A 115,343-nucleotide genomic window follows, 5' to 3' on the forward strand; every position below is an offset into this window, starting at 1 on the left:
TGGTCGATTTTAAGCTGATCCAGCGGCAGTTGCGCCAAATAAGCCAGTGACGAGTAGCCAGTGCCGAAATCATCCAGAGAGAAACGTACGCCTCGCGCTTTAAGGGCAAGCATTTTATCCCTAGCGTCATCTCGCGCTTCCACAAACAGCGACTCGGTCACTTCCAGTTTTAGCCGCTGAAGCGGCGCCTGTGTGCGCGCAAACACCCCCTCTACGCGGGCCAAAAAGTGCTCATCGCGAAACTGTAGCGGACTGATATTCACTGAAATGGTCAATTTTCTTAGCTGCGGGTGCTGCGCCCAACGCGCTAATTGATAGCAGGCATCTTCTAACACCCATTCGCCCACATCATTTATCAGCTCATTGCTTTCCAACAGCGGAATAAAATCGCCCGGAGAGACCATGCCTCGTTCGGGATGTTGCCAGCGCAGTAACGCTTCCACGCCGGTGATCCTACCGTGGTGATCCACCTGGGGCTGATAGTAGAGCTGCCACTGCTGACTTGCCTGGGCTTGGCGCAGATCCGCTTCAAGTTTTACATGAGCCAATAGCGCTGCCTGCATGGAAGGATCAAAAAAGCACACCCCATGACGGCCGTTACTCTTAGCTTGAAAGAGCGCCATGTCGACCTGCTGCAGATAGTCATCAACGCCGTACTCATTGCTCGCCATAATCGCAATACCAATACTCCCCGTCACCTTGATGCTCTCTTCGGCAAGAGTGATCGGCTCGTTAAGCGCCGCCAGCAATTTATAAGCGATACGCTCCACCAGTTGAGCGGTTTGGGCATGATGGCTATCCACACCTTCGATTAATACCGCAAACTCATCGCTCCCCAGCCGCGCTAAGGTATCGGTATCGCGCAGCATCTGGCCCATCCGCCGAGCAACGCTCTGTAACACCTGGTCTCCCGCATAGTGCCCAAGGGTGTCATTGATTTGCTTAAAGTTATCGATATCGATAAATAGCAGTGCCCCGCAACGCTGATGGCGCTGTAGCTCTTTCAGGGCAGTCCCTATACGATCCATAAACAGCCGTCGGTTGGCCAACCCGGTTAAGGTGTCATAAAACGCAAGCTGATGAATCTCCTGCTCAGCGGCTTTACGCTCGCTGATATCACTCATGGTGGCCACGTAGTGGGTTAATGTGCCCTCAACGCTATACACCGCGCTAATGGTTAGCCACTCAGGGAAAAGCTCACCGTTTTTGCGCTGATTCCAAATCTCGCCTTCCCAATTACCGGTTTTGATAACACGCTTCCATAAACGGCGGTAAAAGGCGGCATTGTGTAGCCCAGAGCTGAACATGCGCGGGTTATTACCCACTATCTCGGCTTCGCTATAGCCGGTAATGCGGCTGAAGGTCTCATTAACCTTGAGTATGATGCCCTGTGGATCGGTGATGAGAATGCCTAAGTGCGTCTGGAAGGCAGCAGCGGCAATTTGCGCCTCCGCACGGGCCTGTTCGCGCTCCTCAATACGCTGTCGCAATTGATGCGCTAACGCTAAACGATTCAGGTAGTGACGCGCGCCCCAAGCACCCAGTAAAGCAATGACGGCCATTACCAGTGTTAAAATCAAAGTCCGCTGCCGCCATGCCGAAAGCAGTTCGTGAAGATCAACGCCGACCACGGCCAGCATAGGATATTCGCCTACTCTCAGCATGCGAAACAGCCGCTTACGGCCATCAATAGGTGAGTCAAAGTTGATTGACCAGGTGGGCTCGCCACGAGTGAGCCACTCAACCGTTTCAGGACTATCTATAGTCGTGCCGATTGAAAGTTGCTCTTCAGGTATCGGATACCGGGCAATAAATTTTAAACTTGAGTCTACCAGGGCAATGCTCTCGCCGTCGTAGACGCTCATCTGCTCAAGAGAGTCGGCAAATACTTGCGGAACAATGCGAGAGATCACCACTCCGGCGAAATCACCTTGAGAGCTATCGAACCGCCTACCATGATATAAGTAGTAGCGTTGATCACTTCTGGACAAGTTGAGTGGCGTAATTATTTCCTGTCGACTCCCTTCCTTAAAAGCGTTAAAAAAAGTCGTATCACTGATATTGAAGTCAGCATTCCATCTTCCGCTGCCACTCGCCAGCACACGCCCTTCCTTATCTAAAATGACTATTTCGTCAATCATAGGCATATATTGGGTAAGGTTTTCCAAGGAATGCTGAAGCTCATCCGCGTGTTCATTATCTGTCATCCCTTGCAACGCCAATAGTTCTGTTAGCCCAAAAAGTGCCTGGCCACTTTGTGCAAATACACCTTTTGCCCACTCAGCAACCACATTGGCACGAGCGGTAATACGTGACTCAGCAGCCTCAATTTCTTGCTTATACTGTTCGCTCAACAGCCAACCAAAAAGTACCATCATGACAAGCAGTGCGAGTAGATATAGCGCAATCACATGGCGGCGCTGTTGGCGGTAAGTCTTGGTAGCTTTCAAAACATCATCATTTACATCATTGGAGGTAGCGGACATCGCATAGAAGCCTTATCCAGGTAACCCAGCATGGCACCTGATACAGTGTAAAAAGTAACCAAAAACGATACATAACACGCGCTGACACGTGGCTTGATACGATAGTGCCGCGGCGCTTTTAGGATGTATATCAGTTTTTATCACCGTTAATGCCCTAAAAAGCGTGATGTTATGCATTGACAGCCTATCTACCAGGGAATTGTTATGGCATCGCTGGGCCAAATGAGTGACTACGAGATACGGCTAATCCGTATTTTCAAGACAGTCGTTGAGTGCGGTGGCTTTACCGCGGCTGAAACTACGCTGGGTATCAGTCGTTCGGCGATTAGCCAGCACATGAACGACTTGGAGGGGCGGCTGGGGTTTTCGCTCTGCCAGCGGGGGCGTGGCGGGTTTAGTTTAACCGAGGAGGGTAAAGAGATTTATCAGGCAGGGTTGACGCTACTGACTGCGCTTGAAACATTTAAAAGCGACGTCAATGCCCTGCATCAAACAATCAAAGGCGAGCTGAATATCGGCATTACCGACAACCTAGTGACGCTACCTGCCATGCACGTCACCAATGCACTGGCGGAACTTAGCGCGCCGGAGCATGAGGTAACGCTGCATATTCATATGGAGCCTTCTGACGCGGTCATTCGGGGCGTCATGGATGGCCACTTGCACGTCGGCGTAGTACCTGCAGTGAACCTGCCCACCAGTTTAGAAGCGCGGCACCTTTACGATGAGCCATCGTATCTTTACTGCGCGGCAGGCCATCCGCTGTTTACGGAGGATGATAATACGCTTAGCTGTGCAGATATCGCTCAACACTCGGCTATTTCGCCCCGCTACCCGCTGCCGGTTGAGGCCCGCCAGGCCCATGATGCGCTAAGCCTGCGTGCCTCGGCATCCGACCGTGAAGGCGCTGCTTTTTTGATTCTTACCGGGCGCTTTATCGGTTTTCTGCCTGAACACGTCGCAGCACAGTGGGTGGCAGCGGGCAAGATGCGGGCGCTACACGCCAACTCGCAGCACTACCGCATCCCCTTTGTACTGATCACCCGACATGATCGCCGCCCCAACCGAGTGGTCGATGCGTTTCTACGTTTAATCAAAAGCAGCTAGGATAGAGAACCCGGCACGAAGCCGGGTTTCAACTGTTTAACGCTGCTCGGCTGCCTCATTGGCCATTATTGGCGCAGGCCCCGCCTGAGGCGATGATGCCAGCACTTGGCTGGCGACAAAATAAACGATGGCCCCCAGCGCCGAACCGGTGAACCAGCCGTAATCGTAGAACCAGTTCATAGTGCCTGTTAACAGCGATAGTAAAGTTAGCGCCACGGGCACACCGAAGGCGATGAAACCGGCGACATTTACAGCAGGATAGGCATGGCTATCCATATATAGGCTGGGCACATCCAGGCGCTGCTTTTTAATCAGGAAATAATCCACCGCCATAATGCCCGCGATGGGCCCCAGCAAACTGGAGTAACCCAGCAACCAGTTGGAGTACATCTGCTCAAGAGAGACACCTGGCGGAATAACGCCCGCTTTTTGTAGCAGATCGTAGCCCATCAGTAGCACGCCCACCGCGCCGGTCATTAGCACGCCGCGCGTCTGGTTAATCAACTTGGGGGCAATGTTCTGAAAATCGTTGGTAGGCGACACTATGTTAGAAGCCGTATTGGTGGAGATCGTAGCAATAATGATCAACAGCATCGCCAGTACCACCCAGAAGGGGCTGTCGATATAGCCAATCAAACGTACCGGGTCGGCAACGGTTTGGCCCACCAGCGTCTCGGAAGCCGCTGTTAATACCACGCCCAGCGCGGCAAAGAAGAACATCGTTAGCGGTAGTCCAATCACCTGACCCACGATTTGATCTTTTTGGCTTTTGGCAAAGCGGCTGAAATCGGGAATATTCAGCGACAGCGTAGCCCAAAAACCCACCATGGCGGTTAAGCCCGCGAAGAAGTAGCCATAAACCGACGCTCCTTCAGGCCGCGACGGCGGCTGCGCCAGTAGTTCGGTCATCGACATATGTGGCCACGCCCACACCATCAGACCAAACCCAACGGCTAGCAGCAGGGGCGCCGCCAGGGTTTCCAACCATTTAATCGACTCTGCCCCACGAATCACCACATAGAGATTCATCGCGCCGAAGACAAAAAAGCCGATCACTTCACCTACGCCGCCAAGCGCTGCCCAAGCGGGAATCAACTCGGAGAGCAGCAGATGAATGGCTAAACCACCAAACATGGTTTGAATACCAAACCAGCCGCAGCCGACTAAGGCGCGCACCAGGCAGGGAACGTTGGAACCTAAAATACCGAAAGACGAGCGTAAAACCACCGGAAAGGGGATACCAAACTTAGTACCGGGAAAGGCATTTAAGGTGAGAGGAATCAGCACGATTACGTTGGCCAACAGAATGGCAAACAGCGCCTCCCCCACGCTCAGCCCGAAGTAGGCGGTTAATACCCCGCCTAGGGTGTAGGTGGGCACGCAGATCGACATGCCTACCCAGAGTGCCGCAATATTCCACTTACTCCAGGTGCGCTCGCTGGCCTGGGTAGGCGCAATATCCTCATTAAAGCGAGAACTGCTGCGTACATCGTCCCCTACATCAAGCTCTATCAGCCCACCTCGATCCACCATCTGAGAGGTTGTTTCGGTCATTTTTTATCTCCTCAGCATTGCGTTATTGCGCTGTCTAGCTCCCACGGCCAGTGGAGCTTTTCAAAAAGGCGCTTAGAAATCATGGCTTTTAGAAAGCATTGTTTTTCAAAACCATCGTTCTTAAAAACCATAGCTTTTAGAAAACAAGCAATAAGCATGCCTACTTGAAAAAGCAGGTCAATTAACTCATTGATTAAAAAGCTGCCTTTCAGGACAACAATATTATTGTTAGCTTTTTATCTTTATATTTCCCCTACCTCAAACAAAAACCAACTAAACCAAGCTAGATCAAAAAAAATATTTGCACCAACTTTAAACAACAAAAATCTAAACACAGACATTAAAAACACACTAACCATCTGATTTAAAATAAATAAAAATTTCTTCCAAAATAGTGCAGAGGTTCACCAAAAAAGTGAACAGCGCCAAATAGAACAATAAAAACAAGCAAACTCAAAGAGTTAAACACAAATTAACAAATCTCCTCTAAAGACTTGCTAAAACCACCCACCCAGCGCTACTTTCAACAAAAGCTGTCTCTTTCGTCAGCTTTATAAAACTAGTTTTGAGAACACTACAAACATACGCTACATATCAACAATCAGAGGGAGCGTCTCATGCAGAAGATGAAAATCGGGTTGATTCAGATGGGCCTGAAAACCAGCACCGATCTTGAACCAGAAGCTATCCGCGACGCCATGAACGAGGCACATCTGCCAATGATTCAGCAAGCGGCTGATCAGGGCGTGCAGGTGCTTTGCTTCCAGGAAGTGTTTAATCAGCCCTACTTTTGCCCTAGCCAGGACGGCAAGTGGTACGCCGCCGCCGAGCGGGTGCCAGAAGGCCCCACCTGCCAAATGATGCAGAAACTCGCGGCTGAGCACCGTATGGTGATTATCGTACCGGTCTATGAAGAGACCGAGACCGGCGTTTACTACAACACCGCCGCGGTGTTCGATGCCGACGGTAGCTACCTGGGCAAATACCACAAAACCCACATCCCTCAAGTGGCTGGTTTTTGGGAAAAATTCTTCTTCAAACCGGGAAAATCCGGCTGGCCAGTGTTCGATACTGCCTACGGCAAAATCGGCGTGTATATCTGCTACGACCGTCACTTCCCAGAAGGCTGGCGGGCGCTTGCTCTTAACGGCGCGGAGGTGATTTTCAACCCCTCCGCCACCGTGGCGGGTCTTTCCCAATACCTGTGGGAACTAGAACAGCCCGCCTCCGCCGCCGCCAACGGCTGCTTTATTGCTGCGATCAACCGGGTTGGCACCGAGGCCCCCTGGAACATCGGCGACTTCTACGGCTCCAGCTACATCGTTAACCCCCGCGGCAAAATCGAAGCCCAGGCCAGCGAAAGCGAAGACGAGCTGCTGGTACACGAGATCGATTTGGACATGGTGCGGGAGGTGCGCAACAACTGGCAGTTCTTCCGCGACCGTCGCCCGGAAACCTATACCCGCCTCACCGACGGCGAATAAGCCCTGTTAATTAATTTCCCAAGGAGTAAACCATGAGCTTATTAATCAAGGGCGGCACCGTGGTCACCCACGCTGACACTTACCGCGCTGACGTGCTGTGTGTTGACGGTAAAATCCATGCGATTGGCACCGATCTAGATGTCCCTGAAGGGTGTGATATTGTCGATGCCAGCGATCAACTGGTGATGCCTGGAGGCATTGACCCCCATACCCATATGCAGATGCCTTTTATGGGGGCCGTCGCCAGCGAAGATTTTTACACTGGCACCGCCGCGGCCATGGCAGGCGGCACCACGACGATTATCGATTTTGTGATTCCCAGCCCCGGCCAATCACTGCTAGAAGCCTTTGAAACCTGGCAGGGATGGGCGAAAAAAGCCGCCACCGACTTTGCCTTCCACGTGGCGATTACCTGGTGGGATGAGAGCGTCAAAGAGGAGATGGGCACGCTAGTGCGGGAGCACGGGGTCAATAGCTTCAAGCACTTTATGGCCTACAAAGGCGCGATTATGGCCACCGATGACATTCTGGTGGAGAGCTTTTCTCGCTGTCTGGAACTGGGCGCGGTGCCGACAGTACACGCTGAAAACGGCGAGCTGGTGTATCACATGCAGCAGAAGCTGTTGGCTCAGGGCATCACCGGGCCAGAAGCCCACCCGCTTTCCCGCCCGCCCCAGGTCGAAGGCGAAGCGGCCAGCCGAGCTATTCGCATTGCCACTACCCTGGGGGCACCGGTGTATCTGGTACATGTTTCCACTAAAGACGCGGTGGATGAGATCGCCTACGCCCGCCAGCAGGGCCACCCAGTATTTGGCGAGTGCTTAGCGGGCCATTTGGTCATTGACGACAGTGTCTATCAGCATCCCGACTGGGCAACCGCCGCGGCCCACGTAATGAGTCCACCCTTCCGCCCTAAAGGCCATCAGGAAGCCCTGTGGCACGGCCTGCAGTCAGGCAATCTACAGACTACCGCTACCGACCACTGCTGCTTCTGCGAAGAGCAGAAAGCTGCCGGTAAAGATGATTTTACCAAGATTCCCAACGGCACCGCTGGCGTGGAAGATCGCCTCGCCGTGCTATGGGATGAAGGCGTTAACACCGGCAAGCTCTCGCCTCAGGAGTTCGTCGCCGTGACCTCCACCAACACCGCCAAGATATTCAACCTCTACCCCCGCAAAGGGGCAATTCAAGTGGGTTCCGATGCGGATATCGTGGTCTGGGATCCAAACGGAACCCGCACGATTTCCGCCAAAACTCACCACCAGAACGTCGATTTCAACATTTTCGAGGGCAAAACGGTGCGCGGCATTGCCCGTCACACTATCAGCAAGGGCAAGTGGGTGTGGCGGGATGGCGAGCTGCGCGCCGAGCGCGGTGCGGGCCGCTATTTAGAACGCCCCGCCTACCCCGGCGTCTTCGAGCTGCTGGCCAAGCGTGCCGAGCTTAACGCCCCCGTCGCCGTTAAACGATAACCGGCGCTTAATAACTGTTGTTTCTATAAAACAGCGGAGGCTCTACCGTGACTAGCCAACTGAACCATCTACCCAGCGCAAAAGAGGTCGGCACCTACGACCCGCATACGCTGGACAGCAATTTTAGCGATCTACACCCACCGTTAACTCCGCGCCAGGCGATGATCGAAAGCCAGCGCTGCCTTTACTGCTTTGATGCGCCCTGTGTGGAGGCTTGCCCGTCGGATATTGATATTCCTAGCTTTATTCGCCAAATCAGCGAGAACAATATCAACGGCGCGGCGGAAACCATTCTGGAAGCCAATATCCTAGGTGGCAGCTGCGCCCGGGTGTGCCCTACCGAAATTCTCTGTGAACGCAGCTGCGTGCGTAACCACGATGCCGAGTGTCAGCCAGTACTGATAGGCCTATTACAGCGCCACGCCACCGATAACATGCAGTTCGAGAGCCACCCGTTTAAACGCGCCGCCAGCACAGGCCGCCATATTGCCGTCGTCGGCGCTGGGCCCGCGGGGCTCTCCTGCGCTCACCGCCTGGCGATGCTGGGCCACCAGGTAACGATTTTCGAAGCTGAGCAAAAGCCCGGCGGGCTGAACGAATACGGCATCGCCCGCTACAAAATGACCGATGATTTTGCCCGCAAGGAAGTGGAATTCCTGCTTGAGATCGGCGGCATCGAGATCCAGTACGGCCAGCGTCTGGGCGAAAACCTGGAGCTTGCTACGCTTCGCAAGCAGTACGACAGCGTGTTTCTCGGTTTGGGCCTGGGCGCCAGCCGTGCTCTTGGTTTAACCGGGGAGCAAGCCCCCGGCCTGATGCCTGCGGTGGACTACATCAAGGTTCTCCGCCAAACCAATGACCTAAGCAGTTTGGCCGTGGCCAAGCGCTGTATCGTGATTGGTGCGGGCAATACTGCCATTGATATGGCAACGCAAATGGCTCGCTTAGGGGCAAGCGAAGTAACGCTGGTCTACCGCCGTGGTGTTGAAGCCATGTCCGCCACCGAACATGAGCAAGAGATCGCCAAAGCCAACGGCGTGCGAATGGTGACCTGGGCCCAGCCCGACGAAATTTTGCTCAACGATCAGGGCCGAGTAGCCGGCATGCGCTTTGCCAAAACCCATGATCAAGGGGGCCGCTTAGCCCCTAGCGGAGAAACCTTTGAAATCACCGCCGACGCTGTTTTCACCGCGATAGGCCAAGGGTTCGAAGGCGCGAGCCTAAGCGATGCCACCGCGGCTGAGCTTGATCGGGACGGAGAACGCATTCACGTTAACGAGATGTTCCAAACCTCACTGCCCAATGTGTACGCTGGCGGCGACTGTGTAAAACCCGGCCAAGATCTCACCGTACAAGCCGTGCAGCACGGCAAGCTGGCGGCCCACGCCATTCATCAAGCACTCGCCGCTAAGCAGGAGGCCGCATGAACACGACGCCTTTCAACACCCTCTCTTTTCCAGGCCAGAAAAACAGCGGCGACAGTATCGTTAACGGCGTTGACCTATCGGTGAACTTTGCCGGCATCAAAGCCCCTAACCCCTTCTGGTTAGCCTCCGCCCCGCCTACCGATAAAGCCTACAACGTGGTACGCGCCTATGAAGCTGGCTGGGGCGGCGTAGTATGGAAAACCCTTGGTGAAGAGCCACCTGCGGTGAATGTCTCCTCACGCTACTCGGCCCATTACGGCAAAAATCGTGAGGTCATCGGTTTTAACAATATCGAGCTGATTACCGACCGCTCGCTGGAAATCAACCTCAAAGAGATCACCCAGGTGAAGAAGGATTGGCCTGATCGCGCGCTGATCGTCTCCATCATGGTGCCCTGCAACGAGGAAGCCTGGGCTTATATTCTTCCCTTAGTAGAAGCCACCGGCGCGGACGGCATCGAGCTAAACCTGGGCTGCCCCCACGGCATGCCGGAACGCGGCATGGGCGCGGCGGTGGGTCAAAACCCCGACCTGATCGAAAAAGTCACCTACTGGTGCAAGAAGCATTATTCAAAACCAGTAATTGTAAAACTCACGCCCAATATCACCGATATTCGCGTGGGGGCTCAGGCAGCACTGAGGGGCGGCGCCGATGCGGTATCGCTGATCAATACCATCAATTCGATCACCAGCATCGACCTGGACAATATGGTTGCTAAGCCCACCGTGGGCCACCAGAGCACCCACGGCGGCTACTGCGGCAGCGCCGTGAAACCTATCGCGATGAACATGGTGGCAGAAATTGCCCGCGACCCGGCGACGCCCACGCTGCCAATCTCTGGTATTGGCGGTATTTCCACCTGGCGGGATGCGGCGGAATTTATCGCCCTAGGCGCGGGCAGCGTGCAGGTATGTACCGCGGCGATGCTCAACGGCTTTCGTATTGTGGAGGAGATGAAAGACGGGCTTTCCCGCTGGATGGCGGAAAAAGGCTACGACTCGATCGAGGCGTTCTCCCGAAAGGCGATACCGCAGACCACTGACTGGAAACACCTGGATATCAACTTCAAGACCATCGCCAAGATCGATCAGGATCTGTGCATCGAGTGCGGCCGCTGCTATATCGCCTGCGAGGACACCTCCCACCAGTCGATTGCCAAGCTCACCGAACAGGACGGCGCTCGCCGCTATGAAGTGATTGAAGAGGAGTGCGTAGGCTGTAACCTTTGCCAGATCACCTGCCCAGTGGAGAACTGCATCACCATGGTGCCCCAAGAGACCGGCCAACCCTTCCTGGCCTGGGATAACGACCCACGCAATCCTTTCCGGGTCGCTTCTTAAAGCCGTCTATTAATTTCCTCAAGACACTACCCTCCGCCCTCAGCTTATGAGGGCGGTCGCGTTTTCTGCAACATACTGTTCCCTCACCTAATAGCGACAAGAGACAGCATTCCTGAGAACATGAGAAAATATCGCATATAGAATATTTTCTCATAAAAGGAAGTTCAATGAAGTTCGCTATCACTACCACCGCTATGCTCTTAGCGGCTGCCAGCGCTACTGCGAGCGCCGACCAACGAATCGCCACCTTCGATTTAGGCAGCCTGGATACGCTGGATGCACTCGGTTTAAAAGAGCAGGTCGTGGGTGTACCGAAAGCCAGCCTGCCTGACTATCTTGAGCAGTATGCAGCCGATGACGTCACCAATATCGGCGGCCTACGCTCACCGGATATGGATGCCCTTGGCGAAAGCGAGCCTAGCCTCATTCTCTACACCGGACGCCAGGGTGAGTGGGAAGAGGAACTTAGCGAGATCGCTCCGCTGCTCAACACCAGCCTTCAGGGTGACGACTACCTGACTGCTTTTGACGCCAACATACGCGAACTGGCGAGTCGTTTAGCGGTGGAAGGCAAAGCTGAAGAGGCGCTGGGAATACTGCACGCCGAGATTGAGACCCAGCGCGAAGCGCTAAGCAACGCTCCTAGCACGCTGGTGGTAACCCACAACGGCGGTAACCTGATGTTGAATCAGCACCCGGTCGTTCACGACGTGCTGGGTGTAGCTACCGTTGAGATGCCTGCTAGCGTGACATCTGAAACCCGCGGTACCCGTACCTTTACCCCGCTTTCACCTGAGGCGATTAGCGAAATTGATCCAGAGGTCTTGCTGGTAGTTGATCGCAGCGCCGCGATTGGCGATGAGCCTGCCGATGCAGATGCCTTAGCGAAAACGCTCTTAGATGCGGGTGCTGAGAAAGCGCAGGTTGTTATGCTAACCCCCGCGCTGTGGTACCTCTCCGGTGGCGGCCTGCAGAGTCTGGCGCTACAGGTTGAAGAAGTCGCTGCCGCGCTAAACTCGTCAGGTAACTAAGCGCTCACGAAACCATTACCCCCTCTTAATGAGGGGGTAATGCAGCCTAAATAGCGAGAAACCTACATGACGCGAAAGTTAGCTTAAAAGGCTTCCCAATCATCTTCAGTGCTAGCCGTGGTTTTGCTGCTCGCTTGGCTGCGTGGCGCAGGCCGCATCAGCGCGGGCTGTTGTTGAGATAAATGTTGAGATGAGCGCTGTGGCGAGGCAAGTGGGGCGTGTTGTGTACGGCTCTCCCCATCAGCTAAACGAAAGGCTGAAACAACGCTTTCAAGCCGCGCCGCCTGCTCTTCCAACGAGCTGGCCGCTGACGAAGCCTGCTGAACCAGGGCCGCGTTCTGCTGAGTCACTTCATCCATCTGGGCAACCGCTTGATTGACCTGCTCAATGCCCGAACTCTGCTCCTGCGAGGCCGCGGAGATCTCATCCATAATATCGGTCACCCGGCGCACCGAGGAGACCACATCCCGCATCGTCGCACCGGCGCTTTCGACTAATGCTGAGCCCTCTTTCACCTGGCTGGACGACGCTTCGATCAATGCCTTGATCTCTTTGGCCGCATCGGCACTGCGGCTGGCTAAGTTACGTACTTCGCTGGCCACCACCGCAAAGCCCCGGCCTTGCTCGCCTGCGCGCGCCGCTTCCACCGAGGCATTGAGTGCCAAGATATTGGTCTGGAAGGCGATAGAGTCGATAACGGTAATAATATCCGCTACTTTCTGCGAGCTGCTAGAGATACCGTGCATGGTGGTAATGACTTGCTCAACGACTTCGCCACCGTTGCTTGCGGTGCTTGAAGCATCGTTCGCCAACTGGCTGGCCTGGCGGGCATTATCGGCATTCTGTTTAACAGTAGCGGTTAACTGCTCCATGCTAGCAGCGGTTTCCTGCAACGATGATGCCTGCTGCTCGGTACGCGAGGATAGATCCGCATTGCCACTGGCTATTTCGCGTGCACCGATATGAATCGAGCCGCTGCCATCGCGTACTTCGGAGACTGTTTTAGATAAATTGCTTTGCATATGCTGCATGGCGCTAAACAGTTTGCCAATTTCGTTACTGCCACGCTCACTGACTTGGCCTGAAAGATCGTTTTTGGCAATACGCTCAAAGTGAGCGACTGCCTCGTCTAGCGGCTTAACGATAGAGCCCACCATGGCGATACGCACAAATATAACCATCAATGCTGCAAATAACAGTACGGCGATATCGATATAGCCAATCAGCTGCATGTCACTTTCATAATCGGTGACCATAAGCTTGTTTTGATCCGCCATATAATCGTTGTAAGCCCTGCTCGCCTCGATGAACCGCTGATTCAAATCACTGGCCGATTCTCTTGCGTTGCGAAAAGCGTCCTCGTCCCCGGCAGCCAGCGCCGCTTCCTGGGGCATAAGCCCCTGTTCGGTCAAGCGGTCGAAGCTTGCTATCAAGGTGTCTACACGGGGCGCCGGCACCGCGATCGACTCAAATTGGTCAAAATGATCTCGTGCACTTTCCTGCATGTCCTGGGCCTCTGCCAAGTATTGACGGGCCGAACGAGCATCGCCTTCATAACTCGCGACAAAACTGTTTACATAAAAAAGCTGTGCGTTTGCTACCGATAACTGGCCTTGGTTAACCGCGCGCATTTGATCCGCCGCACGGTCGACTTCTCTAAGCGAAGAGCTACCCTCTTCGCCAGCTCGATAACCAAGAAAGGCGATAACGATAATTAATAACGAAAAGACAGCAAGAACGAGGGTTAACCCCATCTTGACGGACACATTGCTGAGTAGACGGTTCATGGTGCGGTACTGCTCCTGGCTAGGTATATTCGCTTTAGATGATCTTGATAACCTAGCAGCAGACTGACCGATGGCTTGGATTATAAGAACAATCTTTTATCTTGCGCGCAAAACTTTATCGGCCAAGATAAGTTTCACTTTAGCAAAAACCCAAACTTATTTAAACACCCAACTCTTTTTAATCAGTCAATAACCAGAGACCGTTAATCTATGAACAAAATATTAAACTTAATCTATGTTATCGAATAATATTCAATCATATGAGTTTGAACTATAACGGTACTTATTCCATGATTTACTAATATATTTTTGGCACTGCCGCTTCATCACGCCGGGGGCACTATCGCGCCTAGAGAAGAATGAAATAACGGCGTTAAGTCGTGAAGCAGGATCGTGAAGAGAAGAAAAAGCGCTGCCCCAGTGGCCGAAGCGACGAGGGCAGCGGAGGGCATAAGACCCTGGCAGGGTTATGAGTCGGCGTGAACCTTGATCCGGTACAGTACGCAATAAACCACCGGCAGCACTATCAGAGTTAACAGCGTGGCGACACCCAAGCCGCCGATCAGCGCGACCGCCATGCTGGCGAAGAAGGCATCGCTAATTAGGGGGATCATGCCTAACATGGTGGTTAACGCAGCCATGGCGACCGGACGCACGCGACTGACGGCTGCTCGCACTACCGCATGGTAGCGGTCTTGGTGCAGCGGCAGTTGCACGTTTATCTCTTCCACCAATACGATGGCATTTTTGATGACCATACCGATCAAGCTCAGCGTGCCCAGCAGCGCCATAAACGAGAAGGGCATCCCGGTAATCAACAACGCGCCCACTACGCCAATAATCGTTAGCGGTACCAGCGACCAAATAGCCAGCGGTTGGCGGAAATTATTGAACAGCACTACAGTGAGAATAAACATCATCACTATGCCCAGCGGCAGTGAGGCAAATAAACCACTCTGCGCTTCACCAGCGGTCTCAAACTCACCACCCCACTCCAACCGGTAACCTGCCGGTAGATCCAAGGCTTCCACCCTCGGGCGAATGTCGGCCAATACGCTGGCTGCTGTCACCCCGCTTAGCGGATCCGGCTCACCGTACACCGCCAGCATGCGTTCGCGATTGCGACGCATAATCAGCGGATCCGCCACCTGTGTGGTGATATCGCCGATGACTTGATCGGCGGTGATATAGCGGTTTTGCTCTCCGCTCCAGACGTTAAGCGAGCCTAGGTTATCCACATCGTGACGCTGTTCGGGAATTGCTCGCGCCACTATCGGAATCAGGTCGCTGCCGTCGCGGTAAATGCCCACTTGGCTGCCACTGGTACTCAGCGCCAGGGTGCTGGCCAGGTCTTCACGGGTCACACCCAGCCTACGTGCAGTATCTTCAAGAAAAACGGGCTCAATCGCCTGCACGCGGTTACGCCAACTGGTGCGCACGCTGGTCATGTTCGGGGTATCGCGGAACATGGCCTCAACTTGATCGCCCAACTGGCGAAGTACCGCCGGGTCGCTGCCGTAGAAGCGTGCCTCTAGCTTGGCTTTAGGCGCAGGGCCGACCTCCAACGGGGCGATTTTATAGTCGATATCGCTATGGTCGCGCTCCAACACTTGCTCTACGTCAGCCATGCGGTCGTGTTGCGTCGCTTTATCGTCGGTTTCGACAATCAACTGCGCATAGCTTGCGTAGCGGTCTTCCGGTGAATAGGTGAGGGTAAAGCGCTGCGCCCCGCCGCCCACTGTGGTTGTCAGGTGGCGAACGCCGTCCATCTCCATCACGCTCTTTTCAAGCTCGCTTACGCGGCGTTGAGTTTCGAGGATATCAGTGCCTTCCGGCGTGCGATAATCGACAAAAAAGATCGGCGTATTAGAGGCCGGAAAGAAGGCATTTTTAACCGAACCAAAGCCGACCACCGCGCCTGCTAATATCACCGCCATCAGCGCCAAGGTTAACCAGCGCCAGCGAATACCGGTGATAATGACACGGCCTACAAAACGATAAACCACGCCTTTGTAGGGGTCTTCCTGTCCATCGCCGGGGGCCACATTGCGGAAAAACAGCTTGAAGTAGAAGGGCGTTAACGTCAGCGCCGTGATCCAGCTCAGCAGCAGTGAGTACAGCAGCACGAAGAATAGCGAGCCGATAAACTCACCGGTGGTGTCTGGCGATAAGCCGATGGGCGCAAAGGCGGCAATCGCGATCAGCGTGGCCGCCAGCAACGGCCAGGCGTTTTGGCGAATCACTTGGTGCGCAGAATCGCGAATCGTGCTGCCGCGCTTTAACCCCACCAGCATGCCTTCAGTAACCACAATGGCGTTATCTACCAGCATTCCCAGGGCAATAATCAGCGCTCCCAGCGAGATTTTCTCCAACTGCAAACCGTGGAAGCGCATCAGCATAAAGGTGCCGATAATGGTGATCAGCAGAATAAAGCCCATTAGCAGACCGCTGCGCCAGCCCATAAACAGCATCAGCACCACGATGACAATGGCCACCGCCTGGATCAAGCTGACCAGGAAGCCGGATACAGCGTCGTCAACCACCTGGGGCTGGTTGTAAACGACGTTCAGCTCCATACCCAGTGGCGTGCGTGTTTGCAGTGCATCCAGACGCTGCTGTAGCCGTTCTCCTACCTCGACAACGTTCACCCCACTTTCAAAGGAGACGCCCAACGAGATCGCCGGCCTGCCCATATCGCGGTAAAGCTGCTGGGGCTGTTCCGCAAGCTCGCGGCTCACATCAGCAATATCGCTCAGCCGCACCAGCTCGCCATCGCCCTCACTGACAATCAGGGCGCGCAGAGCTTCAATATCTGCCGCGCTGCCCGTGGGGGTGATACGAAAACGGCGGCCATCCTGTTTAAGATGCCCTGAGTCTGCCACTGCATTTTGGGTCTCAAGCAGTTGCTGTAATCGTGTTAACGGAATATTCAGTGCGCGCAGGCGTTCGCGATCAACTTCGATATAGATGCGCTCTTCGTGCTCACCGCTTAGCGACACCTTCGCGACGCCCTTCACCAAAGCGAGCTCGCGCTTGAGAAAATCAGCATGGTCAGCCAGATCCGGCATGCTATAGCCGTCGCCCGTCAGGTTGACCATAAAACCAAATACATCGCCAAAGTCATCATTTACGCGGGATTGACTCGCTCCCGGCGGAAGCGCGGCTTGGGCATCCTGTACTTTACGGCGCAGCGAATCCCATAATTGCTCCAACTCCTCGTTCTGCACCGTACTTTCGAGCTCAACGGTGATCTGCGATAGGCCATCGGAGCTCACCGAGCTAACCCGTTTGATCGATGACATCGCCTGGATAGACTCTTCCAGGGTCGAAGTGACTTCCTGCTCTACCTCTTCAGGCGTCGCGCCTGGGTACTGCGTGGTAATCAGCGCATTGCGGATGGTAAATTCGGGAAACTCCAGTTGACCCATGCCTAAAAAAGACAGCGCGCCGCCCGCCAGCAGCACCACGGTCATTAAATAGCTGGCCGCTCGATGGCGTAGAAAGTAGTCGACCATTTTAAAGCCCCTGCTCTTTTTCCCACGGGGTCACCTTGGTGTCCACGGTTAAACGGTGGGCTCCGGCCGCCACAACGCGATCCCCCGCGGCCAAGTCTCCGCTGACTTCCAGGCCGTTTGAGGTCAGCCGACCAACCTCAACCGGAACCGCTTCAACGTTTTCTGGCTCAACGAATCGCCATACCTGGGCCTGGTCGGGATCATCACCGGCATAGCTCACCGCGTCAGCGGGCAGCAGCCACAGCGGGACGCTATTCTCGGTTTGCAGCGAGCTCAAATCGAGCCGCACATTGGCACTCATGCCGTCTAAAAGGGTGATATCGTCCGGCTGGGGCAGCGTTAGGGTGACTTCATACGCCAAACTCTGCGCGCTGGCCTGGGTGGTGTAAGAGGCTAGCTGGGCGAGATAGGGTTTATCGCTATTGCCAAAGCGCACTTCAAACGCCAACGCGTCTCCGAAGGGCGTTCCATTACTTCGCGGTATGCGCTGCACTATCTGCTCTGGCAGATGAAACACCACATCTAACCGCCCTGGCTGCTGTATCACCGCGACCGTTTCCTGAACCTGGACTATCTGGCGGTTATCCACCGGGACTTGGGCAATCACACCATCGTAAGGGGCGCGTAGCTTGGTATGCTCGACCTGCTCTTGGGCCTGTTCGAAGGTGGCCCGGGCGGCCCGCCACTCACTTTCCGACTCATCAAATTGGGATTGGCTGACCGCCCCACGCTGCAGGGTATAGCGCATGCGTTCTAGCGTTGCCTCGGCTAGCTCCAAGCGCGAACGGGCGCTGTCCAGCTCGCTTTGCACATTACGATCATCAATCCGCGCAATCACCTCGCCTTCGCTCACCCGTTGGCCGGGGCTCACATTGAGCTCCAATAACTCCCCGGCCATACGAAATGACAAATTGCTGCGGGTGGAGGCTTCCACCCGCGCCGGAAACTGCCGCAAGGCCGCGGCATTTGCTGACTGTAATGTCATCAACTTTACTGGCCGTGTGGCGTCAGTCGACTGCGCCTGAGGTTGCTCGCAGCCCGTTAGCACGAGTAGGGCCAGTATGACGGGCAGCGAACGGAGAAGAGTAACGGGCACGATTGGCTCCTTGATGGCGGACAGTGCGAATTTTCAACCCTGCATTCAGAACATACATTGAGTAATATAGTCACTTCACTGACATTCATGAATGTCAGTGAAGTGTATAATAATCACCAACCGGCGACTTTGCTATTCATCACTGCCAAAATACCGCTAAGGAGCCTCTGATTAACGTAATGAGCGAAGGCCAGACAAGGCAAAAATCAACGAAAAAGCGGAGTTTACGGGTTGTAAATGAGCATTTTGAGGCGATTTTTAACGCCGTATGGTCGAGCGCAATAGTTAATCAGAGGTTTCTTAATTTTATTAATAGGAGCCGCTATGTCCCGTCGTAAGGCCGACGCCGAACGTACCCGAGAAACCATTCTGGACGCGGCAGAGACCACCTTTTTAGCCCAAGGCGTTTCGCGTACCACCTTGGCGCACATCGCCCAGGCAGCAGGTGTGACACGTGGGGCCATTTATTGGCACTTTGAAGACAAAGCCGCATTGTTCGATGCACTCTTGGAACGTGTGCGTGTCCCTCTGGATGAAATTGTCGATGAGGTGGTGGCGCGTCTAGGTTCAGCACCGGCAGACTGTTTACGCGAGATTGCTCTACGCTCGCTGGCAGCCATTTCTCACGACCTGCCTCTGCAGAGGGCAGCCACCATCGTGCTGCACCGCTGCGAGAAACTGGAAGAGGAACACCCGCGGATTTGTATGATCACTCGACTCTCTGAGCATGCCGAGGCACGAGTAGAGCAATTGTTCGAACAGGCCCAGGTAGCGGGCACTTTACGCGCTGACCTAACCCCAGCCAGCGCCCGACGCCAATTTCATGGCTTTTTGATTGGCGTCTGTTTCGACTGGCTGCAGGATACCCAGCAGCATTCTCTGGCGGATGAGAGCAGCGGCATCGTGGAAACGTTAATGCGTGGTTTATTGGTGGAAAATAAGCCGTGAAACATTGAGTATGACTTGGCACGCGGGTTGCTTATATCAACAGGATAATATTACCTGGAGCTTACCATGCACCATTCTGACTACCCCCTCAGTGAAGTCCCTACCAGCGCCCGCAAGGGCCTGCTTTCTACCTCGGCAGTGCTGCTTGGATTTACGTTTTTCACCGCCACCATGTGGGCGGGCGGCACGTTAGGCCAAGCCTTTCCGATTGGCCAACTGCTATGGATCATAGTGATTGGCAACCTCCTGCTGGGAATGTATGCGGCAGCCCTCGCCTATATTGCTTGTAAAAGCGGGCTCAATTCGGTGCTGATGGGACGCTTCTGCTTCGGCGAAAAAGGCAGCAAGCTCTCTGACTTTATTCTCGGTTTTACCCAGATCGGCTGGTACGCCTGGGGCACCGCCACGATTGCTCTGGTGTTAGTACGCACCACAGGGATGCCTGAGTGGCTGGAAATCCCCTTAATGGTGCTCTTTGGGTTTGGCTTCTGCGTCACCGCCATGATCGGCTACAAGGGCATGGACTGGCTCTCGCGCTTTGCCGTCCCCGCGATGATGCTGTTTATCTTAATCAGCCTGTTTACCGGGTTGGTCGATGTGCGCGGTTTTGCGGGACTGAGCCAGCAAACGCCCACAGAAAGCATGAGCGTAGCAGCGGCGGTTACCGTCATCATTGGCACCTTTATTAGCGGGGGCACCCAAGCGACCAACTGGAGCCGCTTCGCCAAGACACCAAAAATTGCCGTCATCTCCACCATGGCGGCTTTTTTTGTAGGTAACGGCTTAATGGTACTGACCGGCGCGCTGGGCACCATGATTTACCAGCAGGCTGATATCGTGGATGTATTGATCGCCCAGGGGTTTGTCACCATCGCCGTACTGATGCTGTTTCTGAATATCTGGACGACCCAGGACAATACCATCTACAACTTCGCCGTGGCGGGCTGCAATTTACTGCGCACCGAAAAGCGCCGCTTGGTCACCGTTGGCGGTGCAGCGATTGGCACCGTGCTGGCGGTGGGGGGCATGTATAACCTGCTCATTCCCTTCCTAGTGCTACTCGGCACCTTTATACCGCCCATGGGCGGGGTGATCATGGCGGACTTCTGGCTCAAGCATAAAGGCCGCTACCCGTCGCTTTCGTCCGCGGCACTGCCCGATTTCAACCGCCGGGGTTTAGCTGCCTATGCCATCGGTGCAGGCGCGGCTTACTTTTCCCCATTACTTCCCCCACTGGTGGGCGTGGCAGTGGCGGCAGGAAGCTACGCCGTGCTGCTTCGTTTAAACCACGCTACGCTGAGCGATACACTTCCCTCTACTGCTAAACAATAAGTGAGCCCTTTTTCATATGCCCATGCAGATCATTAACGCCCGCCTTCGCCAGCGCCCAGAGCTTTACCGAATTGAGATTGAGAACGGCACGTTCACTGCGATTACCGTGCAAGACGCCCCGCAAACAGTGAGCGAAGGACAAATTGATGCGAGCGCCAAGCTGGTTTGCGCGCCGTTTATTGAGCCCCATATTCATTTGGACGCCGCGCTTACGGCGGGCGAGCCTAGCTGGAACCAGAGCGGCACGCTGTTTGAAGGCATTGAGCGCTGGGGCGAACGTAAGCCTATGCTCACCGAAGCGGATATACGTGAGCGAGCGCTGAAAACGCTTAATTTATTGATCGGCAATGGCGTGCAGTTTGTGCGCACCCACGCCGATACCAGCGACCCGAGCCTGATTGGGCTTAAAACGCTGTGCGCTTTGCGCGACGAGTTAAAAGATAAAATTGATATTCAGGTAGTCGCCTTCCCACAAGACGGCCTGCTCTCTTATCCCGGCGGTGACAGGCTGATGGAAGAGGCGCTGGAGATCGGCGCCGATGTGGTGGGCGGCATTCCCCACTTCGAATACACCCGCGAGCTGGGTGTCGCTTCCATGAAGCGAGTGATCGAACTGGCAATCAAGTACGACCGTTTGGTAGATGTGCACTGTGACGAGATTGACGATCCCAACTCGCGCTTTCTCGAAGTACTGGCCTGCGAAGCGCTGTTTAACGACTTAGGCAGCCGCGTGACCGCCAGTCACACCACGGCGATGCACTCCTACGACAACGCTTACTGCTCCAAACTGTTTCTGCTGCTAAAACGCTCGGGTATTAACTTTGTCTCCTGCCCCACCGAAAGCATTCACCTGCAGGGGCGCTTTGACACCTACCCGAAACGGCGCGGCGTGACGCGGGTAAAAGAGCTCAACGCAGCGGGCATCAATGTTTGCTTTGCCGAGGACTCCATCTTCGATCCCTGGTACTCCTTGGGTAACGGGAAGCTGCTGCGAACGCTGGATTTTGGCCTGCATATTTGCCAAATGATGGGCTATCAGGACTTCAGCCAGGCGTTGTCCTTAATAACCGATAACAGCGCCCGCACCATGAATATTGAAGCGCGTTACGGCATTGAGGTAGGCAAGCCTGCCAGCTTCAATCTGCTGGAGGGTGAGGATGACTACAGCGTGCTACGAACCCAAGGTGAGGTGCTGCTTTCCGTACGCCACGGCGAGATCATTATGCAGCGTGAGCCAGCCAAAATTACGACGCCCCCCTGGCTTGGCTAATGTAGCAAAGGCACGTTAGATTAGTTATTTGACCGAGAACGTTAATGCCGAATGTTCATGACCGGGGTATCCACAATGGGAATAGAAACCGTTCGCCAGTTTTTTGCCGAGCACGCGCCGGATATAAAAATCGAAGAACTTGATACCAGCACCGCTACGGTGCAGTTGGCCGCTGACGCCCACGGCGTAGTGCCAGGGCAAATTGCCAAAACCCTGGCATTCAAAGTCGGTGAAAAACCGCTACTCATTGTCGCCAGTGGCGATGCGCGTATCGACAACCGCAAAATTCGCGATACCTTCGGCGGCAAGGCCAAAATGCTCGACGCTGAGACGGTCATGGAGCTCACCAGCCACCCAGTCGGCGGCGTTTGTCCCTTTGGCCTCGCCACCGACCTGCCGGTTTACTGCGATGAATCGCTCCACGCCTATGACGAAGTGCTACCCGCCGCAGGCTCGCCTACCAGCGCCGTGCGCCTAAGCCCAAAGCGTTTGGCCGAGCTGGTCAATGCCTCGTGGGTGGATGTGTGTAAGTTGCCGGAGAACGCCACTTAAGCACGCACCTATAACGCCGTGTTATTTAATATCGAGTAAATAACCGTAAAACGCCGTATTACGCTGCCATCCCAATGATTCATAAAGGTGTTGGGCGCGTTCGTTCTCTACCTGCGTCATTAATATTAAGCGTGAGACGCCGTGATCATGGGCAAGCTGGGTGGCAGCTTCCATTAATGCTCTCCCGGTGCCTTTATCACGGCACTCCGGCAGCACAAACAGATCATTCAGCGTCCAGCGGGCATTTAAGCCCACCGTGGAAACCCCAGGATAAAGTTGCACAAAACCGGTGAGCCCACCTTCAGCATCCTCACTCACCAGGATGCGTGAATCCGCCCGACCAAAGCGCTGGCGCAGAAAAGCACGCGCCGCATCGACATCACTCGGCTGCTGATAAAACTGGCGATAGCCATCCAACAGCCTTGTTAAAGCGTCAAGATCGTTAAGAGTAGCTGAGCGAATCGTGTTCATGGTGGGGCCTCCTGACATGCTTACCATTGAATTAACCGTCTAGGTCTAAACATTGAGTAAACAATGTTTAGACAATGGAATACAGTATAAACAACGCAATCAGAGACGTTACCATGCTCGATTTTATCGCCCCTCACGGATACCCCCGCTGCCAATGGTGTGGCAGTGTGGCAGCAATTTAAGCGGCCGATATAAAAAAACAGTGATAGGGTATGGTTTTTTAACACGCCTACCAATAAATCGCACAGTAAGGGGACACCACGTTCCCAATGGGGTTAATGTGGCTCAACCGCTCTCTTCGCATACAGAATCCCGCGCCTCGATATGGAAGGCATGGAGCGTGCATATATTTACCGCTAGCGGTGTGCTGCTGGGTACGATGGCACTGCTCGCACTGGTCGACGATAACCCGGTCGCCTGTCTCCTGTGGCTAGGCGCTGCGATGATGATTGATGGTATCGATGGCACCCTGGCACGCAAGTATGAAGTAAAGGCCATACTGCCCCATTTCGATGGTTCAACCCTCGATATGGTCATCGATTACCTCACCTGGGCTTTTATTCCCGCCCTGTTTATATATTACTTCATTGAATTGCCACCCCATTTAGGGTTGCTATCGGTTTTCATAATCCTGCTGTCCTCGATGTTCTGTTTCTGCAACGTCGATATGAAAAGCCAGGATAACTACTTCGTTGGCTTTCCTGCCGCCTGGAACATCGCCGCCGCCTATTTCTATGTTCTCGACCTTCCTCCGTTCATCACGTTTGCCAATATCGTACTGCTGGCTGTCCTCACCGTGACACGAATGAAGTTTCTGCACCCCTTTCGTGTGCGCCAGTTTATGCCGCTCAATATCGCCGTGACGCTGGTGTGGTGTGTATGCGCTACGTCACTGGTGCTCTCCAGCCCCGTTCATGCCAGCTGGGCACTATGGGGATGGGGAGTAACATCGGCTTATTTCATCGGTATGTGCCTGTGGCGCACCGCCCAAGAGTGGTTTGATTAACGGATGGGGATCTGATGACCAACGACTTTATCGCCCCCGACGGGCACCCCCGCTGTCAGTGGTGTGGCGGCGCGCCAGAGTTTCTGCCCTATCACGACAACGAGTGGGGCTTTCCCGTAGACAACGATCAGCAGCTGTTCGAGAAGCTGTGTCTAGAGAGCTTTCAGTCGGGCTTAAGCTGGCGCACGATTCTTAATAAACGCGAAAATTTTCGCGCTGCCTTTCACCACTTCGATTTCCACCAAGTCGCCCGCTTTGGCGAAGACAATGTGCAGCGTTTACTTCAAGACGCGGGAATTATTCGCCATCGTGGAAAAATCGAAGCAGCCATTAATAACGCCCAACGTGCCAAGGAAATGGTCGAGCAGGAAGGCTCGCTGGCCGCTTTCTTCTGGCGCTATGAGCCTATCGCGTTAGCGGTGCCTCAAACACAGACCACCTCGCCTGAATCTATCGCCCTTGCCAAGGAGTTAAAAAAGCGCGGCTGGAAATTTTTCGGCCCCACTACCGCTTTTGCCTTTATGCAGGCCATGGGGTTGCTTAATGATCATGCGGAAGAATGTGTCATTCGCGAACCAGCAACTCGCGCCCGAGAACTTTTTTTACGGCCATCTGATCGACAAAAACCCACCGCCTAGCAAGCCAGACGGTGGGTAAACGTAATCTAAAACGAATAACTGTCATTATCCGTTGTGTGCTGAAGCTTTAGGGCATCAACACGCTATCGATTACGTGGATAACGCCATTCGACTGCGCGACATCCACGACGGTAATGTTGGCACTATTGCCCTGGGCATCCATGACCATCAGGTTATTACCATTGCGCGCTGCGGTAAGGTACTCGCCTTGTACGGTTTTGAAGGCCACGGTGCCATCGTTTTCCATGATTTCTTCCCACAATGCGTCCCGGTTCATGTTGCCAGGCACAACGTGATAAGTCAGAACGGTCTGTAACTGCGCTTTATTCTCAGGTTTCAGCAAGGTATCAACCGTACCTTCTGGCAATGCCGCAAAAGCTTCATCGGTCGGAGCAAATACAGTAAAGGGGCCTTCCCCTTGCAGCACATCAACCAGTTCAGCCGCTTGAACGGCGGCCACTAGCGTTTTATGGTCACCCGAATTAACCGCATTTTCGATGATATTGCGCTCAGGAAGCATGCTAGCGCCGCCTACCGTAGTAGGTCCATGATCGGCAACGGCAGCACCGGTATAGAGGGCAGCAGCAAACAGGCTAGTAGTAAGAAGTTTGAGTTTCATTGGGGCATCTCCTGGTTGTAATTAAAAGAGCTCAACCATGCAAGCTCACTAACACTTACGCGCCTGATGCCAAAGCGGATGCAAATTATCTCAAAAATATTTTATTCGCTGCTTACCCCTCGCCTATTGCCTTCAACGGCGGGCTCACCAAGACTGACATTTCGGTTTACTGTGCTGAGATGCCTGAATGCTAGATGCCACACAACGCCACCAATATCTTATTGAACAACTCAACGGCTGCGCCCAGGGCGACCGCAACGCATTCGAGCGCCTTTATCGTGCCTCCAGTGCGCATCTATATGCTCAGTTGCTGCGTATAGTAAGAGATGAAGGTGCCGCACAGGATTGTCTCCAACATGTTTTTATCAGAATCTGGCATGCTGCCGACCAATACGACGCCACACGAGCCAAGCCGATGACCTGGCTGTCCACACTCGCTCGCAATATTGGCATCGACTGGCTGCGCCGCCAGAAACCCCAAGACGCCACCACCGATGAACCCTTGTTAGCAACGCTACAAGGCACCGACGACCCTGAATATGACAGCATCAGTCATCAGCAAAGCGCCAAACTGAATGACTGCCTCGACACACTCAGTGGTAATCAGCGCCAGTTAATGGAAATGGCCTACTTTCAGGGTATGACTCACAGCGAGCTTGCCAGCTCTCTGTCCCAACCGCTGGGCAGCGTCAAAAGCTGGATCCGCCGTGGACTCGAGAGGTTAAAAACATGTCTAACCAATGGGATTTAAGCGACCCTGATGATCGCCACCTTGCGGCTGGTGAGTACGTACTGAGCGTACTGGATCGAGACCAAAAAGCACGATTTGAAGCGCTGTTGGCTGTCAGCCATGACCTACGTAATGACGTGGAAGCTTGGCGAGAGCATCTCCACTTGTTCAACGAACGCCTGGATCCTAAGACACCGCCAAAAGAGGTCTGGCAGCGCATTACAGCGGCGACCGGGGCGTTACCTTTACGCTGGTGGCAACGCCTGGGTGCATGGCAGGCCATGGCGGCCAGTTTTGGGGTAATGGCGGTCGCGCTGGGCCTTCTTTGGCAACAAGCTGAACTGACTACGCCGCCAGAGGGAGAAGCGGTGTTCGTGGTTCAGGACGAATCGCGCACGCCAGGCTGGATCATTAGCGCCACCGAGGGGGGAGAGCTGATCGTGCAAGCGGTTCAACCAACCCAGGTCAATAGCGAGCAGACCGGCGAGCTGTGGTTGATTGCCGATGGCACGCCCATTTCTCTAGGCCTGCTGCCGGAGCAAGGCAGCCTACGTCTCCAACCCAGTGCGGAGCTACGCGCCCAATTATTCAATGCCGATTTAGCCGTAAGTGTTGAGCCTCAAGGGGGCGCTCCCGGTGGACAACCAACCGGGCCGATTATCGACCATGGCCGTTTGACGCCAATGGCGGGTAGTAATTTCAATTTATAAGACAACCTCATGCGCCTGCGCTTCTTCCACCATCTCCGTGGCTAGCGCCCCCACCGTTCGCACGGCCGCTTCGATGCTAGGCGTAAGCGTGAAAGCGTAGTTCAAGCGCAAGCACTGGCGAAACTTACCCGAGGCTGAAAACAGCGATCCTGGTGCTACGTGGATAGCACGCTCCGCCAAGCGTTCATTCAAGCGCACGCAATCCACGGCGGCGGGTAGCTCTACCCATAGCAAAAAGCCCCCTTGTGGGTAGCTAATACCCGCTCCCTTGTGGAAGTAGCGCTGAACCCAACTGATCATGATATCGCGCTGGCGCTGATATTGGCGGGTAGCGTAACGGACATGGCGCTCGTAGTGGCCTTTGGCGACGAACTCCGCAACTGCCAGCTGCGGCAACGTCGCCGAAGCGCCAGTGGAGACATACTTCATATGCAACGCCTGATCACGATAGCGCCCTGGCGCTAGCCAACCCACTCTTAGCCCCGGCCCCACGGTTTTGGAAAAGCCGCTGCATAGCATCACGCGCCCGTCGTCATCGAAAGATTTCACAGTACGCGGTCTTGGCAGAGTAAATGACAGGTCACCGTAGATATCATCTTCGATAATGGCCACATCAAAGCGTTGGGCAAGCTGAAACAGCGCCCGCTTGCGTGCTTCAGGCATGGTGTAGCCCAGCGGGTTGTTGTAAGTGGGCGTGACCTGTATCGCGCGAATCGGCCACTGTTCCAGCGCCAGTTCCAGAGCTTCCAGACTAATACCGGTTTGCGGGTCGGTGGGTATTTCCAGGGCTTTTAAGCCGTTGGCCTTGAGTATCTGCATGGTGCCGTAAAAGCTGGGCGAATCGACAGCCACCACATCACCCGGCTGGGTGAGCGTGCGCAGCGCAATCGAAAGCGCCTCCTGACAGCCGGTGGTCACCATAATGTCGTCTGGGTGTAGCAAGCAGCCGGAAGCAATAGCCAATCGCGCCACCTGTTGGCGCAGCTCGGGGCTACCGCTCAACCTATCGTAATTGAATCCGTGCAGGTCATTACTGCGATGAAGGCCAGCGAGGATTTTCGACAGCGGCCGCAGCGTTTCATACTCAAAATTCGGTATGCCGCGCCCCAGCAGCAGCCGCACGTCATCACGTTGGGTGGCGACGAGCTCCAGCACTTGATCCCACTGGGAAATATCCAGCGGGCGCTGCGCGGGTCGTGAGACCGACGGCAGCACCGATGGTACGCGGCTAGGCAGTACGAAGTAGCCCGATTTTGGTCGAGACTCAATCAATCCCACGTCCATCAGCTGGCGGCAAGCCTCCTGGGCCGTCGAGATGCTAACGTCCAGCTCCTGGCACACTGCACGGATAGAAGGCAGGCGATCACCCACACGGTAAATTCCGTGTTCGATACGCTCGCGCAAAATGCTGGCGACTTCTTCATAGCGCGTCATGACACTCCCCCTGATGCAGCCTGATAACAATACAGATGACCTCGAAATCGGCCATACAGAGGCATAACACGCCCCTCTGTATCATAAAAACATTAAAATCTATATCTGTATTCAAATGATAGCACTGAGTAATCTGGTTGGGCATATAACACGGAGGATTAGCCATGCCACGCTTCAGCCTCACCCAGCTTCGTTATCAGCTAAGATCTCAACTGCGTCAGTACCGCCACTACCGTCGCAGCCGACGCCAACTGCTATCACTTGATGACAGACTACTTGATGATATCGGCATTGACCGCACACAGGCGCTCAAAGAGGGACATAAAGCGTTTTGGAAGCATACACCACTCGATGAGGGGCCTTATGAAAACCGCTGAGTATTACCTACTCGACGTCTTTACCGACCAGCCGTTTACCGGCAACCCATTGGCCGTCTTTCTAGAGGCTGATGGGTTGGCAGCCAGTACCATGCAGGCGCTGGCTAATGAGCTTAACCTGGCCGAAACGGTGTTTTTAAGTTCAGCCGCTGAACCGAATCACTACCCGATGCGGATCTTTACGCCTAGTCGTGAGCTACCTTTTGCAGGCCACCCTACGGTAGGCACCGCGCACCTGCTAAGAGAGCTGAATTTAGTGAACCGCGAGCAAGGCGTTGTCCTCCAACCTCCCATCGGCGAGCTAGTGGTTAATTATGAACAAGATAGGGCAACGTTTAAGACCGCCCAGCCCGCCATGATCACCGACAGCACTATTGATCGCACCACTGCCGTTGAGCTGCTGGGATTGGACATCCATCAAGTTATTGGTGATCCGGTGATTGCTTCCTTTGGGCTACCCTTTCATTTGATCGAACTCACTGATATGGCAGCGCTAGAGAGCGTACGTATTGCTACGACGGCTTGGGCAAGTGCTGTTATGGCTAGCAGTGCCGTCCAGATTTACCTGTATGTTATTGAACAACAAGGCGGGGCAGAAACGATTGTTCACAGCCGCATGTTTTGTATGCATGCCAGCATTTGCGAAGACCCCGCTACCGGTAGCGCCGCAGCTGCTTTAACCGGCTATTTGGCCTCACTTCAACCCGATGCTTTGCATTGCAAGATTCATCAGGGTGTTGAGATGGGGCGGCCTAGTGTTATCTACACAGCAGCAAATGGCGGTATCAAACCCGGTTTTGTGCAGGTTGGCGGTAACACAGTGGTAGTGGGTAAGGGAGAGTTTTACCTAGAACAGTAACCAAAAGCTGAAACAAAAAAAGAGTGCCCACGTTATCGCGGACACTCAGCATCTATTCTCAGTTGGCTAACGTTATGCTGCCTGTACCTCAATACGGCGTGTACGGTGGCTATCTTTCTTGGGCAGCGTTAGCGTCAGTACGCCGTTGACGAGAGTGGCGCTAATGGCATCACTGTCCACTTCGTGACTGAGGTTAAAACGCCGCGCAAAACGCTGGCCGCGAACCTCGGCGTGCAGCGCGCTCAGCCCTTCGGGCATATTTAGCGCTATCTCACCCTCCAAGCTCAGCACGTTGTTGTCGAGCTCTATTTTCAGCGTCTCATTAGTCACGCCGGGCATATCCGCCACCAGTTTGAGCGCGTTAGACTCCTCAATAATATCCACCGCTGGCAGCAGGGTTTCTTCACGGCGTTGCTCTTCGCCACCTTGTTGCAGCGGGGAGTGGTTGGATGAACGAACAACGTTATTCATGATTTATCCCTCCTTCTTCAAGGTTAACAAACATGATTTACGCCGCCTGAACATCAATACGCCGCGGCTTGAGTTCTTCGCGTTTAGGCAACACGATCTCGAACACACCATGGGCATGGCGTGCCTCTGCCCGTTCGGCATCGAGACCGTCGGGGAGCGCAATCGCTCTAACAAACTCACCGCTGGCGCGCTCACGACGAAATACCGGGCGGGAGCTGCCATCTTCATTACTGCCCGTCACAGCATCGCGTTTGCCACGCAGTGTCAGCACATTATCCTGAACATCGATGGTCAAATCCGAGGGTGCCAGACCCGCCGCAAACACATAGACCCTCACGGCATCGTCGCTCCGAGCGACATTGATCATCGGGAAACTACCACGCGGCACCGCGCGAATATCCATCACATTGGTGTCAGGCAAGAAGCCATCCAGCAACTGGCTAAACCAGTCAAACTGGCGAGGCAAACCGGTTTCAAAACGCTTGAGATCATCGAACATATCGAACACCTCCTACGTTAAGCAGACTATGAAAGTTGTCATAAGAGGCAGCCTCTTACGCAACCCACAGAAGCAGCCTCTACGCTGTAAAAAATAGGAGCGGTCAGTCGATTTTCAAGGGTCTGGATGGCAATTTTCAGGCTTTTTTAACGGCCGCCAGCGCTCTGATCAGAGGGGGCAGAAATCACTACTTACCGATGATGACCGTCCCCGACCCGGTGATGACTACATTACCGTGGGCACCCACACTGCTCAGGACAGCAGCAGGCTTACTATTGACGAATACGGTGGATGAAACCTCGTGGGTAATAGGACTGCCACATGCAGATTTATCGTCTAGTCTTGCGGCAGACAACCCATCGTAAAAAACATCAGGCGAGCCACTTACCAACGGGTTTGTTCCGTGCCCTGGTATAGGGCACGCGGTAAGGTCGGTAATACGTGCTGCAGGCTTTCCACTCATGATATAGCTCCTTAAGCGTATGCCGTTTTAAACATCTCAATGCGACGATTATTTAATATTAATTAATATTCATCAAGTTTACTGGTGCTCGTTTAAGGTCTACGGTCAGCCAATAGCCAGCTTAAGCGACCATTACATCGGTAGAGAGATAGACATCCTGAATCGCATGCAGCAGCTCAACGCCTTCCTGCATCGGTTTTTGGAACGCCTTACGCCCTGAGATCAAGCCCATACCACCGGCACGTTTATTGATCACCGCCGTGCGCACCGCTTCGCCGAGATCAGAATGCCCCTTGGAGCCCCCGCCGGAATTAATCAAACCCGCGCGGCCCATAAAGCAGTTGGCGACCTGGTAGCGGGCCAAATCAATGGGGTGGTCAGTGGTTAGCTCGCTGTAGACATTGTCATGAGTATGGCCAAAGCCTACTGCACGGTAACCGCCGTTGTTCTCGGGTAGTTTCTGTTTGACGATATCCGCCTTAAGGGTAGCGGCCATATGGTTAGCTTGGCTGGTGAGGTCGGCGGAGACGTGATAGTCGGTACCGTCCTGCTTGAAGGCTGGATTGCGCAGATAAGCCCACAGCACCGTTACCATGCCCAACTGGTGAGCGCGCTCGAAGGCTTCGCTAATTTCCATGATTTGCCGACGGCTCTCATGGGAGCCAAAGTAAATCGTCGCCCCCACCGCCACGCACCCCATATCGTGGGCCTGGTCTACATCGGCAAATAGCGTCTGATCGTATATCGCCGGATGGCTCAATGTTTCGTTGTGGTTAAGCTTGAGCATCATCGGTATCTTGTGGGCATAACGCCGCGCCACCGATGACAAAACGCCCAGCGTCGACGCCACGCCGTTACAACCACCTTCGAGTGCCAGTTCAACGATATTGGCCGGGTCAAAGTAGCGCGGGTTAGGCGCGAAAGAAGCGCCCGCTGAGTGCTCAATGCCCTGATCTACTGGCAGCAGGCTGAGGTAACCGGTGCCCGCCAAACGGCCGTGATTAAAAAAGCTCTGCATATTGCGCAGCACCGCTGGGCTGCGGTCACTATCCGCCATAACACGGTCAATAAAATCTGGGCCCGGCAGGTGCAAGCTATCCCGGGGTACGCCCTGGCACGTGTGATTAAGCAAACTATCGGCGTCACTGCCAAGCAACGCGGCTATATCAGTCATGATGAGCTCCTTTATATTTATATGTAACAAAAAGTAAGTGTATGCCAAAAACTGCTTAAATGAAGCGTATCGATTTAATAAAGCCTAGCGCTTCAATAGACCATAGGGGAAGCACCACCGCAATCAGGTAGCACTAGGTTTCCCGACAGTTGGCAAGTCTACGACTAAAGGATGAACACACAGTAAATAATGAGTTTTATTCTCAAAGATGGATCTTTTTTCTTCGTGTCATACTAGGCATCACTTTACTCTAAGTACCTATTTTTCAGCGCAACAACTTGATCTTAATTAATCTTTGTGACAACTTTCATATATGAGAAAGATATCATGAACTTAGTAGTAGGAACGCGCCGATGAAATGTACCGCATGCCAGCAGGGAAAATTAGTTCCCAGCTTTATTGATGCCCTTTTCCGTAGCCATACTTGCGACAACTGCGGCGGCAACTGGATCTTGATTGAAGATTACATTAGCTGGAAAGAACGTCACCCCGAACATGTATTTGATGATACTGGTGTCGAGAGCGTTGAGGCGGAAGATACGGTAGGCGCGCTTATTTGCCCGGTGACCGGCGGCATTATGAGCAAGTTCCGAATCACCAAAGATAATTCCCACCGGATTGACTATAGCGCTCGTGTAGGCGGCGTTTGGCTGAATAAAGGCGAGTGGGAAATGCTGGTCGCCGAAGGACTTGCAGGTAACCTTAACAGCATACTGACAGACGCCTGGCAAAAGCGGATACGTCAGGAAAAAACCAGTGACACCTTTGAGCAGCTCTATCGCAGCAAGTTTGGTGATGTTGACTACCAAAAAGCCTTTGACGTACGCGAGTGGCTGCATAGCCACGCTCAAAAAGCCGACTTACGTGCTTTTTTAATGGCAGAAAATCCTTACTCGGCTATTGAGTGAGTGCTTTTAGATAAATGATTAATCAGCCGCTGATAATCAGCGGCTGACTTTTAACGATTAAGTATCTCCAATCAATGACTCATGATTAGTGTTCGGGTAGTTCCTCCAGCAACATTATCCATCCTCCGTTCTTACCTTCCCCCACTGCCCAACCCCTTCGGCAATTAAGCTCAGTTGGCGCACCACAAGGGCACCGGTCTCTTCATTGCCACCGGTGAGTTGCCGACGTTGGAACTCTCGTTTGATATCTTCCCAGCGCTGCTTATCCTCTTCGCTTAGGGTGCCTCTAAGCTCTTTCAGCTTGAGTAGATTCTCTTCAGCGCCGTGGGTTAACAGCTGCGCTTCGCCGACGTAGTGGTCATCAATGATCGCTTCAAGCTCGTCGTCGCTGAGGATTGGTGACATCTTCTCCGCCAACCGATTCATATTGCGGTAGCTGCCCTGCAACCGGAACGGCGGCTCGGTGCGGTACTCGTCAGCTTGGGCGCTGGAGGCGATATACTGCTGATTGACGCGCAGCACCACTTCACGTGCTTTAAACATATTCTTCAGCACCGCCACGATCTCTTCGCGCTCTGCGGCGCTATAGTCGTGTTCAAAGTCGGTGTTCGGCACCTCACGGCCCATGGCGATATCAACAAAGCGGTAAAAATCGTCCATGCCCCGCGTGGCCAAAGAGGCAAGCACCGTATTGGCACTCATGGCGTTCTCGATGTAGGAGAGCGCAAACACCTCCTCCATGCCGCTTAATACATCGCCCAGGTTATAAACATCGGCGCGGTTGGCCAGCATGTCGGGCACTTTGAACACGTCGCCGCTTTCGGTGTAGGGGTTACCCGCCATGGCGATGCAGAAGCGCTTACCGCGCATATCGTAGGTCTTGGTGCGCCCGTTCCAGATACCGTCTACCCGCCGGCTGCCGTCGCATAGCGAGATAAACTTCTGCAAAAACTCCGGATGCGTATGCTGAATATCATCCAGATAGAGCATCACGTTGTTGCCCATTTCAAACGCCAAGTTGAGCTTGATCAGCTCGGCCCTGGCGGTGGAGTGGGTAGCCGCGTCAGGATCCAGCGAGGTCACATCGTGACCAAGGCTGGGGCAATTAATCTTCATAAAGATCAGCCCCAGGCGGTTCGCCACATACTCCATCAGGGTGGTTTTACCGTAGCCGGGGGGCGAGATCATCATCAGCAAACCGCTATTATCCGTTCGCCGCGTATCTCCCACCGTGCCCATCTGCTTAGCCAGGTTATCGCCAATAATGGGTAGGTAGCTTTCGGTAATCAGCTTGTTGCGCACAAAGGAGTTGAGCGGTTTAGGTAGGTACTCTTCTAGCCGCAACTGCTCCCGCTGCTCGCGTAAAATCAGCTGACGACGCTCTTGCAGTGCCGTCCAGTCGCGTATGACGACCTGTTCATGGTGGCGCAGCCGCTCCTGAAAATCGTCTAGCTGAAGCGTGAGCTCCTGTTGTTCAAGACGCCCATGCTGGCCCAGTAGGCCGGTAACGGTGAAGGCTAGCTCGACATTATGGGTCGCGGTACTTAACCGGTCAGCCGTATTGAGCATAGCAATCGCTTCAGGCAGGTAGTGCAGCAACGCCTCTTGCTTGGCTTGCCCCGCGTGGGCCTGCAGCCAGTGGGAAGTGATCACCCAGCGGGCACCGGGGTTACCCGCCACCACCGCCAGGGCCTCTTGGAAGTGTGCGTAGTGGCCCTGCTGCTGCATGGAGGTGGTAAAGCTCTCCACCAGGCTGGCGGCGTACTGGGTGACCGGAAAACGTTCGCCCTCTTCAGCCAACTGGCGCACCAGAAAGTCAGTGGCACTGCTTATCTGACTCACCGAGCACTTGATCTGTTGGGCCGATACAAAAGCATCAAGCTGCGGCTGTACTTCCTGAATCAAGGCCCGTAGCAGATCCTCGCTATTCATAATGCGGCATAGAATGCCTGCCGAAAGACAGCGAGCGCGCAGGTTACGGGTCGCGTCTTCATCGTGAATGCGATCGGCCCAGAACAGCATCGCCAGCGCCCGGGGCAGTGGCCCAAACCCTAGCAAACCAGCGCTTTGGCGAGCCGGCCATAGGGTGCGTACGATTAATGCAGCATCGTGGTCGTGGATACCTTTTTCGTAGCTTTCGCGATAGCGCGGTGAGGCAAAATTAGCAATCTGGCGCTGAAGCTCGCTGAAATCTTCGACATTAATTGGCTTAGCACCGGGCTTCGCCAACTCGTCCATAAAGCGATAAGCAAGATACTCGGCGCGATAGACCGCTGAGCTTTCCGAAGGCAGCAGCATACCCCAGTAGTCTTGCAGCTCGGTCAGTCGCTCATCTTCCAGAGGCTCGTAATACTGGGTGCCCGTCAGGTGCAGCATGATGCGCTCTTGGCGAGGTACCAGGGTTAAATCAAGATGCTGCTGGTTGACGCTGAAGCGGTGGCGCGGCCCCAGGCGAATAACATCGCCACCGGATTCATAGATATCGGAACGGTCGCGCACGCTACGCATGGCGGCATCTTGGGAGGAGCGAAGCCGACCGGCGATATCGTCCGCCTCAAGATTGCCGCCCATCTCGCGTAGCTCATCGATCATGCTACGCACTTTGCCCACCATGGCATCCGCTGCGAAGAAGCTATGCAGCTCTTCCAGGGTTTCAAAGCGCTCCGTTCTTCGCTCCACGTTGGCCAGAATCCGCTGGCTGGCGTCGGTTAGGGTGGAGACGCGGCGTTGACGCTCATTCTGCAGCTGCTGGCGGCGTGCTTCGATGCTTTCGTGGGCGCTTTCACGCTGTTCGAGAATGGTGGTTAAAAATTCATCAAATTCGCCGAACTGACTCTCCAGCTCCTGGAGTTGGTCGAGTATGCGGGTCATCAGCTGGTCGCAGTCGTCGGGTTCCCGCAGCGCACCCACGCCATTAGCCAGGCTCTGCTCAAACAGCCGGATCTGGGCCGCAAACTGCGCCTGAGCCTCTGCGCTGCCCTGCTCTCTTAAACGGATCTCAGCCTCGGAGCGCTGCTGATTAATCGAGGCGTAGATACTAGAGATATTCTCGGTGATCCGCGTTTGCTCGATAGCATCTCCACCGGACATCGACGACAGCAGCCCTTGAATCATATCCAGGCCCGCAGTCAACTCGCGATAGCGCCCCACGCACTCTGCTAGCTGCTGGCGATTTTCCGCTTCGCCCACCTGCTCTTTCAATGTCGCCAGGGTTTCTCGGTACCCGTCCAAGGCTTCAGGCTGGGCAAGAAAGCTAAAGGTCTGCTGGGTCAGCGACTGTTCCGCTTTATCCAGCGCTTGCTCTAACGTTTGCAGGCGCTCCTCATCAAGATAGCGGCGCTCGCGCAACGCCATCAGCCGACCACGATGGTCGCGTAAGTGCTTTAAGTAGGTAACAAATAGATCGGGGGTTTTCCAACTACTGGGCTTGAGCTCCCGCAGCAGCGTCGCCTGCTGTTTTTCAACCTCGTCTAGCGCCTGGGCTGTCTGGGCACGAATCGCCTGGACTTTCTCATACTCATCGAGCATCATTTCAGCGGTGTGTTTTAGCTGCTCAAGCGCGGCCTGGATTGTCTGGAAATCAGCTTCACCAATCCAGTGGAACTGGTTCAGCGTGCGGTCGACCCGCCGGATGATGGCGTTAAAGTGGCGCTCTGACGCCTGCTGCTCGTTAGCGAGCTGCACAATACTATTGAGCTCGGCAATGCCGCGTACCAGATCAGGGTTACCGATTCGGCCTAGTGGCGTATCGTTACGCACCGCATCCTGAGCATGAAATCGCTCCGACATAAAGGGCGTCGCCCATACCTGGATAGGATGAACCAGCGTGGGCTCGTCTTCAGCGTAAAAAATCGCCAGGTGACCGTTTTCAAGTATCGCCGCCCCGTGCCCCACCATGGGAGTATCGACCTGCTTGCGGATCAAGTTGTAGCGATAAAGCACCACCTGGCCGGTTTGCGGCGCGTAGAAAATGTAAAGAACATCTTCGCCGTTTGGCGAGCGAACCATGCGCTTGAAACGCAGGTCTTCCTCGGGGACTTCGTAGGTGGTCAACTCACCGGTATTTAAGTAGTAGCCTGAAGGAAAAATCAGGCCGTGGTTTTCCGGCAGCTCAACCACCGAGCCCGCCATGGCATCGACACGTTTAACGTGCTGCTCGCCACGATTAAAAAGATAGTAGCGCCACTGTTTCTCATTGAAGGGCAAAATGCGGATCAGCACCACTGCACCAAGATCAGCATATTCAAAGCTGGCATCGTCCAGCGACTGGGAGTCTGACTCCACTGGGTCGGTAAAGACGCCTTCGCCGCTGCTGGTGTTGTTCTCAATTTTGAAGGTAATGTTGCCGCGCAGGTTATCAACGAAGACCGTATCAAGGATATTCAGATGGGGCGCACGGCCTTGCTCTTGCATATCCCGGCCTGCTGTCTGCCAGGGGAAAGCAAAGCGGTCAGGAAAGATCAGGTCACGCTCACCACGATTATCGATATAGCGGCTCACCTCGCCGCTCGCGGCTAATTCCCAGCGGAAGACACGCAGGTCGCTAAGTTTTTCACCTATTTGAAAAGCGATCAGCAGTTTGTTGTTCAGGGTGACCAGCTGAACCAGCGTAGCGTGACTGTAGTATTTCTGTAGTTCTTTGAAATCCTGAACAAAGCGGCTCTCGGTGAGGAAGCTATCCGCCATCGGCGCTTCACTTAACTCAAGCCCCTCTTCATCATCTTTGAGGTGATAAAGCGCAAAGATATCGCTCGCTTCCAGCTCTTTACGCAACCCTAATTGAACATTGAAGCCAAACAGAATTTGCTCACCAATGCGCACCATATCGCGAGCAATGGCGTTATTTTCGGTGCGTACCCGGGCTCTGCCTAAAAGCGCCATGCTGCTGCTACCGAAAACGTCAGCGCGGGCTTCATTCAGTTTACCGATCGATGCGCCCAGCTCGCCGCCCCGGGTTCTCAACCGCCGCTGAATCGTCTCAAATGCGGTGCTTTCTCTGACGATATTTTCAACCGAAGCGTGCTCCTTCGACATAGTGTTCATCCTGAAAAAGTGCTCACTAGAAATAGCAAAGACCGCAATGGGTGACAGTTGCGGTCTCAGGGTTTGTACGAAAAGTCACCGGCTGCTTAGCGCGAGACTACCGGTAAGGGTAAGGCGGCTCTCCCCTTCGAGAGCCGCCCAGCCTTTAGGCAGACTCGGAAGACTTGCCTGGGTTCATAGCACGGCTCGCCAAGCCAGCCAGCGTGGCTTGCAGCGCCGGCGATTTATCAAGCACGCCTTGCACTGCTTTACCGTAGCCTAGGCCGGCGGTGAGCTTTTCAAACACATCGCTGTCGCCACCAATCAGCTCAAACTTGGCATTTTGCATCGCGGCAGCCATCACTTTGCCATTTTCGAGCATACCGATGCGCTGGGCTTCGATTTGCGCCATGACTTCTTTCTCGTGGACTTCCAAGTTCATGCGGAACTCTTCGAAGTGGCGAGCCTCTTCGGACATATTGTCGTAAGCGCGCAGCTTTTCGACCAAGCCATTCGCTTCGGCTTTAGCCATTGCTTCCCGAGCCTGTGCTTTTGCGGTGCCCAGTTTTTCCTCGCCCATGGCCTCGGCTTCAAGGCGCTGTTCAAGAATACGCACTTCCGCCAGTCCGGCATCTTCATCAGCTTTCGCATTGGCCGTTTTAACTTCGGCCTGGGCAAAGCCTTCACTGCGCTGGGCGTGAGCACGTGCTTCCAGCACTTGTGCTTCGGCCAACCCATCTGCCGCGGCAAGTGCTTGTTGGCCACGCGCCTGCTTCTCTTCTGCGGCGGATTTCTTCTCTGCCGCATCCAGATCAGCTTGGGCGCGAATAACCGCTTCTTCCGCTTCCAGCTTGGAGCGCTCGAAGACTGCTTCCGCGGCGCGCACTTCTTTGAGCTTGCGCTCTTCCGCTTCGGCTTGAGCTGCGGTCAGGCGTGTGACCTTCTGACGCTCAGCTTCAGCGCGGTTGCGCACATCGTTAATATTCTCTTCTTCTTCAGCCACGCTGCGCTCAACCGCAATACGCTGGCTGGTAATGTCGGCAATCTCTTTGCGCTCTTCTTCCAGCGCTTTCTCCATACCGATTCGTTCAATTTCTACCGCGCGCTCGCGGGTCACATCCTCAAGCTCTTTCGCCTGACGAATGCGCACCTCTTCGATTTGTACCGCACGCTCGCGGGCCTTGGTGGCCATTTCGATCTGGCGCTGCTTGTTCTCTTCGGCAATCGCCAGCTCTTCATCGGTTTTAATCCGCGCGGCTTCGCTTTTCGCACGTTCTTGCTGAAGCACCTGCTCGGCTTCAGACTGCTCACGAGACTGCAGGCTTTCGATTTCACGACGCTGACGCGCCTCGGCATCGGCCTGAGTTCGCTCAAGCTCTAATGCGGCTTCACGAGCCGATACATTTTTGCGCTGAATTTCCAGCTCTTGGTCGCGCTCCAGGCGGTTGGTTTCAACATTGTGCCGGGCGGTAATCTCGGTGATGCATTTGATACCTTCTGAATCCAGAATATTGTTCGGATCCAGCGAGCTTTTTGGCGTCTGCTCTAAATAATCAATGGCAACGTCTTCGAGAATATAGCCATTAAGATCCTGACCAATGGTCTCAACAATGGCGTCGCGGAACTGCTGGCGCTCTTCGAAGAGCTGCATGAAGTCCATCTTTTTACCGACGGTCTTCAATGCTTCACTGAACTTGGCGTTAAACAACTCATTAACGGCATCGCGATCGGAAGCACGACCTACGCCAACGGATTTAGCAACGCGCAAGACGTCTTCGGCAGTGGCATTGACGCGTAGGTAGAATGCTACGCTAATGTCGGCACGCAAATTATCGCGGCAAATCAGCCCCTCTTTCCCGGTACGATTAAGCTCCAGGGTGATCACCGACACCTTCATGGTTTCGGAACGGTGAACAACGGGCAGCACCATAGCCCCGGTAAAGTAAACCTTGGGCGTTGAGGAAAGGTCATTAACGATTAATGCCTGGCCTTGATCTATTTTTCGATAAAAGGCTTTAAACAGTGCCAGTATCGCAAGCAGTGCAATAACAATCACACTGACAGTCACCAGTAGTGGCATGATCCACGACAAATCCATCTTTATCTCCTGCACCAAGGCAATTAATCGGCTAAGCCGGCTTCAAAATCTTTTTCAGATACCACCCAATACGCATCTTCAGTCAACAGGTACTGAATAATGATGGCGCGCTCGCCGCGCACCAGCGCTGAGTCGCTTCGCACTTGCAAAATAAGATGATCGCCATCGATATGCGCATCGGCGCGACCTTTCTCTTTTGTCACCTCTGCCGAGCGAACCGTGCACTGCTTACCTGTCAAACGCTGCTCAATAGGCAGGTGCTGAGCGGGTCGAAAAAGGGGCCGCAAAGGGCGAATCAGAAAGGACGTTACGATAGTGGCGACAACAAACCCTAATATCAGCACGACGCTATTAAACACCCACAGCAACAGGCCTGGGGTTAGGTGGGTTCCTAACAACAGCATTGCAAAATAGCTAAACAGCCAGCCGGTTAATGCCAGCAGCGTAATCACTAGCGGCAGGGGAACGCCGTGTAAGCCCAGCGTCGCCAGTAAACCGCCCAACGCCAGCGAACCGCCTTCGCCAACATCACCCTCGACTACGTCGCTATCGACCAATCCCGATAGCGAAACTAACCAGTAAAGAACGGCAACACTTAGTAGTACCGTAAAGATGACGGTAGGAAAGCTGGTGATAATCGAAATAAATAGGGGCATGCGCCTCCTGGATTCATAGAATAACCGCAGCACTTTGGACCACAAGGTAGAGGCAGGAGGGTCAGCGCCGGTACCCTCTCTGCCTTACCTACCAAAGTGAAGCAGAGCATGGGATACCGACAACTGACCCAGAGCCAACGATACCAAATTTTTGCCTATCTTGAGACCGGCATTAGCCAGCGAAAGATAGCTAAGGCGATTGGTGTCCATAGCAGTACCATTAGTCGCGAGATAAAGCGCAACGGTCTGACCAGTGGTTATGCGCCTGAACAGGCTCAATCGGCAAGTGATCAGCGTCGACGCACTGCCTGGAAAGTGACGAAGCGGCTGCCCAGCCTGATTCGCTGGGTCACTGACCAATTGATGGACGAATGGAGCCCTCAGCAAATCAGTGGCTTCATGGCCAATGCCAACGGGGTCTGCGTAAGCCATCAATGGATCTATGCGTTAATCTGGGACGACAAGAAGCACGGTGGAACCTTATGGAAACGGCTCCGACTGCCACGCCAGCGGCGCTATCAGCGCCAATTGGCTAAGCGGGCGGGGTTAGGCAAAATCCCGCACCGAGTAGGCATTGAGCAGCGCCCTGCCAAGGTGGAAGAACGGCGCCATATCGGCCATTGGGAAGGCGACACGGTGCTTAAGGGCCACAAAGAATCTGGACTGGTGACCCTGGTCGAAAGACGCAGTGGCTACCTCTTGGCAGCGCGGCTGCCAACAATCACCGCCACTAGAACGGCTCAGGCAATGACGCGGTTATTGGCACCACGCCGAGGGGCAGTGCACTCCATCACTTTGGATAATGGGTCGGAATTCGCTGAGCACCGGAAAGTTGCCAAGGCCGTCTCGGCTAAGACCTATTTTTGCGACCCGTACCGCTCATGCCAGCGTGGTACTAATGAAAACACCAATGGTCTGATTAGGCAGTATTTTCCTAAAGGTACTGACTTTCGCAAAGTGACCAATGCCGAGCTACGAAGTGTCGTCAATAAGCTAAACGATAGACCAAGGAAGCGACTGGGATACCGAACCCCAGCGCAGGTGTTCTTAGGCGAATACTTAGGAGCACTAGAAACCGCAGGTGCTGCACTTACTAGTTGAATCCAGGCTGAAAACCCGGTAAGGCTAAATATAAGCGCCATCAATACTGAATGCCGCCATGAGTGATCAACCCTTTTCATTTTGCTGAGAAAGGGCTTTTCAATAAAAAGTCGTATTAAGTCGATGCCATTTATTGCTCGAGACTTTAGCTCTGCTAGCAACGCCAAGAAAAACTACAGCATCTCCTAGCGAAATCAATTCAGTCATCGATTTTTAAGAGATATCTTACAAAACCAATAGCGAATGTCTTACAAAATCTGCCATTTTGGTCGGCTAGGTCTGATCACCAACGACAAAGTGGTGTTCAAACAAAGAAAACTTGGCTAAGGGGTTTACTGTCGCTTTCGTTCATCTAATCGAGCAATGAACCTAGGCCAACGGGCAATCATCGCGGTGACAATAACGGCAAAGAGTAACCTTGCCCACAAGATGCCCGCTATATCGGCCCCGAGCATCAAGATAAGCAGCGTGTCTTCTATAACGCTATGACAGAGGCCGAGAAAGCACAGTGCAAGCGTGCTATCCCGCTTGTTAAGCGCACCGTTTTGCACATCCCGAATCAGCAACCCTGCGCCGTAGCTTAATCCCAACGTGAACCCAATCACGGTAACGTTAGCCGCCGAACGGCCAATGCCTAATAGTTTGAGTAGTGGTAGCAAGCCAAGATGAATCCAGCGCTCCAGGCCGAGCTTTTTCAGAAGTTTTAGGAGCACAATCAGCGCTAAAATAATCACAAAGATAAGCGCTAGGGTTTCAAGCTGTGCTATAGCCCAGTTGCTTAGCGTCGGCGCTGGTGACAAGCTTGGTTGCCATACCAGTGCTGCTGGCGCTTGCAACAAACCAAAATACGAATAGAAGCAGTGCAAGAGCCAAGCAAGCAGCAAAGCCCCACCTACGCGCAGGAGTAACGTAGCCCACCACGGTACGCCAGCGCGCTTGGCGACAGCCCCTTCAACAGGAATCGAATGCCCTATCAGCATCAATGCACCCAGCACCGTTACTTGCTCGGTACTCAAGTGCATATCACCGGCTACTTGAAGAAAGACCACAATGGCGGTGTACAAGTTGGTAAAGAGCGCCGCCGCCCACACAACGCCCAACTGCTCGGGCAAGCCGAGTATGCTCATTAATGGAGCCAATACCGTTCCCAGCCAGCCAATGACACCCAAGAGTTCTAATGCTTTGACGATAAGCAATGCCGGAATCAGGATTTTGAGCAACGTCAGGTACACGCGCAGCGCATCTTTTAATAGGTGGGTTATCCAAGCCAATAGATGATGAATTGTTATCTGCATCAAGCCTCCGTTGCCATCCTTAGAACAACGGTTATGATAATGGGGCTCACGCAGAATCTTCTTTTCAATTCCGCACTAACAATCACTATTCGTTCTTTATGAGCTCAGGAAGGACATTTTATTTCATGGACGCCATTGATCGACGAATCCTTGATCAGCTTCAGCGTAACTCCAGCCTGACCAACCAAGCACTAGCAGATAAGATAGGACTTTCACCTTCCGCCTGCTTAAAGCGCGTTAATCGATTACGCGGCGCTGGAATCATTGAGCAGGAGGTAGCACTACTCAACCCTGACGCCCTAGAGCAGTGCCTACACATGGTGGTTGAAGTCACCATGGAGCGGGATAAAAAATCACTCTACCAGCGTTTTCTAACAACAGCGCTGAGCGCCCCTGAAGTGAAGCAGTGCTATCAGGTAACCGACGAGTGTGATTTTGTATTGATAGTGACAGTCGCTGATTTAGATGAGTACGACCGTTTCTGCGATCGCGTACTTTATGGCGACGACAATATGCGTAAGTTCCGCACGCTACTGTCACGTAAGCGGCATAAGTTTGATACGTCTGTGCAGCTCAGTCGTTGAGTGCTGCTCACGCCGTCAACCCAATCCCGCGCAAAATCACCGAGGTCACCGACTGCACGGCCTTTTCGAACTGTAAGTCGTCCAGCGGTTGGTCGTCATTAAGCAAGCAGATTTGGTAGTCAAAATCAGCGTAGTGCTGGGTGGAGGCCCAAATCATATAAAGGAGGTATGAAGGCTCGACGGGGTTGATTTGACCTGACTCGACCCACTCGCGAATTTTCGACTCTTTCAGCTTGGCCCATTCATAAAGGTTGTCGCGCAGGCGTTCTTTAAGGATCGGCGCGCCCTGCATGACTTCGGCCGCCCAAACTTTCGAGCCGTGGGCGCGGTTGCGGGAGTGGTTCATCTTGGCGCGAATATAGGTGGAAAGCACCACGCGAGGATCATCGTAGAGCTCGAAGCAGAGCGCATCCTGTTTCCACACCTCGAGAAGCTCTAACAGAACATCTTGATACAGCGCTTTTTTGGTCGAGAAGTAGTAGTGCACGTTGGACTTGGGGATCTCTGCCAGTTGTGCGATTTCGCCCATGGAAGCACCGGCATAACCCTTTTCGGCAAACAGTTGCTCTGCCGCCTGAAGAATCTTCTTAACGTTGGTCTGGCGAATTTCGTCCTGGGTTCTTGCCACGCTGTACTCGTCCCTTACGTCGAAGATGGCACCAAAAAAAGCACCGTCGCAGAACGACGGTGCTGAGAAGATCTCCTATTTACCTTAGAACGTCAACTTTGATTGGCAGGGAACGAGAACTCCGCCCGTGTCGCTTCGCTCGCGGATGGCCAGCGCTGAGAAACTGCTTTCCGGCGGGTGTAGAAGCGCACCGAGTCTGGCCCGTAGGCGTGCAAGTCGCCAAACAACGAGCGCTTCCAACCACCAAAGCTGTGGTAGGCCACGGGCACTGGTAGCGGCACGTTCACCCCGACCATGCCAACCTCGATAGCATCGGTAAAGCGACGGGCAGCTTCGCCATCGCGGGTGAACAGGCAGGTGCCGTTGCCGTACTCGTGGTCGTTGATCAGTTGCATGGCGTCGTCCAGGCTAGCGACCCGCATGACGCAGAGCACTGGCCCGAAGATCTCTTCCTGGTAAATGCGCATTTCGGCGGTGACGTTATCGAATAGGCAGCCACCCACAAAATAGCCTTCCTCGAAGCCTGCGACTTTCAGGTCACGGCCATCGGCGACCAGCGTCGCGCCAGCCCTTACGCCATCTTCGATGTAGCCAAGTACTTTATCGCGGTGCTCCGCCGTCACCAGTGGCCCCATATCCAGATCCCGCTTGGTGCCGGGGCCAACTTTTAGCTGAGCGATTTTAGGAAGTAGGGTTTCAACCAAACGCTCTGCGGTCTGGTCGCCCACGCAGACCGCTACCGAGATCGCCATGCAGCGCTCGCCACAACTACCAAACGCTGCGCCCATTAAGGTATTGGCGGCGTTCTCCAGGTCGGCATCCGGCAGCACTACCGCGTGGTTCTTCGCCCCACCCAATGCCTGAACGCGCTTACCCGCAGCGGAACCGCGCGAATAAATCGCTTCGGCAACTGGCGTTGAGCCAACAAAGGAAATGGCTTTAACGGCCTTGGCATCTAACAGCGTTTCCACCGCTTCGCGCCCGCCGTGAATTACATTCATGACACCTTTGGGTAGCCCCGCTTCTTGAAGCAGTTCAGCTACGGCCATGGCCGCTGAAGGATCTTTCTCTGAAGGTTTAAGGATGAAGGTATTACCGCAGGCAATCGCCATGGGATACATCCACAGCGGCACCATGGCGGGGAAGTTAAACGGGGTAATACCTGCCACCACACCCAACGGCTGGAAGTTTGACCAAGCATCAATGCCCGGCCCTACATTGTGGGAGTACTCACCTTTTAGCAGCTCCGGCACACCGCAAGCATACTCGACGTTCTCGATGCCGCGCTTGAGTTCGCCCATGGCATCTTCGGGGGTTTTGCCGTGCTCTTCGCTGACCAGCTGTACCAAGCGGTTAGCATTATCTTCGAGCAATTGCTTAAAGCGGTACATCACCTGGGCGCGCTTAGCGGGCGGCGTATCTCGCCAGGCGGGAAACGCCGCTTGGGCGCCGGCAATGGCGCGCTCTACATCGGCGGCATCTGCGTCAGCCACTTGGCGAATCACTTTACCCGTTGAAGGGTTGGTCACATCCAGCGTGCGCTTACTTTCAACTAACTCGCCGTTGATCAGGTGGGAAACAACACTCATATTTAAACTCTCTGAAATTTAGGTCAGTCGGTTATGCCAACGACTCTTAGGCTAACGAATCCAGGGTGGTGGCCACCGCGTCGAACAAGCGCTCCAGCTCGGCCTCGGTAGTGCCAAAGGGAGGGCCAAACTGCAGAGTGTCGCCGCCGTAGCGCACGTAGAAGCCAGCCTCCCAAAGCGCCATATGAGCATCCCTCGGGCGAATGATGGGGTCGCCGTGCCGTGGCGTTAGCTGAATGGCACCCGCTAAGCCGTAGTTACGAATATCGACAACGTGATTGCGGCCTTTCAGGGCGTGCAGTTTCTGCTCAAAGGCAGGTGCGATGGCGCTAACCTGAGCTGGGAAGTTTTCTCGCTCCATCATCTCAAGCGCAGCCAGACCCGCCGCGCAGGCCACTGGGTGGGCGCTGTAGGTGTAACCATGGGGGAATTCAACGGCGTGTTGGGGGCCACCGGCGTGCATAAAGGTGTCGAAAATCTCGCTGGAAGCGATCACTGCGCCCATGGGGATGGCGCCGTTGGTGATCTGCTTCGCCACGTTCATGATATCCGGCGTTACGCCAAAGGCTTGGGCGCCGGTGGTCGCGCCACTGCGCCCAAAGGCGGTAATCACTTCGTCAAAAATCAGCAGGATGTCATGGGCAGTACAGATCTCACGCAGCCGATCCAGATAGCCTTTTGGCGGCACGATAACACCCGCAGAGCCGGACATTGGCTCAACAATCACCGCCGCAATGGTGGAGGCATCGTGCAGGGCGATTTGATCGAGCAATGCATCGGCAAGCTCGGCACCGGTTTCCGCTTGGCCACGAGTGTAGGCGTGACCAGACTGAAGGGTATGCGGCAGATGCGTTACGTCCATCAACTGGCCGTAGTGTTTGCGATTGCCACCAATCCCGCCCAGGCTGGTACCGCCAATATTCACCCCGTGGTAGCCCTTGGCGCGGCCGATCATGCGGGTCTTCTCAGGTTTACCTTTTAGCCGCCAGTAGGCCTTGGCCATCTTCACCGAGGTATCAGCGGCTTCCGAACCTGAGTTGGTGAAAAACACATGATCCAGCCCGGATGGCGTAAGGCTGGCCACCTTTTCCGCCAGTCTGAACGCCAGCGGGTGGCCAATTTGAAAACCAGGTGCAAAGTCGAGACTGCCTAGCTGTGCCGCTACGGCTTTTTGGATCTCTTCACGGTTATGCCCCGCGCCGCAGGTCCATAGCCCGGAAAGCGAATCAAACAGCTTACGGCCCTGGTCATCAATGTAGTAGCGCCCTTCCGCCCCGGCGATAACCCGCGGATTGGCATGGAAGTCGCGGTTAGCACTAAACGGCATCCAGTAGTGCTGATTAAGCGCCGTTTTAGAAGACCCCTCCTCCATAGAAGAGCTCGATGCTTCAGGCTTCGTTTTGCTTTTTATTCCAAACATGCTGTCCAGCTCCATCGCTATAAGACTTGGTCTCAGCATGCGCCAGCAAACACGTTTATAAAATTACGCTTTTCTTTTGTTCACGTTAGAGAATCTATACGTAACGTCGGCTTTTTTATCTCTACTCTAGCAATGAGCCAAACAATAATCGGGGAGTCGCCAGCTTCCTCCGTGCTCAATAAAAGGAAGTCATATGAACTCGTTTGCTGAACCGAAAATCGCTACAGCTGATTTGCGCACTGACAGTGACCGCCTCTGGGAAGCACTAATGGAGATGGCCAAACTAGGCGCCACCCCTAAAGGCGGCGTTAATCGCCAGGCGCTTACCGATCTAGAACGCCAGGGGCGTGACCTCTTTATCCAGTGGTGCCGTGCCGAGGGCTGCACGATACGGATTGATAATATCGGCAATATTTTTGCCCGCCGGGAAGGCAGCGACCCCAACGCCAAAACTGTCATGGCAGGCAGCCACTTGGATAGCCAGCCTACCGGCGGCAAGTACGATGGCTGCTTCGGCGTGCTCTCTGGCCTGGAAGTGATCCGCACCCTTAACCAGCACAACATCACCACGCAATCCCCTATCGAAGTCGTAGCCTGGACTAACGAAGAGGGCTGTCGCTTTCCGCCCTGCATGATGGGCTCCGGGGTGTTCAGCGGCGAGCTGGAATTTGACGCCATGATGGCGCGCACCGACGCTGATGGCGTCACGGTAAGCGATGCCCTGGACGCCATTCACTACCGCGGCTGCGACAGCGTCTCGCCAGATGAGATCAAAGCTTACTTTGAACCACACATTGAACAGGGCCCGATTTTGGAAGATACCGACACCACTATTGGTGTGGTTATCGGCGGACTTGGGCAGAAGTGGTTCGACTTAACGCTGACTGGACTTGAAGCCCACGCAGGCCCTACACCGATGAACCTACGTCGGGATGCTATGATGGGCGCAGCCGAAGTCACCCAAGCGCTCAACCGTATCGCCTTTGAACATCAGCCCCACGGCCGTGGCACGGTGGGCTGCATGACGCTGCACCCCGGTTCACGTAACGTGATTCCCGGTCAGGTTAAAATGACTCTGGATATGCGCCACTGGGAGCCTGAAGCCCTTATCGCAATGGGCAAAGCGGTGGCCGCCGCCGTGGAAGACATTTGCCAACGCCACGGGCTGGCATATGAATTAACGCCCACAGCGGATTTTGCCCCGGAACACTTCAACAAAGAGTGTGTTGATGCGGTGCGTGAAGGGGCGAAGCAGCTAGGCCTATCGCATATGGACATCATCAGCGGCGCGGGCCACGATGCGATGTTTGTAGGCCGCGTAGCTCCTGCGGCAATGATCTTTATTCCCTGCAAGGACGGCATTAGTCACAACGAGATCGAAAGCGCCACGCCGGAACACGTTCATGCAGGCTGTAACGTTCTGCTCCACGCCATGCTGGACGCTGCTGGCCTAGCGGAATAGGTATTAAGTCACCAATGGGTTGCGCCGCTAAACGGTAAAATCCACGCGTGCCCGCGCCAGCTCAGCAAACCGCGTGCGGGAGGGTTTAAAGCCCACTCCAGGCGGCCAAGCTAGCCAGGCATCGGGCACCATAAAGCCGGGTAGCGCTTCGCGTACCCAAGTGCTTAGCGCCTGTTCTGTCACGCCTTCTCCATGCCAATCGATAAACGCCACCGGGCGCTCCCCCCACTCGGGGTGGGGCACCGGTACCACTAGCGCCTGGGCAACGCCGGGGTGGTCGACCAAGCGCTGCTCGATTGCTTCTGGCTGAATATTCTCGCCACCGGAGATAAAGCCGTTATCGAGCCGACCTTCCACCACCAGCGCACCTTCCGAATTGAAGTGCCCCTTGTCGCGGGTGGCAAACCAGCCTTCGTCATTGAGGGCTGGATCAATCTCGCCGTTATTCAAATAACCGCAGAACAGGGTCTCGCCACGCACCTGTATCTCACCCTCAACAACCCTCACTTCACGATCCGGCAACGCCTTACCGACGACGCCCGGTGCGGTGGGTATACCAGTGCAAACCTGGCTGGCCATTTCCGATAACCCATAGCTAACCTTCGGTGTTAGCCCCAAGGAGGTCATCTTTGCAACCAACGGAGCGGGAATCGCCGCGCCGCCCAGTAGCAGCTCGCGCAACTGCGTGCGCTGGGGCGAAAAGCCCGCCTTCAGCAGCCGCCAAAGCTGAGTAGGCACTAGTGAAAGGTGGGTAATCGATTGTTGCTCAAGGCGTGCGGGAAGCGTGTGCGGCTCGTCATCAAGAATAATCCGCCCACCGGCCATAAAAACGCGGAACGGAATAGCGTAGCCACCGATATGAAACAGCGGCAGCGAGAGTAGCCAGCCACTGTTTTGATCAACGGGAATAAACGACGCCGAGCCACGAGCGGAGGCCAAATGATTGGCCACGCGATGCAGCACCGCCTTGGGCGTACCGCTGGAGCCTGAGGTAAAAATGGTGTTGCACAGCTGGCGCCCATCGAGCGCCGGAGGCTCATCTGCATCAGCTTCCGCCAGGAAATCCAGGGTAATCGACGTTAGCTGGGAGGAGTAATCGTCGACGCTTTCCGTTTGGCAAACGCTGCCAGCCTGCAAGCGTTTGGCCATGTCGAGCTGCTGGGCAACAGGAAAGGCAGGGTTAAGCGGGCAGAAAACAACCCCAGCCCGCAGGCAGGCCCACGCCAGCAGCAAAGACTCAAGTGAGCCTTTTGCAGGAACCACTAGCCGATCACCTGGCACAAAACCTTTCCGAGCCAGTTGCTGCGCTAAAGATGCGACGCGGCGATTGAGTGTTAGGTAACTAAGCTTTACCGAGCCCGCCTCTATGGCGATATGCTGCGGGGCCTCTTTGGCCCAGTAGTGAATAGGGCAAGTATCTTTCACGCTGAATTTTCCATGTTAGAAAGGCAGTGCAAGCTTTCTGTCATCACTTCGCCCGTTGCAGTGGTCACGCGCTCGGTAAGCCAGTGGCCAGTATCCAGCCCCGGCGGCTCATCGGGCGCCCACACGCTAGCCAGCCGACTCAACAGCCCAAGGCCCAGATCGGACTCAAAGCTAGAGGAGATCACCACGCGAAGGTTACCCGCCCTTGCTCGTTGAACGAGTGCCCCGCAGATGCTTAGCGAGCCGACCAGCGAGGGTTTGATCACCAGGGCTTTAAGCTGCGGGTGATAGTTCCACTCCTCCCCGCGCGTTAGCGTTTCATCCAGGGCAATGGCCACCCCGGTGGCTTCTGCAACAGCGATAGTGTCAGCGAAGGTAGCGCAGGGCTCTTCCAGGTAGTCGATCTGTTTAAGGGGCAGGCGCTCACAGAAGCGCTGAGCTTCTTGCCGTGTCCAGCCGCCGTTGGCATCCAGAATCAGCTTGGTCGTCGGCAGCCGGGCGGCAAGCTGTTCGATCAGCGCTAGCTCCTCTTCCATAGCATAGCGCGCCACCTTTAGCTTAAGCCGAGACGGTGGCGACGCTTGCCAATCGGCGGTTGGAAGAGACTGGATTAGCGCGGCAGGCGCACCCTGGAGCAACGGGTAGGGCGGCAAAGAAGCAGGAAGATTGCTTGGCCAAGAGCGTTGGGCGCAGTCAAACCCAAACTGCACCGATTGCAGTGCTGGGGAGACTTTTTCGCCTCGGCTCAACGCAGCCAAACAGGCCAGACTTTCGGCTTCAGCTTCCGCCAGCGTTTCAGTCGAGAAGCCAGGTAGCGGGGCAATCTCGCCCCACTGCCCGTTAATGGAAACTAACAGCCCTTCTCTATTCGCCAGCCGCTCTCCTTTAAACACTAACGGCTGGAGGAACGGGAGGGAGTAGCGATAGAGCGCCAGCTGCATTAAGGGTTACGCGGGTAGCGGGAGAAGTCCGGGCGGCGCTTTTCGTTAAAGGCGTTACGGCCCTCCTGCCCCTCTTCGGTCATGTAGTAGAGCATGGTGGCATTGCCCGCCAATTCCTGCAGCCCGGCCTGGCCGTCGCAGTCGGCATTGAGCGCGGCTTTTAGGCAACGCAGCGCCATGGGGCTGTGCTGTAGCATTTCCCGGCACCAGCGCACGCTCTCTTTTTCCAGTTCGTCCAATGGCACCACGTGGTTCACCAGCCCCATTTCCAGCCCTTGGGCGGCGCTATATTGGCGGCATAAAAACCAGATCTCCCGGGCTTTTTTCTGGCCCACAATGCGCGCCATATAAGAAGCGCCGTAGCCGCCATCGAAGGAGCCGACTTTAGGGCCTGTTTGGCCGAAAATCGCGTTGTCGGCGGCAATGGTCAGGTCGCACATTAGATGCAGCACGTGGCCGCCGCCGATGGCGTAGCCCGCCACCATCGCCACTACCGGTTTAGGGCAGGTACGAATATCGCGCTGGAAATCCAGCACGTTGAGGTGGTGGGTGCCCTCTTCATCCTGGTAGCCGCCATAGTCTCCGCGAATGCGCTGGTCACCGCCGGAACAGAACGCTTTGTCGCCTGCGCCAGTCAGCAGAATGGCGCCAATAGCGCTGTCGTGGCGGGCGCGGTTAAGCGCTTGGGCCATCTCGCTAACCGTTAGCGGGCGAAAGGCGTTGCGAACCTCTGGCCGGTTGATGGTAATGCGGGCAATGCCATCGGCAGTGGTGTGGTACAAAATATCCTGATAGCCATCGGAGCGATCCTGCCACTCGACTGGTGCATAGAGTTCCGTTTCAGTGAGTCCGTTGATCATGCCAGTCTCTTTTTATCTGTTGAGGCGAAATGCTTGCAGCGAGCCGTTTAACCCAGGAAGCCCGCCACGACTAAACCCAGCGCCACAATACTAAGCAACGCAGCCCCACCGTACATTAGTTTTTTGTTGATTGAGTCATTACCCACGCTGATATCAAACATCCCATGGCGCAGGCGGTGGGCGGCGTGAAAGAGCGGCAAACAGACCACCGCCCCAACAAACAGAAAGCCCGGTACGCTAAACAGCAGTGCCGATGCGCGCTCATAGCTCAGCGCTTCGGCAGGCAGCAGGCCAAGGGGCAGTAGAACGGCGATAAAGAGAATCACGGCGGGCAGCAAGACGGCAAAACAAACGCCGCCCGCGCTAAACAGCCCCCACCAAAGCGGCTCATCAATGGCTTGTTTATGCCGATTGTCGTGTTTATTCATGGCTATTTTTTCCATACTTAGGCCCTCCCCAGTAGCCAGAAAAATAGCAGCGCAACGACCACCACTCCCGCCCACTGTCCGGCAACAATGGCCTGATCAGGCAGGCTGCGCCCGGCGATACGCAGCGGCATTACCCGGGGAAACAGCACAAAGAAGGTGGCGGCGTGAAACAGGCTAGCGGCGAGCGCTAGAAGATTCAGCACTAATACGATGGGAGAGCCCATAAAGGCGATCCACCCCTGCCAACTTTCTGCTCCTTGAAGAAGAGCAACCATACCGGCAAGCAAGCAGAGCGTAAAAAACACCAGCGGCAGCACCGTGGCTTCGCGCAGCATATAGAGTTTAAAGAAGCGGTGTTTCAGCCACCAGTTGCGTTTCAGTGGCGGCAGGCGTTGTGTTGATAATTTATCCATGACGTTCCTCCCCTACCCTTTGAACAGCGCAATGAGTGTGTGTTTGGCTGCCTCGACCTTGCCCTGATTCACAGCAGCGGCCGGATCAACGTGTTTGGGGCAAACCTTGGAGCAGAAGCCCACAAAGGTGCAGCTCCACACCCCCTCATGGCGGTTAAGTTCGGCCATACGCTGCTTCTTGCCATGGTCGCGGCTATCCAGGTTGTAACGGTGGGCCAGCGTTAGCGCCGCCGGGCCAAGGAACTCAGGATTAAGTCCAAACTGCGGGCAGGCGGAGTAGCAGAGACCACAATTAATGCAGTTGGCGAACTGCTTATAGCGGGCGAGCTGTTCGGGAGACTGCTGATAGGTTTCCGGTGCCTGGGGGTCGTAGGGTTTTACTGGGTTGTCATCGATCAGGTAGGGCTTAACCGCCGCCAGGTGCTCAAGGAATATTTCCATATCCACTACTAAATCCCGCTGCACCGGGAAGTGGGATAGTGGCTCGATGCGGATCTCGCCTTCGTAATCGCGCAGGAAAGTTTTACAGCCGAGCTTGGGAATGCCGTTCACCATCACACCGCAGGAGCCGCAAATCGCCATTCGGCATGACCAGCGGTAGCTCAAGGTACTATCGAGCTGCTCTTTAATATGGTTTAGGGCATCCAACAGCGAGGTGCTGTCGTCCACCGGCAGTTCGTACTGCTGCCAATAGGGTTCAGCCGAGCTGTCGGGCATGTAGCGCTTGACGCTGATGTGTTTGGTGATGATCTGCTGAGTATTCATGCCTTGCCCCCCTTGCCTGCATCGCCATAGGCCCGCTCAGCCGGTGCGGAGAACCGCACATCGACATCCTGCCAGTGCAGCTCGGCATTCGCCTCGCCTTGGTAAAACACCTGGCTGTGCTTGAGGTAGTTAACGTCGTCGCGTTTCTGCATGCCTTCATCCAGGCGCTGATGGGCACCGCGGGATTCACGGCGCTCAAGAGCACTCAAGCAAGAGGCTTCGGCAATATCCAACCCATAGCCAAGCTCGATACACTCCAGCAGCTCGGTATTGAATATCTTGCTGGTATCTTTAACGCGTATCTCATTGAAGCGAACGCGCAGTTGGCGCATGGTCTCAAGCGAATGGCGCATGCCCTCTTCAGTGCGGTAAATACCGCAGCCGCTCTCCATGGCCTGCACCATGGCGCGCTTGAGCTCGACCCAGTTCTCCCCACTTCCGTTTCCGTCACAAAGGCGCAGCAGTTTTGCTTGTTGGCGGTCACCCTGGGCTTCCAGCAGGCGCATCTCCGCCCACTCGGTTTGTGCTGCGCGCTTGCTGGCTTGTTCACCGGCTAAGCGGCCAAACACCAGTAGCTCGGTTAGCGAATTGGAGCCTAGCCGGTTGGCACCGTGCAAACCGACAGAGGCGCACTCTCCTGCGGCGTAGAGCCCGGCGATTGAGGTCTCGCACTGAGGGTCGGTTTCGATTCCGCCCATGGTGTAGTGCACCGCCGGGCGAATAGGGATGGGCTCTTTAACAGGATCGACATTGATATAAGATTTAGCCAGTTCGCAGATAAACGGCAGGCGCTCCAGAATGTACTTTTCACCCAAGTGACGCAGGTCAAGATAAACCACGTCGCTGTCGCCAAACTTGCCGGTGCGGCCCGCCTGCTGTTCCTGCCAGAAGGCTTGGGAGAGTTTGTCCCGCGGCCCCAGCTCCATGTATTTGTTTTCCGGCTTGCCCAACGGGGTTTCTGGGCCAAGGCCGTAATCCTGCAGGTAACGGTAGCCTTCTTTATTGAGCAGAATGCCGCCTTCGCCCCGGCACGCTTCGGTAATCAAAATGCCGGAGCCAGGCAGGCCGGTGGGGTGGTACTGAACAAACTCCATATCCCGCAGCGCCACACCGTGACGATAGGCCATCGCCATACCGTCGCCGGTGACAATGCCCGCGTTGGTATTGAAGCGGAACAAACGCCCTGCGCCGCCGGTAGCGAGAATCACCGCTTTAGCGCGCAGCAAAGTTAACTCACCGGTGGCGATCTGCAGGGCAATCACGCCAATTACCGCACCTTCATGTACCGCCAGATCAAGCACGAAGAACTCATCAAAGCGCTCGATCTCTGGGTATTTCAGCGAGGTCTGAAACAGGGTGTGGAGCATATGAAAGCCGGTTTTGTCGGCGGCGAACCAGGTGCGTGCGGTTTTCATGCCCCCGAAGCGGCGCACCTGCACTTGGCCATCGTCTTTACGGCTCCAGGGACAGCCCCAACGCTCCATCTGCACCAGCTCTTGATAAGCGTGATGGACAAAGTAGTCGACGACGCCCTGCTCAACCAGCCAGTCACCGCCTGACACTGTGTCATCGAAATGCGCCTGGTGGGAATCTTCGGCACTGGTGACGGCGGCAGCGCCGCCCTCAGCCGCCACGGTATGGGATCGCATGGGGTAAACCTTGGACAGCAGCGCTATGCGCTGGGGAGTGCCCTGCTCCTTGGCCTGCTCGGCAGCCCCGATAGCAGCGCGCAAGCCTGCACCACCCCCACCAACAATGACGATATCGAAATCTCGCTGCTGCATGAAAAGCCCCTTCATTAGCCAAGTCAAAGGTGGTACTGGCGGCAATCTGCGCTGCCGTCTTGTGTCTTCGAACTTACCATACAAGAGGAAGGCCCTGTTCATTAGTCCAAAGGACTATTGATGTACATCAAGAAAGGAAGGAATCGAGCTAGCATCGCTTTTACCCTAGTGCTGCACCGCCTACTCTTCAAGTCACTCACTGCCGGGCAGACCACTGCCCACCAAGCAAAAAAAGAGCACACTACTAACACTGAAGAGAGGTGCTGCATGACGACCAATGCTCAACCCTCACCGCGATGGAAACTGTTAGCGCCGCTAGCAATCGCTATCATCGTCGCGCTAATACCCACCCCCCCGGGGCTTTCACCTCATGCGTGGTACTTTTTCGCCATTTTCCTCGGCTGTGTCGTTGGCCTTATTCTTGAACCGTTGCCGGGCGCAGTGGTGGGTCTGGTCGGCGTTACCCTGGTGGCACTGCTTTCCCGGTGGGTGCTGTTCTCGCCGGAGCAACTAGCGGCTGACGGATTTAATGCCGCGGGCCAAGCCTTTTCCTGGGCGGTGTCAGGCTTTACCAACTCCACCGTCTGGCTAATTTTCGGTGCCTTTATGTTTGCCCTGGGGTACGAAAAAACCGGGCTCGGGCGGCGGATATCGCTCTGGCTGGTCAAAGCCATGGGGAGGCGCACCTTGACCCTTGGCTACGCGGTGATGATTGCCGATGGCATTTTGGCGCCGTTTACGCCCTCGAATACCGCGCGCAGTGCGGGCACGATCTATCCCGTGATTCGCAATCTACCGCCGCTTTACGATTCGCACCCCAATGACCCCAGCATGAAGCGCATGGGTAGCTTTTTGATGTGGACCGCGTTGGCCTCGACCTGCGTAACCAGCTCGCTATTTTTGACCGCCCTGGCCCCCAACTTATTGGCTATCGCGCTCACCGAAAGCACCACTGGCATCCAAATCAACTGGGGACAGTGGTTTATGGCGGTCGTGCCGGTGGGCATCCTGCTGCTTCTGCTGGTGCCGCTGCTGAGCTACTGGCTATGCGCCCCCGAAGTGAAGGCAGGCGATGAAATTTCCGACTGGGCGGGAAAGGAGTTAACCAAGCTGGGGGCACTGACCCGCCATGAAATAATGTTGGTCGCTATGGTGGTCACCGCCCTGCTGCTGTGGATTTTTGCCGGCAGTGTTATCTCTGGTTCACTCGTGGGCCTAGTGGTGATCTGCGGCATGCTGTTAACCGGTATTGTGACCTGGAGCGATATTCTCGATAACCGAGCAGCCTGGAATACCTTTGTATGGTTTGCCACCCTGGTGGCACTAGCGGGCGGGCTTAGCCAAGTAGGCTTCGTTAACTGGTTTGGCAATGTGGTTGGCGGTCAGATAAGTCACTTCGACCCACTGGTGGCCATGGTGGCGCTAGTGGTCATTTTCTATCTACTGCACTACTTCTTTGCCAGCGTGACGGCCCACGTTACCGCCCTGCTGCCGGTGATTCTGGCCGCGGCATCAGGCATTGCCGGGCTGGATATGCAGATGTTTGTTCTGCTGCTGCTACCCACACTTGGCTTTATGGGCATCCTCACCCCCTACGGCACTGGCCCCAGCCCGGTTTACTACGGCAGCGGCTACCTGCCCAGCGCGCTCTTTTGGCGCTTAGGGGCGATCTTCGGGCTGCTCTTCCTGGTGGTTTGGCTGGTGATCGGCCTGCCCTGGTTAATGGTGATCAGCTGATCAGTGTTTTAGCCAAGCGTTGAGCTGCTGAGCAATCATCTCCGGTTGCTCAGCATGAAGATTGTGGCCCCCTTCCAGCGTGATATGGCACAGTCGCGGGGCCATCGTTGCTAGATAGGTAGCCAAAGAGTGGAACTTGGCATCCCGCTGCCCCGAAAAGTACCCCACCGGAAGCGTGGTATTTTCCAGCCACTGCCATAGCAAAGGCTGTTGACCCAAGGAAGTTGCTCGCAGCATGCTGGCGATGGCTGGCCCGTGATTCGCTAGCCGACGCTGAATCTGCCGAGCGCGCTGGGCGTCGGTTAAGTCGGCGAACACCGGCTGCTGGTACCAGTCGGCAAGTACGTTTTCCAATGGTTCCTGCTCGAAGCGTGTTGCCCAGTGCTCATCGTGAGCAATTCGGGCAGAGCGCTCACTGGCAGGCAGCCCTGGGTGGGCACTTTCCAGCCAGAGCGCATCCAGCCCCGGTGGCTGACGGCTGGCATGGTACAGCGCCAAGCGCCCGCCCAAGGAGTACCCCAGCAGGCAGTAACGGCGAACACCGTGAGTTATCAGCGTATCGCCCAGCCAGTGGTGAAAGGCCTCAAAAGAGCCTACCTGCACATGGTGATTCTGGCCGTGGCCGGGTAAATCCAGCGCGAGGCAGTGAATGCCTTCCAAGCCAGCGATGACCTCAACCCAGTCCTCAGCATCGCCCAGCAGGCCGTGGAGCAATACCAGAGTCGGCGCCTGCGTTTGAAGTTTACTGCCCACGCGGCTCCTCTCGAATCGCTGCGCCAAGATGCTTGAGATCATCGGCCACCTGCTGATGAGGTACGTTAATCTCAATCAGCGTAACGTCCGCCAGCAGGGCCTGAGTGTAGGCCGCTATAAAAGCATCCAGTGACTCTGGCGCGAAATAGCCAAGTCCAAACATCTTCGCCGCATGCTCGAAGTGCAAGCCGTGAGGCTGGCGATAATAACGCGCCAGCAGATCGCCTTCTTTAGGCACCGGCAGCATATGGAAAATACTGCCGCCATCGTTATTAAGGATAATCACCACCAGAGGTTGGGAGGCCTGTTTCAGCAGCGCCAAGCTATTGAGGTCATGGAGTGCGCTGGTATCTCCCAGCACAATGGTGGTGGGCTCCGAGCGTGTGCAACTGAGTCCAAAAGCGGTGGCAATTAAGCCATCAATCCCAGAAGCGCCGCGATTGGCCAATACCCGTAGCGGCGTTTGGCGATGCGTACCCAGCATATTCATTAGCCGCGCGGGTAGGCTGTTGCCTATAAATAACTGGCCTTCAGCCAACTGCGCTAAAAGGTGACAAACTCCCAGCTCTGAGAAGGCTGTACAGCGCTCTTCAACAAGCTGAGTAGTGCGTCGTTGGAGGCTAGCCAGCTGATGCCAGGGAGGCTGCTCAGGTATCGTTGGCAAATCATCTATAAAGCTGGCGGGCGAGCATATCAAACGGCGCTTAACGCAGTAGTCGGGATCCAGTCGCTGGGGCAACGAATCAACCAACCAGACATCCTGCCAGGGCTGCTGGGCAATAAATTGGCTTAATCGCTTGGAGATTAACCGGCCACCAAACTGTAGCAACACCTCGGCTTTGGCGAGCTCAGCGCTGAAACGCTCATCATGCAGCGCCAAGTCAAAATGGATTAGGTTGTGAGGGTCAAACCGAACCTGGCTCTGTATGTCGGCCAGCAGCGGCCAGCCCAACTGCTTGGATAGCTCAACAATCTGCAGCGCCTGCTGGGAATTATCAGAACTGTCTTCAATCCGGCCTACAACAATCAGGCCCCGCTGCTGGGCAAACGCTTTCCAATCGTCTTTGAAGGTTGGCATCGACGTGCTTATCGGCCAATCACTCCACGGCTTTGAAGTCATCAGCCAGCGCCCGAGCGGAGAGAGATATTCACTTGCATCCACCAAGCAGTTACCGGGATAAAGCGGTTCACGGTAACGGCAGTTAATGTGGATGGGCCCCGGTGTGCGGCGCTGCTGATCAACCGCTTGGTCAAGCGTGCTAAGTAAAAACGCTGCTTTTATCTCAGCATCCGGCGGCGGCAGATCGTGGTGAACAATGGTGTGGCGGGAGAACATATCCCGCTGGTCAATCGCCTGATTGCTGCCGTTATCCAGCAGCTCAATGGGGCGGTCGGCAGAGAGCACAATCAGCGGTACGCCGAGCAGCTTGGCTTCCACCACTGCCGGGTAAAGGTTGGCTACAGCGGTGCCTGAGGTAGTGATAATGACGACCGGGCGCTGACTGCCCCGGGCAGTACCGAGCGCCATAAACCCCAGCCCACGCTCATCAAAGTGGCAGTGGCAGCGCAGCCCGGCATGCTCGCTGGCCACCATGGTTAAAGGCGATGAACGAGAACCTGGCGCCAGTACTGCGACGCGCACGCCTAAGCGGTAGAGTTCTTCCAGCATCAGCGTCGCCCATACATGATTAAAAGTGGCGTACTCTTTCAAAAAACCACTCTTCGTAAAACCGTCCGATGTCAGTGCTGTCATCTACGTTATCCCATCCCAAGCAGCGACATAATGTCAGCAATTTTCGTATCCAGTTCGTGCCACTCCTCGTCTGGTTGGGAGCCTGCCACAATGCCTGCACCGGCATAAAGGCGAATCGCTTCTGGGCCGATATGGGCGCAGCGAATGGCCACGGCCAAATCGCTGCTGGTGTGGCTGATTCGGCCGAAAACGCCCGCATACCAGCCGCGTTGATGAAGCTCATGCTGGCGAATAAATGCCAGCGCCGACTTGCGGGGAACACCGCCTACCGCCGGGGTAGGCGGCAGCACTGCCAGCAACTGCTGGTCGGTGACGTCTCGGTGTAACTCGGCGTGAATCAGACGACGGATATGCTGCACCGAGCGCAGCTTAACAATATGCGCCTCGCCCATCTGGACTTGAGAAGAGAGCGGCTCAAGCTGGGTCAAAAGCTGCTGATAGACACACTGGTTTTCCAGACTGTTTTTCTTATCGGCAAGCAGTTCATCGGCAAGCGCTTGATCTTGTTGGGCATCCTGCCCACGACGCGTGGTACCCGCCAGCGCCTCGGTCATTAAATGCCGTCCTTCACGCTTGTAGAGCCGTTCCGGCGGACAGCCGATAAAGGCTTCCTGGGGGGTAAACTGGACGCCAAAGTGAAAACAGTCGGCGGCACCGGCCTGCCAGCGGGCTAGCAGCGCCCAAGGGCTAGGCGTTTCAGGGGTCGTCAGGCAGGTCTCCCGGGAAAGCACCACCTTGGGCGTATGCACTAGGTGGTCGGGGTTCGTCACCTGTCCCACCCAAGCCACCCACTCTTGTTGGCTAGGGCGATCTTCACGCTGGTAAACCAAAGGCTGCAGGCGAGGCAGCGGCTGCTCTGCTACCAACGCGTCTAAACAGGCATAAGCCTGGGTGATTTCGGCACCGGGGGAGCGGTCATCGAAACGTAGATTAAGTGATAGCGTCGCGCCACCTTGATGGCGTTTAAGCTCGATACGCGGCAGCAAAAAGTGGCAGGCTGGAAAGTGCTCCCACCCCGGCGTACCAGGGTCGAAGGCCATGCCGCCAAAATAGTTGGGCTGTTGGCCGCCTGCTTGAGCCAGCACAGCAAGATCCGCCTGCAGCGCCGCTAACGAATCAAACGCCTTAATCGCCCCCAACACCGCACACTCAACGGTGTTCGTATCACGCGCCTTCCAATAGAGGCGGGGATAAACGCTCTGCACGTTTAGCCACCCCATCAGGTTACCCACCTGGCAGGGGATAGTTAGGCGGATAAACCCTGTTTTATCGGTTTCACAAAGCGTATCAAGCTGATGCTTGAGGGCTTCAATAGGGTTAGATTGCATAGTTCGCCTGTTAGGCCAGCGTTTTCAATTACCTGCTAACGCCAGCTTGGTACGTTAAGCCTAGCTTCTTCTTTATATAAGGTAGCACCCACCGATCACCGCCAAGCCGCCCTGCATTGGCACCCGCCACCAGTAAAAAGAACGTCAGCGCAATCATCCATGGATTAGTGGACACCGTGCCTGCCATCAAAAACGACATGTTCATCATGATGGCAAAAAACGCAGCAAATGAGGTCAGTACACCAACGATCAACCCCAGGCCCACTAACACTTCTCCCAACGGTATAATGAAATTAATGACATCCGCATTGGGCAGCGCAAAATTCTCTAGAAAGGCAACATAGTTAGGGTAAACCGCGCTTCCCTCACGCATCACAGGGTTGGCAACAGCATTGCTTAAGAAGCCCTCGGCGTTAAAGCCGCCGGTCATTTTACCAATGCCCAAGGTTAGCCAGGTGATGCCTAAATAGAGCCGTAGAAGTAACCAAACTACCGCCATATATTTGTTATGTCTAAATAAGTCGCCAATCATCGCGTAAACTCCTACTCAAGGGTGCTTGCAGTGTGGGACAAGATGACGCGGCATATTTTGACTTAGATCTACTTTTCCACACTTAATCATACATTGCCGAATGTTTATTAAATGAAAATGGTCAACAGGAATATCAACGGAATGGGACAAAATAGTAAGCGCCGCCACTACCAAGCCTGGGTATTAGCCGCTCGCCCCCGAACGCTGCCGCTGGCGTGCGCTTCTATTTTGCTGGGCAGTGGGCTAGCAGCGAGTGTGGATGCTCTTAATATGACTGTACTTGTGCTGGCCCTGCTGACCGCCATTGCGCTACAGGTGCTGTCTAATTTAGCCAACGATTACGGTGATGCCGCATCGGGTGCCGATGACGAACAGCGTATAGGGCCTGCAAGAGCGGTCTCTTCTGGTTTGCTTACCGCGGAAAAGATGCGCACGGGAATGATCGTCGCGGCTACAGTTGCCGCGTTATTGGGGTTGTTACTGCTGGTCGCCGCGTTTGGGAATCAGTGGGGGCAGATTCTCATCTTCATTTTATTAGGGGCTGCCGCCCTGTTGGCAGCAGTGACCTATACCGTTGGGCTTGGCGGCACCCCTTACGGCTACCGAGGGTTTGGGGACATTGCGGTCTTTGTATTTTTTGGTCTGCTTGGCGTATTGGGCACCTACTATTTACATGTACAGCAGCTAAGCTGGCTGCCGTTTTTACCTGCCGCCGCCTGCGGCCTGCTGGCCACCGCCGTGCTCAATGTCAATAACGTACGCGATATCGAAAGCGATGCTCCTAACGGCAAGATCACCCTGGCGGTGCGGCTTGGCCGCACTAAGGCGATTAGCTACCACTGGGCGCTGCTGGGATTAGCGCTGCTGCTTACCTTGATCTATTTAGTTGCGCTGCCGGTGCCGTGGGTGGGATGGAGTTGCCTGCTGGTGACCAAACCACTGACTGATGCTGCAAAAACGCTAAGCCATACCCGTGATGGCGAGATGCTAACCAATATGCTGAAGAAGACGGCCATTTCAACGCTGCTTTACAGCGTGCTGCTCTCTATTGGCTTGGTGCTGTTTTAAAGTGCCCAAAGCGGGGCAACTACCCCGCTGACAACCTGCTTCGTTTAGCCGTGCCGCCTTACAGCACCACCTCATAACCTTCAAACTTAGGTGGGCCAAGATAAATACCTTCGGGTGACTTGGCATTGGCATGGGCCTTCCGGAACGCGTCTGACTTAGTCCAGGCGCGGAAGGCTTCTTCCGATTCCCACACGCTGTGGGAGATAAACACGGTGTGATCTTCCTGGCTTTCGCCCTGCAGCATCTTGAACTGTTTGAAGCCCGGCACTTCATCCAGGTGAGAGTCGCGGTTACGCCACACCTCTAAAAAATCCTCTTCACGGCCTGGGGCAATCCGAAAACGGTTCATGGCAATATACATCGTTACTCTCCTACGGGTTTGTTCCTGCAGAGTTGACCCTGCTGGGTTGGCCCTGTTGGGTTGATTTGGCAAACGGTAGCTTGATGGTAACGTCACATTTCAGTGGCGAATAGACTTAGCGGCGAATAGCTCTCAACCGTCAGGTATCAGTATTATTAATGGCTAAGGCACCTATCCAGGTCGTTTGGTTCAAACGCGATTTACGTATTCATGATCACGCGCCGCTTTCTAATGCAGCCGCGGCTGGCCCTGTGTTGCCCATATTCGCTATTGAGCCAGAGCAGTGGCAAGCGCCGGATAGTGCTCTGCGCCACTGGCAGTTTGCCGCTGACTCACTTGTCGATCTTTCTCACGCTCTGGAGACACTTGGCCTACCGCTGTGTATTTGGCAGGGCGATATTATCGATTTGCTGAACGCCCTGAAAACCCAATACGGCGAGTTTGCTCTTCACTCCCATGAAGAGACCGGCAACGCCTGGAGCTTTGCCCGTGATAAAAGCGTCAAGGCATGGTGCCAACAGCAAGGCGCGCCATGGCATGAAGCACGCCAGCACGGCGTACTACGCGGCCTGAAATCACGGGTGGCAGAGCGCGATGCATGGGAAAAGCAGTGGGAAACGTTAATGACGGCGCCCACCGCTACTGCCCCGCAAAACACGCAAATGGCTGAGGGGTGGCAAGCCTTTAACCATATTGACGTTGAACACCTTCACAACCTGACGCTAGGGTTTGATACCACGCCCTGCCCCGAACGGCAGCCAGGTGGCCGCAGCGAAGGCCGCGCAGTATGGCGCAGCTTTGTAAGCCAGCGCGGGCGGCGATATCGCGGCTCGCTGTCTAAACCTTTGCTTGCCTGGGAATTTGGCTCGCGGCTTTCGCCCCATTTGGCTTGGGGCACGCTCTCCATGCGCGAAGTGGTGCAGTCGCTGCGCCGCCAACGAAAAAAGCATGCTGAAGACACCGCTTGGTTCCGCTCGCTGCGCGCCTTCGCCTCCCGGCTTCACTGGCACTGCCACTTTATTCAAAAGCTCGAAAGTGAGCCGAGCATAGAGTCACAAACGCTGCACCCGGCGCTGCGCGGCCTGCGGGAGCGCGACCCCGAGCATCCCAATCTGATCGCCTGGAAACTCGGCCAAACCGGCGTGCCGTTAGTCGATGCCTGTATGCGCAACCTGATCGCCACCGGTTGGATCAACTTTCGCATGCGCGCCATGCTGATCTCCCACGCCACCTTTGGCCTTGGGCTGCACTGGTACGAACCCGCCCTGCACTTGGCGCGACTATTTACCGACTTCGAGCCTGGCATTCACTACCCCCAGGTGCAGATGCAGGCAGGCGCCACGGGCACCAACGCCCTGCGGGTGTATAACCCCATCAAACAGGCGGAAGATAACGACCCAGATGGTGAGTTTGTCGCACGCTGGGTGCCAGAATTAACGGTTCTGCCATTAGAGTGGCGCGCCAAGCCGTGGGCACTACCCGAAAGTCTACGCCAGCGGTTCGGCTTTCAACCCGGCGAGCACTACCCAATCCCCCACGACTTTGAAGCCGAAGCACGCCACTGGAAGAAGATGCTGTATGAGCTGCGTCGTACGCCGGAAGCCAGAGACGCCAGCCAGGCGATTGTAGATAAGCTCGCCAGCCAGCGAAGACCGCCCGCTCCGCGCGCTAAAAAAGCAAAACCCGCCAATCGGCAGCAGCTTTCGCTGTTTGATGATGGAGGGTTGGAAGATACGTAGCGGTTACTCTTGGATAGGTCTCACTAATCTCTTCGACAGAGGGAGTGACCGCATTAGCACCGACTCAACATAGCTGATTAAGCGACCCAGTGCCGGTCATACTCTATTTAATGACGCCATTACCTACTCGCGCCGCATCGGGAAAACCACGACATAAGCAAAACGCTTTTGCTTGTGAGCTTACCGCCTTAATATCTCTAACCAAACGTTTAGGTACACGGTTTTACCTTCCCTGCGTCTCGTTCGAGAAAGATCCGAAATGTACTTGCTCAGTTGACAAGAAAGTTCCTAACGCTTGCAGCATGCGCGCCCATGAAATGGAGCCGAAAGCGCAATGTAATTGGCGCCGCCGTGCCTGCACTGGTTATATTTTGAATGCACGAAACTCGTTGCTTTGCGAAAGATTACAAAGCCCTTTTACCATCCCACATTCTCTGCATTCAGAAATATGCTTATCAAGTAGCTCTAGGGTTAGCAAATCAATCTCCGAAAAATATAATGCCTTGACTTTGCGGCGTGTCGGAACGCCAGCGAATATCCGTCCGCCAACAGCCGCTGGTTATGTGATCTTAGTCTACTCTGGCGGGCCCTCGAACTCTGGTACGTCAACAATCGCCTCGTCCCAAACCGCTCTGCTTGATGTGAAGATGTGCGCAGTTGGCAACACAGATATTTCAGTATCCAAACACCCTGCAGGAACAACGAGCAGGTCTGTAAGTTGGGGGCTTGGTAATGCTGAACCACACGATCTACAGAAGCTTTTGTTGTGGCGAGTACCCGGAAGATTAAAGGAAGTTACAGCATCTACACCCGCCAGCCAGGTCAGTTTAGCTGACTGCGAGAACAAATTTGCCGCATGAGCAGATCCTGTATCTTTTTGGCAATACTCACAATGGCACAGGTAAAAGCTGTCGAAGCCCCCATTGACCTCAAATCTAACTGTGCCACACAGGCAAGAACCAACATGCTTAGTCATAGGATTACCTTCTATGGCTTGCAGGTTACGCACACATAATAAGTATTAGACAGCGCGCTCTATGATTGGATGATCGCATCGGCATGATTGTCCAAAAATGCAGCCTGTCATATTTCCCCAAGTCTTTTATTTTTATTAGGCTGAGTATCCAAAACTCGCACTTCTGCTACATTTGCCAGTGCTCCACGTTGAAAGGGTATCTGTCTTGTTATTTTTAGCATCCACCCTACCAACCCCAGATTAGCACAGGGTACTTAGTTCGACTGATTATCTTAGGTCTAGGCTTTGCCCATAAAAAAGCCCGCCCTTGCCAACAGCTATTGCTGCTTGACGAGGGCGGGCTCGGTACTGCTTAAATGCTGTTAGCCAAGCGCTTCCAGCGACTGCTCGATAATGCTCAAGCCTTCTTCCAACACCGCAGAAGAAACCGTCAGCGGCACCAGAATGCGGATGCTGTTGCCGTAGAAGCCACAGGAAAGCAGGATCAGGCCTTTCTCGCGGGCTTTGGCACAGAGCGCACCGGTGAGCGCTGTGTCAGGTTTTCCTTCGCTATCGAGCAATTCGAACGCCGCCATGGCGCCTAGCTGGCGACCGTGGGCTACGGCGGGGAAGCGCTCTTCCCATACCGCGAAGCGCTCGGCCAGCATCTTGCCCATCTGCTCGCTGCGGGCCAAGATATCTTCCTCTTCAATCACCTCAATCACTGCCAGCGCCGCTGCACAAGAGAGCGGGTTACCGCTGTAGGTGCCGCCTAGGGAGTTGGGGCCGGAGGCGTCCATTACCTTGGCGCTACCCACCACAGCCGAGAGCGGCATGCCGTTCGCCAAGCTCTTGGCGGTGGTGAGAATATCCGCCTCGATACCGCTATGTTCGAGGGCAAATAGCTTGCCGGTGCGTGCAAAGCCGGACTGCACTTCGTCGGCGATCAGCAGAATGCCGTGCTCGTCGCACAGCGCGCGCAGCGCTTTCAGGTAGTCCGGTGAAGCGATGTAGAAGCCGCCTTCGCCCTGTACCGGCTCAATCACGATGGCCGCCGTGCGGTGGGGGGCGATATCAGTTTTGAACAGCGTGCGAATGGCATTCAAAGACGCCTCTTCGCTGATGCCGTGCAGCGGGTTGGGGAACGGTGCGCGGAACACGTCGCCCGGCATCGGGCCGAAGTCGTTCTTGTAGGGCAATACCTTGCCGGTCATCGCCAGGGTCATCATGGTGCGGCCGTGGAAGGCGCCGTCGAAAGTGATAATGCCGGTACGACCAGTCGCTGCACGGGCAATCTTCACGGCGTTTTCCAGCGCTTCGGCACCGGTGTTGACCAGCATCGCTTTGCGCTCGGGGCCGCGTACCGGGGTGAGTTCGCAGAGCTTTTGGCATAGCTGCACGTAGGGCGCGTAGGAGATCACCGCCGCACTGGTGTGCATAACTTTCTTAAGCTGCGCTTCTACCGCGGCAACAATTTTCGGGTGACGATGACCCAGATTGAGCACGCCAATGCCGCCCGCAAAGTCGATCCAGCGGTTGCCGTCGGCATCCCACAGTTCGGCATTTTCAGCGCGCTCGGCAAACTGGGTGGTGGGCGTCGCGGCACCGTTGGCCACGTAACGGTTTTTCAGGTCGTTCAATTCTTGGTTCGTCATCATGATTCTCTTTAAAGGCCGCCAACGCAGACATATTTCAGTTCAGTAAACTCATCCAACCCGTGGTGGGAGCCTTCGCGGCCCAGCCCGGACTCTTTAACGCCGCCAAACGGCGCCAGCTCGGTGGAGATCAGGCCTTCGTTAACGCCGACCATGCCATACTCCAGCTGCTCCATGGTGCGCCAGATGCGGCGGTAGTCAGTGGCATAGAAGTAGGCGGCCAGGCCGAAAGGCGTGTCGTTGGCCATCTGGATGGCCTCTTCGTCACGCTGGAAGCGAAACACCGGCGCTACCGGGCCGAAGGTCTCTTCGTCGGCCACCGCCATCTTGGTGGTGACATCCGCCAGCACCGTGGGGGTAAAGAAGCGCTCGCCCGCGGAGTGGGGCTTGCCGCCGCACAGTACGCGCGCGCCGTGGCTGACGGCGTCATCAATATGACGCTGTACTTTATCGACGGCCGCTTGGTTGATCAGCGGGCCGATAACGCTGCCTTCTGCTAGGCCATCACCCACTTTTAGCGCCTTCACACGCTCAGTGAGCTTAGCGACGAACGCATCGTAAATGCCGTCCTGCACCAGAAAGCGGTTGGTGCAGACACAGGTTTGCCCGGCGTTACGGAATTTGGAGGCGATGGCGCCATCAACAGCGGCATCTACATCGGCGTCGTCAAACACGATAAAGGGCGCGTTGCCACCCAGTTCCATGGCGGTTTTCTTCACCGTGCTGGCGCACTGGGCAAGCAAGTGCTTACCCACCGGAGTAGAGCCGGTAAACGAGACTTTGCGCACCCGTGAATCTGTTGTGAGCACATCGCCCACTGCAGCTGGTTTAGAAGCGGTAATGACGTTAATGGTGCCCGCGGGCAGGCCCGCTTCCAGGGCTAGGTAAGCAGCAGCAAGCGCCGTTAACGGCGTGGCTTCAGCAGGTTTGATCACCACGGTGCAGCCCGCGGCCAAGGCCGGGGCGCACTTACGGGTAATCATCGCCAGCGGGAAGTTCCACGGGGTGATCGCCGCGACCACGCCTACCGGCTCGCGCAGAACCAATAAGCGTTTGTCCGCGCCGTGACTAGGCAGGGTTTCCCCTGCCATGCGCTTGGCTTCCTCGGCGAAAAACTCGATAAACGACGCGCCGTAGGTCACTTCGCCTTTGGCTTCAGCCAGCGGCTTGCCCTGCTCTAAGGTCATTAGGCGGGCCAGATCGTCGGCGTGTTCATTAATCAGCTCAAACCAACGGCGCAGCAGCGCAGAACGCTGCTTCACTGGGGTGGCGCGCCAGGCAGCACCGGCGTTGTAAGCGGCGGCCACGGCATCACGGGTATCGTCGGCGCCCATATCGGCCACCCGGGCAATGGATTCACCGGTAGCGGGGTTATCCACCGCAAAGGTTTGTTGGCCTGTACGCCACTCGCCACCCACCAAGGCTGGAACCGCATCGTGCAACCACTGTTCGATAAAGCTCATATGTTGCTCCTAAAAAGCTTAAGTCCGGAAATCTCGTAGGACGGCTTACAGATCCGCTTTCATATGGCGATCGCTGTAGTCACGCCCATAGGTGCGCAGGGCGTGGACATATAGCGCCAGGCCAAGCAGTGACCAACCGACAAAGATGGTCCACTCAGCAACGCTCAGCGCCGCCGGGCTACCGGGCAGGTAGAGGCACGCCATACCGAAAGAAAGGATGATAGCGAGGGTGCCGCACAGCTTGCCGTTACTCACCTTGAATGGACGGGGCATATCCGGCTCGCGCACCCGTAGCACCACAAAGGAGATGGCCACAAACAGGTAGGCCAACACGATGCCTAAGCCACCGGCGTTGACTATCCACACCAATGCTGGGCGACCAAAGAAAGGCGCCAGACAGGAGAGAAAGCCCATCATAAAGATGGCGTTGGTAGGCGTTCTATAGCGAGGGTGCAGCTTGGCAAACGATGCAGGTAGCATGCCCGCTTTAGCCAGGGCATAGATCGCCCGTGAGCCGCCAATGTAGAAGGCGTTCCAGCTGGTAATGATGCCTGCGATACCCGCCATGACCATTAAGTTGCTGGCCCACGCGGCGTTAAACAGGCTGCCCATGGCGTCCGGCACGCTAAGCGAGCTTGCTGCCAACTCTTCACTATTGAGTGCCAAGCTGGTGGCCAGAATAATCAGCGCATACCAAACCACCGCGAGAATCACCGACATCATCAGCACTTTGCCAATGGCTTTATAAGGCAGGTTAATCTCTTCAGCGGCCTGGGGAATAACGTCAAAGCCCACAAACAGGAACGGCACCATGACCAGCACCGCTACAATGCCTGCGAACACGCCGCTATCGGCCTGTGTGAAGAACGGCATCATATTGATGGTTTCGCCTTCAAACAGCGAACCGGTGACAAACATGACGCCCACCAGCAGAATTAACCCAGTTACTACTTTCTGCAGCAGCGCAGCGGTCGTTACACCGAAGTAGTTAATCACCATCATGGCCAGCGAGCCGCCCACGCCTACGGCTACCCAAGTGGCTTTAACTTCCCACCCGGCAATCGTCCACAGATGACCGACGGCATAGTTGGGCGCCAGGTGTTCAATCACCGTGGGAAGTGCCACCGCTTCAAAGGCCACTACGCTTAGATAGCCTAGAATAATCGCCCAGGTACACAAAAAAGAGGGTAAGTGGCCCAGGGCGCGGTAGCTGTATACGTGCTCGCCACCCACTTTGGGCATCGCAGCGGCAAGTTCAGCATAGGTAAGGCCAACCAAGACAATCGCTAAACCGCCGATAATAAACGCTATAATGGCGCCTAAACTGCCAGCGGATTGAATGGCGGTACCGGTGAGCACAATCCAGCCCCAACCAATCATGGCACCGAAGGCCAGCGCTAATACGTCGCCACGGGCCAATACCCGGACGAGCCCTTCCTGTTCTGATGAGGGTGTGGTCATTTGAAATGTCCTGCGAGTTATTGGATGTTGTCGTAGGCGCTCAGGGGCGCAGTATCCTGATCCTGTTTTAACCGTTTCTCTTTGAACGGGCATGTTTTAAACGGTTTTGTAAAACAGGATAGCCACACGCTAGCAGGCGGGAGAGAAAACACGAATGCACCACTTTGGCGTTCGACTAGACCACTTTTTATACGCACCAAAAGGGTGCGCCACTTTCATACGGCTTTCGTCTAAGTGCCTGTCGTTAGCGGGTTAAGCGGGATTAAGGGGAGTCCAAATGGATCGCAAGGAGGTGGTGCACCAACTTGTACAACTTTATGCACTCCAACCGGAACGGTTGAGTAAGCAGGTGCGTATAGAGCAAGCGCTGCGTCAGGCCATTACCCAGCAGTGGCCTTCCGGGCTGCGGCTGCCCTCCCATCGCCAGTTGGCGGATGCCCTTGGCGTTGCACGTCAAACCCTGGCGCTGGCGATTCATACGCTGCTTGAGGAGGCCCTGCTTAAAACCGCCCACGGCCAAGGCACCTGGACGTACCGCCCCGTGATCCCAAGCCATTCCTTGCCTGGCAATGCGCAGCTCTCATCACGCGCACAGAGGGTATTGGATGGCCCAGGCGCTAGCATGATCCAAAGCGGCGCCTTCGTGCCCGGCATTCCCGATATCGCCCAATTCCCGATGCGTAAATGGCGGCAGCTCTACGCCAGCGTGACGGTGCCGCAAAACGCCCTGCTGCTCTCCTACTCCACCGGTGGCTACGGCCCATTGAAGCGCGCCATCCGCGATTTTTTAGCGCGCTGGCGCAATATTAGCTGCGACACGGAGCAGATCATCATTACCGACGGAACCCATAACGGCATTGAGCTATGCGCCGTGGCGCTGGCTGATGTTGGCGATACCGTTGCCATGGAGTCACCCTGTTACTGGGGGGCGCGCAATGTCTTTACCGCCGCAGGCTTGGAAATCGAACCGGTGGCGTGGCTGCCAGGTCAGGGGCACATGCTTCCGCCTACTCCTGGCCCGGTAAAGCTGGCCTATCTGACCGGCTCGCACCATTACCCGCTCAGCGTACCCACCCGTGCAGTGGATAAACAGCGCTTATGCGATGCCTTAGCGCCCGCGTATATTGTCGAAGATGATTACGAGTTTAACCGCGACGACCATTCCAATCTGCTTTTCTACCCGCACTCGGAGCGCCACTTGCTGGTGGGCTCGTTTTCCAAGATGATGTTTCCAGGTCTGCGCCTAGGTTATTTAGTGGTTCCGCGTCATTTAGCGGGGCCAATGAACCGCCTGCGCAGTGAACTATTCCGCGAAGGACGCATGCTGGATCAGGCCGTACTGGCACAGTTTATTTTTGATGGTGATTTGGATGCCTGGTGTCGGCGCATTCAGCGCGACTACCTAGGGCGCCAACAGGTGCTGCATGATCAGCTTCGCTCATTGCCGCTAGTGCGCAGCGTTTCGCCGCCGAGCAGTGCCATCAGTCTATGCGTCGAATTTGAACCGCATATCAATGACGTGCAGATTGCTCAAACGCTATTAAAAGAGCACTTAATTGTGCGTCCGTTGAGTCCGGTATGCGCTAAGGGCGACTCACGATCTGGTCTTGTAATGGGGGTGGGTATGCTTTCGGGTGAAACGTTAGCGCGCGAAGCTCAACGGCTGCGCCGCTGCTTAGAGGTGTTGTTACGCTAGGGCTATTGATCAAACAAAGTTACCCAATGGTTACCCACAGGCTTCCAAAGGTTTATCCACAAGAGTCTATTCATAAGAACCAATCCACAAAAGATAATTCACAAGGACTTGCTATGCGTCACCCGGTTGATGGTATCACTGAGCACTTTAGCGCTGATTTCTCGTCTTGCTTCCCAGCGACTTTCACTAAGCTGCGCCTATGGGTAACGCTGAGCCTTTTAACGCTGCTTTCCGGCTGCGCCACTTTTGCGCCAAACCCACTCCAGGATCAAAGCAATATCTGCGAGATCTTCCGCGAACAGCCAAGCTGGTACGACTACGCTCAGGAATCCGAGGAGAAGTGGGGCACTCCGATCGCCACCCAGATGTCGTTTATTCAGCAGGAGTCTTCGTTTCGTAGCCATGTCCGCCCGGATCGCAAGTACTATCTAGGTTTTATCCCCGGCCCACGTCCCTCCTCCGCCAAAGGCTACGCCCAGGCCCAAGACCCCGTTTGGGAAGAGTATGAGGATCAAGCGGGCAGCCTGTTTGCCCGGCGTACTCATATGAAACACGCCACGGACTTTATTGGCTGGTACAACCGCCGCTCCCAGCAGCAGGCGGGTATCTCACTAAATAATCCTGAGCACCTCTACTATGCCTATCATGAAGGCGCGGGGGGCTACCAACGGGGTACTTACCGCGGGAAGTCCCACGTATTGAGTGCGGGTAGACAAGTGGCGACCCGCGCTAACCGTTACCAAGCCCAGCTCAACGCTTGCGAAGCGGAGTTCCAATGCCGCAAGTTTTACCAGGTCTGGCCATTCTGTCGTAGTTAAGGACGCTGACGATGTCACTATGGATGGGTGCGGCCCTGGTTAGCGTGGTGTTCTTCACCTCAATGCTCTCCGGGGTATTTGGTATGGCGGGCGGATTGGTACTGCTATGGTTTCTGCTGCTGATCTTTCCCGCCGGCACGGCGATGGCCGTTCACGGGGTTATTCAACTCACTTCTAACGGTTCGCGGGCGTGGCTGTCACGGCGCTATATTGTCTGGCGCATTGTCGCTTTTATGACGCTGGGTGTACTAAGCGCCGCTGGCCTGCTTCTGCTGTTCAACTACAGTCCCAATGCCGCCAGCGTCTCTATATTGATTGGCCTAATGCCGATTTTGGTATGGCTGCCCAAGCGCTGGTTTCACCTGGATGCCAACCGCGCCAGCCACGCGCTGTGCTGCGGCATTGCTTCCGGCGGATTGACGATTGCCGCAGGGGTTTCCGGGCCGCTAATCGATATCTTATTTGTGCGCTCACGCATGGATCGCCGCCAAGTCGTGGCGACCAAGGCAATGATTCAGGTAGTGGCTCACAGCATTAAAATCATCTTCTATCTCGGCGCCGCCATGGCGCTTAGTACCGGCGAATGGGGCATTGTGCTGCTAGCGGCGCCGTTTGCGATCTTTGGCACCCACACCGGCAACCGCATTTTACACCGTCTCACCGATGCCAACTTCCGCACCTGGACGCGCTGGATCGTGACCGGCATTGGGGTTTTCTATTTCCTGCAAGGGCTCTTTCTACTCACTCGCTAGCGTTGAGGCAGATAAAAGCGAGCTTAAAGCAAGTGCCTATACTGACCTTATCTATTGATGGAGGTCGCTATGGATTACCACCACTACCGCACCACCCTTGCGGAAACGCTCGCCCAAAGTGAGCTGCCTTTTCCCGCTGCCGAATACCAGGTGCGCCTGGAGAAGGTGCGCAAGGGTATGGCAGAGCATGGATTAGACGCGCTACTGCTTACCGACCCCGCCGATATCAATTACCTCACCGGCTATCACACTTTTGAAGTCTCGGTGCATGCCTGCTTGGTTTGCACCCAAGCGCGGCTAGTGCTACAAGTCGCCTCCATTGAAACCGGTGCGGCAGTGGTCACCGCCCGGGTTGATGAGATCATCGGCTACCGCTGGGAAAACCTGGATGAAATCATCACGCCGCTGGCAGACCTGCTTTCTCCTTGCCAGCTAATTGGTATTGATGGCTGGAGCAGCGGGCTGCGCTTTGGGGTGATTGATGCGCTGATGCAGACTATCGGCCGTGAGCGTTTTAGCGAAGCAGGCGCAGTGGTCGATGCGATTCGAATTATAAAAAGCCCCGCCGAACTTGAGATGCTGCAACACAGCGCACGAATCACCGCTCTCGGCTTAGAAACCGCGATGCAGAGTATTCGTCCCGGCATGACCGACAACGATATTGCTGCCGTGGGCGCCAAAGCGCTGCTCGAAAATGGCAGCGAGTTCATGAGCCTCCAGCCCATTGTGACCAGCGGGCACCGTATAGGCGTAATTCACGTCAACCATAAGCGGCGTGTCATCCAGGCTAATGAGCCAGTGTTCTTGGAGTTTGGTGCTGCTTATCAACGCTATACGGCACCCATGATGCGCACTGCGGTTACAGGCGTGCCAAGCCCAGCTCTCTCGGCCACCCGGGATCTATGCCGCTCAATTTTTGAAGCGCTCTGCGACGCCATGCGGCCTGGCAACACCTTTGATGCCGCTGCCCAGGCGGCTGATTCCCTACTCGCTCCCCACCGCGACCAGTATTTCTTCTCCGGAGTCTTTGGCTACGCCGTGGGCGCACAGTTTCCACCTAGCTGGGTGGAGGGCACCGGCTTTATTGCCAAAGGCCAGGCCCGCACTTTTGAAACCAATATGGTTTTTCACCTGCCGCTCTGTCTACGTGTGCCCGGCCAATGGGGCGTTGGCATAAGCGACACTGTGGTGGTTACTGAAAATGGGGCAAAACCACTGACCAATAACGACTGGCAGCTGTTTGAGGCGCGCTCATAAGCCACTGCGCCTTATAGCCATAGCATTGACAGGTCGATGGAGTAGCGCTATCGTCAACATAGATGCAAATGAGAAACACTCTCCTTACTCCATTAAGAAGAGTTTAATTAAGCAGACAGTCAGGCGTGAGGGATTAGTGGGATGACTAGCGAGCAGCGGCAACTTCGCCAAACGGTCATATTTTTGCGCACCTCCTTTGAAGCGGTGCAGCACTCTATTGCCGGCCGCCTGGAAGACCCGCTGCCCTGCTGGATGGATACCAGCATGCTTTCCATGCTGTCGCGGGAGCTCACTCGCTGCTGCCAGCAGTCTAAGCCGCTGTTTGCCCCAGCCGTCATCGAACAGCTCTATATCGCCTCGCAACAGTGCGAGCTGCTGCTCAAACAGTGCCCTGGGGTACTCAGCAGCGCGGTCTGCTATCGACAGTTGGGAGCCATTATGCTGCCACTCTCTAGTGCGCTCCAGCAGATCGATACTCCTGCCAAACGGCGCTGGCCTTGGGCGAAGTGGAATTGACTAAGCATTGAGGCATCACTAGTCCAGCAAATATCTAGTGGTGAGCGCTAGCATGGTAGCAGGCAAGTAGCGACGCTCCAGACCTTGGAAAGGTTAGGGACAGGGTTTATTGATGCGTATCCTTAGTGGCAAGCACTTGCTTACCTAGGCCTGTTAATCGATATTTTTGGGTTGGGCTACGCGGCGAGTCAGGTTGAGTCATTTCAATCAACCCTAAATCAAGCAGGGGATTCAGTACAGCCGCTCGAAACTTAGTTCTGTTGGAACGCCCAGTAACTTTCATCAAATGTGTAATTCGGGCTTCTTCAACACAGCATTGGAGCAGATCTACTTGCTCCTTACTTATTCCCTGCTTAGTCCCTACTTGTTCGGTGACTTCGGGGGTGACTTCAGCCACGGCTTCTTTGTCGACCGAAAACCCTTGATGAACAGGTAAGCGAATTAAAAAGAAACTGCGCTCATCGTCGGTTTCGAACACTGGCGCTGGAGAGCCGTTCGCCTTCATTACCCGAAGTATTTTTGGTACACCCGTTGAACGGCCTTCGGTTAAATCCAACTCTTTCAGAAACTCGCCGATACGCCGGTTGCGTTAGCAACGGCTGGTCGAAGCTCGCCCTGCTTCTAAAAAAATAGCTCTCGCTTGACCCTGCTATTTATCATGATAAATTCAAGATGAGGCGCCAACGAGCGTCAACGCTGAGACACATCACAAGACAGGGTATCCTCATGGCTGAACAACAAACCGCGGCAGCCTCTGGCTCGCGTAAAAAGTGGTATCAGGCGGTTCCCGACCCCATGGTGCTAATCTTTATTATTCTGGTTGCTACCTATTTTCTGACCTTCATTATCCCCGCAGGTGAATTTGAACGAGTTACCCAAGATGGCCGAACGGTGGTGGTGCCGGGCTCTTTTGCCTATTTAGAAGACGTTGCCAACATCCCCCTCTTCAATATTTTTGTGGCGATTCCTGAAGGGCTTATCTCCGCCTCGCAGTATCTATTTATCGTCTTTATCGCCGGTGGTCTGTTTCATATTTTGCAAAAGACCGGTGCGTTAGAGAACGCGATCGGCGTAGCGGTTAATCGTGTTGGCGTTGAGCGACGTAACGTGATTATTGTCGTCGGTACCTTTATCTACGGCTTTTTTGGTGTAGCCGTCGGGTTTGAAAACAACATTGCATTAGTCCCCATTGCGGTTCTCATCGCCAGCGCTATTGGCTGCTCCAGTTTGGTGGGTACCGCTATGGCCGTTGGTGGTATTGGGATCGGTTTTGCACTCTCGCCCATCAATCCCTATACCGTGGGGGTTGCTCAAGGGATCGCGGAACTGCCGACCTTCTCTGGCGCTTGGCTACGTACGTTGCTGGTGCTTTCGTCACTGTCACTGCTCTCGCTGTATATCTGCAAACGCGTCGTCAAAATGGAGTTTGAAGAGCCGGATAATGCGGAAGCACTGAGCAAGCCGCTTAGCGAATACTCTCTCACCAAGCGCAACATCCTGACGATGGTCGTGTTCGTGGGTGGTCTGGTCGCTATGCTCATTGGCGTGTTCACTCGCGGTTGGTATATCAATGAAATTGCAGGCACTTTCCTGCTGCTGGCGATCATCATTGGCGCCTTAAACGGCCTATCGGCGAACGGTATTGTTAAACAGATGATGGAGGGTGCTGCCAGCGTAACCGCAGGCGCGCTTGTGATCGGGGTGGCGGCCTCAATTCAGGTCATCCTTGAGCAGGCCGTGATTATCGACACCATCGTTAACTCGCTGAGCGCAATGATCGACGGCATTCCGTCAATATTTTCCGCGATTATGGCCAGTGTGGTGCAGGGTATTATCAACCTCTTTATCCCTTCCGGTTCTGGTCAGGCACTAGTGACAATGCCCATTCTGATTCCAGTGGCGGATCTTGTGGGTATGAGCCGTCAACTGATGATCACTGCGTTCCAAGTCGGCGACGGCTTAACGAACCTGATTGTTCCCACGTCTGGCGGCACACTCGCCATGCTGGCGCTGGGTCGCGTCTCATACGCCCAGTGGTTGAAGGCGATTATGCCCTTTATGGCGTTGGTGTATGTATTAGCCTGGGTAGGGTTGGTGATTGGCCACCTGGTGGGTTACTGAACAATAGAGGCAACCGCGATGACGCTTTCTCTCGTTCATTGCAATCCTGCCACAGGCACCGTTGCGGCCATCACCGCTACAGGCGGAGTGGCGGTGGGAGGCTATGTGCATCACTGTTGGCGAGGCACTGGGGCATGCGTCACCCAAGGGCGCTTTACCAACCCGTGGTACCCAGCTCGGATATATGAAGCACTTGCCGCGGGCGCCAGCGCCCGGCAGGCGCTTCGCGCCGCCGTTAGCGAGGACAACGACTCAGGGTTCCGCCAATGCTTGGTGATGGATTCTCAGGGCCGCACATCAGTACATTCAGGTGCAGAGAATGTGCCTGAAGTGGCTGAAACCTGCTTTCCCAGCGTCGCTGCCGCTGGGAATATGCTGCAGAGCACCGAAGTCGTGCGGATTTTTGCAGAGCAATTTTTACGCCTTAGCGCCACTAATAGCAGCGCTGCCATTCAACGCAACGAATCGCCCCGCTTCCCTATTCATCACGACCAACATCTGCTTACGCATCTGATTGACGCTCTCGATGCTGCTCTATCAGCGGGCGGCGATAAACGCGGTGCACGCTCGGCCGCGCTGCGTATCGAATCTTTTCATCAAGCGCCTATCGATTTGCGCATCGACTGGTCGGAGGACGTCGTAGGCGCATTGCGGGCGTTAGTCGATGAGTTTATGGCCGAGAACTTTCAAGCCTTTTGGCGTCAACTGCCGCTGCGCTAAAAGCATTTCTACTCTTTTGCTGGCCCCTCTGCCAGCGCCTATTGGAGAGTTTATGACCAACACGGTTGCTCACACTGCTTTTAACCAAGGCGAACTGGGAACGGCATTGATTGAACGCCTGGACGAAGCTGCCCAATACTCTGAGCCAGGCCCTGGTGTCACGCGACTGTTCTGCTCCCAGGCGCATCGCCAGGTATTACCGTTAATCAGCCGCTGGATGGAACACGCGGGGCTTACTCCCCAACTGGATGCCGCTGGCAATCTTGTGGGTCGCTGCCCCAAAGCTCAAGCGGGTGAGAAAACCTTCATTATGGGATCTCATCAAGATTCAGTAATAGAAGGGGGCAAATACGACGGCATGCTAGGCGTGGCCCTACCGCTATTGGCCTTGGAGGCGCTTAAACGCGAAGGCGTGACGCTGCCATTCGGGGTAGAAGTGGTCGCGTTTGGCGACGAAGAAGGCGTTCGCTTCCCGACCACGCTGGTCGGCAGTAAAGCGCTGGCGGGGAGCGTGACACCCGACCAACTGGAAGCCCAGGATGCCGAGGGAATCTCTCTGCGAGAGGCATTAATGGCCTTCGGTTGTACACCTGAGGACATTCCCGCTACCGCCCGCGAACCTGCCAACACGCTGGGTTTTTTAGAAGTACATATTGAACAAGGGCCAATCCTGGAACAGCGTGATCATGCTGTGGGCATTGTCACGGCGCTAACGGGTATTGAACGCCACAAGGTCACGCTAAGCGGCAAGGCCGGTCATGCCGGTACTACGCCGATGAACATGCGACATGACGCGCTAGTCGGCGCGGCGGAAATGGTGCTTGCTATCGATAGCGTACTGCAGAACACCGATGAGCTGGTCGGCGTGGTGGGCAGACTCGATGTCCACCCCAACGCGGTCAATGTGATTCCCGCCCAGGTAACGTTCACGGTAGAGCTACGCTCTCCAGAGTCGGCGACTCGCCAATATGGAAGGGAAGCCGTAACAGCAGCGTTGGAGGCAGTGGCGAAACGCCGCGGATTAACCATTAATATTGAAAACACCTACAGCGCCGATGCGGTGGCCTGTGCCGACTGGATGATGACCGCCCTCGAACAGGCGTGCACCCAGGTTGGCCAACCGGCAGAGCGAATGTTTAGCGGCGCTGGGCATGATGGCTTAGCGATGCAGGCATTAACCGATATCGGCATGCTGTTTGTACGCTGTAAAGAGGGGCTTAGCCACCACCCAGACGAAGCTATTACCGCCGAAGACGGCGAAGCCGCGACGCGAGTGGTCATGGCATTTTTACAGCAGCTGCCACGTCCATAGCGTTTTCCGCCCTTAGCCCGTTACGCTAGTGGCTCAGGTAAAAAGCCTCGGCGTACCTGAGCCTCCTGCTGATTCATCACTTGTTGGGCATCAAGCATATGCTCGCGCATGATGTTATAGGCGCTTTCGGCATCGCCAAGCTCAATGGCATCCAAAATTTCTGCATGATAGCGACAGCCAGTCTGTCCTAAATCGTGGGTAACTGGCTCATAGAGACGGTGATAAATCGTCAGATCTGAGAGCACCTGTATGGTGAAGCGGATAATAAATGTCAGCAGCTGATTGCCACCGGCTAGCTCAGCGAGCATCAGGTGGAAATGCAGCGAATCAAGGTGTTGCTGACGCTCAGTCTCACTATCGTCCGCAGGGTCTGCGTAACTATGCAGACTTTCACGTAAACGCACCATATCACTGGCAGCCACTTTACCGGCTAACGAAGCGGCTAGTTCAGGCTCTAACGCCAAGCGTATCTGATAGATATCCTTGATTGATATCTCTTTGAAAAACAGGTAATTGCTTAATAGCGATACCGCTTTGGCCTCACTCATCTCACGCACAAAAGCGCCGCCTCCGGGCCCTGTGCGAGTTTCGACCAACCCCTGGGCTTCCAGTACTCGCGTGCTCTCTCGCACTGTCCCTTTCGAGACCTGCAGGGTCTCCATCAGCTCCGACTCGCTAGGTAGCCGGTCACCCGGCTTTAGGTGCCGATCCACGATCCAGCATTTAATGGTTTCCGCCACCTGATAAGGGCGGCGCTGAGGGGCGTTTTTTAACATGCTATCAACAACATCCTTGGTAATAAGCAGCAAGAGTACCAGAGAGATCGCGAGTTTGGATGCCACATAAAAGGTTATCGAGCGCATAAATACGTTTAAAAATATCTGGCTGGCACTAACTAGTAAACTGGTCTATTCTGGTGCGTACTATTTCATCGAAGCATTCAAAAGGAGCTTAATTGATGGCTTTCGAAACACTGTTTACTCCCCTCCAACTGGGCAGCCTATCGATTCCTAACCGGGTTGTTATGGCGCCGCTGACACGGGCGCGTACACCCGATAGCGTACCGGGTGAACTTCAGGAAGCTTACTACGGCCAGCGCGCAGGAGCGGGGCTGATCATCAGCGAAGCCACCAATATCTCTCCCACTGCCCGTGGCTATGTGTATACACCCGGTATTTGGACGGATGAGCAGGAAACAGGCTGGAAAGGCGTTGTTGATGCAGTACACGCCAAAGGTGGCCGTATTGCCCTGCAACTGTGGCACGTTGGGCGAGTTTCTCACGAAATGGTTCAACCTGACGGTCAACAGCCGGTAGCACCGAGTGCCTTGAAAGGCGAAGGCGCCCAGTGTTTCGTAGAGTTTGAAGATGGCACTGCAGGTCAGCACCCCACCAGCACGCCACGTGCGCTGGAAACCGACGAGATCCCAGGCATTGTTGCCGACTATCGCCAAGCGGCCGAACGCGCCAAGCGCGCTGGCTTCGATATGGTTGAAGTGCACGCGGCAAACGCCTACCTGCTCAACCAGTTTCTGGCAACCGGTACTAACAAGCGTACCGACCAGTACGGCGGTTCACTGGAAAACCGTGCTCGCTTCCCGCTGGAAGTGGTTGATGCGGTGATTGACGTTTACGGTGCTGACCGGGTTGGCATACGCATGACGCCGTTTATCGAACTGTTTGGTTTGACCGACGATGAGCCGGAAGCGATGGCATTTTACATGGCCGAGCAGCTTTCCAAACGCGGCCTTGCCTACCTGCATCTGAACGAACCCAACTGGGCCGGTGGCGATATCACCTTCCCTGACGGTTTCCGCGAGCAAATGCGTGAGCGCTTTAGCGGCAGCCTCATCTACTGCGGCAACTACGATGCAGAGCGCGCCGAGAAACGTATCAGCGAGAACACCACCGACGCCGTTGCCTTTGGCCGCCCCTATATCGCCAACCCTGATTTACCCGAGCGGTTCCGAGTTAACGCGCCACTGACTGAGCCGAACCACGAAACGTTCTATGGCGGTGATGAGAAGGGTTACACCGACTATCCATTCATGGATAACGGGTATGATCGCATGAGTTAAAAACAGCACACCACTACTGCTGCTACTCCCTTACGTTTGAAAAGCATCACTTAGGTGATGCTTTTTTTATATATGCTTATAGTAAAACGCTGCTAGGCTATTGATACTTTCGTTTGAACATACAGGTGATGAATGCTTGGTTCGCTATTAGCGCTGCTGGTGTCTCTACTGCTCGTCGGCCTTACCGCCTCGACTGGTGCGCGCTTTCGGCCTGATGGTTGGTATCGCGAACTAAGTAAGCCAAGCTGGACACCTCCAGATATCGCTTTCCCTATTGCTTGGGGCATACTGTATTTGTTGATGGCTATCGCCGCATGGCGTATTTATATGGCGGATGACTCAGCATGGCGCTCAGCAAGCTTAGCGGCTTACGCGCTGCAGCTCATGGTCAATGCCGCTTGGTCGTGGCTGTTCTTTGGGCGTAAACAAATTGTCGCTGCGCTGGTAGATATCATGGTGTTACTGGCATTAATTTCGGTCACCATTGCATTGTTTTCCCAGGTGGACACCCTAGCCGCGTGGCTTATGGTGCCCTACGGGCTCTGGGTAGCACTTGCATTAGCCCTCAATGCCACTATTTTTCGGCTAAATAAAGCCTGAGCGTTGATTAAAAAACAAAGGGTTCTGAGAGTATGGATCGCACCACGACTATAATAGTACTCGCCTTCGCATCGCTGGTATTAGCCGCAATAGCAACAGCGATATTTATATACGTCATTGTGCCCTGGCGCCGCCGACGGCGCGCAGCGAAAGCCGCTGCCTCTCGTCCGGTTCAATTAGACAGCTCTGAAGAAGCTCAAGAACCTGACGCCCATGCACCTTCAAAGCAAACTAAAAAAGTTACGCAGCATTCGCTTTTTATAATCTTTGATCAGCCTAGTGAAGATTCAGACGAGCGCCTTACCCAGTGGCTACGGGAGAAAGACGCTCACTACGACGCGCTAAAAAAGATATTTTTAATCGACGGCCAACAGCCGTCGAACCCCATCACTATCGCCAACGCCTTTCCACCGGGGGAAATGCCTGACCTGCTGCGCGGGGAAACCCATGCTCCCATCAAGGGTATTAGTTTATTAGTGAAACCACCGCTACGTAAGCGACGTAATCAACAAATGCATGTCTACGTAGAACTCGCCAAAGAGATGCAGACGGTGTTTAGCGGCAAAATGCTCAATGACGAGCGCGAACTCGCCACCGACAGCACCTTTGAGCAAATTATCGGCGAATAGACTTACAGAGCTATTCTTACAAAGAACCATGCTGAAAAAAAAAGCGTTAGACGACTCCCTGGCTGCGCAGGTAATCGTCGTAGCTGCCGCTGAAATCGACAATGCCTTCCGGCTGCATATCAATAATGCGCGTGGCTAGTGACGAGACGAACTCGCGGTCGTGGCTTACAAACAGCAGCGTGCCGGGGTAGTTCTCAAGTGCCAGGTTCAGCGCCTCGATAGACTCCATATCCAGGTGGTTCGTCGGTTCGTCCATCAGCATTACGTTGGGCTGAGTGAGGATTAACTTACCGAACAACATGCGCCCCTGCTCGCCACCGGAAATCACCTTCACCGATTTGCCAATATCGTCGCTGGAAAACAGCATCCGCCCCAGGGCACCGCGAACTACTTGCTCGCCACCTTGAGTCCATGCCGACATCCACTCAAACAATGTGGCATCGACGGCAAAATCATCGCTGTGATCCTGAGCAAAAACACCCACCTCGGCGGCTTCGGTCCACTTCACTTCACCAGCATCCGGGTGCAGCTCGCCCGCCAGGGTTTTCAGCAGCGTGGTTTTACCAATGCCGTTGGGGCCGATAATGGCAATCCGCTCGCCGGCCTCTACGGTCATGGAGAGGCGCTCGAACAGCGGCTTGTCGCCCTCATAGCTCTTGGTAATGCCATCCACGTTAACGGCGTTGCGGTGGATTTTCTTGGCTTGATCAAAACGGATAAAGGGGCTTACCCGACTGGATGGCTTGATGTCTTCCAGTTTGATTTTATCGATTTGACGCGCCCTAGACGTAGCCTGCTTAGCCTTGGAGGCGTTCGCGGAGAAGCGGCTCACGAACTGCTGCAGCTCGGCAATCTGAGCCTTTTTCTTGGCGTTATCCGAATGCTGGCGCTCACGAACCGCCGTGGCAGCGGTCATGTAATCATCGTAGTTACCTGGGAACAGGGTGATTTCACCGTAATCCAGATCCGCCATATGCGTACAAACGCTGTTCAAAAAGTGGCGGTCGTGGGAGATGATGATCATGGTGCTGCTGCGCGCTTTAAGAATATCTTCCAGCCAGCGGATAGTGTTGATATCCAGGTGGTTGGTCGGCTCATCCAGCAGCAGTACATCCGGGTCGGAGAACAGCGCCTGAGCAAGCAGCACGCGCAGCTTCCAGCCAGGTGAGACTTCGCTCATCGGGCCGGTGTGTTGCTCGATGGGAATACCCAAGCCCAGCAATAGTTCACCTGCGCGAGACTCCGCGGTGTAGCCATCCAGCTCAGCAAAGCGGACTTCCAGATCAGCGACGGCCATGCCGTCCTCTTCGCTCATCTCGGCCAGGGAGTAAATGCGTTCGCGCTCGGCAGCCACCGACCAGAGCTCTACGTTACCCATGATGACGGTATCGATAACGCGCTCGTTTTCAAACGCAAACTGATCCTGACGCAGCTTACCCAACCGTGTACTGCTATCCAGCATCACCTGGCCGGAAGAGGGCTCCAAATCGCCACCGAGAATTTTCATAAAGGTGGATTTGCCACAGCCGTTCGCACCGATCAGGCCGTAGCGGTTGCCGTTATTGAATTTAACGGAGACATTTTCAAACAGGGGCTTGGCCCCAAACTGCATGGTGATATTGGCGGTAGCGATCACAAAAGGAGCCCTGGTTAGCGCATTGTCGGTAACGACAGCTTACAACGAATAGAAAGGCTCGCGATTCTACGCGCTATTTGGCCTGTATTCACCCATCAGACTTTAGGCTTTGCACGAAAACTGACTGCGCTCGGCCATGCGGCGTTAAAAAACGCCTCGTGCGCGAGTCCGATCAAAATGCTCATTTACACCCAGTAAACTCCGCTTTTTCGCCGTTTTTTGCCTTGCCTGTCCTTCGCTCGCCGACTTTTCGTACAAAGCCTAGTCACATCAGCTAATTGCTGGGATATCGAGTAGAAAGCGTTGATCATCAAGCGCTTGGCGTAGTCGAGTGGCAAGAATATCGACAATGCCCGGATGTTCACCCACCAGTTTGGTCGTGGTAACGGAAAGCCCTGGATGCTGCTGTTCAGCCGCCGCGCAAATCTCGGCAATATCACCGCCCTCCCCGGCGTGGCGCCCCGGCGAAAGAAACAGCATCGCCAAGATAACCGGGCCTGTCTTGAACTCGGGTGTCACCAGCAAGTTTTCCAGCAGCGGCTCGTTAAAGCGGTACTCATCGCCCTCGCGCCGCTCCATGGAGGCAGCGGCAACACACGCTACGTCATCGGCTAACAGCACGCTTAGCTGCCCCGCCAGGCGGTTGCGTACGGCAGTGACTTCAGGGATTGGGCTGCCGTGATCCACCAACGCCACGTGAGGCTTGGAACCTGACCGAAGCTTGTCGCGCACGTTGTCGGCCAGCAGATAGGCTAAACGCAGGTCGTTATCGCCGAATTCATCCACCAAAGGCTGGGCAACGCGCACCTTAACCTGGGGAAAACGCTCTTGCATCGTGGCCATACGCTCGGGCAGATAGCCCGTCAGCGCTTTGCTGGGGCCAAAAAAGAACGGCAGTACGATGATCTCCGTTGCTCCCTGTTCGGCACTGCGTTCAGCGGCGGGGCCAAGGGTAGTGGCGGGAATGCCTCCCACCTCTTCTGCTGGGATCTTGTTGGAGTGCAGCAGCGAGGCCGCCTGTACGGTTTCGCCTAACAACTCGCTAAGCGAAGCCGCCACGTGGCGTAAATTCAGCGTTGCCTGCGCTCGTAGCGAGCCGTTATCCACTAAAAAAATCGCGCGCATGCTTGCCTCTACTAATTGGGGTTGAGTGAGCTGTCGGGTCAGTGATCATCAGTGGCATGGTAAGATGGCGGCTTTACCACGGGTGTCGCCCATGATGCTATTTGATAACGATATGTTGCTTGATAACGATGCTTGATACCACTGCACTTAACCAGCAAAGAAACTTCTTCGAAGGCCATGCGGCTATATGGCTATTCGGCTACGGCTCGCTGATTTGGAAGGCTGACTTCGCCTACCTGGAGCGCCGCCCGGCGTATATACACGGCTGGGAGCGGCGATTTTGGCAGGGCTCCCATGATCACCGCGGCACGCCTGAAGCGCCTGGGCGGGTGGCAACGCTGATCCGCGCCAAAGATTCGATTTGCCACGGCATGGCCTACCGCATTGCCCCGGAAGTGCTCGCACCGTTGGATGTGCGGGAGAAGAACGGCTATTTGCGGGAAAAAGTACTGCTAACGTTTATGGATGAGAAGACGCCTGTTGCTGAGAAGAGTAGCGGAACCGAACAGAGCGAAGGGCTTATTTATCTGGCCAGCGATGACAACCCGGCCTTTTTGGGCGACGCACCGCTTGACGAGATCGCCCAGCAAATTGCCAACGCCCACGGCCCCAGCGGCCCCAACCGCGACTACTTGGTCAACCTCGCCAAGGCGCTTCGGGAGCTAGGTGCCAAAGACGCCCATATCTTTGCTCTGGAGCAGCAGTTGAGCCGCTTTTAACACTACCAGTAGCGTGGATAACGACGATGCCGGGCAAGGTTATTGACCAGTATGGCGATTACCAGCATCACTATACTGCCCGCTCCGATTGGCAAAAGAGGATACCACCACCCCAGTTGATGAACGCTGGCACCCCCGCCGACCGCAATCAGGGCCGCCGCGGCTCCCGGTGGGTGAACCGTATGGGTTAGCTGCATACCCAGCACCGACAGTGATACGGCCAGCGCCATTGAGAGCGGAGTCGCTCCCAGCAGTTGGTAGCAAGCAACGCCAATACCCGCGGAGAGCACGCTGCCAAACAGTACATGACTGGGCTGGGCAAAAGGGCTTTCAGGTGCCGCATAGATGAGCACCGAGGTTGCGCCGAAGGAGCCTACAATGAGCAGTTGTTGTGACAGCCACGCCGAGCTTAACCAGCAAATAACCGCCATACCGGTAAAGGCTCCGACCCATGACCAAAAAGCATCCTGCCAGCCTACCCAGGCACGTTTGACTGGCTGCCCCCGCATCTTGCCAAGATAAGTTTTCATTACACTCGCTTTGCACAAAATGAGTGCAAATGATGCCAAAATGCACCAAATAAGCAAATGACAATCTATCATGCCCCTGATGAAACTGACTCAAGGGGAACACGATTGCTCATCATCAGTGTATGGGGTGTTAACCAAGGAGAGAAACGGGGGCATTATTTTATGACATTTTTTATAAACAATACCCGAGTTCGTTCGTCATACTATACAGAGGGATCAAACAGCTTAACTTCGCGTATATCGACCCGCTCCCAGACACGCTCAGTCATATAAGGCTCTTGCGCCAGCCAAGCCTCTAAATCTTCTCGAGTAGCAAATCTGAAATGTGCATTTGAACCGATCATTTTACCTTCATCGTTCAGCACCACCCCACCACTTACGAAATTACCCGACCGATAGAGAGTACGGAGCCCCTCCAAGTGCGGCTCGCGACAAGCCAAGCGGCGGTTTAAGGCACCTTCATCAGTGTAATCGTAGGCGACCAACGCAAACTGCTTCATCTACTACCCTCTTAGTGTGTCTACATCATCAACCATGAAAGAATAAACAGACCCAATACGGTACGTACAATACCGCCGATTAACGAGCCACGCAGAAAAGCGCGCAAACCGCCCCACAGGATCAGCAGCCCGATTACTAAGACAGCAATGCTGAAAAAGGAATCGTTGATCCCCAGCGAGCGCGTTAGACCATCGATGAAATCGCCGAACGCACCGAAGAAGTTGGTGAAAATACCCAGCAGAAACTCCACCACCACGCGGATGGCTTCACCGATCGTTTCGCCAATTTCGTCAAAAAATCCGTTTGTCTGCATCGCGTTTGCTTGCATCGATAGTAACCATGACTGAGAAGGATAAGCGGCATTGTCGGTTAAATACGCTGACTGAGCAAAGCAGGACCCATCCCTCCCCCTTTTCGCCCTCCGTTTTTAGCGACTTTTCCGTCCAGCAACTACGCTCTCATAAACGCTCCAAAATATATGAGCCGTAAAACATTAGCTGAAACAATCACCCTATATCCTCGTTACGCGCTAGGTGCCAGCTATGAACCATCATTACCCCCTGGCCGATCAACTCCAAGCTAATACCCATCAGGTGGAAAACCAGCCGCCGCCGCTTGCCAATTACAATAGCTATACGGCTGATCGCGCACTTCAGGAAGGCGTTAACCGCGAAAGCGGGTCTGACGACGATGCCCCACTCAAGACATTTGGTCAGTGGGCGGGATCCGCCGAGGCGATTGCCTTGGGTGTTGAGGCCAACCGTTACTCACCCCAGTTAGCGACCCATGACCGGCAAGGCCATCGGGTCGATTTGATCGAGTTTCATCCCGCCTATCATCAGCTTATGCAAACGGCGATAGAGCACGGCTTGCATGCCAGCCCCTGGAGAAAACCTCAGCCCGGAGCGCATGTTAACCGTGCCGCCCGCTATTTTTTACAGGCCCAGGTAGAAGCAGGCCATGGCTGCCCGATTACCATGACCTTTGCCGCCCTGCCCGCGCTTCGCCACCAGCCCAGCTTGCTCGTAGAGTGGGGCGATAAAGTCACCGCCGCGCATTACGACCCGCGCAACGTCCCTTATTATGAGAAACAGGGCCTCACTCTCGGCATGGCAATGACCGAAAAGCAGGGCGGCTCCGATGTACGTTTGAACACCACCCGCGCCTACCCGATTGATCAAAGCGGGCCGGGTGAAGCTTTTGAGCTGGTGGGGCATAAATGGTTTGTCTCCGCGCCAATGTGCGATGCCTTTCTGGTACTCGCCCAGGCGCCCGGCGGCTTGAGCTGTTTCTTGCTGCCGCGCTGGCGGCCCGACGGCAGTAAGAACCCGCTTCATATACAGCAGCTAAAACGTAAAATGGGCAACGTATCGAATGCTTCCAGCGAGACCGAGCTGCGGGGCGCCTTTGCCTGGATGGTGGGCGATGAAGGACGCGGCGTGCGCACCATTATTGAGATGGTCACCATGACCCGCTACGACTGCATGATCGGATCCGCTGCCGGAATGCGCCAGGCCACCGCCCAGGCGATTCATCACGCCTCTCATCGCCATGCGTTTGGGGCTCGCCTAAGCGAGCAGCCACTGATGCAAAATGTGCTCGCTGATTTGGCCATTGAGAGCGAAGCCGCCACCACCTTAATGCTGCGCATGGCCAGAGCCATGGATCATCAGGACAACGAGCATGAGCGCCTGCTTTCGCGAATCGCCACCCCCGTCGGCAAGTACTGGATCTGTAAGCGCACGCCCCACCACGCTTACGAAGCAATGGAGGTGATTGGCGGAAGCGGCGTCATGGAGACACACATAATGGCGCGCCTGTTCCGCGAGTCGCCCATCAACGCCATTTGGGAAGGCAGCGGAAATGTGCAGTGTTTGGATATCCTGCGTGCGATTGAAAAACAGCCCGAAGTGCTCGACGCCTACTTCGCCGAGCTTGCCAAAGCGCAGGGCGCCAATGGGCATCTTGACCGCTTTATCCACCAATTACAGCGGCAGATGCAGGATACCCAAGCGCTCCAGTACCGCGCCCGGCAGTTGGCGGACGGCATGGCCCTAGCGTTACAGGGCGCCCTGCTGGTGCAGCACGCCCCTGCCTACGTGGCTGATGCATTCTGCGCTGGACGGCTTGCCGACCGCAGTGGCCTCAATACAGGCACGCTGCCTGCCGGGCTGGATTGCGCGGCAATCATCGAGCGTGCTCAGCCCTTGGAGTAAGCCCCGTGGAATAAGCGTTCACGACTATGGTCGTCTTCCATGCTAAAACTGATCGCGTAAAACTAATCACATTAAAAACTGTTTAATTAAAAGCCAGCAGCAATGTAATAGCGGGAGAGCTTGGCGCATCGCTAGCGATGACGCCAGCGCCGAAGGAGCAACAGCCCCGGAAACTCTCAGGCAACCGGACCGCTATCACCATCACTTTCCGAAGAGCGGCTGATGACTGCGTCACTCAGCCCACCGAAGGAGCAAGCGCCCCTCACGGATGCGCGAATCTCTCAGGTTCCATGACGGAAGGGGTACGCCCAGCAGTAGCTACGCCGTTAGGCGGGATCCCCGACGCTCATACAATCTGGAGAGAGTTATGCAACGCATTGCCGTTATCGGTGGTGGTATCACCGGCATTACCAGCGCCTACGCCCTGGCCAAACGTGGCTATGACGTCACCGTCTTTGAAAAGCATCGCTACGCCGCCATGGAAACCTCATTCGCCAACGGCGGCCAGCTATCGGCCTCCAATGCCGAAGTGTGGAACCACTGGCCAACCGTGATCAAGGGCCTGCGCTGGATGCTCAGAAACGACGCCCCGCTACTGGTCAATCCCCGCCCAAGCTGGCACAAGCTCAGTTGGTTTGGCGAGTTTATCGCCTCGATCCCCCGCTACGCTGCCAACACTACCGAAACCGCCCGCCTGGCCATTGCCGCCCGAGAGCACCTGTTTCAGTGGGCAAAAGACGAGCAGATCGATTTTGACCTCAAGCAGAAAGGGATTTTGCATATCTACCGCGATAAAGCGGGCTATGACCACGCCGCCAAGGTATCGCAGCTGCTTAGCAAAGGCGGACTGGAGCGCCGGGCGGTCACCCCCGACGAGATGCGCGCCATCGAACCTACTCTGGCGGGCAGCTACTACGGCGGCTTCTATACCGAAAGCGATGCCACCGGCGATATTCATAAGTTTACCCACGGCCTGGCTCAAGCCGCCGAGCGCCGCGGCGTAACGCTTAAATATGGCCACAGCGTGCAGGATATCGGCGCGGACGAACAGCACGCCTGGATCACCGCCACCCTTGAAGGCGAGGCTAACGCTGAACCGGTGCGCGAAACCTTTGATAGCGTGGTGGTATGCGCAGGCGTAGGCAGCCGCGCCCTGGCCGCCAAGCTGGGCGACAGGGTCAATATCTACCCGGTAAAGGGCTATTCGATCACCGTGCAGCTTGATGATGCCGCCTCACAGCAGGCAGCCCCCACCGTGAGTCTGCTGGATGACGAAACCAAGTTGGTGACCAGCCGCCTGGGCGATGACCGCTTCCGTATCGCCGGCACCGCCGAGTTTAACGGCTATAACCGCGATATCCGCGACAACCGTATCCGCCCGCTAATCCGCTGGGTGGAAGAGTGCTTCCCCGGCGTCAGCACCCGCCGCGTAGTGCCCTGGGCGGGGCTGCGCCCGATGCTCCCCAACATGCTGCCCAAAGTCGGCCCCGGCAAACTGCCCACGGTGTTCTACAACACCGGCCACGGCCACCTGGGCTGGACGCTCTCCGCCATCACCGCGGATATGCTGGCGGATGCAGTACAGGATAAAAACGTCCACTCTCAGCAAGCCACCAAATCGATAATCTAGACCCAACACAACAACCGCGCTTGCTGTGATCCTCCGAAAAGGTTCGCTCAGGCGCGGCTTTAGGTATTGCATAGTCAACACATCAATACCTAATCTTCCAGTAGGCACTCCTTAATAAATCCAATAACACGCCCATAGCGCCCCGTAGCTCACGACAATAAACCAGGAGACTGACTATGTTTAAACAACGTGCGCTTACTCAACCTACATTGATTCAACGCTTTTCACTCAAGCAACTCATCTCAGCTTGCCTGCTTGGCTCTGCCTTGATGGTGGGCAATTCTTTCGCGGCGACCACGGTTAATCTGAGTTACAACGGTGCCCCAGATCCCGAGAAGAATGCTGTCCATGTCTTTGCAGAGAATCTTAAAACGTTGGTAGACGAGAAAACCGACGGTGAGATCCAGCTTGAGCTCTACCCAAACAGCATGCTGGGCGAAGAGCAGGAGCGCATGGAACAGACCATGAGCACGCCGATACTCAACGTGGCATCATTTGCGGGTGTTTCTCCACTTGTTGATGAGATCTTTGTCAGCGCTATTCCGTTTCTGTTCGACGACTTTGCGGCGGCGCGTAGCTTTTTCGACGAGGGCGAGTATTGGCAGGAAGTCAGCAATGCTCTGCAGGAGCGTGCCGGTATCGATATGCTGGCGGTCGTAGAAGAGGGGGGCTTTTTGGCATTCACCAACAACGAAAGACCTATCAGCCACCCTGACGACTTCGAAGGGCTGCGCTTCCGGGCCATGGATCCCAGCCAGGTAGCCCTCTATGAATCCTTCGGTGCCTCCGGTACGCCGATTCCCTGGACAGAGACCTATATGGCGCTGCGCACGGGGGTAGCGGACGGCCAGATGAACCCACCAATGTATATCATTCTAGGCAGCCTCTTTGAGGTGCAGGACTACCTGACCCTGGCCAATATCCAGTACTCCAACCAATTTCTGGTAGGCAACAGCGACATGATCGCAGGCTGGGACGATGAGCTTCGTAGCGACTTTATGGAGGCCGTCGCCGAAGCCAATCACAATGCCCGTGAGCATAACGAGGACCAGGTCGAGGCGCGTATCGCCTACCTGGAAGAGCAAGGCATGGAAGTGATCCGCCCCTCTGAAGAGGAGCTCACCGCTTTCCGTGATATTGGTCAACCCGCCTACCTTGAGTGGCTCGGAGAGCGTGATATCGAGCAGCGCTGGATTGAAATGGCGCTGGAAGATGCGGGCATGAGCGAACTTCTCGACTAACGGCTGCTAACAGCATTGCAACGACAGGGGCTGGCACCTACCGGCCCCCATTTTTCTGTGCTTCATAGAAGGCTGCTATGTTTAATACGCTTCGATCCCGTCTTTTGGCGATCAGCCGCCCGGTTACCCTGACCCTGGCTGGCGCGCTGCTATCCCTCAATGCTGCGGCCATATTGTATGGTGTGTTTGCCCGCTACATCGCTGGTGGCGCACCTATCTGGACAGATGAGCTATCGCGATTTTTGATTATTGCCACCGTGATGGTCGCGGCTGGCGCCGTCTGGTCGGAAGGGGGGCACATGCGTGTTGGCCTGTTGGAGAAGCTGCTGCCATCCCCCTTCGCGCGTTTGCTGAACGTGTACCAGTGGCTGCTCACCCTACTGATTGCAGCGGGGGGTGCCTGGGTCAGCTATCGCTATGCGCTCTCGGTCAGCATGTTTACCACGTCAGGGCTTGGCATTAGCCGTACGGTGCCCCTTCTCTCGCTACCCGTTGGCTTTTTACTACTGGCTTGGCATGCGCTTCTCTATGGCCCCGCGCCGCTCAAGACCGTTGAGGACCCTTTATGAAGACCGTTGAGGACTCTCTATGAAGACCGTTGAGGACTCCTTATGATTTTAACTATGCTGGCGGTGTTCCTAGGCCACGTTTTGCTTGGGCTGCCTCTGTTTATAGCGCTGCTGACCACCGCGATAGTGGGCTTTCTGTTTGTCGACCCCTCGATGATCCCTCGTATGCTGCCCCAGCAATTCTTTAGCGGTATCAATGTGTTCTCCCTGATGGCGATTCCACTGTTCATCTTTGCAGGCAACCTGATGAACGTCAGCGGCTTAACCGAACGCTTGATGGGGCTCGCCCGCCTGATGGTAGGGCATTTGCGGGGCGGCATGGGTCATGTCAATGTGGTTTCAAGCGTATTCTTCGCAGGCGTCAACGGCTCAGCGGTGGCGGACACCTCGGCATTGGGATCGCTTTTAGTACCTGCCATGGAGAAGGAGGGCTACTCACGGGCCTTTGCCGCTGGGTTGACCGCCGGCAGTTCGATGATCGGCCCGATTATTCCACCCAGTATCTTTATGATTCTCTACGCCTCACTGACCAACACCTCGGTAGGCGATCTATTCCTGGCAGGCGTCGTGCCGGGGCTGCTACTGGGCGTTGCCTTTATGGGCATGAACGCTTGGTATGCCTGGCGCCACCGGTTGCCCAAAAGTGGTCAGTTGCCCTCACTCGGCCAACTTGGCATAGCCTTCGTAGCCGCCCTGCCTGCACTTATCGCCCCCTTCATTATCGTTGCGGGCATCGTGCTGGGCTTTGTAACGCCGACCGAGTCGGGCGCGTTGACAGCGCTGTATGTGGCCCTATGTGGCTTCGTGCTGGGAGGGTTACGTCTTCAAGAGTGCTGGCAAGCTATCGTCGATACGGCGCGCTTAACCTCAGCGATTTTTCTCATCATGGCAGCCTCGGCGACGATTAGCTGGCTGCTCTCCTATGCGCAGGTGCCCGCGCAATTTGTCTCGCTGTTATCCCCTTACATAGATAACGCCGTATTAATCCTACTGCTACTTAGTGCCATTACCTTTATAACGGGCATGTTTATGGAAGAGGTGTCGGCGTTGATGCTACTGACGCCTATCTTTGCACCAGTGGCCATGATGGCGGGTATCGATCCCATTCACCTGGGCGTCATCATCACGCTGAACATTACCATTGCGTTAATCACGCCACCCTTGGGCGCCTGTGTATTCGTGGCCGCCGCGGTTAGTCGGCTTGAGATAGTGTCGCTATTTAGAACCATTTGGCCCTTTGTGCTGACGGCGATTGCGGTACTTATTCTACTCATTCTTTTTCCATCGCTGACGCTTTGGCTGCCTACGCAATTTTGACAATCAGTTTTAATAACCTGGTTTTGATAACCAGCTTGGATAACATGATGCCTTTGAACACACTATTGAAGGCCTTGCCGCCTATCCCCAGCCACCCTGCCCCCTGCTGGGAAAAGCTGCGCCGTGCGCCCATTAAATATAACGGCGAGCGCCTGGTACCGATGAGCCTCGCCCCGGCACCGGTCAGCGTGTTCCCCGCCTATGCTAGGCTGGGCATTCCAGGTGCAGTACCGGAGTGTTTCGTTCGTGAGGGGGTTTATCGCGCGCTACTCGCTGCAGCACGCAGCTTACCCGACGGCATCGGTTTAATCGTACTAGATGGCTGGCGGCCATGGCGGGTGCAGCAGTACTTGTTTGATACCCTTAATGAAGCCATCCACCACCACCATCCAGATCTCAGCGAAGCGGAGCTATTGGAACGCACGCGGGAGTTCGTATCGGTACCCAGCCGCGACCCTTTAGCCCCCAGCCCGCACCTCACCGGCGGCGCCGTCGATGTCACGCTCTGTGATGCCGATGGCCTGCCGCTGGATATGGGCACCCTATTTGATGAAGCGATTCCCGCCTCCCATAGCGACTATTTCGAAACGCTGGAAATGCTTACCCCGCAGCAACATAAGGCGCGGGATAACCGCCGCCTGCTGTATCACACCCTGCATCAACAAGGCTTCACCAACCTACCCAGCGAATGGTGGCACTTCGATTACGGTGATCAATTATGGGCCTACTACGGAGCGCATGATCATGCGCACTACGGCCCGGCAGAGCTGGATACCATTGAGAACCGCTGGCGCAGGCAGTTGGGGTAATTATTAGCTAAGGGTATTCCTGGCGTGCGTGCAGGACGTTAACGATCTCAATACAGCCTGCTGCTAAGCGGTAAACCACAATATAGTTTGGGTGCACCACGGCTTCTCGGGTACCAACCACACGACCTGGGCGATACAGGTATGGATGCTGAGGTAGCGCCTCGGTCGCTTCTTCAATGGCTTGATAAAGTGCTTCGGCGGCGTAGGGGTTACGTTGGCTGAGATAGTCGAGGATCGCCCACATCGATTCGCGGGCTTGGGGGCGCCACTCAACTAGCAGCATCGCGACGTTTAGCGATCAATTCACGCATTTCACCCATCACGTCATCGTGGGGAATTGAAGGCCTGGGATCATCCAGGCTGGCTTGTACGCGCTCGCGGAACCAGCGTTGGTAGCTGTCTGCCTGCTCCTGCGTCTCAAATTCGCTGATGATCGGATCCAGTGGGGTGCCCATAAAGCGCCTCCTGTGTATGTATATCTCAGTCTAGTGCAACGCTGCCCCTTCTGTCAGCCTAGATGCTCTCCAATTAGCGATATCCCGCTCAATTTCGCTGAGATCAATGCTTGACTCACACCGCTGGCGCCTCAAGTTCCAAAAAGCGCCTTACTCGGTCGGTTTTAGGGTTCTCGAAGAACTCGCTGGGGTGGGATTTTTCAATAATGATGCCTTTATCCAGGAAGACCACTTGATCGGAGACTGCCCGGGCGAACTCCATTTCGTGGGTCACCAGCACCATGGTGTAGCCCTCTTTTGAAAGGTCTTTGATCACCCCAAGCACTTCCCCCACCAGCTCAGGGTCGAGGGCTGATGTGGGCTCATCGAACAGCATCACCTTGGGCTGCATGGCGAGAGCCCGCGCAATCGCTACCCGCTGCTTCTGCCCGCCCGAAAGCGTGTAGGGGTACTGTTCGCGTTTGTCGGCCATACCGACTTTTTCGAGCAGCGCCATGGCCCGCTCGTCAGCCTCGGCTTTGCTTAGCCCCTGAACATGAACAGGCGCTTCGGTGACATTGCGCAGCACGCTTAAATGAGGCCAGAGGTTAAAGCCCTGGAACACCATGCCCAAGCGCGCGCGCATGCCTGCCAGCTCACGGCGCGACATGGGTTTTCCAGTGTCACTCACGCCGATACGGTCACCGTCGATACGGATGTCGCCCCGGTCGGGTTGCTCAAGCCAGTTAATGCAGCGCAGCAGGGTAGATTTACCCGAACCTGATGAGCCCAAAATACTCACCACTTCGCCGGGCTGAACTTCCAGCGATACATCCCGCAGCACTTCAGTGCCATCGAAGCTTTTGGAAAGGTTACGAATACTAACAGCGGCGGTCTCAGGCATTTTCGAATCCTCGCTTGGCGCCAAAACGGCCAATCATTTTGATAAACAGTTCTAAACCAATACTGATTAGCCAGTAGAAGCCGATCACCACGATGAACGCTTCCATGGGAATGAAGTAGGTGCTCGACAGGCTGCTCGCCGCCGCGGTGAGTTCGCGAACGGTGATAATCACCAGAAAGGCAGTGTCTTTGAGCAGGATAATCAGTTGATTGCCCAGCAAGCCGCGGGTTTTCAAAATCAGCTGCGGCAAGATAATGCGCATAAACATTTGGGGCTGCGAAAATCCTTGGGCGATGGCTGCCTCTACCTGCCCTTGGGCGAAGGTAGCGCGGCAGCCGCGCAGAATCTCTGCGAAGTATGCACCGTGGTACATCACCAGGGCGATAATCCCGGCCGTCCAGGCACTCATGCGGATGCCTGCACTGGGCAGGCCGTAATACAGCAGGTAGGCCAGGATCAAAAATGGCAGCATGCGCATGCCATCGATAAAAATCCGCAGCGGAATCTTTAACCGTGGGCGGGAACCCTCCAATAAAAACACCATGGCGCTACCCATTAGAAAAGCCAGCACAGCGGATAAACCAAATAGCTTTAAGGTGTTATAAAAACCGCTTAAAAATACGTCATAAGACGACCAAAGAATGTCCCAATTACTCATAAAGGCTCCCTAATGGCCGGATTAGACGGCCAATCGACTGGCTTTGCGCTCAGCCAGGCGTTGAAGCCAGACCAGCAGGCTGATGATCAGCATATACAGCACCGCGGCCGCTAAAATCGGCGGCAGAGGGTCGTAGGTCACCGCTGAAATGCGGTTGGTCACGCGGGTCAGGTCGACAACACCGATGACCGCGATAGCGGGGCTGCCTTTAATCAGAAACGACATCTCATTGACCAAGCCCGGCAGGCTGGTAATGGTGATTTGCGGCAGCATAATGCGGCGAAAATAGACCCACGGCGTCATGCCAATGGCCAGGGCCGCCTCACGCTGCTCTTTGGAGAAGTTGTTAAAGGCAGAGCGCCAAATTTCGGCGTTAAACGCAGTGGTATTGAGAGTTAGCGCAATAATACCGGCCACATTGCGGTTGAGATTAATGCCCATGGTCGGTGCGGTTAGGAAGATAAACAGCACCAACGTTACCAGCGGCGTGGCCCTTGCTAAGCTAATATAAACGCCTAGCAGCTGATGCAGAACGGGGATTTTGGCCACTCTTAATAAGGCAATCAGCAACCCCATTACCACACCGATGGCAATGGATATGCCGGATATCCAAAGCGTTGTCCAGGCGCCCTGGATGAGAAGCCCCCATGCGCTGCTGTCCATGCTCACCCCCTAATTCGCGATAAGAAAACCGCCGCCCAGGCCGGGCGGCAGGCGAATGTGATGGCTTACATACCGGCCATTTCGTGGAACTCTTCCACTGAGGTGATAGGGGTTGTCGGCAGGTCATCAAAGGACTCGCCAAACCACTTTTCCTGTAGCTCGGCTAGGCGGCCAGAATCACGTAGGTGGCTCATAAAGTCGGTGATATAGGTCAGCAGTTCTGGACTGTCTTTAGGCATCGGCCAGGCCACGAAACCTGGGCCGGAAACGGCTTGACCCGCTTCAAATACATCAGGCCGCTCACGGATCAGGTCATTCACCGGCACGATGGAGTTAATCACGTAATCGACACGACCATTGGCCAGGTCAGCGTAGATTTCTGGATAGGCCTCATACTCCATCACATCGCCCAACTCGCCACCGCTCTCTTCCAGCATGACTTCCAGCTCTGGCAGGCGCGATAGCAGTGCACTGCCCGCTTGAACCCCCAGCGTCATGCCGCTTAAATCTTCGACGCTGTTGATACGGTCATCGCCCGCGCGCTTGATGTAGAAGTGTTGGGCAGAGGCAAACGGCGGCGCGTAGTTGAAAACCCGCAGGCGTTCGTCGGTCACCGACGCGCCGGTAAGCGCCATGTCGTACTGGCCCGATGAAACCGACGCCAAAAGCCCTGTCCACGGCAAAATATCCTGGCGGATCTCGAAGTCCGCGTACTCCTCCAGTTCGATCAATATATCCTTGATAAAGCCATCGGGGTCGCTGCCACTCATAAAGTTAAACGGCGCGTAGTTATCTTCAGTGGCCACACTCATATAGCCACGGTTCTCTATTTCTTCTAAGTCCGCAGCGGAAACGGTCAGTGAAGCACTTAAAGCAAGTGCGCCGATGCTTATTGCGGAAGCTAAGGCAGTTATTTTTTTCATCGTCCGATATCCCCTAGGTTTTCAAAAATACGCTTTTCGAAAAAGCAGTCAAAACATCGCTCGCCTTTGGGTTTGCAGTGGGTCTGCAAACGGTTGGGCGATATGCAGAAGCTGACTTCACCCTAGGTTTTTATCCTCTCAGCGATTAGAGCCAGTTAGCGCAAATTAAAAGGACAGTTGCCGATAGCCACTGCCGACAACAGAGCTGGCACGAAAGATGCTTTGTTTAAGGAGAGATGCTTGATTGACCGGGCTAGATAGCCAGGATTTTGAAGAGGAGATGTGCATGACATCGCTGTGTCTTGAGGTCGACCCTAACGCTGGCCCCTGCCTGCAAGAACAGCTACGCAAAACGCTGCTGGAAGCGATTCGTATGGGCAGTTTACCCAGCGAAGATGCGCTGCCCTCCTGTCGCAAGCTGTCGCAACAGCTGGGAATTTCGCGTAATACGGTGGCGATTGTTTACGAAAAGCTGGTCGAGGATGGCTATTTAATAAGCCGTCCCCGTAGCGGCTACTATTTACACCCTGATTATAATGACCCTCAATCAACGCTTAATTCATCACTAACAGCGTTAACTGAGCACAATAACGGCGCAATAAGTGCACCAAACTGGCACAAACGGATTACTCAACGCCCGACTAACTACCAGGGAATTCTCAAACCCGGTAATTGGTCGGAATACGCTTATCCGTTTATTTACGGCCAGTTAGATACGCGACTTTTTCCATTAGCCCAGTGGCGCGATGTCTCTCGGCGCTTATTGAGTTCGCAACGCGATAAACCCTGGCTGCGAGATCGTGTTGACCAGGATGACCCGCTCCTGATTGAGCAATTGCGTAAACGTATTTTGCCACGTCGGGGAATTTTTGCTCGCTCAGAAGAAATTCTGATCACCATGGGGACGCAAAATGCACTCTATTTGATCGCGCAACTGCTCTGCCATCAAGGTACCTGCGTGGCCCTGGAATCCCCCGGTTACCGCGAGGCAATGAATGTGTTTGCCCAGCGCGGTGCCAGCCTTCAGTACCAAACCGTGGATATGGAGGGCATGTGTCTTGAGGGGTCTCAGCAGTGCGACTATCTATACGTCATGCCCAGTCATCAGGTGCCCACGGGCGTAACCATGAGCCGCGAGCGGCGCGAGGCCCTGCTGGCCCAGCTACACCAGCGCGACCAAATCGTGATTGAGGATGACTACGACGCCGAGATTCATGGCGACCAGTTCGCGCTGCCAGCGCTCAAAGCCAGCGCGCAGAGCGCCCGAATCATCTACATGGGCAGCTTATCCAAAGCGCTCTCACCTGGGCTGCGCATGGGATATGTAGTGGCCGACGCCGAAGTGATCGACGAGCTGCGAGCGCTGCGCCGTATGATGTACCGGCACCCACCCGCCGCGTTACAGCACCAGCTGGCGCAGTTTATTTCTCAAGGCTATTACGAGCGCTACCTCAAACTTCATGTGGAGGAGATCGACCGGAGGCGAGACGCGATGCGGATTGCCATTGATCAGGCATTGCCCGGCTGCCTCAGCCACAGCAGCAATCGCTCCAGCGCCTTCTGGATGGAAGCGGACGCTAGCATTGATACTCAGCGGCTAGCCTGGCATGCCGCCCAGCGGGGTGTGCTGATTGAACCCGGCTTCCAGCACTTTTTCGATGCCGCCCCGCCGCGGCGCTTTTTCCGGCTAGGGTTTGGCGCCATCAAGAGGGAGCGTATAGACCCAGGCATACAGCGCCTGGGCCTCGCCTACGATAACGCCCTAAGCACTTAACCCCCTCATCTATCGTGATGCCGTATAGTTTTTCAACACGCGATCCAGGATGGCTAAGCCCTCCTCCACTTCAGCGGCCGTCACGATACACGGCGGCACCACATGGAGGCGGTTCTCAACGGTAAAGACCAGCAGCCCGTTTTCCATTAATTGCTGCTTGAGTTTCAACACTTCCGCCCCTGGCAGTGGCGTTTTGTAAACCGGGTCGCTGACGAGCTCCAAAGCATGAAATACACCAACCCCGCGCCAATCACCGATGATCGCGTATCGCTCGGCAAGCTGTTGCAAGCCTGCGGCTAACGGACCATTACCCATCGCGTCAGCATTTTCAACCACGCCCTCCGCTTCCATCGCATCCAGGGTCGCGACTATCGCCGCCATTGCCAGCGGGTGACCGGAATACGTCAGACCGCCGACAAAAAAGTGGTCATCGAAATAGCGTGAGATGGGTTCAGAGATAATCACGCCCCCGGCGGGCACATAGCCCGAGTTCACCCCTTTGGCGAAGACGATTAAGTCCGGCGCCATGTCGTAATGTTCAAAGGCAAACCAACGTCCCGTGCGACCGAAGCCAGCCATTACTTCATCGAGAATCAGTACAATACCGAACTCATCGGCGAGTTTTCTAACCCCCTGAAGATACGCCTTCGGGGGTAACAGCACGCCAGCAGTACCGGGGATGGTTTCCAGCAGGATGGCCGCGACCGCATTAGCACCTTCGCACTCAATCACCCGGCGCAGGTGTTGCAGCGCCCGCTCGCACTCCTCCTCTTCATTGCGTGCCCAAAACTCGCTGCGATAGAGGTAAGGGTTGAAGAAGTGCACGTGGCCGCTGGCATACTCGTTGGGCACACGCCGCCAATCGCCGGTGGCGGCAATCGCTGAACCGGTATTGCCGTGATAGGAGCGGTAGGCGGAAAGGATTTTGCTTCGCCCGGTATAAAGACGCGCCATGCGAATAGCATTTTCATTGGCATCCGCGCCCGCATTGGTGAAAAACACCTTACTAAACCCAGCGGGCGCCTTAGCGATAATACGTTTGGCCGCTTCGCCCCGAGCTAAGTTGGCATGGGCTGGGGCAATGGTACACAGGCTCGCGGCCTGGGCTTGAATCGCGCTTACCACCTTGGGGTGCTGATGGCCAATATTGGTATTGACTAACTGGCTACTAAAATCCAGATACGAGCGCCCTACGTAGTCCCACACCCGGCACCCCTCAGCCCCTGCGATCACCATGGGGTCTAAACTTCCTTGCTGCGCCCAGGAGTGGAACACATACTGGCGGTCTAGGGTGTGTACATAAGTATTATCCACACCGCTTTCGGGTGGATGTGAAGCGGCAATATTGGTATTCATAGCAAGCACCCTAATTAACCCGTTTAGAAATAGCGTGCTTGCCAGCCTAGTGAGTCAACCGGTTAGGCTGTAGGGCCAGTCGTTACATGCCAACGGGACAGGCGTAGTGGAAAACCGCGATGTCACAATGGCAGCCGCTAACTGGCTCTAAAGGCTTGAACCTGCGTTGCCTACAGTGATGTAAGAACGCACCCATCGCCTTTAATTATTTGCCTTTAAATAGCTTGAATAACGTGGAGATACAGCAATGCCTAGCGTACTTATTACCGGAGCGACGTCAGGGTTTGGCAAAGCGGCTGCCCAGCGCTTTGCCAAAGCGGGCTGGTCGTTGATATTAACCGGGCGACGCGTAGAGCGCCTAAAAGCACTCGAGGAGGAGCTTTCCGAGCAGGTGCCCGTGCTAACACTGGCGCTGGATGTCCGCGACAGTGATGCGGTAACAACGGCGATTAGTGGTCTGCCAGAGGAGTTTCTGCCGCTCACATGTTTAATCAACAATGCGGGATTGGCACTGGCACCGCAACCGGCGCAAAAGGTGGCGCTAGAGGATTGGCACACCATGATCGACACCAATATCACCGGGTTGGTCAACGTCACTCACGCGGCGCTGCCGCTGCTGCTGAAAACCGGTAAAGGCGCGAGTATTCTCAATCTCGGCTCGGTGGCGGGTCAGTGGCCGTATCCAGGCGGGCATGTGTATGGGGCGTCGAAAGCCTTTGTTCAACAGTTCAGCTATAACCTGCGCTGCGATCTGCTAGGTACTGGCGTGCGGGTTACTGACCTGGCGCCCGGCATGGCGGAAACCGAGTTCACGCTGGTCAGAACTAAAGGCGACCAGGCCGCTTCGGATGCACTTTACCGGGGTACAACGCCACTACAAGCGGAAGATATCGCCGAGCAGCTTTACTACTTGGCTACGCTGCCCGCCCATATCAACATCAATCGTTTGGAAATCATGACCGTTCGTCAGGCATGGTCAGCGTTCGCGATTGATCGCGACCCGGCTTAAGCCTGCTTCGCCGGGTTTAATCAGCTATAGGCTAAAACCACCAAAACGTTCAAGCTGCTAACCTGAGGAGGCTAAGGGCAGCTTGACTAGTGGGAGGGAGCTTTAGCTCGTGATGATAGGGGCACCGTTGCCCCGGCAGACTAAGGGCGGCTATCGCCGCCGTCGCCCAATCAATTGGCCTCCCACATGGGCTTTTCGCCACGCGATAAACCGCTGTAGCCGTCGGTTATGACGGTTGTTTTTGACCGATTGTTGATACGGTCTATTGACCCATCCTTGTAAAATAGTCGTGCGGACAAAGTGCTAAGCGTCAGCAGGTCTCGATACCCACAGCCGATAAAGCGCAGGGGTAAAGAAAAACGACACCAGCGTCGCTAAGAGTAGTCCAAAACCCACGGTTTGCGCGAACGGGGGCCATAGCCCGCCGGTAGCCAACATCAGCGGAATTAAGCCTGCAAAGGTAGTGACCGTGGTCGAAACGATATGCCGGCTGGTGGGGCCACTGATCACCGCCAGCATGGCATCGATATCGCCTCGGCGGGCGGCTTCATCGTCATCAAAGGCAGCAATAATGATAATAGTGGCATTAATCGCTACCCCTACCAGCCCCATAATGCCGACGATAATCACAAAGCCAAACGCATGTCCGCTTAGTAGCAGCGCCACAATGCCCATACCCATCGCCTGGGCGCCAGCAATAAATACGATAGCGGCACGGCGGAAGGAGTTAAATGCCAATACCACGGTGGCTACCATGGCGATGACCAACAGCACCACCGAGGCAAGCAACTTGCCTACAGCTTCATCTCGCTCGGCGGCTTCACCACCGATTTCGATTCGGTAACCCGGGGGCAATTGAAACGCTCCCGACGCCAACGCCGCCTGAACTTTGGCATCCAGCTGGGCCATGGAGACCGCCGGAAGAGCGTCGGCCACCAGGTACCCTTGTACCAACTGCACCCTCTCCGCGTTACGCCGGGTAATCACACTCCAGGCAGGCGTGAGCGACACCTCTGCCACCGCCGCCAGTGGCAGGCCCTCAGCCACTTGGTCGCTGACCAGGCGTAGCGCCGCCAGCTGTTCAGCGTTAGTACGCCACTCATCAGCGTAGCGCACCCGCACCGGCAGTTGCTGGGTGTCCTCCAGCAGCATGCCTGCTGATTGCCCCGAGAGCGCGGCCCCCACTTGTTCCGCTAGCCGCTGCGGCGTTAGCCCCGCATCACTCAGTGCGGTGTGGTCGATATCCAGGGTTAACCTGGGCAAATCACGCTGCATGCCAGCGCGCACATGGGTCACCTGAGGCAGTTGGTGCATTAGGCCCGCTAGTTCAAGTCCCAGCGATGACAGCACTGCTAAGTCATCACCATAGACACGTAGTTCAATGGGGGCTTTAAACGGTGGCCCCTGCTCATACTTGCGCACTACGCTTTGGGCCTGGGGGAAACGCCGATCAAGCGCCTGCTGTAAGGCGGGCACCCGTTGGTTAGTGATTTGTAAAGACGCTGTGTCCACAATCAGGTGCAAAAATGCCGGGTTGTTATCCTCATTGGTAAGCACGTTGTAGTACATCATTGGCGCGCTTTCACCGACAAACGCCGAGACGCGGGTGATGCCCGGCAGCTCACGAATCATGGCCTCGACCTCCTGGGCCAGTGCTTCGGTGTTGGCCATACTGCTGGCGGGGGGCAAGCGCACCTCAATGTGAAACTGGTCGCGGTCTGCGGGTGGGAAAAACGCCACGTCCAGGGTGGGCATCAACGCCATACCGCCCACCGGCACGCACAGGGTGATAATCATGGCGGCCCACGGGTGACGCAGCGCACTGCGTACCGTACGGCGAAAACCGCGCTTGAGCATCCCACTGACGCCGTTATCTCGAGGCGCTGGAGGGTGATCGGCAACCCTGGCTAGCAGCATGGGCGACAGCGCTGGCACCAACAGCAAAGAGACCAGATAAGAACTTACCAGCGCGACCATCACCGCCATGGCCAGGGGCCCCACAAACTCCCCTGCTGGGCCTGGCATTAACACAATCGGCATAAACGCCAATATGGTGGTTAAGGTGCTGGCCAGCAGCGGCACCGTTAAGTGGCGCAGCGTGTCCCGGGTAGCAGCAAGCGCTGAATCGCCTTTCAAAAAACGCTCGCGCAGGGCGTTGGTCATCACAATGGCATTGTCGACCATTAGCCCCAGCGCCACGATAATGCCGGTAATGCTCATCTGGTGGATATCGATACCCAGCGGCTTGAAGAACGCCAGGGTGAGCAGGGCCGTGGCGGGAATCGCCAACCCCACCGTCACCGCCGAGCGCCAGCCCATGGTCAGAAATAGAATCGCCACCACCAGCACTAGCCCAATCAGTAGACTGCCAGCCACGTCACTTAAGCGCTGGTTGGTGTAACTGGCCTGCTCGAAAACCTCTTCAACCGCGATACCGACAGGCAACTCATCGGCGAACACCGCCAACTGCTGCTGGGCTTTCTCCACCCAGCTATCAATTCGCTGACCGGGTGCCATGCGTGAGCCGACATATACCGCTCGTTCGCCGTTAAGCAGCGCCACCGCGGCTGGCGGGTCTTGCACGCCGCGGCGTAGCTCAGCCAACTCGCCAAGCCTTACGGTGTGCCCCTGCCGAGTCGCGACTTCTATCTCACGCAGCCTATCGAGCGCATCGAACTCACCGCTTAACCCCACCGTCAGGCGGTGGCCGTCGGTGACCACTTCACCTGCGGCACGTCGTCCATCGCTTGCCTCAATCGTGGCCGCTAACTGCCCGACGGAAAGCCCTAGGGCGTTCAGTTCAAGCGGGTTAACGCTCACCTCTACCTGCTCCCCCGCCACGCCGAAGCGGTGGGTATACTCCGTGCCAGGGACGTTTCTAAACGCTGCTTCCAAGCGCTCGGCGTAGCGCTCCATCAGTTGGGCATTGGGTGGGGAGTCGAGTGTCCAGCGCAGTGCGGCCACGATGCTAAATGCGTAGCCTCGATCATCCAGCAGCTCCGGCGTTTGCACGCCGTCAGGCAGTGTCGGGGCGACATCGGCCAGTTTGTCCCGTACGCGGCTCCACACCGGCGTCACGTTGGTCACTTCGTCCTCAAGCTCAAGGCTAATCACCGCAATGCCCTGGCGTGAGGTGGATTCCAGCACGTTAATCTCAGCGATAGTGCGCAGCTCATCCTCAATGGGACGCGCCACTAACGCTTCGACCTGCTCGGGGGTGGCGCCTGGAAAAGGCGCTAGTACAGTGGCCATGCGCGCCACTAAATGGGGGTCTTCCGCACGTGGCAGCGTTTGAATGGCCGACAGCCCAGCGACAACAAGAAGGCCCAGGGCTAGCGCTAACAATCGCCGGTTAAATAACCACTCAAGGCGCTTCATGGGTCACTTCCTCGCTCAGCGTGACCTGCTGGCCTGGCGTTACACGGTGGGTGCCGCTGGTAATCAGCCGCATGCCCGGCGCTAGCGTGCCACGCACAAAGGCTTGGTCGCCTTCGCTATGCAGCAGCTCCACGCTGGCCTGGGCCACACGGTAGTGATCGTTCTCTAACGGCTCGGCCACCAATACGTTCCAAAGGCCACGGTCGGCGGCTTGTAGAGAATCCAACGGCACCCAGTAGCCGTTTGCGGGCTCTGTGATCGTGTAGCGCAGCTCTGCCAGATCGCCGGGCACGGCTTGATCCGGGGCTTCCAGCGACACCACCAGCGTCTGGGTGCGGCTGTCGCTATCAACCTGGGGGAGCCGAGCGCGTATCTCACCGCTGACTTCCTCACCGTTCACCATCAGCTCAACGGCCTCATTAGGAGCAAACGTCGCGGCCAGCGCTGCGGGTAGGCCAAGATGCGCTTCTAACTGCTCGACGTCGATAAGATCGAAAGCGGTAGTGCCGCTACTCACCAAGCTGCCGACACTGATATGGCGCTCAATCACTCGCCCCGCAAAGGGCGCTTTTAACGTGCTGTCATCCAAATCGGCGGTAAGGCTATCGCGCTCGGCTGCTAGCGCCGCCAGGCGAGCCTGGAGGGTGAGTCGATCTGTCCGGGCCTGATCCAGCGCCGTGCGGCTGGCAAAGTTATTCTGGTTGAGCTGTGCTTCACGCTCCTCCTGGCGCTGAGCCAGGGCGAGGCTGGCACGAGCTTCTTCACTGCGTGCAGCTACCTCCGCTAAGCGGCTTTCCAATCGGCGGGTATCCAGCGTGGCAAGCACATCCCCCTGTTCAACCGCATCGCCTCTGTCTACTGATACAGCACTAACCCGCCCCGCGGGTTCGAACGCCAGCGATACCGACTGGCGCGCCACCACACGACCGGTTAAGCGCACATCTCGCTGCAGTTGCTCGGCTTGCTCCAGGGCCACTGTCGCCACCTGGAGCAGGGCGTTATCAGAGCCTTGCTCGTGGGCCTGCTGAGCACTGCTGTGCTGGCTGGAGAGGAAAGACACCGCCGCCAGTGTGGCACCTAGCATCAACAGCACCGCCAGCGTGCCGCCCAGTCGGAGGCGCCAAGAAGACGCTAATAACCTACCCATAATGGCCTCGAAATGGTTTATTCTTGAACGATACCGTTCACTATAATATTTGTACGCGTACGTTCAATATTTATTTGCTCGATGAGCATGGATTGCATCGCATGACAGATTTTCAACCTACATCGCCTCAACCAAAGCGCCGCGCTGGCCGCCCCAAGGATATGGCTAAACGGAATGCCATGATGGATGCGGCGGCGTGTCTGTTTTTCCGCCACGGCTTAGAGGGGGTAACGATGGAAGCCGTTGCCCGAGAAGCGGGGGTTTCCAAAGTTACAGTCTACGGCCACTTTGTGACCAAAGAGGCACTGTTTGGCAGTGTGATACGCCGCGAAACTGAGACCATCCGCAACGGATTAAATAAGCTGCCCGACACCCACGAGGCAGTGCGCCAATCGCTGATTGAGGTCGGCATTAGCCTAGTACGCTTTTTATTAGAGCCCCAGGTGCTGGCGGTTGAGCGAGCAATGAGCGCCCAGGGCGAGCAGTACCCGGAGCTGTTAAAGGCTTATTTCGAGGCAGGCCCCTGGGCCATGCAACAATGGCTACAGGAAAAGCTAGAAAGACTGGCCAACGCCGGGCATTTAACGCTTGGTGCGCACACCCTTGCCGCCGACCAACTGTGCAGCATGTGGCAAGGTATGCTGGTCACAGAAGTCAGCATGGGTGTACGTCAATCGCCCAGCGATGAGGAGCTTCACCGCCAGATCAGTAGCGCCGTGGATGTGTTTTTGGCGGCGTATGGAAAGGCCAGTAGAGATAACAACGGTTGAGTCATTCTCTACCTTAACGCCGCTCAAGCACACCGATTAGCGCGGGTATTGGAAGGCTTTGATCTTCAACCGATGTATACAGGTTGTGAACGGCTTCGGCGATACCTCCCTCTACGGCGAGATCTTCGGTCATGGTGTGGTAATAACCCAGGTCTTTGCTGGCATTGGCAACGCTAAACTTAAACCCTGAAGGGTCATTGTCAGCGATGTAGGGGCGTAGCCGCTCGAGCACGACCCCACCACCGCCACCGGCTCCCAGTACCTCTAGCAATGCACTATCACTGATACCCGCTTTGCGAGATGCAGCCGTGGCCTCAGCCAATACGGCCGAAAAGCCCAAAGAGACAAAGTTATGCAGCAGCTTAAGGGTGTGCCCCGCGCCAACATCGCCCGCATGGGCAATGTTTTCAGCAAAGCTCTGCAGTAGTGGCAGCGTTTCATCAAACAGCGCCTTCGGCGCGCCGACGATCAAGTTAAGCCGCCCCTCAGCTGCCTCTTTGGGGGTGCGCGTCATGGCCGCATCCATAAAGCGCCCGCCCGCAGCAGTCACGCGAGCAGCGACTTTTTCGGTTGAGCTGGGCAGCGCGGTGGAGCAATCCACCACGACACAACCGGGCTTTAACCCCGCTAATACGCCGTTGGATTCAAACAGTACGGCTTCTACTTGAGGCGAGCCGGTGACGCACAGAATCACCACCTCAGCGCTCTGGGCCACCTCCCGTCCTGTATTCAGCGCGCTGGCACCGGCTGCCAGTAGGTCATCTGCTGGCTGGTTACCGGAGTGATTCAGAAAGCTAACCTGATGGCCTGCGCGTAGGAGACTGCTGGCGATCCCATGACCCATCAGGCCGACGCCGACGAGACCTACCTGGCGAGATGTTTTCATTGCGGTTGTCGTTGCTGTTGTCATTGTTAGCGCTCCATTTGTATGCACCGGCCATTCTTGTGAAATAGGTGCTAGTCGTGCTTGATCGCCACTGTTTTGATCCGTGTGTAGCTTCGCAGGCCCTCAAAGCCTTTTTCGCGACCGTGCCCGGAACGGCCAACGCCACCAAATGGTAGCTCTACACCGCCGGCGGCGCCGTAGTTATTGATGAATACCTGACCGCTGCGAATCCCTTTGGCCAAACGGAGCTGACGGCCGCCATCGCGCGTCCAAATACCGGCACAGAGGCCAAAATCGGTAGCATTAGCCAGCGCCAGAGCTTCCGCTTCGTCCTCAAACACCTGCACCACCAGCACTGGGCCAAACAGCTCTTCTTGAAGCACTTCATGCCTTTCGGGAATATCGGTGAGTAGTTGAGGCACTACGAAGTGGCCGCCGCTTGGCGCGCTTGCCGCTAACTGACCTTTTGCTGCCACGCAAATACCGTCGGTTTCGGCGGCCGCCAAGCGCGCTTCCAGCTTGGCTTTTTGAGGCGCATTGATCAGTGGGCCGCAGTCAGCGTCCGCTTCGCCGGCATCACAGCGCAAAGCTGAGAAGCGCTCACAGAGATTAGCAACCACGCTCTCAGCGATCTCCCGCTGCACCAGCAAACGACTGCCTGCGGAGCAGGTCTGACCGGCATTCTGAATAATGCCGCGCACCACCGCAGGGAGCGCGGCATCAAGATCCGCATCTGCAAACACTAACTGAGGAGATTTGCCGCCAAGTTCCAGGGTGACGGGTACATGGTGCTGCGCGGCCGCCTGGGCGACACGGGTGCCGGTCTCTGGCGAGCCGGTAAAGGAGAGATGATCAATATTTGGGTGGGCAGCAAGGGCAACGCCCGCTTCAGTACCAAGCCCTGGCACCACATTGAGTGCACCCGCCGGAAGGCCGTGCTCCACTGCCAGTTGCGCTAAACGTAGCACGCTCAAACAGGCATCCTCTGCAGGCTTGAGCACAACGGTATTACCCGCGGCCAACGCCGCTGCCACACAGCGCCCGAAGATCTGCGATGGATAGTTCCAGGGAATAATTTGCCCACACACGCCGTAGGGCTCACGCAGGGTCATAACGGCGAAGTCGGTCTCAAAGGGGATGGTTTCACCGTGAAGTTTATCCGCCGCCCCGCCATAGAAGCGAAAGTAGCGTGCGCAGGCACCAATATCGCCCCTGGCTTGAGTCATGGGCTTCCCGGTATCAGCACACTCAAGCTGTGCCAGTTGCTCGTGATTCGCCTCGATAATATTTGCAAAGCGTAGCAACCATTCGCTGCGCTGCCTTGCAGACCATCGGGCCCACTCGCCTAGTTGGCCAGAAAAGGCCCGCCGTGCAGCCTGTACCGCCGCCTCTACGTCGTCTACTTGGCAACGGGCAATACGGGTCAGCGGTTCGCCACTGGCTGGGGCTTCCACCTGCAACGTTGTGGTGGTGTTCACCCACTCTCCAGCCACCAGCGCCTGCTGCGGTGGCAACGTTAATGCATCTGGCATATCGCACTCCTTTTATTATGATTGTGTTCTTGACGCTAAAAACGGCGGGGTTAACCGTAAAAAGCAGTCACCAGCCCCATGGAAATCCACGGCATGTAAGTGATTGCCATTAGGCAGGCCAGCACCACCAGCACAAAACGCACCAGCCATGGCAGCATTTGATCGATCGAGATTTTGGCAACCGCACAGGCAGCAAATAGATTTACGCCTAGCGGCGGGGTGATCATGCCAAGCGCCAGATTAACCACCATCACCAGCCCAAAATGAACGGGGTGGATACCGAACTGCATTGCAATCGGGGTCAAAATCGGCGCCAACACCAGAATGGCGGCGGAGGTTTCAATAAACATACCGACCACCAGCAGCAGCGCATTGACCACCAGCAGGAACATCATCGGATCATTAATAGTATTGGTGACCAGGGTGGCGATTTGTGCAGGTAGCCCCGTGCGGCTAAGCAGAAAACTAAATAGCGAGGCTGCGGCAATAATCAACATAACGGCGGCGGTAGAGATCACGCTCTGGCGCATAATCGGCCACAGGTCGTCTAGCTTCAGCTCACGGTAGTAGAAACCTCCCACGATCAGGGCAAAAAATACCGCCACGGCGGAGGCTTCGGTGGGGGTAAAAATCCCACCGTAGATACCGCCGATCACGACCACCGGCATCAGCATCGCCACCCAGGCACGCTTTACCGAGATCATAAAGCCGGTGCTGTCTTTATAGTCGTCCTTGCCGTAACCGCGCACCTTACAGAACAGGTAGAGAAAGAGTATCAGCGCGCTGCCAATCAATATGCCGGGGCCAATGCCGGCGAGAAACAGCTGACCAATGGACGTATCGGTGCTCACGCCATACAGAATGAGAGGAATCGATGGGGGTATAAGCACACCCAGCTCAGCGGATGACGCCTGAATGGAGGCAGCCAAGGGCTTAGGGTAGCCATGTTTAACCATCGCCGGAATCAGGATGGCGCCAATCGCAAAGGTGGTGGCCACACTGGAGCCTGACACCGCCGCAAACATCATGCAGGTCAGTACGCAGGACATCGCCAAGCCGCCCTGCACCTTCCCCACGATAGATTTGGCTAAGTCCACCAAACGCTGGGAAATTCCCCCTGCGGCCATCAAATTCCCGGCAAGAATAAAAAACGGGATCGCCATCAGCGGGAATTTATCGATACCGATAAACATCTGCTGCGGCACCAGCAACAGCGGCAAGCGAGTAAAGAATTCGATACCGATAATCGATGCCAGGATAATCGAAATCGCGATCGGCACACCGAAGGTGAATAGAATGATCAGCGACAGGCCAATAACCATATTCATGACTGCGCTCCTCCTTTAGGGAGTTGGCCATCTTCAACCAACGCTTCCTCAGGGGTAATTTCGCTATTCTCCGGCCCCACCTTTTCACGTCCACTGAGCTGCGCTAAAAGCCGAGCTGCAACAGCCACAATGGCAAAACTTGAACCCGTGGGAATCGCCGCATAGGCCCAAGACATCGAAATATTCATTCCCGACATGGTTTGATTGCTCACCCGCATCGTCATTTGGATGCCGTAATGGATCAGCACCCCAAGCACCAGCAGGCAGCACACCACAATGAGCAACTCTAAAAGAGTGAGAAAACGCGCAGGCACCAATTTATAAACGACTTCCACCGCCATCATGTAACCGCCCCGGAAGGTGGCGGCAGCGGCCATAAATACGCACCAAATCATGGCGGCACGGGAGGCGACTTCCGTCCAGGTAGAGGGGGCGTTAAACACAAAGCGGGTGAGCACCTGATAAAAGCTGAGGGTCACCGATATCGCCAGCATCACCACTGCGATCAGCATTGCAAGCCGGGTTAACTGATGCTCAAAACGAAGAAATACCGCTAGCATAAGAGGTCACCATGCCAAAGCAGCCTCCGGCGTTTCCGGAGGCCGAGGAGGGAGAAGCGCTCAGCAACTGCTGGCTTTTTCCTGAATGCGATCCAGCATTTCCGTGCCGTGCTCAGAGGTAAATATCTCGTAGGCGGGCTGAACCGCTTCCTGGAACGGAGCAACATCAACATCAGTTTTTACCGTCATACCGTTCTCTTCCAGCAGCGCCACCCCTTCACGCTCTAGCCGCGAGACCTCTTCACGGGTTGCTTCAGCAGATGCGACAGCGGCTTCCCTAAACCAGCCACGCTCTTCGTCACTTAAGCCATCCAGCAGAATCGGCGACCCCAGTACGATAGCTGGCGAGTAGACGTGTCCGGTTAACGAGAGGTAATCCTGAACTTCCCAAAAGTTAGTCGCCACGATGACGGTAATAGGGTTCTCCTGACCATCGACGGTGCCCTGCTGAAGTGCGGTGAACAGTTCCGGGAAGGCCATAGGCGTGGGTCGTGCCCCCATTTGGCGGAATGCTTCCTGATGGACCGCGTTCTCCATGGTGCGCACGCGCAGGCCCTCGGCATCTGCGGGTGTGGCGATTTCTCGCTGGCTATTGGTCAGATGGCGAAAGCCGTTTTCTGTCCACGCCAGGCCGATCAAATCGTGATCACCCATTTTTTCCAGTAGTTCGTCGCCAAGCTCACTATCCAGCACACAGCGCGCCTGGTCGTAGTTCTCAAACAGGAACGGCAGGTCGAGCACATAGGTTTCGGGAACGAAGTTACCTAGCGGGCCGGTGGAGGTAATCACCACATCGACGGTGCCGATTTGCAACCCTTCGATCATCTCCCGCTCGCCGCCTAGCGACCCTGAGGTGTGCTCGGTCACCGTGAACTCGCCATCAGACAAACGTTCCAGCGCCTCTTTAAAGGCGTCGGCACCCACTGAGTAGTGAGAGCTGTCAGAAAGGGTGTGCCCCAGGTTCACTTCCGTAGCCGCATGGGCTTGTAGTGCAATGCCAACGGTAGCAATACCACTAATCGCCGCCACCAGGGCATGGCGTGTCATTGTGGGTGTCGCTGTAGAGCGTTGCTTAGTCATTGAAATGCCCTCTTTATATTGTTGTGAGGGTGGAGGGTGGAGCGACACACGCTATTGCTAGCGTCGCCCCAGGCTGTTGTCTGCCGCATGCCATGCGGCAGACCGGAACTCACGACGGTTCAGTAACGAATGCATCGATAATCTGTTTAAAGTTGTCATCGCCAACAAAACCCAGCTGTTTGGCTTTCGCGGTATCAAAACGCGCGGGCCAGCTCGTCACAATGGCTTCAATGCGCGGGTCAGGCTCATGGCGTACCAGCGCAAACGCTTTCTCGCCGGCTACATCGCGCAATGCTGCCAACATTTCGGCCACAGTGACGGTAATGCCCGGTAGCATAAAGGCACGAAAAGGCGCTAGGGCTTCGCGTGGCAACTCCGCACCATGGATCAGCGCGGCCACCACTTTGCCCGGCGACATTACAAACATCGGCAGCTCGGTAGGCACCGGGCAAACCGCTTCTTCGCCATTGAGCGGCTCACGTAGGATGCTGGAAGCAAAGCTGGAGGCCGCCGCATTAGGCCGGCCGGGGCGAATCACGATCGTCGGTAGGCGTAGCACTAAACCATCGATGAGCCCACGACGGCTGTAATCATTGATAAGCAGTTCACACATGGCCTTCTGGGCACCGTAGGAGTTTTGTGGATGGAGTGCCGTCATATCATCCAGCACCTCCGGTAACTCACCGCCATAAGCCGCCACGGAGCTGGCCATAATCAATCGGGTACCGTCCAACCCTTGTTTGCGACAGCCTTCCAGCAGCGCCCGCGTGGCATCGAAGTTAACCCGCATACCAAGTTCCAAATCGGCTTCTGCAGCGGAGCTTACGACGGCCGCCAGATGGTAGATCACATCGGGGCACTGCTTTAACACGCTATCCAACGCGCCGGGCTGGGTAATATCCAGCGCCACTGATGTCACCTCAACGCTCCCTGCGGCGGGCTGCGGCGCTTCCACTTGGTCAAGGAGCGTTAAGCGGGTAATCGGTTGCTGGCGAAGCTCACCGCGCTCAAGCAATTGCTTGACTAAACGCTGGCCGAGAAATCCTGCAGCACCGGTAATGGCAATATGCATCGTGAGGATCCTGTTGTGGTGTTGTTATTGTTCATTCAGTTAGGTTAGGTCAGTGGGCGTCGATCAGTGGGTTGTTAGGCCCCATGCCTCGCCCCACCCCAGCCCCGCGCGAGTGCCGGCCAGGGGGCGGTACTCACATCCGACCCAGCCGCGATACCCCAGCGCGCTCAAGCGTTCAAAGATGGCGGGGTAATGCACCTCGCCTACATTGGGCTCGTGACGTTCGGGTACACCTGCAATCTGGACATGCCCTATGGCGCTGAACTGGCGCTCAAGGTGGCGAATCAGGTCGCCCTCCATGATTTGGCAGTGGTAAAGGTCGAACTGCAGCTTAAGATTCGTTGCACCGAGTTCTTCCAATACCGCCATGGCCTGCGCTTGGCGAGAGAGAAAAAAGCCGGGCATATCGCGCGTATTAATCGGCTCGATGAGTATCTCTCGACCTACCTTGGCCGCTTCACTCGCAGCAAAGCGCAGATTGCGGATATAGGTGGCGTGGTGTTCAGCCTGGGTCGCGGCATCGGCATCTTCCGGGAGCAGCCCCGCCATGGCATGAACCCTAGGGCAGTTGAGCGCCTCGGCGTAACGTAGCCCTTCAATCACCGAGTCACGAAACTCCCCTTCCCGACCCGGCAGGCTCGCCAGGCCCCGCTCACCTGCATCCCAATCGCCTGGCGGCAGATTAAACAGCACTTGTTCCAGTTGGTGCTTGTTCAGCGCATCTCTTAACTCATCGGCGGCATAGGCATACGGGAACAGGTACTCAACGCCTTTAAAACCCGCCTTCGCAGCAGCGGCAAAGCGATCCATAAAGGCGTGCTCGTTAAACAGCATGCTGAGGTTGGCGGCTAATCGAATCATTGTGGTGCTCTTGTTGTTAAGTACGTCATTGTTAAGCGCGTCGTTAATCTCGTGGAAAGCGCGCTTCCAGCTCCGCCACCTGCTCAGGTGTTAACCCTCTTGGGTTCTCGCCCCGCAGTAACAGGTAAAGCTTGGCGGTCTCTTCCAGTTCTTCGGTGGCGTAGACCGCTGCCTCGAGATT

The 115,343-nt window shown here is 55.4% G+C and carries 103 protein-coding genes and 1 riboswitch (2 of these 104 cut by a window edge); of the genes, 44 read left to right on the forward strand and 59 right to left on the reverse strand.

Features of this window, described 5'->3' with window-relative positions; genetic code table 11:
- Positions 1-2,486, reverse strand: the 5' portion of a protein-coding gene (locus SR894_RS18110; RefSeq protein ID WP_223289110.1) for a bifunctional diguanylate cyclase/phosphodiesterase. 223 nt of this gene lie to the left of the window's left edge; the window shows 2,486 of its 2,709 coding nt (coding positions 1-2,486); its start codon is at positions 2,484-2,486; the stop codon falls past the left edge of the window.
- Positions 2,487-2,690: 204 nt separating this feature from the next.
- On the opposite strand from SR894_RS18110, the gene SR894_RS18115 reads away from it, so the two are divergent.
- Positions 2,691-3,593 (forward strand): LysR family transcriptional regulator, encoded by a 903-nt coding sequence (locus SR894_RS18115; protein WP_133731375.1) that lies wholly within the window; start codon positions 2,691-2,693, stop codon positions 3,591-3,593.
- Between the two features lie 36 nt (positions 3,594-3,629).
- On the opposite strand, the gene SR894_RS18120 is transcribed toward SR894_RS18115, so the two are convergent.
- Complete coding sequence (locus tag SR894_RS18120) at positions 3,630-5,147, reverse strand: NCS1 family nucleobase:cation symporter-1 (RefSeq protein ID WP_133731376.1); 1,518 nt, start codon at positions 5,145-5,147, stop codon at positions 3,630-3,632.
- 617 nt (positions 5,148-5,764) lie between these two features.
- Here SR894_RS18120 and SR894_RS18125 point away from each other — a divergent pair.
- From SR894_RS18125 to SR894_RS18145, 5 genes are all read left to right on the forward strand, one after another.
- Positions 5,765-6,631 carry a nitrilase-related carbon-nitrogen hydrolase gene (locus SR894_RS18125; RefSeq protein ID WP_223289111.1) on the forward strand — a complete coding sequence of 289 codons (867 nt, stop codon included), beginning with the start codon at positions 5,765-5,767 and terminating at the stop codon, positions 6,629-6,631.
- 32 nt (positions 6,632-6,663) lie between these two features.
- Complete coding sequence (hydA, locus tag SR894_RS18130) at positions 6,664-8,103, forward strand: dihydropyrimidinase (RefSeq protein WP_223289112.1); 1,440 nt, start codon at positions 6,664-6,666, stop codon at positions 8,101-8,103.
- A 47-nt stretch (positions 8,104-8,150) separates the two neighbouring features.
- Positions 8,151-9,530 carry an NAD(P)-dependent oxidoreductase gene (locus tag SR894_RS18135; RefSeq protein WP_223289113.1) on the forward strand — a complete coding sequence of 460 codons (1,380 nt, stop codon included), beginning with the start codon at positions 8,151-8,153 and terminating at the stop codon, positions 9,528-9,530.
- Positions 9,527-10,870: an NAD-dependent dihydropyrimidine dehydrogenase subunit PreA gene (gene preA, locus SR894_RS18140; protein ID WP_223289114.1), complete on the forward strand. Its 1,344-nt coding sequence runs from the start codon at positions 9,527-9,529 to the stop codon at positions 10,868-10,870. The genes SR894_RS18135 and preA overlap by 4 nt, the downstream gene beginning before the upstream one ends.
- A gap of 167 nt (positions 10,871-11,037) precedes the next feature.
- Positions 11,038-11,901, forward strand: coding sequence for an ABC transporter substrate-binding protein (locus SR894_RS18145; RefSeq protein ID WP_133731381.1), 864 nt, complete (start codon positions 11,038-11,040; stop codon positions 11,899-11,901).
- Between the two features lie 83 nt (positions 11,902-11,984).
- Here SR894_RS18145 and SR894_RS18150 read toward each other — a convergent pair whose 3' ends face one another.
- The 3 genes from SR894_RS18150 to SR894_RS18160 all read right to left on the reverse strand — a co-directional run bounded on the left by SR894_RS18150 (position 11,985) and on the right by SR894_RS18160 (position 18,299).
- Entirely contained in the window at positions 11,985-13,688 is a 1,704-nt protein-coding gene (locus SR894_RS18150; RefSeq protein WP_223289115.1) for a methyl-accepting chemotaxis protein, read from the reverse strand.
- 467 nt (positions 13,689-14,155) lie between these two features.
- Positions 14,156-17,203, reverse strand: a complete 3,048-nt coding sequence (locus tag SR894_RS18155; protein WP_223289116.1) for an efflux RND transporter permease subunit — start codon at positions 17,201-17,203, stop codon at positions 14,156-14,158.
- A 1-nt stretch (position 17,204) separates the two neighbouring features.
- Complete coding sequence (locus tag SR894_RS18160; protein WP_223289117.1) at positions 17,205-18,299, reverse strand: efflux RND transporter periplasmic adaptor subunit; 1,095 nt, start codon at positions 18,297-18,299, stop codon at positions 17,205-17,207.
- Positions 18,300-18,623: 324 nt separating this feature from the next.
- On the opposite strand from SR894_RS18160, the gene SR894_RS18165 reads away from it, so the two are divergent.
- The 4 genes from SR894_RS18165 (at position 18,624) to SR894_RS18180 (ending at position 22,401) form a co-directional block, all read left to right on the forward strand.
- Positions 18,624-19,247 carry a TetR family transcriptional regulator gene (locus SR894_RS18165; protein ID WP_133731385.1) on the forward strand — a complete coding sequence of 208 codons (624 nt, stop codon included), beginning with the start codon at positions 18,624-18,626 and terminating at the stop codon, positions 19,245-19,247.
- A 66-nt stretch (positions 19,248-19,313) separates the two neighbouring features.
- Positions 19,314-20,579, forward strand: a complete 1,266-nt coding sequence (gene codB, locus SR894_RS18170; RefSeq protein WP_223289118.1) for a cytosine permease — start codon at positions 19,314-19,316, stop codon at positions 20,577-20,579.
- 16 nt (positions 20,580-20,595) lie between these two features.
- The gene (gene codA / locus SR894_RS18175) at positions 20,596-21,849 is read left to right on the forward strand and encodes a cytosine deaminase (RefSeq protein WP_223289119.1); all 1,254 of its coding nucleotides are present in this window, start codon (positions 20,596-20,598) and stop codon (positions 21,847-21,849) included.
- 75 nt (positions 21,850-21,924) lie between these two features.
- Positions 21,925-22,401 carry a YbaK/EbsC family protein gene (locus tag SR894_RS18180; RefSeq protein WP_223289120.1) on the forward strand — a complete coding sequence of 159 codons (477 nt, stop codon included), beginning with the start codon at positions 21,925-21,927 and terminating at the stop codon, positions 22,399-22,401.
- A 21-nt stretch (positions 22,402-22,422) separates the two neighbouring features.
- Here the strand turns inward: SR894_RS18180 and SR894_RS18185 are convergent, their stop codons facing one another.
- A complete protein-coding gene (locus SR894_RS18185; protein ID WP_133731388.1) occupies positions 22,423-22,872 on the reverse strand; it encodes a GNAT family N-acetyltransferase in 450 nt (149 codons plus the stop codon).
- 280 nt (positions 22,873-23,152) lie between these two features.
- Here SR894_RS18185 and pcsA point away from each other — a divergent pair, with 280 nt between their 5' ends.
- On the forward strand, positions 23,153-23,878 hold the full coding sequence (gene pcsA / locus SR894_RS18190) for a phosphatidylcholine synthase (protein WP_422822671.1): 726 nt from the start codon (positions 23,153-23,155) through the stop codon (positions 23,876-23,878).
- A 14-nt stretch (positions 23,879-23,892) separates the two neighbouring features.
- Entirely contained in the window at positions 23,893-24,516 is a 624-nt protein-coding gene (locus SR894_RS18195; RefSeq protein ID WP_223289121.1) for a DNA-3-methyladenine glycosylase I, read from the forward strand.
- A 67-nt stretch (positions 24,517-24,583) separates the two neighbouring features.
- Here SR894_RS18195 and SR894_RS18200 read toward each other — a convergent pair whose 3' ends face one another.
- Positions 24,584-25,135, reverse strand: a complete 552-nt coding sequence (locus SR894_RS18200; protein ID WP_223289122.1) for a fasciclin domain-containing protein — start codon at positions 25,133-25,135, stop codon at positions 24,584-24,586.
- A gap of 187 nt (positions 25,136-25,322) precedes the next feature.
- Here SR894_RS18200 and SR894_RS18205 point away from each other — a divergent pair, with 187 nt between their 5' ends.
- Together SR894_RS18205 and SR894_RS18210 are read left to right on the forward strand one after the other, a co-directional pair.
- Positions 25,323-25,886 carry a sigma-70 family RNA polymerase sigma factor gene (locus tag SR894_RS18205; RefSeq protein WP_223289123.1) on the forward strand — a complete coding sequence of 188 codons (564 nt, stop codon included), beginning with the start codon at positions 25,323-25,325 and terminating at the stop codon, positions 25,884-25,886.
- Positions 25,865-26,575, forward strand: a complete 711-nt coding sequence (locus SR894_RS18210; RefSeq protein ID WP_223289124.1) for an anti-sigma factor — start codon at positions 25,865-25,867, stop codon at positions 26,573-26,575. The genes SR894_RS18205 and SR894_RS18210 overlap by 22 nt, the downstream gene beginning before the upstream one ends.
- On the opposite strand, the gene SR894_RS18215 is transcribed toward SR894_RS18210, so the two are convergent.
- A complete protein-coding gene (locus SR894_RS18215) occupies positions 26,570-28,009 on the reverse strand; it encodes an aminotransferase-like domain-containing protein (RefSeq protein ID WP_133731394.1) in 1,440 nt (479 codons plus the stop codon). The two genes, SR894_RS18210 and SR894_RS18215, sit on opposite strands and share 6 nt — an antisense overlap.
- A gap of 164 nt (positions 28,010-28,173) precedes the next feature.
- On the opposite strand from SR894_RS18215, the gene SR894_RS18220 reads away from it, so the two are divergent.
- Entirely contained in the window at positions 28,174-28,386 is a 213-nt protein-coding gene (locus tag SR894_RS18220) for a YjiS-like domain-containing protein (protein WP_133731395.1), read from the forward strand.
- A complete protein-coding gene (locus tag SR894_RS18225) occupies positions 28,373-29,245 on the forward strand; it encodes a PhzF family phenazine biosynthesis protein (RefSeq protein WP_223289125.1) in 873 nt (290 codons plus the stop codon). The genes SR894_RS18220 and SR894_RS18225 overlap by 14 nt, the downstream gene beginning before the upstream one ends.
- Before the next feature lie 72 nt (positions 29,246-29,317).
- On the opposite strand, the gene SR894_RS18230 is transcribed toward SR894_RS18225, so the two are convergent.
- The 4 genes from SR894_RS18230 to SR894_RS18245 form a co-directional block, all read right to left on the reverse strand.
- Entirely contained in the window at positions 29,318-29,716 is a 399-nt protein-coding gene (locus tag SR894_RS18230; protein ID WP_223289126.1) for an Hsp20/alpha crystallin family protein, read from the reverse strand.
- A 37-nt stretch (positions 29,717-29,753) separates the two neighbouring features.
- Positions 29,754-30,215, reverse strand: a complete 462-nt coding sequence (locus SR894_RS18235) for an Hsp20/alpha crystallin family protein (protein ID WP_223289127.1) — start codon at positions 30,213-30,215, stop codon at positions 29,754-29,756.
- A gap of 187 nt (positions 30,216-30,402) precedes the next feature.
- Complete coding sequence (locus SR894_RS18240) at positions 30,403-30,678, reverse strand: PAAR domain-containing protein (protein ID WP_133731399.1); 276 nt, start codon at positions 30,676-30,678, stop codon at positions 30,403-30,405.
- 121 nt (positions 30,679-30,799) lie between these two features.
- Positions 30,800-31,852 (reverse strand): class I fructose-bisphosphate aldolase, encoded by a 1,053-nt coding sequence (locus SR894_RS18245; protein WP_223289128.1) that lies wholly within the window; start codon positions 31,850-31,852, stop codon positions 30,800-30,802.
- 353 nt (positions 31,853-32,205) lie between these two features.
- On the opposite strand from SR894_RS18245, the gene SR894_RS18250 reads away from it, so the two are divergent.
- Entirely contained in the window at positions 32,206-32,760 is a 555-nt protein-coding gene (locus tag SR894_RS18250) for a zf-TFIIB domain-containing protein (protein WP_223289129.1), read from the forward strand.
- Between the two features lie 114 nt (positions 32,761-32,874).
- Here SR894_RS18250 and SR894_RS18255 read toward each other — a convergent pair whose 3' ends face one another.
- The 3 genes from SR894_RS18255 to SR894_RS18265 all read right to left on the reverse strand — a co-directional run bounded on the left by SR894_RS18255 (position 32,875) and on the right by SR894_RS18265 (position 40,536).
- A complete protein-coding gene (locus tag SR894_RS18255; protein WP_246638303.1) occupies positions 32,875-37,794 on the reverse strand; it encodes a DNA repair ATPase in 4,920 nt (1,639 codons plus the stop codon).
- Between the two features lie 154 nt (positions 37,795-37,948).
- Entirely contained in the window at positions 37,949-39,880 is a 1,932-nt protein-coding gene (locus tag SR894_RS18260; RefSeq protein ID WP_223289131.1) for a hypothetical protein, read from the reverse strand.
- A 23-nt stretch (positions 39,881-39,903) separates the two neighbouring features.
- Positions 39,904-40,536, reverse strand: a complete 633-nt coding sequence (locus SR894_RS18265; protein WP_223289132.1) for a hypothetical protein — start codon at positions 40,534-40,536, stop codon at positions 39,904-39,906.
- A 108-nt stretch (positions 40,537-40,644) separates the two neighbouring features.
- Here SR894_RS18265 and SR894_RS18270 point away from each other — a divergent pair, with 108 nt between their 5' ends.
- Positions 40,645-41,637: an IS30 family transposase gene (locus SR894_RS18270; protein WP_223289247.1), complete on the forward strand. Its 993-nt coding sequence runs from the start codon at positions 40,645-40,647 to the stop codon at positions 41,635-41,637.
- Positions 41,638-41,969: 332 nt separating this feature from the next.
- Here SR894_RS18270 and SR894_RS18275 read toward each other — a convergent pair whose 3' ends face one another.
- Positions 41,970-42,932 carry a nucleoside recognition domain-containing protein gene (locus SR894_RS18275; RefSeq protein ID WP_223288424.1) on the reverse strand — a complete coding sequence of 321 codons (963 nt, stop codon included), beginning with the start codon at positions 42,930-42,932 and terminating at the stop codon, positions 41,970-41,972.
- 125 nt (positions 42,933-43,057) lie between these two features.
- Between SR894_RS18275 and SR894_RS18280 the strand changes: the two genes are divergently transcribed.
- On the forward strand, positions 43,058-43,516 hold the full coding sequence (locus SR894_RS18280; RefSeq protein WP_223288425.1) for an Lrp/AsnC family transcriptional regulator: 459 nt from the start codon (positions 43,058-43,060) through the stop codon (positions 43,514-43,516).
- 7 nt (positions 43,517-43,523) lie between these two features.
- Here SR894_RS18280 and SR894_RS18285 read toward each other — a convergent pair whose 3' ends face one another.
- From SR894_RS18285 to aptA, 3 genes are all read right to left on the reverse strand, one after another.
- Positions 43,524-44,144, reverse strand: coding sequence for a TetR/AcrR family transcriptional regulator (locus tag SR894_RS18285; RefSeq protein WP_223288426.1), 621 nt, complete (start codon positions 44,142-44,144; stop codon positions 43,524-43,526).
- Between the two features lie 92 nt (positions 44,145-44,236).
- Entirely contained in the window at positions 44,237-45,733 is a 1,497-nt protein-coding gene (locus tag SR894_RS18290) for a CoA-acylating methylmalonate-semialdehyde dehydrogenase (protein WP_223288427.1), read from the reverse strand.
- 46 nt (positions 45,734-45,779) lie between these two features.
- Positions 45,780-47,153, reverse strand: coding sequence for an omega-aminotransferase AptA (gene aptA / locus SR894_RS18295; protein WP_223288428.1), 1,374 nt, complete (start codon positions 47,151-47,153; stop codon positions 45,780-45,782).
- A 193-nt stretch (positions 47,154-47,346) separates the two neighbouring features.
- Here aptA and SR894_RS18300 point away from each other — a divergent pair, with 193 nt between their 5' ends.
- A complete protein-coding gene (locus SR894_RS18300) occupies positions 47,347-48,615 on the forward strand; it encodes a Zn-dependent hydrolase (RefSeq protein WP_223288429.1) in 1,269 nt (422 codons plus the stop codon).
- A 27-nt stretch (positions 48,616-48,642) separates the two neighbouring features.
- Here SR894_RS18300 and menE read toward each other — a convergent pair whose 3' ends face one another.
- The 7 genes from menE to frdA are packed head-to-tail and all read right to left on the reverse strand — an operon-like array spanning position 48,643 to position 55,231.
- Positions 48,643-50,040, reverse strand: a complete 1,398-nt coding sequence (gene menE / locus SR894_RS18305) for an o-succinylbenzoate--CoA ligase (RefSeq protein ID WP_223288430.1) — start codon at positions 50,038-50,040, stop codon at positions 48,643-48,645.
- Entirely contained in the window at positions 50,037-50,981 is a 945-nt protein-coding gene (menC, locus tag SR894_RS18310) for an o-succinylbenzoate synthase (protein ID WP_223288431.1), read from the reverse strand. Before menC ends, menE begins: the two co-directional genes overlap by 4 nt.
- The gene (gene menB, locus SR894_RS18315) at positions 50,981-51,841 is read right to left on the reverse strand and encodes a 1,4-dihydroxy-2-naphthoyl-CoA synthase (RefSeq protein ID WP_223288432.1); all 861 of its coding nucleotides are present in this window, start codon (positions 51,839-51,841) and stop codon (positions 50,981-50,983) included. The genes menC and menB overlap by 1 nt, the downstream gene beginning before the upstream one ends.
- Positions 51,842-51,888: 47 nt before the next feature.
- Complete coding sequence (gene frdD, locus SR894_RS18320) at positions 51,889-52,269, reverse strand: fumarate reductase subunit FrdD (protein WP_227405921.1); 381 nt, start codon at positions 52,267-52,269, stop codon at positions 51,889-51,891.
- Between the two features lie 17 nt (positions 52,270-52,286).
- The gene (locus SR894_RS18325) at positions 52,287-52,682 is read right to left on the reverse strand and encodes a succinate dehydrogenase/fumarate reductase transmembrane subunit (RefSeq protein ID WP_223288433.1); all 396 of its coding nucleotides are present in this window, start codon (positions 52,680-52,682) and stop codon (positions 52,287-52,289) included.
- Positions 52,683-52,694: 12 nt separating this feature from the next.
- Positions 52,695-53,447: a succinate dehydrogenase/fumarate reductase iron-sulfur subunit gene (locus SR894_RS18330; RefSeq protein ID WP_133731416.1), complete on the reverse strand. Its 753-nt coding sequence runs from the start codon at positions 53,445-53,447 to the stop codon at positions 52,695-52,697.
- On the reverse strand, positions 53,444-55,231 hold the full coding sequence (gene frdA, locus SR894_RS18335) for a fumarate reductase (quinol) flavoprotein subunit (RefSeq protein ID WP_223288434.1): 1,788 nt from the start codon (positions 55,229-55,231) through the stop codon (positions 53,444-53,446). The genes SR894_RS18330 and frdA overlap by 4 nt, the downstream gene beginning before the upstream one ends.
- A 267-nt stretch (positions 55,232-55,498) precedes the next feature.
- Between frdA and SR894_RS18340 the strand changes: the two genes are divergently transcribed.
- Entirely contained in the window at positions 55,499-56,968 is a 1,470-nt protein-coding gene (locus SR894_RS18340) for an anion permease (protein ID WP_223288435.1), read from the forward strand.
- On the opposite strand, the gene menH is transcribed toward SR894_RS18340, so the two are convergent.
- Genes menH through SR894_RS18360 form a run of 4 tightly spaced genes read right to left on the reverse strand, consistent with a single transcriptional unit; the run spans position 56,969 to position 61,334 of the window.
- Positions 56,969-57,721: a 2-succinyl-6-hydroxy-2,4-cyclohexadiene-1-carboxylate synthase gene (gene menH, locus SR894_RS18345; RefSeq protein WP_290279439.1), complete on the reverse strand. Its 753-nt coding sequence runs from the start codon at positions 57,719-57,721 to the stop codon at positions 56,969-56,971.
- Positions 57,711-59,474 carry a 2-succinyl-5-enolpyruvyl-6-hydroxy-3-cyclohexene-1-carboxylic-acid synthase gene (menD, locus tag SR894_RS18350; RefSeq protein WP_223288437.1) on the reverse strand — a complete coding sequence of 588 codons (1,764 nt, stop codon included), beginning with the start codon at positions 59,472-59,474 and terminating at the stop codon, positions 57,711-57,713. Before menD ends, menH begins: the two co-directional genes overlap by 11 nt.
- A gap of 5 nt (positions 59,475-59,479) precedes the next feature.
- Positions 59,480-60,802 (reverse strand): isochorismate synthase, encoded by a 1,323-nt coding sequence (locus tag SR894_RS18355; protein WP_223288438.1) that lies wholly within the window; start codon positions 60,800-60,802, stop codon positions 59,480-59,482.
- A gap of 28 nt (positions 60,803-60,830) precedes the next feature.
- Positions 60,831-61,334 (reverse strand): DoxX family protein, encoded by a 504-nt coding sequence (locus SR894_RS18360; protein WP_223288439.1) that lies wholly within the window; start codon positions 61,332-61,334, stop codon positions 60,831-60,833.
- 141 nt (positions 61,335-61,475) lie between these two features.
- Between SR894_RS18360 and SR894_RS18365 the strand changes: the two genes are divergently transcribed.
- Positions 61,476-62,402, forward strand: a complete 927-nt coding sequence (locus SR894_RS18365; RefSeq protein ID WP_223288440.1) for a 1,4-dihydroxy-2-naphthoate polyprenyltransferase — start codon at positions 61,476-61,478, stop codon at positions 62,400-62,402.
- A 58-nt stretch (positions 62,403-62,460) separates the two neighbouring features.
- Here SR894_RS18365 and hmuQ read toward each other — a convergent pair whose 3' ends face one another.
- Complete coding sequence (gene hmuQ, locus SR894_RS18370; protein WP_022521683.1) at positions 62,461-62,763, reverse strand: heme-degrading protein HmuQ; 303 nt, start codon at positions 62,761-62,763, stop codon at positions 62,461-62,463.
- A gap of 158 nt (positions 62,764-62,921) precedes the next feature.
- Between hmuQ and SR894_RS18375 the strand changes: the two genes are divergently transcribed.
- The gene (locus tag SR894_RS18375; RefSeq protein ID WP_223288441.1) at positions 62,922-64,502 is read left to right on the forward strand and encodes an FAD-binding domain-containing protein; all 1,581 of its coding nucleotides are present in this window, start codon (positions 62,922-62,924) and stop codon (positions 64,500-64,502) included.
- A gap of 574 nt (positions 64,503-65,076) precedes the next feature.
- Here the strand turns inward: SR894_RS18375 and SR894_RS18380 are convergent.
- The 4 genes from SR894_RS18380 to SR894_RS18395 form a co-directional block, all read right to left on the reverse strand.
- The gene (locus SR894_RS18380) at positions 65,077-65,478 is read right to left on the reverse strand and encodes a GFA family protein (RefSeq protein WP_223288442.1); all 402 of its coding nucleotides are present in this window, start codon (positions 65,476-65,478) and stop codon (positions 65,077-65,079) included.
- 362 nt (positions 65,479-65,840) lie between these two features.
- Entirely contained in the window at positions 65,841-67,112 is a 1,272-nt protein-coding gene (gene gabT / locus SR894_RS18385) for a 4-aminobutyrate--2-oxoglutarate transaminase (RefSeq protein ID WP_223288443.1), read from the reverse strand.
- Between the two features lie 11 nt (positions 67,113-67,123).
- The gene (locus tag SR894_RS18390; RefSeq protein ID WP_223288444.1) at positions 67,124-68,575 is read right to left on the reverse strand and encodes an NAD-dependent succinate-semialdehyde dehydrogenase; all 1,452 of its coding nucleotides are present in this window, start codon (positions 68,573-68,575) and stop codon (positions 67,124-67,126) included.
- 45 nt (positions 68,576-68,620) lie between these two features.
- Positions 68,621-70,036 (reverse strand): APC family permease, encoded by a 1,416-nt coding sequence (locus tag SR894_RS18395; protein ID WP_223288445.1) that lies wholly within the window; start codon positions 70,034-70,036, stop codon positions 68,621-68,623.
- 277 nt (positions 70,037-70,313) lie between these two features.
- Here SR894_RS18395 and SR894_RS18400 point away from each other — a divergent pair, with 277 nt between their 5' ends.
- The 5 genes from SR894_RS18400 (at position 70,314) to SR894_RS18420 (ending at position 75,075) form a co-directional block, all read left to right on the forward strand.
- Positions 70,314-71,732 carry an aminotransferase-like domain-containing protein gene (locus SR894_RS18400; protein ID WP_223288446.1) on the forward strand — a complete coding sequence of 473 codons (1,419 nt, stop codon included), beginning with the start codon at positions 70,314-70,316 and terminating at the stop codon, positions 71,730-71,732.
- Positions 71,733-71,845: 113 nt separating this feature from the next.
- A complete protein-coding gene (locus tag SR894_RS18405) occupies positions 71,846-72,550 on the forward strand; it encodes a transglycosylase SLT domain-containing protein (RefSeq protein ID WP_246638170.1) in 705 nt (234 codons plus the stop codon).
- A gap of 11 nt (positions 72,551-72,561) precedes the next feature.
- Positions 72,562-73,302, forward strand: coding sequence for a sulfite exporter TauE/SafE family protein (locus tag SR894_RS18410; protein WP_223288447.1), 741 nt, complete (start codon positions 72,562-72,564; stop codon positions 73,300-73,302).
- A gap of 69 nt (positions 73,303-73,371) precedes the next feature.
- Positions 73,372-74,559, forward strand: coding sequence for a M24 family metallopeptidase (locus SR894_RS18415; protein ID WP_166650363.1), 1,188 nt, complete (start codon positions 73,372-73,374; stop codon positions 74,557-74,559).
- 141 nt (positions 74,560-74,700) lie between these two features.
- The gene (locus tag SR894_RS18420) at positions 74,701-75,075 is read left to right on the forward strand and encodes a hypothetical protein (RefSeq protein ID WP_133731438.1); all 375 of its coding nucleotides are present in this window, start codon (positions 74,701-74,703) and stop codon (positions 75,073-75,075) included.
- Positions 75,076-75,181: 106 nt separating this feature from the next.
- Here the strand turns inward: SR894_RS18420 and SR894_RS18425 are convergent, their stop codons facing one another.
- Entirely contained in the window at positions 75,182-75,652 is a 471-nt protein-coding gene (locus SR894_RS18425) for a Fic family protein (RefSeq protein WP_290279468.1), read from the reverse strand.
- 149 nt (positions 75,653-75,801) lie between these two features.
- On the opposite strand from SR894_RS18425, the gene SR894_RS18430 reads away from it, so the two are divergent.
- Genes SR894_RS18430 through SR894_RS18440 form a run of 3 tightly spaced genes read left to right on the forward strand, consistent with a single transcriptional unit; the run spans position 75,802 to position 79,228 of the window.
- Complete coding sequence (locus SR894_RS18430; RefSeq protein ID WP_133731440.1) at positions 75,802-77,196, forward strand: YfcC family protein; 1,395 nt, start codon at positions 75,802-75,804, stop codon at positions 77,194-77,196.
- 18 nt (positions 77,197-77,214) lie between these two features.
- Positions 77,215-77,916: a DUF1028 domain-containing protein gene (locus SR894_RS18435; protein WP_180089758.1), complete on the forward strand. Its 702-nt coding sequence runs from the start codon at positions 77,215-77,217 to the stop codon at positions 77,914-77,916.
- A 52-nt stretch (positions 77,917-77,968) separates the two neighbouring features.
- Positions 77,969-79,228 carry an allantoate amidohydrolase gene (locus SR894_RS18440; protein ID WP_166650364.1) on the forward strand — a complete coding sequence of 420 codons (1,260 nt, stop codon included), beginning with the start codon at positions 77,969-77,971 and terminating at the stop codon, positions 79,226-79,228.
- Positions 79,229-79,248: 20 nt separating this feature from the next.
- On the opposite strand, the gene SR894_RS18445 is transcribed toward SR894_RS18440, so the two are convergent.
- Positions 79,249-80,004, reverse strand: coding sequence for a FadR/GntR family transcriptional regulator (locus SR894_RS18445; protein ID WP_027957091.1), 756 nt, complete (start codon positions 80,002-80,004; stop codon positions 79,249-79,251).
- 182 nt (positions 80,005-80,186) lie between these two features.
- Here SR894_RS18445 and SR894_RS18450 point away from each other — a divergent pair, with 182 nt between their 5' ends.
- From SR894_RS18450 to SR894_RS18460, 3 genes are all read left to right on the forward strand, one after another.
- Positions 80,187-81,305: an alkene reductase gene (locus SR894_RS18450; RefSeq protein WP_223288449.1), complete on the forward strand. Its 1,119-nt coding sequence runs from the start codon at positions 80,187-80,189 to the stop codon at positions 81,303-81,305.
- A 132-nt stretch (positions 81,306-81,437) separates the two neighbouring features.
- Positions 81,438-81,905, forward strand: a complete 468-nt coding sequence (locus SR894_RS18455; protein ID WP_133731445.1) for a TspO/MBR family protein — start codon at positions 81,438-81,440, stop codon at positions 81,903-81,905.
- Positions 81,906-81,937: 32 nt separating this feature from the next.
- A complete protein-coding gene (locus SR894_RS18460; protein WP_133731446.1) occupies positions 81,938-82,534 on the forward strand; it encodes a cell division protein ZipA C-terminal FtsZ-binding domain-containing protein in 597 nt (198 codons plus the stop codon).
- Positions 82,535-82,580: 46 nt separating this feature from the next.
- Here SR894_RS18460 and SR894_RS18465 read toward each other — a convergent pair whose 3' ends face one another.
- Together SR894_RS18465 and SR894_RS18470 are read right to left on the reverse strand one after the other, a co-directional pair.
- Positions 82,581-84,170: an ABC-F family ATPase gene (locus tag SR894_RS18465; RefSeq protein WP_133731447.1), complete on the reverse strand. Its 1,590-nt coding sequence runs from the start codon at positions 84,168-84,170 to the stop codon at positions 82,581-82,583.
- A 270-nt stretch (positions 84,171-84,440) separates the two neighbouring features.
- Positions 84,441-85,295 (reverse strand): sirohydrochlorin chelatase, encoded by an 855-nt coding sequence (locus SR894_RS18470; protein ID WP_133731448.1) that lies wholly within the window; start codon positions 85,293-85,295, stop codon positions 84,441-84,443.
- Between the two features lie 128 nt (positions 85,296-85,423).
- Here SR894_RS18470 and SR894_RS18475 point away from each other — a divergent pair, with 128 nt between their 5' ends.
- Positions 85,424-86,014 (forward strand): gamma-glutamylcyclotransferase, encoded by a 591-nt coding sequence (locus SR894_RS18475; protein WP_223288576.1) that lies wholly within the window; start codon positions 85,424-85,426, stop codon positions 86,012-86,014.
- 2 nt (positions 86,015-86,016) lie between these two features.
- Here the strand turns inward: SR894_RS18475 and SR894_RS18480 are convergent, their stop codons facing one another.
- The 3 genes from SR894_RS18480 to SR894_RS18490 form a co-directional block, all read right to left on the reverse strand.
- Positions 86,017-86,544 carry an HPP family protein gene (locus SR894_RS18480; RefSeq protein ID WP_133731449.1) on the reverse strand — a complete coding sequence of 176 codons (528 nt, stop codon included), beginning with the start codon at positions 86,542-86,544 and terminating at the stop codon, positions 86,017-86,019.
- A gap of 203 nt (positions 86,545-86,747) precedes the next feature.
- On the reverse strand, positions 86,748-87,044 hold the full coding sequence (locus SR894_RS18485; RefSeq protein WP_133731450.1) for a YciI family protein: 297 nt from the start codon (positions 87,042-87,044) through the stop codon (positions 86,748-86,750).
- A 20-nt stretch (positions 87,045-87,064) separates the two neighbouring features.
- Positions 87,065-87,358, reverse strand: coding sequence for a hypothetical protein (locus SR894_RS18490; protein ID WP_133731554.1), 294 nt, complete (start codon positions 87,356-87,358; stop codon positions 87,065-87,067).
- 229 nt (positions 87,359-87,587) lie between these two features.
- On the opposite strand from SR894_RS18490, the gene SR894_RS18495 reads away from it, so the two are divergent.
- The 6 genes from SR894_RS18495 to SR894_RS18520 all read left to right on the forward strand — a co-directional run bounded on the left by SR894_RS18495 (position 87,588) and on the right by SR894_RS18520 (position 94,827).
- Positions 87,588-89,261 (forward strand): isovaleryl-CoA dehydrogenase, encoded by a 1,674-nt coding sequence (locus SR894_RS18495; RefSeq protein WP_223288450.1) that lies wholly within the window; start codon positions 87,588-87,590, stop codon positions 89,259-89,261.
- Positions 89,262-89,362: 101 nt separating this feature from the next.
- Positions 89,363-89,463: riboswitch (glycine riboswitch) on the forward strand.
- A 165-nt stretch (positions 89,464-89,628) separates the two neighbouring features.
- Complete coding sequence (locus tag SR894_RS18500; RefSeq protein WP_223288451.1) at positions 89,629-90,891, forward strand: D-amino acid dehydrogenase; 1,263 nt, start codon at positions 89,629-89,631, stop codon at positions 90,889-90,891.
- A gap of 176 nt (positions 90,892-91,067) precedes the next feature.
- On the forward strand, positions 91,068-92,132 hold the full coding sequence (gene dctP, locus SR894_RS18505; protein ID WP_223288452.1) for a TRAP transporter substrate-binding protein DctP: 1,065 nt from the start codon (positions 91,068-91,070) through the stop codon (positions 92,130-92,132).
- 77 nt (positions 92,133-92,209) lie between these two features.
- Positions 92,210-92,701, forward strand: coding sequence for a TRAP transporter small permease (locus tag SR894_RS18510; RefSeq protein ID WP_223288453.1), 492 nt, complete (start codon positions 92,210-92,212; stop codon positions 92,699-92,701).
- Positions 92,702-92,743: 42 nt separating this feature from the next.
- Entirely contained in the window at positions 92,744-94,018 is a 1,275-nt protein-coding gene (locus SR894_RS18515; RefSeq protein ID WP_133731455.1) for a TRAP transporter large permease, read from the forward strand.
- Between the two features lie 44 nt (positions 94,019-94,062).
- Positions 94,063-94,827: a M15 family metallopeptidase gene (locus tag SR894_RS18520; protein ID WP_223288454.1), complete on the forward strand. Its 765-nt coding sequence runs from the start codon at positions 94,063-94,065 to the stop codon at positions 94,825-94,827.
- Positions 94,828-94,834: 7 nt separating this feature from the next.
- On the opposite strand, the gene SR894_RS18525 is transcribed toward SR894_RS18520, so the two are convergent.
- The 6 genes from SR894_RS18525 to SR894_RS18550 all read right to left on the reverse strand — a co-directional run bounded on the left by SR894_RS18525 (position 94,835) and on the right by SR894_RS18550 (position 98,409).
- Entirely contained in the window at positions 94,835-95,110 is a 276-nt protein-coding gene (locus SR894_RS18525) for a type II toxin-antitoxin system RelE/ParE family toxin (protein WP_223288455.1), read from the reverse strand.
- On the reverse strand, positions 95,097-95,282 hold the full coding sequence (relB, locus tag SR894_RS18530) for a type II toxin-antitoxin system RelB family antitoxin (protein ID WP_223288456.1): 186 nt from the start codon (positions 95,280-95,282) through the stop codon (positions 95,097-95,099). Before relB ends, SR894_RS18525 begins: the two co-directional genes overlap by 14 nt.
- A 115-nt stretch (positions 95,283-95,397) precedes the next feature.
- Complete coding sequence (locus tag SR894_RS18535) at positions 95,398-96,165, reverse strand: amino acid ABC transporter ATP-binding protein (RefSeq protein ID WP_223288457.1); 768 nt, start codon at positions 96,163-96,165, stop codon at positions 95,398-95,400.
- Entirely contained in the window at positions 96,158-96,823 is a 666-nt protein-coding gene (locus SR894_RS18540) for an amino acid ABC transporter permease (protein WP_071694450.1), read from the reverse strand. The genes SR894_RS18535 and SR894_RS18540 overlap by 8 nt, the downstream gene beginning before the upstream one ends.
- A 21-nt stretch (positions 96,824-96,844) precedes the next feature.
- The gene (locus SR894_RS18545; protein WP_071694451.1) at positions 96,845-97,486 is read right to left on the reverse strand and encodes an amino acid ABC transporter permease; all 642 of its coding nucleotides are present in this window, start codon (positions 97,484-97,486) and stop codon (positions 96,845-96,847) included.
- Between the two features lie 65 nt (positions 97,487-97,551).
- Complete coding sequence (locus SR894_RS18550; RefSeq protein WP_223288458.1) at positions 97,552-98,409, reverse strand: transporter substrate-binding domain-containing protein; 858 nt, start codon at positions 98,407-98,409, stop codon at positions 97,552-97,554.
- 244 nt (positions 98,410-98,653) lie between these two features.
- On the opposite strand from SR894_RS18550, the gene pdxR reads away from it, so the two are divergent.
- Positions 98,654-100,183: a MocR-like pyridoxine biosynthesis transcription factor PdxR gene (gene pdxR / locus SR894_RS18555; protein ID WP_223288459.1), complete on the forward strand. Its 1,530-nt coding sequence runs from the start codon at positions 98,654-98,656 to the stop codon at positions 100,181-100,183.
- A 9-nt stretch (positions 100,184-100,192) separates the two neighbouring features.
- Here pdxR and SR894_RS18560 read toward each other — a convergent pair whose 3' ends face one another.
- A complete protein-coding gene (locus SR894_RS18560; RefSeq protein WP_246638172.1) occupies positions 100,193-101,539 on the reverse strand; it encodes an aspartate aminotransferase family protein in 1,347 nt (448 codons plus the stop codon).
- A 247-nt stretch (positions 101,540-101,786) separates the two neighbouring features.
- Between SR894_RS18560 and SR894_RS18565 the strand changes: the two genes are divergently transcribed.
- Positions 101,787-102,548 carry an SDR family NAD(P)-dependent oxidoreductase gene (locus SR894_RS18565; protein ID WP_223288461.1) on the forward strand — a complete coding sequence of 254 codons (762 nt, stop codon included), beginning with the start codon at positions 101,787-101,789 and terminating at the stop codon, positions 102,546-102,548.
- Positions 102,549-102,851: 303 nt separating this feature from the next.
- On the opposite strand, the gene SR894_RS18570 is transcribed toward SR894_RS18565, so the two are convergent.
- Together SR894_RS18570 and SR894_RS18575 are read right to left on the reverse strand one after the other, a co-directional pair.
- The gene (locus SR894_RS18570; RefSeq protein ID WP_223288462.1) at positions 102,852-105,926 is read right to left on the reverse strand and encodes an efflux RND transporter permease subunit; all 3,075 of its coding nucleotides are present in this window, start codon (positions 105,924-105,926) and stop codon (positions 102,852-102,854) included.
- The gene (locus tag SR894_RS18575; RefSeq protein WP_223288463.1) at positions 105,913-107,073 is read right to left on the reverse strand and encodes an efflux RND transporter periplasmic adaptor subunit; all 1,161 of its coding nucleotides are present in this window, start codon (positions 107,071-107,073) and stop codon (positions 105,913-105,915) included. Before SR894_RS18575 ends, SR894_RS18570 begins: the two co-directional genes overlap by 14 nt.
- 101 nt (positions 107,074-107,174) lie before the next feature.
- On the opposite strand from SR894_RS18575, the gene SR894_RS18580 reads away from it, so the two are divergent.
- Positions 107,175-107,843 (forward strand): TetR/AcrR family transcriptional regulator, encoded by a 669-nt coding sequence (locus SR894_RS18580; RefSeq protein WP_223288464.1) that lies wholly within the window; start codon positions 107,175-107,177, stop codon positions 107,841-107,843.
- Positions 107,844-107,856: 13 nt separating this feature from the next.
- On the opposite strand, the gene SR894_RS18585 is transcribed toward SR894_RS18580, so the two are convergent.
- The 8 genes from SR894_RS18585 to otnC all read right to left on the reverse strand — a co-directional run.
- Positions 107,857-108,729: an NAD(P)-dependent oxidoreductase gene (locus SR894_RS18585; protein ID WP_223288577.1), complete on the reverse strand. Its 873-nt coding sequence runs from the start codon at positions 108,727-108,729 to the stop codon at positions 107,857-107,859.
- Between the two features lie 71 nt (positions 108,730-108,800).
- Entirely contained in the window at positions 108,801-110,261 is a 1,461-nt protein-coding gene (locus tag SR894_RS18590; RefSeq protein ID WP_223288465.1) for an aldehyde dehydrogenase family protein, read from the reverse strand.
- A 50-nt stretch (positions 110,262-110,311) separates the two neighbouring features.
- Positions 110,312-111,589: a TRAP transporter large permease gene (locus SR894_RS18595; RefSeq protein WP_223288466.1), complete on the reverse strand. Its 1,278-nt coding sequence runs from the start codon at positions 111,587-111,589 to the stop codon at positions 110,312-110,314.
- Positions 111,586-112,149 (reverse strand): TRAP transporter small permease, encoded by a 564-nt coding sequence (locus SR894_RS18600; protein ID WP_223288467.1) that lies wholly within the window; start codon positions 112,147-112,149, stop codon positions 111,586-111,588. The genes SR894_RS18595 and SR894_RS18600 overlap by 4 nt, the downstream gene beginning before the upstream one ends.
- 60 nt (positions 112,150-112,209) lie before the next feature.
- Positions 112,210-113,229, reverse strand: a complete 1,020-nt coding sequence (locus SR894_RS18605; RefSeq protein ID WP_223288468.1) for a TRAP transporter substrate-binding protein — start codon at positions 113,227-113,229, stop codon at positions 112,210-112,212.
- A 109-nt stretch (positions 113,230-113,338) separates the two neighbouring features.
- On the reverse strand, positions 113,339-114,301 hold the full coding sequence (gene denD / locus SR894_RS18610; RefSeq protein ID WP_223288469.1) for a D-erythronate dehydrogenase: 963 nt from the start codon (positions 114,299-114,301) through the stop codon (positions 113,339-113,341).
- A 63-nt stretch (positions 114,302-114,364) separates the two neighbouring features.
- The gene (otnI, locus tag SR894_RS18615; RefSeq protein WP_223288470.1) at positions 114,365-115,162 is read right to left on the reverse strand and encodes a 2-oxo-tetronate isomerase; all 798 of its coding nucleotides are present in this window, start codon (positions 115,160-115,162) and stop codon (positions 114,365-114,367) included.
- 43 nt (positions 115,163-115,205) lie between these two features.
- Positions 115,206-115,343: the 3' portion of a 3-oxo-tetronate 4-phosphate decarboxylase gene (gene otnC, locus SR894_RS18620; protein ID WP_223288471.1), read on the reverse strand. It continues 522 nt past the right edge of the window; 138 of the gene's 660 nt are visible here — the last part of the coding sequence; its start codon lies off the right edge, out of view; the stop codon is at positions 115,206-115,208.

Origin of the sequence: Vreelandella neptunia (genome assembly GCF_034479615.1) — a bacterium.
Taxonomy (GTDB): domain Bacteria; phylum Pseudomonadota; class Gammaproteobacteria; order Pseudomonadales; family Halomonadaceae; genus Vreelandella; species Vreelandella neptunia.

What these genes read in the sequence shown, in the direction of transcription:
- SR894_RS18115 (WP_133731375.1), top strand. Translation starts at nt 2,691, where the DNA reads ATGGCATCGCTGGGCCAAATGAGTGACTACGAGATACGGCTAATCCGT.
- SR894_RS18120 (WP_133731376.1), bottom strand. Translation starts at nt 5,147, where the DNA reads ATGACCGAAACAACCTCTCAGATGGTGGATCGAGGTGGGCTGATAGAG.
- SR894_RS18125 (WP_223289111.1), top strand. Translation starts at nt 5,765, where the DNA reads ATGCAGAAGATGAAAATCGGGTTGATTCAGATGGGCCTGAAAACCAGC.
- hydA (WP_223289112.1), top strand. Translation starts at nt 6,664, where the DNA reads ATGAGCTTATTAATCAAGGGCGGCACCGTGGTCACCCACGCTGACACT.
- preA (WP_223289114.1), top strand. Translation starts at nt 9,527, where the DNA reads ATGAACACGACGCCTTTCAACACCCTCTCTTTTCCAGGCCAGAAAAAC.
- SR894_RS18145 (WP_133731381.1), top strand. Translation starts at nt 11,038, where the DNA reads ATGAAGTTCGCTATCACTACCACCGCTATGCTCTTAGCGGCTGCCAGC.
- SR894_RS18150 (WP_223289115.1), bottom strand. Translation starts at nt 13,688, where the DNA reads ATGAACCGTCTACTCAGCAATGTGTCCGTCAAGATGGGGTTAACCCTC.
- SR894_RS18155 (WP_223289116.1), bottom strand. Translation starts at nt 17,203, where the DNA reads ATGGTCGACTACTTTCTACGCCATCGAGCGGCCAGCTATTTAATGACC.
- SR894_RS18165 (WP_133731385.1), top strand. Translation starts at nt 18,624, where the DNA reads ATGTCCCGTCGTAAGGCCGACGCCGAACGTACCCGAGAAACCATTCTG.
- codB (WP_223289118.1), top strand. Translation starts at nt 19,314, where the DNA reads ATGCACCATTCTGACTACCCCCTCAGTGAAGTCCCTACCAGCGCCCGC.
- codA (WP_223289119.1), top strand. Translation starts at nt 20,596, where the DNA reads ATGCCCATGCAGATCATTAACGCCCGCCTTCGCCAGCGCCCAGAGCTT.
- SR894_RS18180 (WP_223289120.1), top strand. Translation starts at nt 21,925, where the DNA reads ATGGGAATAGAAACCGTTCGCCAGTTTTTTGCCGAGCACGCGCCGGAT.
- SR894_RS18185 (WP_133731388.1), bottom strand. Translation starts at nt 22,872, where the DNA reads ATGAACACGATTCGCTCAGCTACTCTTAACGATCTTGACGCTTTAACA.
- SR894_RS18195 (WP_223289121.1), top strand. Translation starts at nt 23,893, where the DNA reads ATGACCAACGACTTTATCGCCCCCGACGGGCACCCCCGCTGTCAGTGG.
- SR894_RS18200 (WP_223289122.1), bottom strand. Translation starts at nt 25,135, where the DNA reads ATGAAACTCAAACTTCTTACTACTAGCCTGTTTGCTGCTGCCCTCTAT.
- SR894_RS18205 (WP_223289123.1), top strand. Translation starts at nt 25,323, where the DNA reads ATGCTAGATGCCACACAACGCCACCAATATCTTATTGAACAACTCAAC.
- SR894_RS18210 (WP_223289124.1), top strand. Translation starts at nt 25,865, where the DNA reads ATGTCTAACCAATGGGATTTAAGCGACCCTGATGATCGCCACCTTGCG.
- SR894_RS18215 (WP_133731394.1), bottom strand. Translation starts at nt 28,009, where the DNA reads ATGACGCGCTATGAAGAAGTCGCCAGCATTTTGCGCGAGCGTATCGAA.
- SR894_RS18220 (WP_133731395.1), top strand. Translation starts at nt 28,174, where the DNA reads ATGCCACGCTTCAGCCTCACCCAGCTTCGTTATCAGCTAAGATCTCAA.
- SR894_RS18225 (WP_223289125.1), top strand. Translation starts at nt 28,373, where the DNA reads ATGAAAACCGCTGAGTATTACCTACTCGACGTCTTTACCGACCAGCCG.
- SR894_RS18230 (WP_223289126.1), bottom strand. Translation starts at nt 29,716, where the DNA reads ATGAATAACGTTGTTCGTTCATCCAACCACTCCCCGCTGCAACAAGGT.
- SR894_RS18235 (WP_223289127.1), bottom strand. Translation starts at nt 30,215, where the DNA reads ATGTTCGATGATCTCAAGCGTTTTGAAACCGGTTTGCCTCGCCAGTTT.
- SR894_RS18240 (WP_133731399.1), bottom strand. Translation starts at nt 30,678, where the DNA reads ATGAGTGGAAAGCCTGCAGCACGTATTACCGACCTTACCGCGTGCCCT.
- SR894_RS18245 (WP_223289128.1), bottom strand. Translation starts at nt 31,852, where the DNA reads ATGACTGATATAGCCGCGTTGCTTGGCAGTGACGCCGATAGTTTGCTT.
- SR894_RS18250 (WP_223289129.1), top strand. Translation starts at nt 32,206, where the DNA reads ATGAAATGTACCGCATGCCAGCAGGGAAAATTAGTTCCCAGCTTTATT.
- SR894_RS18255 (WP_246638303.1), bottom strand. Translation starts at nt 37,794, where the DNA reads ATGTCGAAGGAGCACGCTTCGGTTGAAAATATCGTCAGAGAAAGCACC.
- SR894_RS18260 (WP_223289131.1), bottom strand. Translation starts at nt 39,880, where the DNA reads ATGGATTTGTCGTGGATCATGCCACTACTGGTGACTGTCAGTGTGATT.
- SR894_RS18265 (WP_223289132.1), bottom strand. Translation starts at nt 40,536, where the DNA reads ATGCCCCTATTTATTTCGATTATCACCAGCTTTCCTACCGTCATCTTT.
- SR894_RS18270 (WP_223289247.1), top strand. Translation starts at nt 40,645, where the DNA reads ATGGGATACCGACAACTGACCCAGAGCCAACGATACCAAATTTTTGCC.
- SR894_RS18275 (WP_223288424.1), bottom strand. Translation starts at nt 42,932, where the DNA reads ATGCAGATAACAATTCATCATCTATTGGCTTGGATAACCCACCTATTA.
- SR894_RS18280 (WP_223288425.1), top strand. Translation starts at nt 43,058, where the DNA reads ATGGACGCCATTGATCGACGAATCCTTGATCAGCTTCAGCGTAACTCC.
- SR894_RS18290 (WP_223288427.1), bottom strand. Translation starts at nt 45,733, where the DNA reads ATGAGTGTTGTTTCCCACCTGATCAACGGCGAGTTAGTTGAAAGTAAG.
- aptA (WP_223288428.1), bottom strand. Translation starts at nt 47,153, where the DNA reads ATGTTTGGAATAAAAAGCAAAACGAAGCCTGAAGCATCGAGCTCTTCT.
- SR894_RS18300 (WP_223288429.1), top strand. Translation starts at nt 47,347, where the DNA reads ATGAACTCGTTTGCTGAACCGAAAATCGCTACAGCTGATTTGCGCACT.
- menC (WP_223288431.1), bottom strand. Translation starts at nt 50,981, where the DNA reads ATGCAGCTGGCGCTCTATCGCTACTCCCTCCCGTTCCTCCAGCCGTTA.
- menB (WP_223288432.1), bottom strand. Translation starts at nt 51,841, where the DNA reads ATGATCAACGGACTCACTGAAACGGAACTCTATGCACCAGTCGAGTGG.
- frdD (WP_227405921.1), bottom strand. Translation starts at nt 52,269, where the DNA reads ATGAATAAACACGACAATCGGCATAAACAAGCCATTGATGAGCCGCTT.
- SR894_RS18325 (WP_223288433.1), bottom strand. Translation starts at nt 52,682, where the DNA reads ATGGATAAATTATCAACACAACGCCTGCCGCCACTGAAACGCAACTGG.
- SR894_RS18330 (WP_133731416.1), bottom strand. Translation starts at nt 53,447, where the DNA reads ATGAATACTCAGCAGATCATCACCAAACACATCAGCGTCAAGCGCTAC.
- frdA (WP_223288434.1), bottom strand. Translation starts at nt 55,231, where the DNA reads ATGCAGCAGCGAGATTTCGATATCGTCATTGTTGGTGGGGGTGGTGCA.
- SR894_RS18340 (WP_223288435.1), top strand. Translation starts at nt 55,499, where the DNA reads ATGACGACCAATGCTCAACCCTCACCGCGATGGAAACTGTTAGCGCCG.
- menD (WP_223288437.1), bottom strand. Translation starts at nt 59,474, where the DNA reads ATGACAGCACTGACATCGGACGGTTTTACGAAGAGTGGTTTTTTGAAA.
- SR894_RS18355 (WP_223288438.1), bottom strand. Translation starts at nt 60,802, where the DNA reads ATGCAATCTAACCCTATTGAAGCCCTCAAGCATCAGCTTGATACGCTT.
- SR894_RS18360 (WP_223288439.1), bottom strand. Translation starts at nt 61,334, where the DNA reads ATGATTGGCGACTTATTTAGACATAACAAATATATGGCGGTAGTTTGG.
- SR894_RS18365 (WP_223288440.1), top strand. Translation starts at nt 61,476, where the DNA reads ATGGGACAAAATAGTAAGCGCCGCCACTACCAAGCCTGGGTATTAGCC.
- hmuQ (WP_022521683.1), bottom strand. Translation starts at nt 62,763, where the DNA reads ATGTATATTGCCATGAACCGTTTTCGGATTGCCCCAGGCCGTGAAGAG.
- SR894_RS18375 (WP_223288441.1), top strand. Translation starts at nt 62,922, where the DNA reads ATGGCTAAGGCACCTATCCAGGTCGTTTGGTTCAAACGCGATTTACGT.
- SR894_RS18380 (WP_223288442.1), bottom strand. Translation starts at nt 65,478, where the DNA reads ATGACTAAGCATGTTGGTTCTTGCCTGTGTGGCACAGTTAGATTTGAG.
- gabT (WP_223288443.1), bottom strand. Translation starts at nt 67,112, where the DNA reads ATGACGAACCAAGAATTGAACGACCTGAAAAACCGTTACGTGGCCAAC.
- SR894_RS18390 (WP_223288444.1), bottom strand. Translation starts at nt 68,575, where the DNA reads ATGAGCTTTATCGAACAGTGGTTGCACGATGCGGTTCCAGCCTTGGTG.
- SR894_RS18395 (WP_223288445.1), bottom strand. Translation starts at nt 70,036, where the DNA reads ATGACCACACCCTCATCAGAACAGGAAGGGCTCGTCCGGGTATTGGCC.
- SR894_RS18400 (WP_223288446.1), top strand. Translation starts at nt 70,314, where the DNA reads ATGGATCGCAAGGAGGTGGTGCACCAACTTGTACAACTTTATGCACTC.
- SR894_RS18405 (WP_246638170.1), top strand. Translation starts at nt 71,846, where the DNA reads ATGCGTCACCCGGTTGATGGTATCACTGAGCACTTTAGCGCTGATTTC.
- SR894_RS18410 (WP_223288447.1), top strand. Translation starts at nt 72,562, where the DNA reads ATGTCACTATGGATGGGTGCGGCCCTGGTTAGCGTGGTGTTCTTCACC.
- SR894_RS18415 (WP_166650363.1), top strand. Translation starts at nt 73,372, where the DNA reads ATGGATTACCACCACTACCGCACCACCCTTGCGGAAACGCTCGCCCAA.
- SR894_RS18420 (WP_133731438.1), top strand. Translation starts at nt 74,701, where the DNA reads ATGACTAGCGAGCAGCGGCAACTTCGCCAAACGGTCATATTTTTGCGC.
- SR894_RS18430 (WP_133731440.1), top strand. Translation starts at nt 75,802, where the DNA reads ATGGCTGAACAACAAACCGCGGCAGCCTCTGGCTCGCGTAAAAAGTGG.
- SR894_RS18435 (WP_180089758.1), top strand. Translation starts at nt 77,215, where the DNA reads ATGACGCTTTCTCTCGTTCATTGCAATCCTGCCACAGGCACCGTTGCG.
- SR894_RS18440 (WP_166650364.1), top strand. Translation starts at nt 77,969, where the DNA reads ATGACCAACACGGTTGCTCACACTGCTTTTAACCAAGGCGAACTGGGA.
- SR894_RS18445 (WP_027957091.1), bottom strand. Translation starts at nt 80,004, where the DNA reads ATGTTAAAAAACGCCCCTCAGCGCCGCCCTTATCAGGTGGCGGAAACC.
- SR894_RS18450 (WP_223288449.1), top strand. Translation starts at nt 80,187, where the DNA reads ATGGCTTTCGAAACACTGTTTACTCCCCTCCAACTGGGCAGCCTATCG.
- SR894_RS18455 (WP_133731445.1), top strand. Translation starts at nt 81,438, where the DNA reads ATGCTTGGTTCGCTATTAGCGCTGCTGGTGTCTCTACTGCTCGTCGGC.
- SR894_RS18460 (WP_133731446.1), top strand. Translation starts at nt 81,938, where the DNA reads ATGGATCGCACCACGACTATAATAGTACTCGCCTTCGCATCGCTGGTA.
- SR894_RS18470 (WP_133731448.1), bottom strand. Translation starts at nt 85,295, where the DNA reads ATGCGCGCGATTTTTTTAGTGGATAACGGCTCGCTACGAGCGCAGGCA.
- SR894_RS18475 (WP_223288576.1), top strand. Translation starts at nt 85,424, where the DNA reads ATGCTTGATACCACTGCACTTAACCAGCAAAGAAACTTCTTCGAAGGC.
- SR894_RS18480 (WP_133731449.1), bottom strand. Translation starts at nt 86,544, where the DNA reads ATGAAAACTTATCTTGGCAAGATGCGGGGGCAGCCAGTCAAACGTGCC.
- SR894_RS18485 (WP_133731450.1), bottom strand. Translation starts at nt 87,044, where the DNA reads ATGAAGCAGTTTGCGTTGGTCGCCTACGATTACACTGATGAAGGTGCC.
- SR894_RS18490 (WP_133731554.1), bottom strand. Translation starts at nt 87,358, where the DNA reads ATGCAGACAAACGGATTTTTTGACGAAATTGGCGAAACGATCGGTGAA.
- SR894_RS18495 (WP_223288450.1), top strand. Translation starts at nt 87,588, where the DNA reads ATGAACCATCATTACCCCCTGGCCGATCAACTCCAAGCTAATACCCAT.
- SR894_RS18500 (WP_223288451.1), top strand. Translation starts at nt 89,629, where the DNA reads ATGCAACGCATTGCCGTTATCGGTGGTGGTATCACCGGCATTACCAGC.
- dctP (WP_223288452.1), top strand. Translation starts at nt 91,068, where the DNA reads ATGTTTAAACAACGTGCGCTTACTCAACCTACATTGATTCAACGCTTT.
- SR894_RS18510 (WP_223288453.1), top strand. Translation starts at nt 92,210, where the DNA reads ATGTTTAATACGCTTCGATCCCGTCTTTTGGCGATCAGCCGCCCGGTT.
- SR894_RS18515 (WP_133731455.1), top strand. Translation starts at nt 92,744, where the DNA reads ATGATTTTAACTATGCTGGCGGTGTTCCTAGGCCACGTTTTGCTTGGG.
- SR894_RS18520 (WP_223288454.1), top strand. Translation starts at nt 94,063, where the DNA reads ATGATGCCTTTGAACACACTATTGAAGGCCTTGCCGCCTATCCCCAGC.
- SR894_RS18525 (WP_223288455.1), bottom strand. Translation starts at nt 95,110, where the DNA reads ATGCTGCTAGTTGAGTGGCGCCCCCAAGCCCGCGAATCGATGTGGGCG.
- relB (WP_223288456.1), bottom strand. Translation starts at nt 95,282, where the DNA reads ATGGGCACCCCACTGGATCCGATCATCAGCGAATTTGAGACGCAGGAG.
- SR894_RS18535 (WP_223288457.1), bottom strand. Translation starts at nt 96,165, where the DNA reads ATGCCTGAGACCGCCGCTGTTAGTATTCGTAACCTTTCCAAAAGCTTC.
- SR894_RS18540 (WP_071694450.1), bottom strand. Translation starts at nt 96,823, where the DNA reads ATGAGTAATTGGGACATTCTTTGGTCGTCTTATGACGTATTTTTAAGC.
- SR894_RS18545 (WP_071694451.1), bottom strand. Translation starts at nt 97,486, where the DNA reads ATGGACAGCAGCGCATGGGGGCTTCTCATCCAGGGCGCCTGGACAACG.
- SR894_RS18550 (WP_223288458.1), bottom strand. Translation starts at nt 98,409, where the DNA reads ATGAAAAAAATAACTGCCTTAGCTTCCGCAATAAGCATCGGCGCACTT.
- SR894_RS18560 (WP_246638172.1), bottom strand. Translation starts at nt 101,539, where the DNA reads ATGAATACCAATATTGCCGCTTCACATCCACCCGAAAGCGGTGTGGAT.
- SR894_RS18565 (WP_223288461.1), top strand. Translation starts at nt 101,787, where the DNA reads ATGCCTAGCGTACTTATTACCGGAGCGACGTCAGGGTTTGGCAAAGCG.
- SR894_RS18570 (WP_223288462.1), bottom strand. Translation starts at nt 105,926, where the DNA reads ATGAAGCGCCTTGAGTGGTTATTTAACCGGCGATTGTTAGCGCTAGCC.
- SR894_RS18575 (WP_223288463.1), bottom strand. Translation starts at nt 107,073, where the DNA reads ATGGGTAGGTTATTAGCGTCTTCTTGGCGCCTCCGACTGGGCGGCACG.
- SR894_RS18580 (WP_223288464.1), top strand. Translation starts at nt 107,175, where the DNA reads ATGACAGATTTTCAACCTACATCGCCTCAACCAAAGCGCCGCGCTGGC.
- SR894_RS18585 (WP_223288577.1), bottom strand. Translation starts at nt 108,729, where the DNA reads ATGAAAACATCTCGCCAGGTAGGTCTCGTCGGCGTCGGCCTGATGGGT.
- SR894_RS18590 (WP_223288465.1), bottom strand. Translation starts at nt 110,261, where the DNA reads ATGCCAGATGCATTAACGTTGCCACCGCAGCAGGCGCTGGTGGCTGGA.
- SR894_RS18595 (WP_223288466.1), bottom strand. Translation starts at nt 111,589, where the DNA reads ATGAATATGGTTATTGGCCTGTCGCTGATCATTCTATTCACCTTCGGT.
- SR894_RS18600 (WP_223288467.1), bottom strand. Translation starts at nt 112,149, where the DNA reads ATGCTAGCGGTATTTCTTCGTTTTGAGCATCAGTTAACCCGGCTTGCA.
- SR894_RS18605 (WP_223288468.1), bottom strand. Translation starts at nt 113,229, where the DNA reads ATGACTAAGCAACGCTCTACAGCGACACCCACAATGACACGCCATGCC.
- denD (WP_223288469.1), bottom strand. Translation starts at nt 114,301, where the DNA reads ATGCATATTGCCATTACCGGTGCTGCAGGATTTCTCGGCCAGCGTTTA.
- otnI (WP_223288470.1), bottom strand. Translation starts at nt 115,162, where the DNA reads ATGATTCGATTAGCCGCCAACCTCAGCATGCTGTTTAACGAGCACGCC.